This window comes from Enterococcus sp. LJL90, from assembly GCF_056924355.1.
Genome location: NZ_JBXPBQ010000005.1, coordinates 171,821 through 287,163 on the forward strand (window position 1 = coordinate 171,821; position 115,343 = coordinate 287,163).

The following is a 115,343-nucleotide window of genomic DNA, read 5'->3' on the forward strand; positions in this document are numbered from 1 at the left end:
TAGTATTGAGTTAAATATCTACACAGATTCTGGTTCAGATGTTTTAAATGGTGCCATCATATATGGAGATGCTGGAACGGCATCTAGAACGGAATCTGGACACATTACAATGAACATTGATGCTCCTGATTCAACTATTGGTAGTTTATATGCTACCAGTTACTCGAATATTGAGAGAGGCTCTCTTTTACGAGATGTCGATATCAATGTACTAAGAGCGGGAAGAGTTGGAGCTCTGTCAGGTGCCGGAAATGTAACTGGTGATGATGTAACCAATGCAATTTATAGCAGTTCGCTTTTGGACTCCAAAGCGATTGATGTTCATTTAGGGACGGAATTAGCTGAGAATCCATTCACCGGATATGCTGTTAAAGCGGATGATATTTTGGAAGAAGATAAAGAGATAAACTTTGGCGTATCAGGTAATACGACTGGTTTAATAAACTTTACTTCATTAACAATTGAAAATGGTTTTACAGCGTTAGCAAATAGCGGAAGTATCAAGAACGGGAGAAATGCAACAGCCACTAACCACTATAATCAGTACGATAAATTTGGAGATGTGACTATCGAAAATAATTCAGGTCTTGGAGTGACATCTGCATCATCCTTCATTTCTCTTGGGAAACTGACAGTTTTGGGAGAAGGCAGTATTTATTCGCCATCAGGGACAGGTAAAATAAATCTTTCTAGCATTTCAATGGCGAATGAAGAAGACCGACTTACTTGGCGTATGCAATCTGGAGGGACTTCTACTGTTAACTCAACAGGAACATATTTCGGAAGTGCATCTGCATATCAAGTACTTACTTTTAGCTCAACCGATTCAGGTGGACAACGAGTTACTGGCATGGCAGATGATATTACGCCCTTGAATTTCATGGGAATTGATGAAACAAGTGGAAAGACTTTTGTTGGAGACAGCGACATGACGACTGGAGCAAATGCGAGTGCTAATTTGCATAAAGAATACGGCATTATGATTCCAGGTTCTGTTATTGATTTCAATGTAAGTGGAGATTATGATCCTGATGACTTGAACAACTTGTTGAGCGCTGGAACTGGACTTATCAGTCATGATGTAACAGACGCCCAAACGGATTTAAATAATCCTCCGATGATTGCTTATGCAACAGTCGGTGCTAAGACAGGCGTTAAAACGGGTAGATTAATTATTCCAATTACTAGTGCTAAAATCTATCCAACTCTTACATTTGATCCTGATGATCCAACTGGTTCTTGGTTAAGAAGCGGTAGTATTGTTTCAACAAAAGTTGATGGTTCTTTTGATGAGATTATTGCGGAACAAATGAATACTGATTCTGTATCTTGGAAGATGGGAAATAATGAACCTTCAAAAGCTGAAGCAAATGAGTATAGTTACACAATTGATATTGTTTTCTCCAATGAGCTAGAACTCACGGGGCGCAATATTATTGTAACTGAATCTGAAGCAAAAGCACTGACAAATGATGCATTGGTACAAGAAGCACAAAATGTTTTTGGCCGTCCTTTCCTTACAACAAGTCTTAGTGGTTCCGATTTAGATTCGTTAGCCGCGGGATTAGACGAAGGTACGTTTAAAAAAGTTATTCCAATCACATACCATATTCAGGATTTTGAAGAAGTATCGGGTGTTGTGAATGAGGACGAACAAACATGGAATATTGTTATTGTACCAGATGGTTCTGTAATCTCAGATGAGCTGGATTTTGCACTTTATGCAAATAATGCAGAGATGCTTTTAACAGAAGCGGCAGCAGTAACCGATCAATCAGATGTAGATACTGTCACAAATGCAAGGGTGATATATGCTGACGGATCTCCAGATGGGGTTCCGAATTTGGATGAGAGTTACATTGAAGCTATTCGTGAAGCAGATCCATCAGCAACTATCCCAATTACCTATACAGCTACTCACACTGGTGAATTTTCTGAGCGGACTCTAAATAATTCAGTTTCCGTTACAGTTTTAGGTCATTCAGTACTAACAATAGAGTTTGTAAATGAAGGTGGTACCGTTCTTAGTGGTTACACATTAACTGCTGGAGAGGAAACTACAAACGATATTGTAACGAATCTTTATGTTGGAGATGTAGTGAATTTAAAATCGAAAACTTATGAGCTTATCCAACAGCAATTGGATGCTTTGGAGTTAGCAGGTTATGAAATTACAACCCGTCCAACAGATGAGGAAGCCTTAAGTATCACGGATGTAACGCAGACGGTTCAATACATTGTGACTGGGCAAGTCTTTTTAGAATCGAGTCCGACAACACTAGACTTTGGTTCTATTGATTACACGGCTGAAACCCAGCGTATCAATGATCCTTCAAAAGTGGGGGATGATTTAGTTGTGGCGGATACCCGTGCTGATATCTCAACGGGTTGGACTTTACAAGTAGCTATCACTGAGGACATGAAAAATTCTGTTACAGGTTCTATTATGACAGAGGCCTTGCTCTATGTTCGTGGCGATAACGATGAATTCACATTGAACAGCGGAAACCAGAATGCTTATATAAGTAAAACAGGTGGACGATTAAATGTAACAGGTACTTGGGGACCAGAAGCAAATGATTTGGGTCTCAAATTAGAAGTGAACCCGGCTAATGTCTCTGGTAGTCAACTTGGTACATTCTCAGGGATTGTGACGTGGACAATTATTCCGGGGCAACCGTAGAAGGGACGAGAGATAAATGAAAAAGAAAATAAGTTTACTCCTCGGCCTATTCGTGGTCATTGTCGGAGTTTATTGGAGTGGCCCACAAGCTTTAGCCGCAGGAGATGCGGGAGGGCAAGTTCAAGTTGATGGGCAAATTACGTTTTATGAAGATTCTACCGAGCCTAGTAGTACAACAAGCGAGAGTTCAAGTGTAGCTACATCTACAACTTCAAGCGAAGGGCTCCCTAATACGGGTGGTGGGAAACTACCTAATACGGGAGAAACTGTTCGCAACTTTAGTTTAATAGGTGGCGGAGTTATCCTCCTGACGCTATTATTCTTCCTTTACCGACGGAAAAGGGAGAATGAAAAGGGGGGACAAGCATGAGAAAGAAACGAATTGTTATTACCTCTCTTTTGACAAGCTTGTGTATCAGTTCGGTGGTGCTTAATGCAACCTATGGACAAGCAGCTTCCTCATTAGACGGGCAGGGATCAGTCTCTGTTGTAGGAACAGAGACGACCCCTCCCAAAGATCCAGAAAACCCTGGTGTAGAGGTTGATCCTGGACCAGGACCATCTACAAAAGGTGATTTGCGCATTGATTTCGTGTCGAGCTTAAACTTTGGAGCGACAAAGATTACAGAAAACAATCGAAAGTATGATTCCCTAGCTCAGCTATTCCACAGTGATACTCCGGCTCGAGGATATTATATCCAAATTACCGATCAACGGGGTAACGCGGAAGGCTGGAACTTGACATTGAAACAAGAAAGTCAGTTTGAGAGTAGGATTATTCAAGACCTAGAGCATCAACAATTAGATGGGGCTGTTCTATCCTTTGATAAAGGTTGGGCAAATTCAATGGACAGCGGGACTCCAACAGTGACCCGCGACACATTGGCTATTAACCAAATGGGAACAGCTTATACAGTTGCAACAGCAACCAGTGGTCAGGGTGCTGGTGTTTGGTTGATTTCATTTGGGGCATCTGAGGAAAATAATGCTAATCAAGAGAATACACTGACTGCTGTGACAGATGAAAAAGGTGAACCAGTCCTTGATGCAACTTATAATAAACCAGTTTATCGGAACTCAGCAGTCTCATTGTCTGTTCCAGCAGCAACAAAAATTTATCCAGTTCAGTATACAACAACCTTAACATGGACATTAGAAGCTGGACCAACAAGTTAAAACAAGTACCACATTATACTAGGCAAACTGAGGAAAATCCTCATTTGTAAATAAAAGGGAAAGAATATTAGGAGGAAAACAAAATGAAATTTAAACGTTTATGTGCAGCAGCTTTAATCGCAGCAGTAGGAGCTTCAGTAGTAGGACCAGTCGCAGCAAATGCGAGTGCATTGACTTTACCATCTGAAGGAAAAGTAACAGTTGTTCAAGGGGATATTGATACGCCAAATACTGATCTACCTGACCCGGAAGACGATGATAAAAATATCAAAGTCCCAGATGACGATATCAATGAAAATCCAAACAAAGGTCCTTTAGCATTGATGCGGACAACAAATTATGATTTTGGCACAATGGCTAAAACCGGTCAAGCAACTAGTGCTTATGCAGCACCAGTAACTGTTGAAATTTATGACAAAATGGATGATCCAGCAGATCCAAACACTGTCTTTACTGAAGTTACTCGTGGAGCTTTAGTTCAGTGGGGTGATATTGATGATAGTGCAACTTCAGGCTATGAAGTATCTGCGAATCTATCTACACAGTTCACAAATACGAACAGCAAAACATTAGATGGAGCGACTATTAAATTTAGCAATGGTATCTTGGCAACTCAAACAGATGGCGCGACTAATTTAGAAAGTTTTGAATCAGCATTTGAACTTTCATACAACACGCCTGTTGTTATTGCGAAAGGCGGTACTGCTAACAAAGGAATTTACACCGCTGAATACGGTCAAAGCCCAGACTACAGTCCAGTTGCAAACAGCATCGGTTATACAGGTGTAGCTGATACAGATACAACATCTGTTCAATTAAATGTACCAGCTGCAGCAAACGGTGGGATGGAAGTAGGCACAACATACACTGCCACTATCACTTGGTCAATTGCAAGAGTTGCTTAAAAACAGCACCATTTTTACAAATTGAAATCAAAAATTGCAGGCTGATGGAGAATTCTCTGTCAGCTTGCTCTATTCTTATTCAAATTAAACATAAAGTACATAGTAATAATATTTGCGTATAAGCAGATGATAAATTAGAAGACGAGGGATTGTATGAAATTGCGAATGAAAAAAGAACGATTATTAGGTCTGCTAGCGTTTGTCATTTTCTTAATTGGCTTTATGATGCCAAATAGGGCGATGGCTACCTCATCATCAGGCGATGCGGGGATAGGGAATTTTACCTATAGTTTAGAGTATCCTGAAAATCAAACGGATACGAGTTTGGGTTACTATCATTTAATGATGCAACCGGGGCAGCAGCAAACGCTTAATTTAATTATGAGTAACCCAAGTGAAACAGCTGTAACGGTGAACTTAGCTTTAAATGGTGCCAAAACGAATCAGAATGGTGTTATTGAGTATGCAAATAGCGAAATTGAAAATGATGCATCATTAGCATTTGATTTTAAAGATATTGTAACTGGGCCTAATAGTGTAGAGTTAGCTCCTGGAGAAACTAAAGCAGTACCACTAGAAATTCAGATGCCTGAAACCAGCTTTGACGGCGTGATTGCTGGCGGACTGCAAATGATGCAGGCCGGTCAAGGTGAGTCTTCAGAAAATGAAGATGGAGGCTCTACAGTAATCAACCAGTATGCATATGTTATATCCATTTTATTACAAGAAACTGATGTGGAATTAACACCAGACTTACAATGGAATCAAGCCTATGGTGGGCAGAGCAATTATCGGAATACGATGTTTGTTAATTTTTCTAATGTAGTAGCAACATATGTGAACAATATGACTGTAGATGCGCAAATTACAACTCAAGGAAGTAATGAAGTGCTCTATGAATCTCGAACTACATCAATTCGCATGGCACCTAATTCGTTCATTGACTATCCTATCACTATGAACGGGGACCGAATGGAGGCTGGAATGTATACTGCCCATGTTGTTGTCACGACTTTGACCGGTGAGCGTTGGGAGTGGACAGAAGACTTTGAAATTACTGAAGAAGAAGCCACGCAATATAACGAAAGAGATGTTGGCTTAGTACAAGATACAGGGATTGACTGGAAAATTATTGCGGCAATAGCGGGTGGCTTTTTAGCTGTCATATTATTAGTCTTCTTAACAGTTCGTCAAATTAGAAAGAATAAGAAAAGTAAAACCAAGGCAGCGCGAACAAAAAAAGCGAACACAACGAAAAAACAAGCCTCTAAAGAAATGACTGCTAAACGGAAGCAATCTTAATGAAAAGAGAACGGGAGTGACATAATGACCATATTAGAATGGATCGTGATGATTGGGGCTGCGGGCAGTATCCTCTTCATGGTATTGACCCTCCTTTTCTTTTTCCAATTCCTCTTGAACCGTAGTAAATTAAAAAAGTTGCCTGAACGTGCCCCCAAGAATAAAAAAAAGCGTCGACGATGGGAAAGAGTAACAGGTAACTTAAAAAAAATAAAAAAGAAAAGTATAACTCGTATGGTTATTTTTTTGGTTTTGACTACAGGTGCTGGTGGGGCAACTCTATATGCATCATTTTATCAATCAATAAATTTAACGTCTGATGATGCCGATGCAATCGTTCGGTCTTATTATCTTTTGCGAGATTTTCAACAGGAATTAGATAAAGCAGCGAATCAGACGGAAGACGAGACGTCTAGTATACAGAATATTCGTTATTTAGCTACAAGTCTGTCAAGCTATAATACGAACAAAGCGAGTCAATTAAATACTGTTGAAGGACAATCTGCATTAAATCGGTATTTTAATGCCTTGTCGCAACTTGGTGTCAATGCGACTCGCGAGAGCCAGAACTTTTATGGAAATGCTGAGTTGGTAGCTCAATTTCAAGAAGATATTGAGCGGACAATTGGCTATGAAATGAAGGCTTTTGATTACTACAAGGTAAATCAATCTGCACTAGAATCGGAAGAGAGCGGAGGGCAATGACCTCTAAAAACCGTAGTAAAAGCTCAAAAGCAGGAACGGGTCGTCAATTAAAAAAAGGTAAGAAAAATACAAAAACTAAAAATAGACGAAGCAAAAAAGCGCCACCACAAAATCACTTGAATAAATTGCCAAAAAAAAAATCAGTGAGAAAGAGACAACGCTTAAAAGGTAAAAAGAAAAAAAGAACGCAAAAATTCAAAAAGAAATTTATGAAATTTCGACGAGGAACAATGGATTTGCTAATAGTAACAGTTGGCATTGTATTGATTTCTATATTGATTGGTTCTTTTTTTTTCAAAGTTGCCACAATTGAGGATTTCAGCATGATTCCAACACTGAGAGATGGTGATAGGGTGATTGTGAAGCGGACAAAAGACCTTGAAAGATTTGATTTAGTATATCTGACTCAAGGCAACGAACGCGTTGTCCGTCGAGTCATAGGACTTCCTGGTGAAATGATTAAGTATGAAAATGATACCTTATATATTGACGGCTATGAAGTGGTAGAGAAATTTATTATTGATGAGATTAATGATGCTGCACGCAATGGCGGTCATTACACAGAAAACTTTATTACAGCGGATATCATTGGTGAAAATTATATTCCAGAAAAGTATTATATAGTGTTGGGAGATAACCGACCTTATGGTACAGATAGCCGCCAATGGGGAATAGTCAATCAAGAAGAGATTATTGGTGTCGTTCAGATGAGAATACTACCCCTTAACGACATGAAAAACTTCACCACTAAAACGAGATAAATCTAAGTCCACTTGTCAGTAGATAAGTGGTCTTTTTGTGTCTGAAATCTGGTCAAATGTTTAAACCCACTTCATGATTTACACTATTATAAGTAGTGGAGTTAACACAAAAAAGAACAGGACTTATTTGATTAGGCTGACTAGTATGACAATATCTTTTTCTTGATTTCTTACTTTTAGTTCTCTACAAAAATAGTCCTGCTAACTTTATTAGAAGAAAGCATTCCTAAAATACAGTCCATCATTTCTTAAAAAGGCTCTAAATCAGCAGTGCAACCAGTCGTTGCCTTTAAAAAAATTAGAAGCAACGAAAAGCTGTCAATGAAACATTTGTTTCAGCTTTACAAAACATATGGCAAACTATTACGGTGAAATTGGGAGGGGAATTATGTTAAATATTGGAAGCAATATAAGATATTACAGAAAAAAAAAAACCTGTCTCAAAGTGAATTGGCTAAAAAGTTACATATTTCTCGTCAAACAGTCTCCAAATGGGAATTGGCTAAAAGTTTACCAACAATCGAGTATATCATTCTGCTTAGTAAAGAATTGGCTGTCAGCTTAGACCAACTAGTAAGTGAGCAAAAGAAAATAAAAGGAGGAGAACAGATGAAAGCAATCGTGTTAGTTCAAAGTTATACGCCCAGTAATGAAGAGGGATGGGGGAATGAAGCAAAAAATTATGGGGTCCTAAATTTAATCGCCAATTTGGCCCAACAATACCCGAAGTTTGAATGGCGAGCCGCAAAATTTAGTGAGCTTAAGGAGATCTTTCATCAAGAACATATAGATTTTATCGTGGTGCTGCCGGAAAGTCAGCGGAGAGTTGCGTCTTTGAAGGAAATTTTTAATGGTGAGGTACGGGTAATCAAGTCATATGAATATGCAGAAATGACAACCAATCATATTCTTGAAAAAAACTGATTGCTTTGAATATGGAAATGAATTTAGGGAGGAAACGTCAATTTATAATCATTGGTGTTTAATTAAAAAATGACTATTTGTGAGGAACTTTGTTTGGTATGACAATAATTTTATTAGATAGATAACAACGAAAGAAATTTTCAGTGAGATTTTTATTGTACGATTCTATCAGCAATGAGCGGGGGCAGTTAAAAGTTAGAATAAAGCAAATGAATCAATCCGCAATAAACATATAATGACTATTTCACTATTATTTAATAGTAAGGACACAAAAGAGTCATAATTTGAGGGTATTATCAATGTATCCCAATAAAACAAACCCAAATAAAACACTTTTTCATTTTTTACTCCTAAACCCGCCAGTCCCCGTTGGCGGGTTCCCTTTTGTACCTGAGAAAAAAATTTTTTTCTCAGGTGCAAAAGGGTTGCATACAGTTCAACTAAGTGGTAATTGGAAAATTTTTTAAGGACTATTGAAAGTTGAACTAGTATCCTAGCCCATCGGTCCCCGCCGATGGGCTCCCTTTTTTTGTCTACAGAAAAAAGGAACTTTTTCTGTAGAGCATGGAGACGTATAAAGTTAACCTTGAATTTTTTCCCTATGACATCAGCTAGATTGTCATTTCCAAAATTCCCCAAGCTCAACTTAAAAAGAATCTCTTGTGTCAGTAAAACAGCACAAAAAAACTCGGCCCCTCGATATGGCCGAGCTTTAATACTTTTCGGAAGGATATTAGTAAGAAAGAATTTATTTGTACTTGATGCTCTTACACATGCAAAGTATTGTTTGAATTTCTATTTTATAAACAAAAATTTGGTTCATTAATAAAGATTAACACGTTTGTCTTAAATACTATTCACTTTTTTGTTGCTGCATTGCCTTCTTTGTTACGTATAAAATTACTTCTAGTTGAGCGATGATGCTGCTCATTTCGGTGATACGCATTCACTATTTTAAGGTTGCGATAAATACCCTACACGTATAATGCTTGGTGAATCTTGTTCAACTAACAATTTGTTGTTTACTGTTTCTGCTTGATCGAGAAATTCTTCCATTCTTACTAATAGTTCCTCCTTCCTTATGCTTAAAGTATAGCACAAAAAGAAAGCGTTTGCAAATAGAAAATTATAAGCAAAATTGTACTTTTTTTCAACAAAATTCTTTTGCGGTTTGATTAAATTCAATCATTTTTGTTGAACAACCCCTTTGAAACGTGCTACATTAATATAGGAAGCAACTTTATCAAAATATATTTTTGGGAAGTATTTTTTGATAAAACAAAGCTGATTAGCAGAAAATTACCGACAGCTGTGGAGTTGTTTTCAGTGAATGGCATAAAAATTAAAAAAAATTGGAGGAATAGGATGGAATTATACGAAAAAAATATTGAAGAGATTCTCACAGAAAATACCACGATAGAAACTGGGCTGAGCAGTCAAGAAGCACAAAAGCGTTTGAGCACATATGGCCGCAACCAGTTTGAAGAAGCGAAGAAGGATTCTTTAGCGAAAAAATTTCTACATAGCTTAGGCGACTTTACAACAATCATTTTGATTATTGCCGCCGTTATTTCTTTTTATACAGCCATTGCGACAGATCATGGCGATTATTTTGAAGGTATTTTGATTATCGCTATCGTTATTATTAATTCGGTTTTGACAATTGTTCAAGAAGGGAATGCTGAGAAATCTTTGGCGGCCTTACAGGACATGAATAAGCAGACAACGCTGGTCAAACGAGATGGCCGGGTGGAAAAAATCGATGCCGAAGAAGTCGTGCCGGGAGATATTTTAGTTTTAGAAAACGGTGCGATGATTGTTGCTGATGGACGGATTGTTCAAGGCAATCAGCTGCGGTTGGACGAAGCTTCTTTGACGGGGGAAAGTGAAGCCGTTGAGAAAGACTTTACATTTGTTGCCGATGCGGACACGCCTTTAGGAGATCGCATTAATATGGTTTATAAAGGCACCACAGTAACAAACGGTCGGGGACAAGTTTTAGTTACTGCAACCGGTATGCAGACGGAGATGGGGAAAATTGCCGGACTGCTAAATGATGAAACGACCAGTAAAACACCGCTACAAATTCGTTTAAATCAATTAGGTAAACGAATTTCTATCGTTGCTTTAGCGGCCGCTGCTTTAGTTTTTATTATCGGTGAACTGCAGGGTGAACCGTTATTGGAAATGTTTATGACCTCAGTGTCACTTGCTGTTGCTGCCGTGCCGGAAACGTTGACGGTGATTGTGACCTTGACGCTGGCCTATGGCGTACAGCGGATGGCCAAGAAAAATGCGATTATCCGCAAGCTGCCCGCAGTTGAAACTTTGGGAACCGCTAGTGTGATTTGTTCGGATAAAACCGGTACACTGACACAAAATAAAATGCGGGTGCGGCGGGTTTGGACCCGCGGCGATGAAGTAACAGATACTGAAGATGCCATGACTGAAGAAGCGATGGAAGTGCTTAAAATGGCGGCGCTGTGTACCGATGTCATCGTTGAATATGACAATGATGATTTAATTGTCAAAGGAAATCCCACCGAAGCAGCCATCGTGCGTGCGGTGGAGGAAAATTACCACACTAAGATTCAATTAGAAGAAGAATTTCCCCGTGTGGCAGAACTGCCTTTTGATTCCGAAAGAAAAATGATGACCACCGTTCACAAGATGGGAAAAAAATATTTGTCGGTAACAAAGGGTGCCTTTGATGTTCTGTTGCCGAGATTTCATTATGGCGATGTCGAGCAGGCAGCTGTCGTAAATGACCGTTTTGGTAAACGGGCACTGCGGGTGATTGCTGTCGGTTATGCTGTATATGATGAAATGCCGCAAGAGATTACCTCTGAAGCTTTAGAAAAAGATCTGAAGCTTTCTGGTTTAGTCGGCATGATTGATCCGCCCCGGCCTGAAAGTAAAGGCGCTATCAAGCGGGCAAAGCGGGCTGGTATCAAGACGGTTATGATTACCGGAGACCACATTGTAACGGCTAGTGCGATTGCCAAAGAATTAGGTATTTTAAAGAAAAAAACCGAAGCCATTACTGGTGCGAAAATGCGGGAAATGTCCGATGATGAATTAGTATCACGGGTGAAAGATTTCTCTGTTTACGCTCGGGTAACACCGGAGGATAAAATCCGTATCGTCAAAGCGTGGCAAAAAACCGGCGCTGTTGTAGCGATGACCGGGGATGGCGTCAACGATGCGCCGGCTTTAAAAGCCAGCGATGTCGGAGCTGCGATGGGGATTACTGGAACTGATGTGGCTCAGAGTGCCGCGGATATGATTTTGACCGATGATAATTTTGCGACCATTGTCGATGCAGTAGCTCGAGGTCGGGCGGTGTATCGGAATATCCGCAAAGCGGTGAATTTCCTATTGAGCTGTAATATCTCAGAAATTTTTATTGTGTTGATTTCAATGCTGTTGGGCTGGGGAGCACCATTTACGGCCGTACAGCTGCTCTTCGTTAATGTTGTGGCAGATGGTCTGCCAGGTTTTGCTTTAGGGCGTGAACCTGCTGAAAAAGGAATTATGCATGAGCCGCCGATTCCCAAAAATGAGGGGATTTTTGCTCGTGGATTATGGCAAAAAATTGCTGTCAACGCTGCGATTTTCACCGTGGTTGCCCTTTTTGGTTTCTATCTAGGCAGTTTCGTGGATACGATTAGTCCTTGGGTTGAAGCCAGCCATGATGTTGGTCAGACAGTCGCTTTCCTTGTGCTAGCTTACTCGTCAATCCTACATGTCTTTAATGTCCGCAGCACCAAGTCGATTTTCCAAGTTAAACTTTCAACCAATAAATCTTTATTTGAAATGGCGGTTCTGGCTATCTTGATTACAACAGCGATTGCTTTACTGCCATTCACGCAAGGTTTATTTGGCTTAGTTCACATTAGTTTGAATCACTGGCTGCTAGTGGGACTGCTGTCGATTGTGCCGATTTTCGTCAATGAAATGATTAAATTCCACAATGCACCAGAAGTGGACGATAGCACCAGCTCAGTCATCGTTGAAGAAGACTAGTTGAAATATCTGGACTCTTTTAAATTTCTCCTAAAGAGAATGCCTAAAAAGAGTTCAGGTATTTTTTTGCCAATTAATATAGAAGGAAGCCGCTAAATCTTGCCCTTTTTTTAAGAAAGGCAAGGGCTCTTGCAATGGCTTAAAAAAGCAAGTATGATTAGTGCAGTTTGACATTTGCTCTAACTTGGATTAAAGCTGGCTTCTTCAAGTGCTGATTATTTTGCAGGGCAAAGTAATTGTTCATAGTAAAAGCCTTTTATTCAATGTGAGACTGTGCCATTAGATAAAATCAAATTTTTACAAATAGTAGCTGTTTGAAACTATTAAATAGTATAAACCTGTGCTGAGAGATCTGGATGATCGCAAAAGCAAGGCCCAGCTAGCTTGAGGTTTTATTTGTAAAAAACTAATGCCAGGGTATCACTAAGACAAATTCTTAAATCGTTTCAGAAAGTAGGGGACTCAATGACGGAACCAGCAATTCGTTACCGTTTAATCAAAAAAGAAAAGCATACGGGTGCGCGCTTAGGGGAAATAATTACCCCCCACGGCACATTTCCCACACCGATGTTTATGCCGGTGGGAACTTTAGCGACAGTTAAAACCATGTCACCAGAGGAATTAAAAGAGATGGGCGCCGGGATTATTTTAAGTAATACTTATCACTTATGGTTGCGCCCTGGGGAAGACTTAGTGGCAGAGGCAGGCGGTTTACATAAATTTATGAACTGGGATCAGCCGATTTTAACGGATTCTGGCGGTTTTCAAGTTTTTTCTTTGGCGGATATGCGCAATATCGTTGAAGAAGGTGTTCATTTCAAGAATCATTTGAATGGCTCAAAAATGTTTTTGTCACCGGAAAAAGCCATTGATATTCAAAATAAGTTAGGCTCAGATATTATGATGAGCTTTGATGAGTGCCCGCCCTTTGATGAAAGCTATGATTACGTTAAAAAATCAGTGGAACGGACGTCTCGCTGGGCTGAGCGGGGCTTAAAGGCCCATGCCAATCCTAAAACACAAGGCTTATTTGGAATCATCCAAGGGGCTGGTTTTGAGGATTTACGAAAACAAAGTGCCCAAGATTTAGTCAGCATGGATTTTCCCGGCTATTCTATCGGTGGATTATCTGTCGGAGAGCCCAAGGAAGAAATGAATCGGGTGTTGGATTTTACCACACCGTTGATTCCGGAAAATAAACCTCGCTACTTGATGGGGGTTGGCGCTGCAGATTCATTGATTGATGGTGTGATTCGTGGCGTTGATATGTTTGACTGCGTACTGCCGACGAGAATCGCCCGCAACGGCACCTGTATGACATCCCACGGTCGCTTAGTTGTTAAAAATGCGACCTTTGCGCGCGATTTTGGTCCAATTGACGATAATTGCGATTGCTATGTTTGTAAAAATTATAGCCGAGCATACATCCGTCATCTGATTAAATGCGATGAAACCTTTGGCATTCGTTTGACCTCTTATCATAATTTGTATTTCCTATTAGACTTGATGAAAAAAGTTCGCCAAGCAATTATGGATGATAATTTGCTGGAATTTCGGGCTAACTTTTTTGAAGAGTACGGTTTTAACAAAGTAAATGCGAAAAGTTTTTAAAAAATCACCGGAAAGACTAGTGTAAACCGTTTTTTTTTGCTACAGTTATTCTTGTGAACAAAAAAAGCGAGGTGAGAATACATGGCAGGACTTATGCCTTTAATCCTTCTAGTTGCGATGGTTGCAATGTGGTGGTTTATGAGCCGCAGCCAAAAGAAACAGCAACAGGAACGGCAAAATCAATTATCAGCGATGAAACCTGGTGATAAAGTGGTTACAATCGGTGGGTTGCATGGTGTGTTATCAGAAATTAATCCGAGTACAGTTATTATTGACTGCGAAGGAATCTTTTTAGAATTTGAAAAGAGCGCCATTCGGACAGTTAAATCTGCTGAAGCGACTGAACCAGTTGCAACAGTTGCAGAAGCGACTGAAGTAATCGAAGAAACACCGGAAACAACTGACGATACTGAAACCAAAAACTAAATCAGCAACATTACTGATCTATGAAAGCTTCAGGCAAATTTTTTGTGCTGAAGCTTTTTTTGTTTTTATAATCGCATGTAAAGAAGGGGGAATAATTTTGGCGAAGCTAACTTGGATGCAAAAAATTATTTTAAAACAGGCAGTGAAAAAGAAAATTCAATCTTTCACAAGAGCTGGCTATCAAGAAATTCTGCAGCCTGAATTATTAGAATTTTTACTTGAATATCGTTGGAAACGTTGCAAAATCAATGATTTAAGTGCGCGTTTGCAGGACTTAAAAGAAGTCACTGCCAATGATTTTTTTGATTATCAACAGCTTAAAATTCAAACCTCCGCAAAAACCTTAGCTGAATTGGATGATTTTTCAGATTTATTCTAAGTTTTCCGTTAAAAAATTTTAAAATATATAACAAAAATATTTTTCTCTTTTGAAAACGGTATCTTTATTGTCAGCTCGCAATTACCATGATAGCAGTCTTTCTTGAAATAAAATTTCTAGTGAAAAAAATCACAAAAAACTATTTACAAACCTAAAATGATGTTGTATATTATGTATGTGAAATAGTTAACAAGAAATTTTTGAAGATAAATTTTAGGAGGACTATCATGGCTAAAGTAATTACAGAAGAAAAAGTAGATGTTCAAGGAGTCATCGATGAGTTAGCATTGAAAGCAAATGTTGCTTTGAAAGAATTAGAAACTTTTGACCAAGCAAAAATTGACCACATTGTACATGAAATGGCAATGGCTGCTTTAGATCAACATATGCCATTAGCAAAAATGGCAGTAGCCGAAACTGGCCGCGGAATTGTTGAAGATAAAGCAATTAAAAATATGTATGCTTCTGAATATATTTGGAACAGCATCAAAGATAATAAAACAGTTGGTGTCATCAGCGAAGATAAACAAAAAGGTTTAATCGAAATTGCTGGCGGCGTGGGAGTTGTCTGTGGTGTTACACCAACAACTAACCCAACTTCAACCACTATTTTTAAAGCGATGATTGCTTTAAAAACTGCAAACCCAATTATTTTTGCTTTCCATCCAAGCGCTCAAGCATGTTCGGCTGAAGCAGCTCGCATCGTCAGAGATGCAGCGATTGCCGCTGGTGCTCCAGAAAATTGTGTGCAATGGATTGAACAACCATCAATTGAAGCAACTTCAATGTTGATGAACCATCCTGGCGTTGCAATTGTGTTAGCAACTGGCGGACCTGGCATGGTGAAATCAGCTTACTCAACTGGTAAACCAGCTTTAGGCGTGGGTGCTGGTAACGTCCCTGCTTATATTGAAAAGACAGCTAAAGTGAAACGGGCAGTTAATGATTTAATCGTTTCAAAAACATTTGATAATGGTATGATTTGTGCTTCTGAACAAGCTGTCATTGTCGATAAAGAAATTTATGCATCTGTAAAAGCTGAGTTTGAAGCGCATCAAGTTTACTTTGTAAAACCAAATGAGTTAAGCAAATTAGAAGATGCTGTGATGAACGAAGGCAAATATGCCGTTGATCCATCAATCGTTGGTCATTCAGCAGAAGAAATTGCAGCTTTGGCTGGCATTAAAGTGCCAAGCGGAACGAAAATGCTGATTGCTGAACTTGAAGGTGCTGGAGCGGAATATCCATTATCCCGTGAAAAACTTTCTCCAGTTTTAGCGATGATGAAAGCTAAAAATACCGCAGACGCTTTTGATTTATGTGAAGCAATGTTAGAATTAGGCGGCTTAGGCCATACAGCCGTTATCCATACTGAAAATGAAGACCTGCAAGTTCAATTTGGTATTCGGATGAAAGCTTGCCGGATCTTAGTTAATACACCATCAGCTGAAGGCGGAATCGGTAATATTTACAACGAAATGATTCCTTCATTAACATTAGGTTGTGGTTCTTACGGCCGGAATTCAGTTTCCCGTAACGTGTCCGCTGTCAACTTAATCAATGTCAAAACTGTGGCGAAACGGAGAAACAACATGCAATGGTTCAAATTACCACCAAAAATTTTCTTTGAACAAAACTCATTATTGTACCTTGAAAAGATGGAAAATCTTGAAAGAGTAATGATTGTTTGTGACCCAGGCATGGTGCAATTCGGTTACTGCGATACAGTTCGTGAAGTGTTAGCTCGTCGCTCGAATGATGTTAAAGTTGAAGTTTTCTCTGATGTTGAACCAAATCCTTCAACAGATACAGTTTATGCTGGAACTAAAATGATGGTTGATTTCAAACCTGATACGATTATTGCACTAGGTGGCGGTTCTGCAATGGATGCTGCGAAGGGCATGTGGATGTTTTATGAACACCCAGATACTTCATTCTTCGGCGCAAAACAAAAATTCTTAGATATTCGCAAACGGACCTACAAAATTGACAAACCAGTGAAAACTCAATTTGTTTGTATCCCAACAACTTCTGGTACTGGTTCTGAAGTAACACCATTTGCGGTAATCACTGATAGTGATACACACGTTAAATATCCTTTAGCTGACTACGCTTTGACACCAGATGTTGCCATCGTGGACCCTCAATTTGTCATGTCAGTACCAGCTTCAGTAACGGCTGATACAGGAATGGACGTTTTAACACACGCAATTGAATCATATGTTTCTGTTATGGCATCTGATTACACTCGCGGTTTAAGCTTACAAGCAATCAAATTAGTCTTTGATTACTTAGAAAAATCTGTGAAAACGCCTGATATGGAATCACGGGAAAAAATGCATAATGCATCAACAATGGCTGGTATGGCTTTTGCAAATGCCTTCTTAGGAATTTGTCACTCTGTAGCCCACAAAATTGGTGGAGAGTACGGCATTCCTCACGGACGGACAAACGCAATCTTATTGCCACACATCATCCGTTACAATGCGAAAGATCCGCAAAAACATGCAATGTTCCCTAAATATGATTTCTTTAGAGCAGACACTGACTACGCAGATATTGCGAAATTCTTAGGCCTTAAAGGTAAAAACACTCAAGAATTAGTCGACGCTTTAGCAACTGCTGTCTTCGAATTAGGTCAATCTGTCGGTATCGAAATGAACTTGAAAGCTCAAGGCGTGACTCAAGTCACTTTGGATACAACCGTTGACCGGATGGCTGAATTGGCTTATGAAGACCAATGTACAACAGCAAATCCAAAAGAACCATTAATTAGCGAACTGAAACAAATTATTGTGGATGCTTATAATGGGTAAAGTTTAAATCTGAAATACAAAAATTCCTGAGGGAGCAATCCTTCAGGAATTTTTTTAGTTTTAACTTTTTTAAGGATAGAACACGGGTTAAACAAACACCACAACTTCATTCACCTGAATCTTAGGGTCTAAAGATTGTACGACTGGACAATTTCGCTCAATCAAGCGAATTGCTCGAGTGGCCTTGGCTCGCTGTTCAGGAGAGACATTTTTTAAATAGAAGGTAACCGTGACGGATGCTAATGGTCGGGCTTTACCATCTTCTTGACGAGTATAAGCCAACTGAACGGTTTCGATATGATAATCAATGTGCGAGTTGGTCAAAACTTGGCGGTAAACGGCGGCACTGCAACCGCCAATGGCAATCACGAGGGTTTCTAATGGTGAATAGCCTACGTCTTTTTTTAAAATCCAATTACCATCTGGATGAATGACTTCAAGGTTGTCGTTAATTAATTGAATTTCCATGGAGAAGCTCCTTTACTTTTGTTCAAGAATTTATTTTCATTCATTATACAAATAGTCCTAAGCAGAAAACAACTAATCTGAATGGAAGATTTTCCAGATAACCAAGGAGGACTAAATTTTGAATAGAAAAAAGCTGATGCAATACCATCAGCTTTAGCGCATACTATATTTTTTTAAATCGATATTTCTTGCTTCAGCCCATTCTTTGGGTTGGCCGGAGAGAATGACTTGTTTTTGCTGCAGCTCTTGCAGATTTTTAGCACCTACAAGGGAGAAGAGTAACCGCAGTTCCTCTTGCCAGCTGGTTAAGAGTTCAACTGTTTTGTCGATGCCATCTTTGAGCAACGAATTTAGAATCGTTGCGGAAACACCGACTGCTTGAGCACCTAAGGCAAGTGCCTTGAAAATGTCATAGGCGTTGCGGACGCCACCGGAGGCCAGCAGGGTAGCATCTGTTGGGAAAACCACTTCGTTAGCTTCTAATAAAGAGATAACGGTCGATTGGCCCCAATTATTTAAGTAAGCCAGCTCTCTTTTAGGACGACGGGCATTTTCAATTTGTGTGAAGCTGGTGCCACCTTGGCCGGCAACGTCAATGATTTTAATGCCTAATTCGAGTAACTGAGCAATCGTTTCCCGGGACATGCCGAAGCCGACTTCTTTAACGATAACAGGCACGTCTAAGTTATGCACAATTTCCTGTAAACTAGCCGACCATTGTTCAAAATGGCGGTCGCCTTCAGGCATCACTAATTCCTGTGGGAAATTTAAATGAATTTGCAGGCCGTCCGCCTTTAAGCCAGCGACGGCTTTTTTGGCTTTTTCTAAATCGGCATCGGCCCCGACATTAGCCAAAACGATTCCCTCAGGATTGCTTTCTCTCAAGGAAGTAAATGTCGGCCATAACGTTTCATCTTTAATAGCAGCGCTGACGGAGCCGGTAGCAATCATCAGGCCAGTTTCTTTGGCAATCAAGCCTAGGTCGTGATTGATTTTACCAGTTTTTTCACTGCCGCCGGTCATGGCATTAATGTAAAAAGGGCAAGTCAAAGCAAAGGGACCGACCGTGGTTGCCAAATTGACTTGGTCCACGTCGGCTCCTTGTAAGGAATGATGAAGGAAGCGGACCGCATCAAAATCGTTGGCATGTTCTTTATGAAAAGCTTTTGCTAATGATACGTGTTCGTCTTTACGATTCATCGGTTAATCCTTTCGTTTTTCTGAAAAATAGACGTGTAGTGGCAAAGGAGTGATGTCGGCATTTTCCCAAGTGCTCATCAAAGGTAAAATCCCAGATTTTTGGCTGGTAATCACAATGCCGCAATCACCGCCACCAGCGCCTGAAGATTTGGCAGCTCCTTCATTTTCTTCGGCTAAATCACAGAGCTGTTTTAAAGCGGGCGTTTCAATCACCACGCCAGTAATCGAAGTTAATTCCTGCAAGAGATGACGATTTTTACGAATCATCTGTTGGATTTGTTTAATATTATTTTGGCGGAAGCCCTCAATCATTTTTTCCACGCAGGCTTTGCTGTCGGCTAAAAATTGCGTATAGCGCTGCTGCTGTTGTTCTCTAGAATGATGAACCTGATCCACTAAATCGGAGGTTGAGGCCGGGCTGCCGGTCCAACCGATTAACAGGCGCAAATCTTTTGGCGCCTGCAGAGGCTGAATTGATAATTGCGGCCAGTCCATCGCAACTAATTCCGCAACAGAATGCTGGCTATAAGCTTCTGCCAGCCAATCGTGGTCAAAGGTTGAGAAGGCTAACCAACCGCCGTAGCAGCTAGCGGCAATATCGCCGCAGGAACCGTTGCTGGCTACTTCATGGTGGGCCAGGGCTGCCAGTTTAAAAATGGTCAGCCGATCTAAGTTTAGCTGATAGAACTCATTTAAAGCTTTGACCGTCGCCACAGTCACTGCACCGCTAGAACCTAAGCCGTATTTGCGGCCGTTGGAGCTGTCCAGTTCACTGGTGACTTTTAAATCAAAAAAGCGCAAAGTAGTCTCGTGCTCTAGAGCGTATTTTTCAGTTAGGCGAATCGCCGCCAAAATATAATGAAAGGGATTGTCCCGGATATCTAAGACAAGCTCGCCTTTTTTGCGGGTCCAACGCACTGGCAAATCACTGTACTGGCCAGATTGAATGCTGCCGTTGCGTTTGGCTTCATTCATTGAGACTGTGACAAATTGGTCGACAGCAACAATAATCGCTGGATGACCTGCTTCGACAACCGCATACTCACCGGCAATATATAATTTTCCTGGGGCAGATACTTCAATCATCTTCTCATTTCCTTTGTAAAAAAATTTTGGCAGTTGTCGCAGTCTAACATCTGACAATCAACTCATCATGGCTATTCTATACTTAATAGTTTAATCTTTTATAAAATTTCTAAACCGGGACCAGCTGCAGCACTGATAATTTGTTCCGGAGAAAAAGTTTGTTTCAATTCCTCTATCAGAGCGGGAACTTGGTTTTTTTTGGTTAAAATTTTAACATTGGGTCCAGCGTCCATTGTAAAGTAGCAGTCAAAGCCCGTTGCCCGCAACTCCCGCACGCGATTCATCGCCACCAGACTGTTTGGAGACCAATAAGTAAATGGCGGCTGCGCACCCAAAGTTGTTGCGTGCATCTTTAATCCATTAGCTTCTGTGGTTTCTCCTAACAATTTGAAATCTTTTTGGGCGATTGCCTTTTTGGCAGTTTCAATATCTTCATTGACGGCCTTCAACCAGCCGTCGTAAAAAACCGAAGTCTCTACCGTCCGTTGCATGCCATCACGACTGGAGACATCTTTTTGCTGGTCATTGATTAAAATAAAAATCATTGCCAATTCTTTTTCCCAACCAGCAGCTTCAATCGGCACAGCAAAAGACGTTTCATCGGAATCGCCCTTTTGCCATTCTGCAAAGCCACCGAAGATGCTGCGACAGGCCGAACCACTACCTTTTCGGGCAAAGCGGGACAATTCAGTCGGCGTCATCTGTAAATCTAGAGCTTCATTACAGGCCCCGGCTAAAGCCGCTAATCCGCTGGCTGAAGAGGCGAGGCCGGCTGCTGTCGGAACAAAATTTTGGCTCTCGACTTTGGCAAAGTCAGTCGTCTTGCCGAGCTTGCGGGCGCGATTTAGAAATTGAATAATTTTTTTGTTTTCAGCGGCGCTTTGGACAGCGCCGTTTAAATAGAAACTATCGGCAGTAAACTCTTTTGAAAAAGTGACCTGCGTTTCACTGTAAAAGGCATCAAGGGTTAACGAAAGTGAGCTGTTCATTGGAATAATCAATTCTTGATCAGCTTTGCCCCAATATTTTATTAAAGCAATATTGGTATGGGCGCGGGCTTTTCCCTGTCTCATTTTTGATACACTCCTAATCCTTGAATCCATGTTTGTTTGGCGCCGGCTTTTTCTTGGGCTGCGGCGATTTGGTTGGCAGTTGCTAAATCCTCTGCTAAGGCAATCAGACAGCCACCTCGGCCGCCACCAGTTAATTTTGCACCGAGGGCGTTGTTGGCAATCGCCGTGTCCGTCAATAAATCAAGGGCATCGTTACTGACACCTAAGGCTTTTAAATTGCGATGAGCTTTTGTCATCAAGCTGCCTAATAAGGTTGGTTGATTTGAAATAATTGCTTGTTTTGCATCTTTGGCCAATTGCCCCAAAATGTGAATAAGCTCTGGTACCGCTGGATTTTCTTGATATTGTTTGGCAACATCGGCCACGGCTCCTCGGGTTTTTCCTTTAATGCCCGTGTCTGCGACGACTAAATAGGCATCGACATTCATTGGAAAGGAACTTAATTCCTGGCCTTTAATAAAGTAAAGGGGATTTGGTCCGCTGGTTGCGGCCGCATCAATACCGCTGGGATTTCCGTGGGCAATTTTTTCTGATAAATTGACAAAGTCCAATAATTCTTGATCAGACAAATCAGTTTTTTGATAGTCAAAATAGCCCCGAGTAATCGCCACGGCAGTTGCTGCGCTGGAGCCCATGCCTCGTTCAGCCGGAATGGTACTGGTAATTTCTAAATGAATGCCCGTTTGCTGCTGGAATTTTTCCTGCAAAGCCGTGATTAATGCTTGAATATTTTTCAAAGGGGCGGGCACATCGGCCAACTTGCCGGAAAAATAAATAGAGTCGAGAGAGTTTTCTGGTCCATCCGTGATTTGTGTCTGAATGTGGGTCGCGAGAAACGGCATCGCAATCGCCGGTTCGCCGTAAACGACAGAATGTTCTCCCATTAAAATAATTTTTCCTGTTGCTTTGCCAAGACCTACTGCTTCCATTGCAAGAAAGACTCCTTATTTAGCTTCCATTTTAGGGAAGTTTTTGGTAATGTTTCAATTTTGTAAGAAACCATGCTTTCCTATTTTATGCTAGGTCTTTGGATTCTGACAAGTAAAAGTTACAAACATTAAGGGAATCCCAAAAATTTTTAATAAAAAATAAGCCTTTCTTGAAAGTATTTGCGATTGACGATTTTTTTCGAAGAGCGTATAGTAAATTGGTTGTGTGGAAACTTTTTAAGAAGAGAGCTGGAGGTTAATGAGCGTGATAGTATTAGCAGGAACGATTGGGGCAGGAAAATCTAGTTTGACAGCGATGTTGGCCAAACGGTTAAACAGTCAAGCCTTTTATGAATCCATTGATGATAATGAGGTGTTGCCATTATTTTATGCCAACCCTGAACAATATGCTTTTTTACTACAAATTTATTTTTTGAATCGTCGTTTTGATAGTATCAAACAGGCGATGAAGGATGATGATAATGTTTTGGATCGTTCAATCTATGAAGATTCGCTACTGTTTCATTTAAATGCCGATTTAGGTCGGGCTACGGAAACTGAGGTCAAGGTCTACGACGAATTATTGGCCAACATGATGGAAGAACTGCCCTTTGCTGCAGAAAAGAAACATCCGGATTTATTGGTTCACATCAAAGTCTCCTTTAAGACGATGCTGGAACGAATTCAAAAGCGGGGCCGAGAATACGAACAGCTGGAATTTGATCCCAGCTTGTATGATTATTATGAAGAATTAAATCGCCGCTACGATTCATGGTACGACAACTACAATGAAAGTCCCAAAATTCAAATTGATGGCGACCGCCATAATTTTGTGGAGGACCCTCAAGCGCAGGAATTTGTGATGCGCTTGGTGGAGGAAAAGCTGGCGGAGATTCGCGGGAATGTTGTGATTTAATTATTTTGAAAAGGAGCTGGCAGTTTTGATGCCGGCTCCTTTTTTAAGAGCCTGCTCATAATTTTTTGGAAAAGCCCGACTTCTATCATATAATGGGGATACGAGGTGAAAAAAGTGGAAAAACGCCGTCAATTCAATCAAGGCAAAAGCAATTGGATTCAAATCAGCAGTCACAATTCAGATACGATTACCGATTTAAAGGAAAAATACCAGCTCACCGATGAAATTTTGGCATATGCGCTGGACCGCCACGAGCAAGGGCGAGTAGAATACGATGGCGATGAAGGTACTTTACTGGTGGTCTTCAATGTCCCCTTTAAAAAACAACCGGACAATCACTATATGACAAAGCCAATCACTTTTATTTTAAAAGAAGAAAATATTTTTACCTTCACAATGAAGGAAAACGAGTTTATCGTACCGATGATTGAAGGCATTTTGCATCAACATCCCGATCAAAGCATCTACAGCTTGCTGTTTCACAGTCTCTTGTCGATTAGTGAAAGCTATTTTCCGCTACTGGAGGAAATCACGGCCCAGCGGATTTTATTAAATGATCGGCTGCGGAACCATACCACCAATAAAAATTTGATTGCCTTGTCAGATCTTTCTGTGGGGCTGGTCTATTTAGTGACAGCTACAAAACAAAATGCGATGCTCTTGGAATCCATCAAAACGTTGGAGGTCTATCGCAAAATGAAGGCCAATGAAAAAGAAGAACTGGATGATGCGCTAGTCGAAGCCAAACAGGCCGACAGCATGGCGCAAATGGCGGCTGACATCCTGCGTCAGCTTTCCAGCACTTACAATAATTTACTGAATAATAATTTGAACGACACCATGAAATTATTAACGGTCTGGTCTTTGTTGCTGACTATCCCGACAATTGTTACTGGCTTTTTCGGTATGAATATGGACCTGCCGTTTACCAATTCAGCCTTTGGCTGGGGAATTGTGGTGGTTATCAGTTTAGGACTATCCCTATGGTTACTGATTATTTTGTGGCGGCGGATAAAATAGAGGCTTAAAATAAAGTTTAATCAGAGCGAACAAATTAAAAAGCAGCCTTTCTAAAGTAGGCAGACAGTTCAACAGGTAGCTTAAGTTAACCTGTTAAAGCTGATGCCCTTTTAGAAAAGTTGCTTTTTTAGTCCTCAATCAGCAAACCTAACCCAGCAGCAATGACGATAGCTTGTTCCTGATTGACCTTCAAGCCTTTCAAAAGTTCTTGAGATAACGCAATTTTTTGAAAAGAATTGCTGGAGAAATCAAGACCACTAAGCTTTGTTCGAAACCAGTTGCTGTCGTCAAGGTTGCAGTTAATTAATTTTAAATGCTGCCAAGTGCTTTCGAAAAATTCACTTTGCGGCAGCTGACAATTTTCAAAGGTGACAACTTTCAAATTGGTACTGCTGAAGCTGCTGAAATCTCCCAGACAATCATCAAAGAGGCAATCGCGGAAATAACTATCGGCAAAATTGGTGCCGGTCAGCTTGCAGTTTTTAAAAAGGACCCGATGAAAGCTGCCGCCAAACATTTCGGCATTGGAAAAATCACAGTGGTCAAAGATGGTATTGCTGATATCCAGATGATCCAAACGAGTTTTGTGGAAAATCACATGGTCCAAATGGCTACTTCTGACCGCAATATTATCGGCGGTTTGATAGCTGATATCCTGACTGTTAAATTGTAAGTTTTCAAACAGCGCTTCTTCCTCCACATCAAAGAAACCTTCTGTGAGGGCGGGCAACTCAGGTAATGCCGGATTATTTTTCTTCATTTAGTTTCGCTCCAATAAATTTTTTGCTCGTTTAAAATTTGCGGTACAAAGTTTGTTGATGAAATACCCAATAGCCGACAAAGATTTCTTTGACTTTACGGGTGATAAAGATGGCGAAGGGGCGAACTGCTGTAAAACCGACTGCCGCCAGTAGCGCTGCTAAAATTAGCCGCCACAAAGCAAAAGCTTGCAGGTGCATGACATCAGCTAAGACAACTAGCAGTGGCGATGCGATAAATGTAGCCACAACCACCCACACCGAAAAGATAATCGCCGCCAGGCCAACCGCAAAACCGAATAAAACCACATCAAGAAATAGTAAACCAACCAAAGCAAGACCATTTATTCTCATAGAGACACTCCTTATTTTGTTTTCTATTTTATTAGTATCCCTTAGAAAACTAAAAATGGCAACGGGACTTTGGTCTGAGAAAAGTTTTTTGATGGGTGGTACTTTAGAATCTGCTTGATGCAGGTCAAAAATTAGCAAAGGCCACATTAGCATTCTGACTCCGCCATCGTTTGCTGGAGAAATTGATAGTCGTTTTCTGTGATATTTTTATCCAGTAAAAAGAAGCCAATCAAAAAGACGGCTATTTTTCTTGAAATAATAATTTTTAAAGGGTCCTTTTTGTTAGCTGGCAAATCAAAATAGAGCCCAAGTAATGGCCGCTGTCCATGCTCTAAGTCTTTGAGTTTGATGCAGATGAATTGTTGGATAAGCAGCCAGTGAATAAAAATGGTTTCTCTAAAATGGAAAACATCTGCAAGTTCGCTTGTAGTCATAGTTTTATCCTCATTTTCTTGATAATAGGCTCATCTACATATACGTTTTTACGCCGCAAATTTTTCTGAAAAATCCTCTTGACATTTTTTCTAAAAGTCTGTATACTGTAAAAGTTGAGAAATAAAAGCAGAAGCCCCGCTTCTCGCCTTAGTTGACAGTGTCACTGGGCTAGATAGAAATTTTCCTGAGGTAACTCAGTTTAATTTGTACGGGCGTGTTCTGAAAAAGGACGCGTTTTTTTGTGTCTTGATTTGTTTCTCTCAATATATTCGGAGGTGAATGACCATAGCAAAGGATATGATGGTTAACGACGGCATTCGTGCTAGAGAATTACGATTGATCGGTGCAGACGGCGAACAGTTAGGCGTTAAAACTAAAGCAGAAGCTTTATCAATTGCTGAAGCAGCCAACTTGGACTTAGTTTTAGTCGCTCCAACCGCAAAACCACCAGTTGCACGAATTATGGATTACGGGAAATTCCGCTTTGAACAACAGAAAAAAGATCGTGAAGCTCGTAAGAAACAAAAAGTGATCAGCGTAAAAGAAGTTCGTTTAAGTCCGACAATTGATGTCAATGACTTCAACACAAAACTTCGTAATGCACGGAAATTCTTAGAAAAAGGCGATAAAGTGAAAGCTTCAATCCGTTTCAAAGGCCGTGCCATTACCCACAAAGAAATTGGTCAAAAAGTTCTTGATCGCTTAGCTGAAGAAACTGCAGACATTGCTACAGTGGAGCAAAAAGCGAAAATGGATGGACGCAGCATGTTTCTAACGCTGGCACCGAAAAACGAAAAGTAAGCATAACCGGTGAAAAATTCACCGATGAAAGATTTTGAGGAGGAAATTAGTCATGCCAAAACAAAAAACCCACCGCGGATTAGCAAAACGTGTTAAACGTACTGGTAATGGCGGTTTGAAAAGATTCCGCGCGTTTACTAGTCACCGTTTCCACGGAAAAACTAAGAAACAACGTCGCCAACTTCGCAAAGCAAGTATGGTATCTCGTGGCGATTACCGTCGTATTCGTCAACAATTAGCAAGATTAAAATAAGAGCCTTACTTGGCTTCAAGAAAACAAAAATTTATCTAGCTTCACCGCTGCTTGTCAGTCGTTGTGAAGGTTTTAAAAATTAGGAGGAATTAACCATGGCACGTGTTAAAGGTGGAACTGTAACTCGTAAACGCCGTAAAAAAATCCTTAAGTTAGCAAAAGGATATTACGGATCAAAACACACTTTATTTAAAACAGCTAAAGAACAAGTAATGAATTCATACAACTACGCATACCGCGATCGTCGTCAAAAGAAACGCGACTTCCGCAAATTGTGGATTGCTCGGATCAACGCAGCAGCTCGTATGAACGGCTTGAGCTATTCTAAATTAATGCACGGTTTGAAATTGGCAGAGATTGATATCAACCGCAAAATGTTAGCAGACTTAGCAGTTAACGATGCATCAGCATTCACTGCGCTAGCTGACCAAGCTAAAACAGCTTTAGCAAAATAAGCACGATTTAAACAATAAAGACTACCTCTCTTGGAAGAATTTTTCCGAGGGAGGTAGTTTTTTTGTTTGGTTAGATTTATTAGTGGGTGGGGAAACTGAGTCAAAGGAAACAAAGCTAGTTGAGTCGTGACTATATTGGCTGAGACGGTATTTTTTTAAATACTAATTTGTTCTAAAAATTTTCAAAACGAAGTATTGCATTTCAAAATGGTTTATAATATTTTTGAATAACGATAAAAAACCGGGAAATCATTTCGAAATCTTTGCTATGAGGCTCATAGTAATAAAGAAATGGATCAAGTTCCTGAAACAATTTATCTTGAACAGTAGGGGGATGGAGCAAATGGATTGGTTAAAAAGACTGTTTGGTAAGCGAAAAGTCACGATATCCGATAAAAGTGAAGATGATACAAATGATTTAGTCACTGAAACATTATGGCTAGAGGTCGAAAGGCAAATCATGAAGTATCCTCGGAAATCTTTAAGACTGACTTTTCAAGATAATGGCGAACTTTCTTTAACAGCGAGTAAGTTAGGCGGGGTAGGCTATTTGCCAATAGATTGGGATTATCCTACCAATGCTAAAACAAATCGGCCATTGTCCCTACTTGCACAATTGAATTTTGATGAGTTACCACATTTAGCAGACTTTCCACACACTGGCCTTCTAGCTGTTTATGTAGATTTTTTTGATGATATGTATGGTATGGATTTTTCTGATCACACATGCCAAACTGGTTTTCGCTTTTTCTATTTTGAAGAGTACTCCGCAGTATCACAATCAAGAGCAACTCTTGAAAATCATGTAAAGCCTTTGTATGAAGAGGAGCTTTACCCTCTCGTAGGCGGAGAGTATCAACTTTTTGGAGAAATTCAAACAGAGTATTTAGCCAGTGACTGTTTTGAGTTCACTGAAAAATTTGGTAATGAGTTGATTGACTGTTTTGATCAATTAACAGAAGGAAATCAAATCATTGCTGAAGAGCTGGTAAACAGATTATCAGTCTTCAACAATGAATGCAGCAAACTCGGAGGCTATCCGTTTTTCACTCAAGATGAACCTCGGAATCCCCAAGATGCAGTATCTTTCAATACGATCTTATTACAAATTGACAGTTTTTGGAGTCCGGACATGTCGCTTATGTGGGGGGACAATGGGATAGCAAATTTCTTTATTTCTCGGGATGACCTGTTGAAGAAAAATTTTTCAAAGGTGTATTACAGTTGGGATTGTTGCTAGCTTGACGTCAAAGGGATTCAAGTTAGTCATTTGATGAAAGGATTAAAGATGATTGAAAAGAAGACAACTTTTGAAAGTGGCCTGATTATTTATTTGAGCAAAAACAATCAGCAACATGAGCCTATCTATTCTGAAAATTATATCCCCTTTTATTGGGAGTTATTTTTTCTAGCTGCAGAACTTGAGTACGTTGACAAAGAGGATGGCCTGTCTTTTAAACTGGACCAAGTAGACCAGGAGCAACAAACCAAGGCTTATCTTCAGAGAATTGGAGATTCAGGTTTGATAAGCTATCAGAAATTTTTAACATGGCTAAATAAAATTTTGCAGGAATACAGTTGTGAGGTTTCAATTTATGGTTTAAAATCGATATTTTTGTGTCAAGATCGGAGTAATCCTGAAGATTTTATAATGAAGGATAACCAGGTTGAGTTACTTGTTGAGATAATGGAATTTGATTTGAATTACTATGTTTATCAAGTGAAGCAAGATATTGAAAGTTATGATAAGTGTCTGTCTGACTATGGTGAAGTACCATTAGATTTACAGGGACAGGAATATTTGCAGTTTACTAAAGCAAGAAAATTGCAGATGAATCAAGAAAGTTTAAAAGTAGTTCGCTCGCAATTAGGAGAGACTTATTTCAAATTTTTAATCCCTGTCTTTCTACTAGGTATCATTTTGCTTTTATTTTCTTCGGTAGTAATCAACCCAAAAGAATCAAAAATTCTAAAGGGAGGACTGGATACGGTCAAAGCTATTTTTGCTCGCATTGTTTTTGGCAGTATCGGTATTGGCTCAGGCTACGCTATCTATAATTTGCTTAAAAAAGTCAGTCAGTTGCAAAAAAGAAAACGGGACCTTAAGGTAGAGATTCGGTTTTTCGAAACTCTATAAAAAAGTGCTCTATTAGTTTTTAAAAGTTGGGTAAAATAAAAGCGTTTATTGCTAAACGTAGTAACTACATGCCATAAATCTTGATCAAATTCTTTTTTAAGAAAAGGGTGGGAAATATGAAGAAGGTGGGGTTAAATATCTTATTTAGTTTATTTCTTTTTGGCTGTTCGTATCGGTTTATGCTCTTACCGGTACAGAGTTTTTTTAGTGGACCATTGCCCTGGCTCATCTTATTTACCTTTGGCGCAATTTTGATTATTTTTATACTGCCGTTTATTTCAGTTGCTTGCCCATTTTTAAGGGGAGAAAACCTGTATTCGATAGGTGCTGCTTGCATTCTATGCTGCTTACTCTGGTTGCTATTTTTCAATTTGAACCTGCCAACAGTGGTGGGAACTAGTGAAGCCAACACCGGTGGCCGTTTAGTGGCACCATATGAGATTTATGCTACAAATCTGGCAGGCTTGGCTATCATTTTTTCACTAGGTACAAAACTTATCCACTCTTATCTTAAATCTTGATTAATTAAGTCAAAGAACTAATGTTACGCCTAAAGATTTAAGAATCTAGCTGACATAAAATTTTTGAAACCTACTTCTAAGCTAATGTAACGAAAGCAGCAGAATAATTTAATACTCATATTTCTCTAAATAATTAAGAAGTCATCTGCTGGTGCAAATTTTTTTTGCGTTGGTCTAACTTGCACCGAGAGTTTGGTGGGTTAGAAAGTGTAAGTCTTTGCAACACAAATGGTATTCAGAATACTAAAAAAATGTAGGAGGTACGAAATGGTTAAATCAGAACAAAATGATTTGTTAAATAAGGAGCTTATAAAATATCAACAAATGTATTGTAAAAAAATAGCCACTCACTTTGAGGACTACCCAGAAGAAATTGCCCAATTTATTTTTACTGCATTTTTTGCTCCGGCTGTGTGGGAAGATGCACATCTGGTATATAAAAAAGTTGTGGAGCAAATCACTTTTTTAGATGGGGAACTACCAATTATGTTTGTAGGGGGAAGATCTCAGAATAAAATCACTAGAAAAAATCAAGCGGTTGGTTTTTTTATAACTGATTATACTATCTATGTCATGGAGCCGAGCGTTTTTTCGGATACTCTTCCTCAAAAGTATGCTTATAGTTCCATGATAAATGAAGCAAATCAAACAGTAAATAAAGCCATCGATGCTTTTGACTGGGATTTTTTAGGACCGATTTTACCTGAAAATGGGAAAGAAGTATTAAGTAACTTCATTTGGGAATCCATTGTAGATATATTGACTTTGAAAAAGGATTTTAATGTTGAACATGTAAGTGTTCAGAAATCAGCTACTCTTGCGGGGAGGATTATTGATTTAGGATTAATGAATGATTCGTGTGTCAAGTTAGGCGAAGATGTAAAGCATCAAAAACATTTTAAAAAAGTCCATAAAAAATTCGGGATACCTGATAATGAGGCGATTCGTTTTGCGGTAACTGATTCGACTTTAGCTGGGGTTTATGGACTTGTGTTAACAGAAGAAAATATATATTCGAAGGATTTAATGGAAAAAACTGAGAAAACTAATCTTAAAGAGCTATCCTCGGCTTATCCAGCAACTATCATCGAAAGCAGCATTAGATTAGGAGATAATATTGTTCACACGCTCCCAAAATATGCAGATAATAAAGAAGCGGTGAAAGAAATCATTGTGGAAGTGATAAATGGTGAGCTGAAAGAAGATTAAGTCTAAATAAAAATTGACCCGCTAATGCGATGATTGGCGGGTGTTTACTTATGAAGGAGGAAGTTTTCTTGCTGTTGTTTACAATGAGATTCACTACCATTTCGAGAGCTAGTGGAAGTGTGCCTGAGTAATTATTTTAAGTCGATCACTGCGGGCTGCCATATGAAAAAAAAGTAAACTAAATACGCAATTAATAAAATCAGTAAAACCAAGGATAGTATTGAGATTGCCCTCCAAAAAAAGTGGGCAGCCCTTTTATTAAGCTGTTTGCCTTTTTTGGCAAAAGAGCTTGATATGACAAAAAACATCATTACTAGAGAAAAAACGAGAAGGTATTGAACTGCATCAGACATAGAGGGAATTCCTTTTTAAAAAAGCATAGCACAATAAGAAAGTAAGTCTGTGATTTTATAAGGGATTAGGAAATTTTTAGAAGAAATTTATACTTGTCATTTAGTGATTCTTTGGAAGAATTTGCAAACTTGTTGTGACTTGAAAAGAAATAAGTAAAGAACTGATAACCCTAGATGATTACTTATCTTAACAATTTTTCTAGCTGATTTTGAGTGTTTCAAATACTTTAGAACAGGGATAATTTTACTAGTAGTTACAGCTAATTTCTTTTCTAGGGGATTGATCATATCCGTTTTGGATGAAAGACATGGCGCTAAAGGTTGGCTATAATTCTTCAAAAAGGGTTAATTGTTATGATGAGAGGTTTTATGTACCTACTAGTCATCTGCAGATCACAAATAAAAAGCCTTTTAAAAAGATTGAATCCTTACAATCCCACACTAAGCGAGGTACCAACCATGACTGAAATCAACAACCAATCGAACACACACCACCCCCCCCCAATCTAACGCAACTCCTCCAACAAGCTGAAGTCCTCTACAATCTAAAAATCCTCCAAGAAATCAAAACGGGCCTTTCCGGTAGCTGGGTCTTTGAAGCGCAGGCGAGTTCACCAGCGATTTTAAAAATCGCTGAATACAGTGAAGACAAAGCCGCTCATCTTAAATTTGAAGTCGAGTGGGTAGATTATTTGGCCCAAAAGATGACTGGCGTTGCCAAACCGTTGCGCAGCAAACATCAGAGGTTACTTGAAGTTATAAAAACAAATGATGGGCAGCAATACTTGCTATTTCTGTAAGAGAAAGCTGCGGGGAAATTGATTGATAGTAGTAATCCTGCTGAGTTTAATATTCAATTATTCAAAAAGCTTGGCGCTGTGATGGGGGAGATGCATCATTTGACCCAGGAGTATCCGAAAAATCAGGAGAATCTTCGCTTTGCCTGGAATGGTCCGCTGACTTGGCGCAAGCAGATTGCGATTTTGGATGAGGCGGTCAGCCGGCGGGAAGTAGAGCTGATTCAAGAGTTAGCTGCGTTGCCAAAAGATAATCGCACCTATGGCATTGTTCATTTTGATATTCATCTTGAAAATTTTTTGGTTGATCAGCAACAGCTAACGCTGATTGATTTTGATGCCTGCCAGTTTAATTGGTATGCAGCAGATATTGCCAGTACGTTATTTTTTATGGTTCAAGCAGTGGCGGGACCGTTAAAAGGGCTGTCTGAGGAACAGCGGCAAAATTTTGCCGAAAAATATTTGATTGCCTACTTAAAAGGCTATTTAAAAAAGAATCAGCTCACACCAAGAGAGCTTAAGCAGATTGATTTGTTTATGAAATATCAAATGGTGGATGAGTATGTCGCTGCCCAGACCTTTGGGCAAAATGATGATCAGGCAGAACAACAGTGGTATTTGCAATGGTTTAAAGACCGTATAGTTGCGGACTTACCCTATGTACAAATTGATTTTGATCGGGTAATCAGCGAGGTATTTGCAGAATAACTGGATCTTCGTAAAAAAGGCTAGCTTAAAATTAGTAGGATAACGTAGACTTAAATGTATCGATCCCCAAAGGTTAGACCAAAAAGCTAGCATTTGGGGTCGGCACAAAATTTAAGAACATATCCTACTTTTTTTTGAGATAATTTTTCAGCTAGTCTTCTGTCCAGCTTGTTCTTCCTAAAAAATAATTAATATCAGTATTCATCTAAAGACAGGTCAGCCAAAGTTTGCTACCATGCTAGAAAAGATGATTGTTAGGACGAGGGGAGAAATCTGAGTGTCAGAAAATAAAAGAAGTAATGGGCCGCAGAAAAAAGGCGGGAAAAAATGGCCGCTGATTATTGGTGGCGTTGTGATTGTGCTAGGTGTCGGGGGCTTTTTCGGTTATCGAGCTTATAGCAGCAGTCAAAATTTGCAGGCCGCAAAAAAGGTTGTCGCTGATTTTACAGATAGTTTGACGGCCGCTGATTATGAGGCGTTGCCGGACTTATTGGTTTCAGATGAGAGCCAAAAGAGTGATTACAGTGATCAAGAAATTGTCGAAAAATACCAAGCGGTTTATGGTGGTGTTGGTGCCGAAAATATTTCTGTAGAAAATATTTCGGTAACTGCCAGCGATGAGGGCTACGATTTTACTTATGATTTAAGCATGACAACTTCTGTTGGGGAGTTGCCGGATTTGCAATATTCCGGCACGGTTGTTTTAGAGGAAGGGGCTGCCAAGTTAAATTGGGCGCCAAGTTTAGTTTTTCCTGAGATGAGCGGACAAGATAAGGTCAGTGTCGCTGTCGATGAAGCGGTGCGGGGTGAAATTCTGGATCGCAATCAGCGACAGTTGGCGGCCAATGGTCAGATATATCAGCTGGGGGTTGTGCCCGGCAATTTAGGCGAAGGGGATGCCCGGACGGAAAATATTGCGGCGATTGCTGAACGGTTTTCGTTAGAAGTTGCGACGATTGAAGCCGCCTTAGAGCAGGAATGGGTTCAGCCAGATTACTTTGTGCCGCTGAAAGTGGTGGACAGTGATTCTGGAGATGTGCCTGAGGGGGCGGTTACGGCAACTGAGGAATTGCCGACGGGTGCTGATATTCGACCGGTGGCAGCGAGAACTTATCCTTTAGGGGAAGCGGCGGCTCATTTAATCGGTTATGTTGGACAAGTCACGGCTGAGGATTTAGAAAATGATCCTACCTTGCCGACCAACGGTGAAATTGGCCGGGCTGGTTTAGAAGCGACCTTTGATGGGGAGCTGCGGGGCAAAAATGGCGGCAGTATCACGATTACCGATGAAGAAGGCAACTTGAAATCCACTTTGGTTGAGGCTGAAAAAACCGATGGCCAAACGATTCATGTGACGATTGATAGCCAAGCGCAGCAAATTGCCTATGATGCTTTGGGTGGCCAAGCGGGTTCTACTGTGGTAACGCAGCCGATGACCGGTGATTTAATTGTTGCGACGAGTTCGCCAAGCTTTGATCCAAATAAGATGACCCAAGGAATTTCTCAAACTGATTACGATGCCTATGCCAATAATCCTGAGCTGCCCTTTATCAGTCGGTTTGCGACGGGCTACGCACCGGGTTCAACGTTTAAAGTGATTACTTCAGCAATTGGTTTGGATAATGGCACCATCACAGCTGACGAGGAAGTCAGCATTGAGGGCTTGAAATGGCAACAAGATGCTTCGTGGGGGGATTATCAAGTGACCCGGGTTTCAGATGTTAACCCGGTTAATTTACGGAGTGCCCTCGTGTATTCTGATAATATTTACATGGCGCAGGAAACTTTGAAGATGGGGGAAACGGCCTTCCGGGAGGGCCTGAACAAATTTATTTTTGGGGAAACCCTCGATCTGCCAATTGCCATGAATCCAGCGCAAATTTCTAATGAAGATAGTTTTAACTCAGAAATTCTGCTGGCAGATACCGGCTACGGTCAAGGCGAATTATTGATTAATCCGATTCAACAGGCAACGATTTATTCAGTGTTCGCCAATGAGGGGACTTTAGTTTATCCTAGACTAATCAAGGATGCCGAAATAAAAACTAAGGACGCTGTCGTATCGGCTGATGCCGTGGCAACAATTGTTGCCGACATGCAGGCGGTTGTCACCGATGCTAATGGGACGGCCCACTCTTTAAACAGTCTGGGGATTCCGATTGCGGCTAAAACCGGCACGGCCGAAATTAAAGAGACACAGGATGAATCCGGTCAGGAAAATAGTTTTCTCTTGGCCTTTATTCCTGAAAAGAAAAATTATTTGGCAATTTCAATGATGGAAAATAGCCAAGACAGTACCTCAGCAAAAAATACGGCACCAGCATTACTGCAATATTTAAATGGTTTGATGTAAATTTTTAGCTAGAATAATAGGACCGCTAACTGTTAGCTCAAAAACTAATAGTTGGCGGTCTGTTTGTCTTCAAAGAGTTATAAACATTTTAGAAGTAGATAACTTTTTTAGCAAAATAAATTCCCCCAAAAGCTAAGATAACTTAACTTTCGAGGGAGTAAATTTTTTGCATATCCTCCAGCTTAAATTGCTGTGTAGCCGCCGTCGATGATAAAGTCGGCACCAGTAGCAAAAGAGCTGACATCACTGGCTAAATAAAGCGCGATGCCCTGTAATTCCTCCGGCTTTCCTAAGCGGCGTTGCGGGGTGATTTCTTCCCATTTTTCTAAAAGCGGTTGCAGTTCTTCGGCTTCGAAAATTAAATCTGTGCCGATGTAACCAGGACTAATGGTGTTGACCCGCACGCCTCGGTCGGCCCATTCGACTGCGAGTGATTTGCTTAAATGTTTGACGCCAGCTTTGGCTGCATTGTAGGAAGCTTGCGGTTGCGGCACATTGACGATGCTGCCGGACATTGAAGCGGTATTAATAATCGAGCCGCTGCCTTGTTTTAACATGACTTTTCCTGCTGCTTGAGAGGTTAAAAAGACACCATTCAAATCTAAATCAATTACTTTGTGCCAGTCTTCCGGGCTCATCTCCTCAGCGGGAATGTTCATGGTGATACCGGCATTGTTGAAGGCAATATCTAATCTGCCAAAGGCCTGAACAATTGTTTCAATCATTTGATTGACTGAATCTGCATCGGTGACATCTGTTTGGACTGCTAAAGTTTGACTGCCGGTTGCTTGGGCAATTTCATCGGCGACCTCTTGTGCTTTGCCGCCCTCTAAATCAACGATGGCAACTTTTGCGCCGGCTTCTGCTAGAGCGGTGGCGATACTTTTACCTATGCCACCGGCTCCCCCTGTGACATAAGCTACTTTTCCGTCTAAACGCATTTTTTCAATGATTCCCATTTTCTTCGCCTCTTTTCTTAATTTTTATCTGAAAACAGCTGAGGTACAAGCTGGCTGGCAGTAAGAATCGCAATTGCTGCGTTCTTATTGGAAGTCGACCTGCCCTCAGCTGTTTACAACCTAAAAGGGTAAAACTTTATTCAATTTTTTATTTTACATTTCGTCTTCCATCGGAGTGGCTTTGACAAAATTAGCTCCTAACATGCCGGCAACAGAAGTTAAGACTAAGCCAACAACCATAGCAACAAAGGCCCAGATTGAAGCACTAGCCGTTGCATCAGTGGCATCGTCAGCTGTTTCCCGGACTTCTTGAATCGCTTCGTCTAAATCATCACGAGCTTGCGCTAGACCATCACGGGCATTTTCAATTTGGGTTTGCGCTTCTTCACTGGCAGTGTTCAAAGCAGTCACAATGTTTGTGGTTGCTTCTTGAGCTTCCTGCTGTGTTAAAGAAGTGTTAGCAGAGACCGCATTAGCAATGGCATCTTCATCAATAGCGTCGCCAATGGTCATGGCCCGCTCTTCTAAATCGGCTGACAAGTCATCAATAATTTGATCCGAATTATTTGGATTGGTTAACAATTCACGCCCGGCATCCGTAATTTGAGTAGTTGCTTCTGCCAATTCATTCCGTAAATAATCTGGTTGCAATTCAGGAATATCTGTATCGGTTAAAACCGCTTCGACATCTGTTTGCAAGGCATCCACGTCAACTGAATCGATATTATTTGCGACTTCATCAAAGCCATCAGAGATTAAATCGCCGGCTGTTGAAGCGACGTTGCCGACGCCCTCAGTTACCGCACCGGTAATGTTTCCAAATAACGAGCCAACTGCTGAAAAAACACCGACTGTCAGGTAAGAAAGCATTAAAACTAAAACAAAAGCGCTGGCTGCCCAAGATAAAAATCCATGGAGCAGGCCGACCCGCCGTTCTGCCATCCCAGCAACAAAACCGCCGCCAAAGAAAGATAAGATTAAAGTAATTGCCGTCCAAATTAATACGCCGGTTCCTACGCCGTCAAGGGGATTTGCGGCCGTTGGGTCAGTCATACCAAACCCGATAGCAGAGCTGATTAAGGATAAGGTGAAAAATAAAGCAAAGAATGTTACAACACCTGCAAAAATCGCTCCCCAAGAAATATTGTAGCCGGCCTCTCTTTCGCCTGCGCCTAAGTAGGATTTAAATCCTCTATTCATAACAAATGTACCTCCCAATAAATTTTAGTAACAGCCTTACTCTAACAAGCCAACTGTTTTTTTATCAATAAATAAAGCCAGCCGACAAGTTTACAAGGATTGTTAGCTTTCACTGTTAGAAATTTGAGATATAATTAAATAAAGGTTGTTATATCAGTGGTTTTTAACGATTGTTAAGAAAGGTTGGCAATTATTTCAAAGAGATTTCACGCAGGCTTGTCAGGAGCAGTCGGCACAAATGGAAATTCATCTAAACGCTATTTATTCAAGGGTTTAAGAGCTTTTTCATTATTAAAAGAAAACGAGGGTTCATAATTTTCTGGAAAAATCCGCTCCTTGAAGGAAAGCGGATCATCCACAAAATAATTTCTTTTAAACTGAACAGTGTCTAAAAAAAATAGCCAAAAACAAACAGTAAAGGGAAAAAATTTTACAGGCTAAAACAGCACCTTTTTTTCAAAATATATTATAGAAAGAAAAGGAACGACAGATTGAAATTTTAAGCAAGATTAAAATTAAATGAAAAAAACTTTGGCAAAAAGTGTTGACTTCTCTTTATTTGTCCTGTATTCTAATCCCAAGTTAATAATTACTTGCTCCGTTGAAGAGGAAAGTACTTTTGGGAAACTTTTAGAGAGATGCTGGTTGGTGAAAAGCATCAGTGAAACAAAAGGAAAAATGGCCTTTGAGGAGGACTGTCGATAGGTAGGCAGTCACGGTCCGCTAGTCCGATACCACTAGCACCATTCTTATAAGCAAACTTATAACGATGGATCTGAGGGAATTTTATTCCGAACAAAAGGTGGTAACACGCATCGTCGTCCTTTTACTAGAGTTAATCTGGTAAAGGGACTTTTTTTATAGCTAAAATTGCAGTGAATTGATAAGTAATAGAGCAACTCTTTTGACAGAGAGCCTTGGTAGCTGAAAAAAGGCAGAGAGAAACTTTATGAAAATGGTCAAGGAGCAATTCGTCTCAAGCAGCAAATTGTTTTAGCAAATGCTGTGAGGTGGCGACGGGAGCAACCGTTATATTGCTAGAGTATGGAAGTACTTGAAGAGGGTTTATGTCAGAGCATAAATTAAACTGAGGTGGTAACACGCAATCGCGTCCTCATACAGCTGTCAATTTTTTGACGGCTGTATGGGGACTTTTTTATTTGGCAAAGGAGAGGGAAAAATGATTGAACTGAAAAATATTGACGTGACGTTTAAAGAGAAAAAACAGGAAATTGCCGCAGTCAGGGAAGTCAACCTGACGATTGAAGACGGCGATGTTTACGGAATTGTCGGCTATTCCGGTGCTGGCAAAAGCACCTTAGTTCGTGTAATTAATCTGCTGCAGCGACCCACCAATGGCGAAGTTTTGATTAATCAGGTCAATCTGACCAAGCTGAACCAAAAGGAATTACGGCAGGCTCGCAAGAAAATCGGTATGATTTTCCAGCACTTTAATTTGATGCAGGCCCGCACGATTTTTGACAACGTGGATTTTTCTTTGCGCTATTCAAAATTGAATAAACAGGAACGCCAAGCAAAAGTCACAGAGCTATTAGAGCTAGTCGGGATTGCTGACAAAGCTCAAGCTTATCCCAGTCAATTATCCGGCGGGCAAAAGCAGCGGGTGGCGATTGCCAGAGCGTTGGCCAGTGATCCGGAAATTCTTTTATGCGATGAAGCCACTAGCGCTTTAGACCCCAAAACAACATTGCAAATCTTAGAGCTGTTAAAAAAATTAAATAAAGAGCTGGGACTGACGATTGTCTTAATTACCCATGAGATGCAAGTCGTCAAAGAAATTTGCAATAAAGTGGCGGTGATGGAGGCGGGGTTAATCATCGAAAAGGGCAGTGCGATTGACGTGTTCAGTGCACCACAGGAACCCTTGACGAAGGATTTTATTCGGACGGCAACCCATGTCGATCAAGCGTTGGCGACGATTTTGGAACATCCGAAATTTTCCGCTTTGCAGCCTAATGAATGGCTGGTGGAGCTGGCTTATGTCGGCGATGAAACTAACGAACCGCTGATTGCTTCGCTGTATAGCCGCTACCAAGTTTCCACCAATATTCTTTATGGCAATGTTGAAATTATTCAAGAAACGCCGCTGGGTAGCTTGATTGTCACGTTACAAGGTGGCTTACAGCAACGACAGCAGGCCTTAAATTATTTAGCTGAGCAGGGCGTGCGGACGCAAGTCTTGAAAAAAGAAAATGCCGCCGCAACGAATGTCTATGTGTTAGAAGGGAGTAAACAACGATGAACCTATCAGAACTTTTAGAAAAATGGCTGCCGAATGTGGTGGCCTATCCCGCAGATTTTATTGAAGCGACTTGGCAGACCTTATACATGGTCTTTTGGACGGCTTTAATTGCCGGTATATTAGGTATTATCGTGGGCGTCTTTCTAGTGGTAATTCGCCCGGGGGGGATTTTGGAAAACCGCTACGTTTATCAGCTCTTTGATAAAGTCATCAACGTGGTGCGCTCGATTCCCTTTATTATTTTATTGACTTTATTAGCAGTCGTAACTCGTTTTATCGTGGGGACGACGATTGGCGCACAGGCAGCTTTAGTGCCGCTGATTATCGGCGTGATTCCCTTTTTCGCCCGCCAAGTTGAAAATGCCCTCTTGGAAGTTGACCACGGCGTGATTGAAGCGGCTCAAGCGATGGGCACGAGTAATATCGGTATTATTTTACGCGTCTATCTGGTGGAGGGGCTACCGGGAATTGTCCGGGCCTCGGCTTTGACGATTATCAATGTGATTGGGTTAACGGCGATGGCAGGAGCGGTTGGTGCCGGTGGCTTGGGTAATCTGGCCATCACCCGGGGCTATAATCGTTTTCAAACAGATGTCACGCTTGTCGCCACTTTATTGATTTTAATCTTAGTTTTTATCAGCCAATTTATCAGTAACTTAATTATTAAAAGAGTAACTCATTAAAAAAAATAGCAAACAACCATTTGGAGGAAATTATTTATGAAAAAATTAGTTGCAGGTTTATTTATCGGATTAGCAGGACTTACCTTGGCGGCGTGCTCCACTAGCTCCGCCTCACCATCAGAAAGCTCTGGCGATGAGGCAGTGACCGTAAAATTAGGTGTCGTCGGGGACAATACGGATGTCTGGGACAGCGTTAGTGAACGCTTGGCCGATGAAGGTATCAATATTGAATATGTGAAATTTACTGATTATGCACAACCCAACGTCGCCTTAAGTGATGGTTCAATTGATTTGAACTCCTTCCAGACAGAAATTTTCCTAGATGCCTATAATGAAGAATCCGGCGATGATTTGACGCCCATCGGCTTGACGGTGATTGCGCCACTAGGAATTTATTCAGATAAGGTGACAGATGTAAAGGATTTAACAGAAGGGGCGACCATCGCCATCCCGAATGATACGACGAACGGCGGCAGAGCATTATTATTGTTGGAAACAGCCGGCTTAATTGAAGTGGATGATGCCGCCGGTTCAACGCCGACACCTTCTGACATCACAGACAATCCATTGAATTTAAATATCGAAGAAGTTGATGCTTCCCAAACCGCTCGTTCCTTGCAAGATGTCGATGCATCAGTTATCAATAGCGGCATGGCTGTGGACGCTGGCTTTACACCGAGTGAAGATGCAATCTTCCTAGAGCCAGTCAGCGAAACTGCTCGACCTTATGTCAATGTAATTGTGGCCCGCAGTGAAGATGTCGACAATGAAACCTATCAAAAAATTGTCGCAGCTTACCAAACTGAGGAAACCGAAAAAGTGATTGATGACACGTCTAAAGGCTCATCAATTGCCGCTTGGAATGATTTTGAATTATAGAATAATAATCATTGAAAAAGCTGGCTGTTTTACAGTACAGGAGTGAAGCAGCTGGCTTGCCAAATAATTTAACCAAATAAAAAATTTACTGGAGGAATTTCCATGACTTATAAAGAACAATTTGAAACATTTATCGCAGAACGCTTACCAGAATATCAAGCCTTGGCCTTAGACATCCATGACCATCCAGAAGTCAGCAATTACGAATTTTATTCCTCAGACGTTTTAATTGACCGTCTGAAAAAAGAAGGCTTTGCCGTCGAAAAAGATGTTGCCGGTCACCGAACGGGCTTTGATGCCCGCTATCAATCCAGTAAGCCTGGTCCGACGATTGCCTTTTTAGCCGAATACGACGCCTTGCCAGGCATTGGCCATGCCTGTGGTCACAATTTATTTGGCACTACTTCGATTTTAGCAGCCAGTGCGCTCAAACAAATTATTAATAAAATTGGCGGCGAAATCCGCGTTTACGGAACACCCGGCGAAGAAGGTGGCGAAAATGGTTCGGCGAAAGGCAGCTTTGTGCGGGAAGGTTTCTTTGAGGATGTCGATGCGGCGGTTTGCTGCCATCCGGGCCATCGCTATAGTTTGACAAGTCCCGGCTTAGCTAATGACCCGGTGGACATTAAATTTTACGGGCGGGCCTCCCATGCAGCGGCCGCTCCGGAAAAAGGGATTAACGCTTTGGATGCGGTGATTCAAGTCTATAACAGCATCAACGCCTTGCGGGAACATTTGCCAAGCGATGTGCGGATTCACGGTATTATCACCGACGGCGGTGTCGCAGCAAATGTTGTGCCGGAATTCGCCTCAGCTCGTTTTTATCTGCGGGCTTTAAAACGCAATACTTTAAATGAAGTGTATCAAAAGGTTGAAAATATCGTGAAGGGTGCTGCCTTAGCCACCGGAACAACTTATGAATTTGGCTTATTCCAAAATTCTGTCGATGATATCGTCGTGACGCCAGCTTTTGATGCAGTCTTTTTAAAACACCTGCGGGACTTAGGCATTTCTGAGGAGGAAATTGCCACCAAGAAACCAGATGCTTTAGGCTCATCAGATGTGGGAAATGTCAGCCAAGTCATTCCAACAATTCAACCTCTAGTCTCCATTTCGGACGACTACATCGCCGGTCACAGCATTGAATTTAAAGCGGCGGCCCGCAGTGAAAAAGGGCTAGCCTCCATCGGCATCGGAGCAGAATTATTAGCTCTCACAGCACTGGATTTGATTTTGCAACCAGAGCTATTGGCGCAAATTAAAGCGCAGCACCAAGCGGCAATTCAAACAGAAGTTTTAGTATAATAAAATACGACCTCTTTAGGCTAAAGAATCTAGCTTAAAGAGGTCGCATTTTGTTTTGAGGCAGACAAAGCAAGTCTGACTGCTTGTTTTTTTATTTCAGCTGCCAATCAAAGTTGGCAAATTGTCATTTTTTGTGGTGCTTATTCCACATCGATTTTGCGGTACAAGTCGATGATTTCTTTAGCTAAGTCAGTAAAAGCAATCGCTGTCATTAAATGGTCTTGTGAGTGAACAGTTAGCAATGTCACTTCCATGTGATTGCCTTGGGCTTCTTCAGTTAACATATTGGTTTGAGAATGGTGAGCTTGCACTAAAGATTGTTCAGCATCGACGATTTTTTGGTCAGCTAATTCAAAGTTGCCTTCTTTGGCTGCTTGAATGGCTTCCATTGCATCGCTTTTAGCATTGCCTCCGTACATAATTAAGCCCATGATTGCTTCTAAATTTTGTTGATCTTCCATCGTTGTTCCCTCCAAATTTTGTTATTTCATTAAACTTTCAGCTTGGTCTAGCACTTTTTCGCCATTCATCATGCCGTAATCAGACATGTTGATAACGTCCAAAGGAATGCCCAATGGTGCTAATTTATCAGCGAACTGATTTTTCATAAAGCGCACTTGCGGGCCTAAAAGTAAGACATCAATATTTTTGCTTTCGATATTATTGTCCGCTTCAGAAGCTGACACTGCAAAAATATCTGCATCCAGGCCGCGTTCGTCCGCCGCTTTTTGCATTTTTGTTACCAGTAAACTCGTACTCATGCCGGCTGAACAAACTAGCATAATTGTTTTTTTAGCCATTGTTATCACTCCCTATATTTTTGATACCTTCTTATCATAATCTAATCTAAGCAGAAAATCAAAGCCGCTTTTTGAAAAATTTTTCCAAAAGGCTAGAACAGCAATCTAGAGAAAAGTTTCAAAGAGGCGGCTTGCTTTTTTATGGTTAACGTAGTGTTTCTTTAAAGGCCGCTACATCCTTCACGCTCAATGAACGGATAAAGGCTACCAACAGCTGAATGGTTTGCCGATAATCCTCTTGGTGAATCAATAAACGGGAAGAGTGCATGTAACGGGTGGGCAGAGAAATAGTCATGGTGACAACGCCCTCCATCGCCTTGTGAATATTACACGCATCGGTGCCGCCGACAGTCATAAAGTCATAGCGAACATTTAAATTCTGTTCTTTAATAATTGTTTCCATGCGCTCTAGTAAACCACGATTGGCAATCGTCAAGGAATCTAACACTGCTAAAATACAGCCATCACCTAATCGCAGCCCGTCTTTATCAAAGGGGGTGTCTTTTGCTGTGGTGACATCTAAAGCAATCGCAATATCAGGCTTGATGCTATGAACGGCCGTACGCGCGCCGCGAATGCCGACTTCTTCTTGGACGGTTGCCGCAAAATAAACATTTGCCGCAATTTCAGATTGCGCTATATTACGTAGCACTTCTAAGCTTGTGCCTAGACAAATTCTGTCGTCCCAGGCTTTGCCCATTAAATATTCAGGGTCATTCATTTGCCGAAATTGTGTATTTGGCGTAATCATATCGCCCACGGCAATTCCCAGCTCGTTAATTTTTGCAGCGCTGCTAACCCCCATGTCTAAATAGAAATCCATCGGTGCAAAGACTTTATTTTTTTCTTCAGCGGGCATTCCGTGGGGCGCCCGACTGCCAATAACCCCAATATATTTTTGACCAGTGGCGGTGGTGATTTTCATTTCTTGGGCGGGCATTACATGGCCCCACCAACCACCAACAGGTAAAAGATAAAGATAGCCGTCAGGTGTAATTTTTCGCACCATAAAGCCGACTTCATCCATGTGGGCGGAGAGCATAATTTTCGGACCGGGACCTTTTTTGTGCAAAATCAAAGAACCCAGATTATCATAAAAATACTCATCGACTAACGGTGCGCCGTAGTTTTTGACGACACGGGAGACTTCCCGTTCACAACCGCCGATACCATCGGCTTCACTTAAATTTTTCAGGAGCTCAAGGTCAATTGCTTGAATTGTCATAGTGAGGCCTCCTAACGATTTTCTTCTTGATAAGCTATGATTTTTTCAGGGGTCAAGGCTTTCAAGAAGGCAGCTAAGGCAGCGGCGATTGCTTGATAATCTGTTTGCCTTGCGACTTGTAAACCAGCATCTAAATTGCGCAGAGCTTGCCCGATTAATAAAGTCGGGCAGCCGGTCCGCAATTTATTGATCCAGCCGGCATCGGAGCCAGTCAAGGAATAATAATTTTGATAAGCAATTTTTTCTGTATCACACAACTGACGGAGCACACTTAAAAGCAAACGATTTGGTAAAACGGAGGGGTCGTAGTAGGTGAGCAATAAGCCCTCACCTAAAATCCCTTGTTGGTCAGTCGCATCTGTTTGATAATCCCACGCCTGCTGCGTATCCAGCATCAGCGCTAAGTCAGGTTGAACTAAATTGGCGGCGGTTTGGGCGCCGCGGGTACCGACTTGTTCCTGCACTGTACAGCCGACATATAAATCAAAAGGCAGAGTCACATCAGCTAATGCCCGCAGGATGTCAATTGTTTGACTGACGGCCAAGCGACCATTCCAATTTGCAGCATACCAAGTTTCCTGATTTTCTGAAGTGAAAAAATCAGCCGCTAAAGTAATCATATCGCCGACCATGATTTCCTTAGTCGCCGCTTCGGCTTCTGAAATAAAGCCAAAATCCAAGAGTACATCGCCGGTTTTGCCTAAAGCAGTGCCAGCTTGGTCTTGCCCTAGGATGACGCCGGTGAACGTTTTTTGACTGCGGGTCATTAGTTTAACTTTGGTTCCCAATAAAGCTTTGTCGTTAAATTGCCCCAGCGCCAAAGCTGTTAAAGTACCATTTGCATTAATTTTTTTTAAAATAAAGCCTAATTCATCCATGTGGGCGTTGACCATTACCCGCAGCTGACTAGCGCCGTTACCTTTTTTCAACGCATAAATGGAGCCCAGATTGTCATAAATAATTTCGTCACAGTAAGCTGTGTACTGTTCCTTTAAAAAATGGGAAATATATTTTTCATTGCCTGCAATACCCGGCGTTGTAGCCAGAGCCCGCAGTTGTTCAACTAAGTCCAACTTTTTTTCCTCGATTCTCTTAATAGCAATATTCAGCAGTAAAGGCCGTGGTGTCTTCCTGATTGACTTTCAGCTGGCAAAGTTTCAGCATTGTTTCCATTGATTCCGTCAAGCCAGTGCCGCCTTTTTTCGGCATTTTAACAATGTCGACTTGGTCTTTGTACAATTCAATCGCTTCGGCACATTCCTGAGACATGGCGGCAATCACCGGTTTGTGGAGCTTATCAGTAATCGTCGCCGCCACTTTGCCCGCCATCAAGCCGTATTTATCATAATTAAAACAAGGCCCGCAAATGACGACATCGGGATTTAATTTTTTAACCATTGCAGTTAATTTCAAGGCATTGGTTTCAGCATCTGCGGCGAAATAATCATCGCCGCAATACAAGGTTGCCATGACTTCGCCGTTGACCGCTCCAAGATAATTTTCAAACATCTGGACCGAGCCAATCGCCATATATTTGCCGCCCAAGGGTTGGTCGCCTTTTTCAGCGCCACCTAAACCGGCTTGAATTTGATCGAGTATAAAAATAATTTTCATGTCAGCCACCTCCTATAAGTCTTCGATTGAAATATCGTCAAAGGAAATTTCTTCTTCGGCTAATTTTTCCGCTGCCGCATCGGCTTCGTCTTGAAGATATTGTTTGTCTAACGTTTTAATGAATGGGTAATAGATTAGACAGCCAAGAGCCAGCAGAACAAACTGCCATAAAGCGGCCACTAAACTACCGGTACTCAAGTAACCAGAAAAACCAATCGGAGTGGTCCATGGTAGCGAAACACCCGTTGTATAAGGAATCAGACCAATTTTTGTAACAAAAGTTGACAGCAGTAGGTTAACTGTTGGTGTCAAAATAAACGGAATGATGATAATTGGATTTAAGACGACTGGTAAACCGAAGATAATCGGTTCATTGATACCAAAAATTCCTGGAACAATCGATAGTTTTCCCAGTTCTTTAATTCGCCGGGATTTACAGAAGAGCATCATCACGATAATTAATGAAAGGGTCGAACCGCCCCCGCCGAAATTGGTAAAGAAATTAGAAAACGGATCGGTAAAGATATTTGGTAAAGTAGTGCCGGCTTGGAAGGCATCCAAGTTTTCCATTGTTAAAATTTTGGTGATTGGAGCAAAAACGGAATTGGCTACCGCCGGACCATTAATGCCAAAGAACCAGAAAATAGTACAAGCCAAGCTGTAAATAATTTGCGCCGTCAAAGTATTACCGGCCCCCCGCAAAGGTGTTTGCAGGACTTCAAAAATAAAATTGTGGGCGGTTTCAAAGGAAGTCATCCCAAATAAAATATTAACTAAGAAGAAGGTCATCATAACTAGCGCACTTGGAACTAAAGCGGCAAAGGATTTAGTAACTGCTGGCGGCACACCGTCAGGCATTTTAATTGTCCAACCCTTTTTAGTCGCATAGGAATAAATAATTACTGAAACAAAAGCGACAACTAAACCAACGAAAATCCCATTGGTACCCAGATGGTCAAAGGACAAACCGCTTACCGGATCTGCAACACCTTCAATAAAAATTTTGTTGGGTGTTAAAATCAAAAAGCCAATCGCTGCCACAGCGGCTGCTTGAATCGGGTCGCTTTTTTTCTCCCGGGCATAGGCATAAGCCGTGCCAAGACAGGAGAAGAAGCCAACGGTATTAAAGACAGAACCGGAGACTCTTGTAATCCAAGATTCCCAACCAGTTCCAAAAATTCCCGCCCAAAATTCAGACCAGCCGGTGATCGGGAAATTGGCGATTAATAAAAAGATTGATCCGACGATTACCAAAGGGGTCGTGATTAAAAAGCCATCACGAATGGCAATCAGTGCTTTGTTCTGGCCCAGTTTAACGGCAACTGGCATCAAAACATTTTCCAACTTACTAAACATTTTTTATCCTCTTTTCTTATTTTATTTAAACGATTAATCGATTGGTGCCTTAATCCGTTTTTCGTATGCGGCGAGCCATTCTTGGGTAATTGGCTCAATTATTGTTTGCTCGTCTGCTCCCATGTTGGCGATGAAAATTTGGCTGTCCTCACCGTTGGCAGCGACGGAAAAAGTAAATTCAACATTGGTGGCAACGCCCCATTCACCCTTGGGATTCATGGCGACTAACGAAAAGGCGCCGGCTTTGCCATAGCGTTTTTTTAACTTATGATGGAAGCGATAGACCGCTTCGTCGCAAGCCTGTTGCGGAGCTAAGCCCTCAGACATTTTGCGGACAATTTCATAGGAGAGACAGCCCTTCATCAAATCTTCTCCCAAGCCTGTGGCAACGGCACCACCGACTTCACTGTCAACATAAAAGCCGCTGCCGGATAAGGGCGAATCGCCAACCCGACCAGCTTGCTTCATAAACAAGCCTGAGCTGGAGGTACCGGCACACATTTTGCCAAATTGATCCAGAGAGACCACGCCGACGGTATCATGTCCGTCATAAGGGTCTAAATTATGTTTGGAAATTTCCTCCACCCGTTGTTCCCAGATTTTTTTAGCTCGGGGGGTTAACATGTTGCAGCGCTCAAAGCCCGCCAACATGGCATACTCAGTCGCTCCTTGACCAACCCGAAAGCTGTTAAATTTTTCATCGCTCAATTTACGGGCAACTGAAATCGGATTTTTAACATCGACAATACCTGCGACAGCGCCAATTTTAAAGGAGTCGCCATCCATAAAAGCCGCGTCCATTTCTAAAATTCCGTGGGCATTGGGCAGACCGCCGTAGCCGACCGATTTGTAATAAGGATAATCTTCGACGGCTTTGATCGCCGTCTCGACTGCGTCTCCGGCTGTTCCTCGGTTTGCTAATAATGCGGCGGCTTTTTGCACGCCGTCATCGGCCATCCGCCATGTTGCTATGGTTCCCCAACTCATATTGATTCCTCCAATTTTATAAATCAGCAACTGCTAAAGCGCAGATTGCCTTGAGATAAATTTCCATATTTAAAAATAAATCTTTTTTCGCCATATACTCATTTTTATTGTGGGCAATGCCTTTTTGTCCGGGAAATGATGGACCAAAGGCGACAATATTTGGCATTGAGCGGGCATAAGTGGCTCCTGTCGTTGTCACCGGCGTCCCATCTAAACCGCTAGTTTCTTCATAGACTCGTGATAAAATTTGAATGCCGGCAGCTTCTTTAGAAATCATATGACTTTTGATACGGCGAGTGACGTTTAGCTGACTGTCTTCTGGAATCACTTGCAAAAGTCTAGCTGTGACATCTTCTTCAGAAAAAGTTACTGGATAACGAACGGCAAAATCTAAGACCAGCTGCTTCCCATCTTTTTGCAGCTGATAAGGCGTAATCATCAATTTACCAGAATCGGCATCTTCAAAGGCAATGTTCAAACCTTCGCCGGTGTGCTTTTGATGGAAACTTGTGTAGAGCCAAGAAAAATAAGTTGCAACTTCTGTTGGCAAAGCCGCTTCATCTAGTAATTTTTCCGCCAAAAGTGTTATGGCATTTAAGCCTAAATCAGGGGCGTTTGAAGGGGCTCGTTTACCAACTGCAGAAAAAGTTTTTCCTTGATAGGTGACAGAGAGTTCATCGGGGACGTGGTCGCGAGCTTGGTCGCCGTTAAAAGCACCAAGGTCAGAAAGAGCGCTCTCAGAAAAAGCAGTCCTCAATTGATAATTTACAACTCCCCGTTCTCCGTAAACAACTGAATATTTGCCGTCCGGCGTGAAACCAAATATCGGCGGCTGTTCCTCCGCTAAATACAGTGGTAAATCAGCCGAACCACTTTCTTCGTCCGTTCCGAAAATAATGCGAATCTGCCGTTTCGGCTGAAAGCCGGCGTCCTTCAAAAGCTTCAAAGCAAACAGACAGGCGAGGATTGGACCTTTATTATCTAAAATGCCCCGTCCATAAAAATTTTCGGCATCTTCGCTTAAATCAAAGGGCGGATAATCCCAACCGCTACCGGCTGCCACGACGTCCAAATGCCCAACGACTCCGATATACCCGCGGCTCTCACCAAAAGCGGCATAGCCAACGGCATCACCGATGGTCTTTGTTTTAAATCCGTAGCCCTCTGCCAATTTCAGCGTTTGTTCTAAAGCTGCCCGCGGCCCTGAACCAAAGGGCTCGCCAGTAGCGGCTGGTCCTTTAACGCTAGGAATCTGCAGGACACTTTTTAAATCTGCTAAAAATTCCGCAGCATGGTCTTGAATCAGCTGCTGATAATTCAGTTCATTCATTGTGACGTCTCCTTTAATGATTACGAATTAAGGTGTTCTTGAAGGTATATTTGTCAGCACGGTAATAGGAAGTATCGTAAATTATCGGAATTGCCGTGGCAGAATAGGCAATCGAATTAACTTTTAGTACAGGATCATTTTTTTTGATTTGCAAAAGCTTCGCCAACTCTTGGTCAGCTAGCATGGCCTCCACCTCTTGATGGGAATAGGCAATCTCGACAGTTTTTTCAATTAGTTCAAAAAGCGAATTCGCTAACTGTTCCTTGGTAACATCTTTGACAGTGCTGCTTTTCACGTATAAATGCTCAATTGTCATCGGCTCTTCATCAAAAGAGCGTAGCCGCTCGATATAAACCAAATCACCTTGTTTGGTCAATTGCATAGCATTTAAAATAGTTTGCGGCGCTTGCGGCGTTTGGTCATAAACTAAAACCTTTGTATTAGAAGATTTACCAAAGGCCTTTGCGGACTCGGTAAAGCCGACTAGACCCGATTTGCCGCTTTGATATTTTTCGCTCGGCTGCATCACGTAGGTGCCTTTGCCCTTCATTTTGAAAAGCAGATTTTGCTGAATCAAAAAATCAATCGCTTTGCGCACCGTCAGCCGGCTGACAGCAAATTCAGTGGCCAAATCGTATTCTGAAGGCAGCTTTTGCGAGCTGACGTAGACGCCTGTCTTGATTTTTTCTTCAATTTCTTTCGCAACGAGTTGATAACTCGGTAATTTTTCCATCCTAATCCATCCTTTTTTTTACCATTCAAAAAAACTAGTATTGGTAGCAACGCCGGAAGCAATGCTGATAAATGCCTGCTGGTCGGTTTGCGTAATAATTGCTTTAACGGCCGCTAGCTCTCTTTTTGAAACTACGACAATCAGCATTTTGCGGGACTCGTGGTCAAAGGCCCCTTCAACATCATTGACAATCGTCATGCCCCGAGAAATTTTTTCTTGGATATTCGGCACTAGCTGTGGCGCTTTTTGGGTAACAACTAATAGCTGAACCTTTTGCTGCTTAGCGTTGACATAATCAACCACCCTACCGCTGATAAAAACCGAAAAGGCGCTGTAAAAAGCATACTGCCAACCAAATAAAAAGCCCGCCGCAAATTCAATCAAGACATTAAAAACAATAAAAACTGAACCGATGCTTTGTTTGGTATATTTGCGGGCGATGATGCCGATAATGTCTAACCCACCAGTTGAAAAGTCACTGTTTAACGTAATGCCCACCGAAATTCCGTGGAGCACGCCGCCAAATAATGCGCAGATAAAAGGATCGGTAGTAATCACAAGCGGCGGAATAAGTTTCATCACAAAGGAGGTGATGACAACCGCAAAAATTGTATAGCAGGTAAATTCTTTATCGATTTTAAACCACGCGACAATCAATAGCGGCAGATTAAAAACTAAAACGAGCAAGGGAATCGACAGCTGCACATCGGCAAAGTGATTTAAACTGACGGACAATAACTGCGATAAGCCTGTGATACCGTTTGCATAAATGTTGCCAGACAACCAAAAAAAGTTTAAGGCAATCGATGATAGCACCGCATACAATAAAGCAATTCCCATTTTTGAAAAATTAGCTTTTGGCATAGCACTGATCTCCCGTTGTTTTTTTCAAGTTCATTATAACTAGTATATACTATTTTGTATATACTGTTTTAAAAATTTTTTTGTGGAAGTGAAAATGTGAAAGCTACTCTTGCTATAATAAAAATAAAAAAATTTTTATAAAGCTGTAACATTTTCCAACATCAAACGTATATAAAGTGAAGGGGGAGTGGGGATGGAAAGTTCGCAATTGGAATTGTTGTATCAGTTGTATGCTAAGGAACTATTTTTATATGCCCGCTCCTTTACCAAAGATAGTTATGGGGCTGAAGAGCTAGTCAGTGATGCTTTTTTTCAGTTGGCTATGCAAGAAGTGTTGCCTGAAAATATGAAATTCTGGCTCTTTTCAGTGGTTAAGCATCGCTTTATTGATTTGAAGCGGAAAAATCGCCGCTGGCAGCTGCTGCCGTTAGAAAAGGCGACAGAAACCAAGTCGCCACTATTTCAGTCAGCAGAAGAGCAGTTGCTTCAAAAGGAAAACTATCAGCAGCTCTATCAGGCGATCAACGATTTGAAACCACCTCAAAGTGAAATTATTTTGCTCTTTTATTTTTTACATTGGTCAACAGCCGATATTGCCCAATACTTGGGCTTAAAACCAGGGCAGGTGCGGGTACTGCTTCACCGCAGCCGCCGCAAATTGAAGGGAGTGTTAACAGATGACGGAAAAATTAACTGATTTATTGGAAAAATATCAGCGGGGGGAAGCTACTGCGACTGAGAAAAACTATGTGGAGGAACGTTTAAAAGAATTTGCTGCCCTGCAGGAGGTTTTATTGGAGCAAGAAGCTAGCGAAGCCTTTGAACTGCCGAATTTGACTGAGGCAGAAACAGTCGATTCAAAAAAATTGAAACGCCAAGTCAATCGTAAATTTTTACGATTAGGGATAGGTGTAGCTGGAATTTTACTCGTTGTTTTCGCAATTTTGCAGTGGCTGATTTTTCCATTGGCCAATTTTTTCTATTTCAATCCAACAGAAAAAATAACTCAAGAAGATGTCATTCCCTATAACATTGTGGCTGCGATTCAGACGGAGGTGACGAGTCCTTTGTATCATCTAGCAGCGGTTGATTATCAGCATAATGGCATTGGAAAATATGCTGTCACCAAAACATATCAGACCAATCTGCCAGCAGTCCCCCTGTCAAACAATCAAGAAACTTATGAAATTGTGCGGGGAAAAGTGGGGGAAACCAGCAGCAGTTTGCCTGCTGCCAGCGGTCTGCTTGGCGTTACTGGAAATCTGAGTGAAGAGAGTCGGCAATTATTTCTCGCCAACAAAGAACAAACCCTCGAAAAACTTACAGCGTTACCGGCGACTAGCGAAATCGCCGGCGGCCTGACTTTTGCTACACCACTGAGCCTTGGGGAAGTCCAGGAGATTTTTGGTACAGAAAGTTTTTTCAGTGACACCGATTATCGTGTGAACTGGTTTAGTGTGGACATCGGCGATAGTGATGGTCTGCCACTGGGCTTCAACTGGTTTGCGACCTTTGATTATGCTGCCAATTATATTGGCACGAGCAGTTCTTATCTCACAGATTTAAATGGAAAATATCCTCATCTGTTGCCGAGCACTGAGGCTGGGGCGACAGACGTTAATCTACGGCAGGACTTTAAAGAACATTTTACATCCTGCTTGCGATATCTTTTAGACAATCATGACTTATTAGAAAAGCAAAATCAGGCAGCGCCATTGTCTGCTGAATATTTGCAACAGGCCTTAGATTATATTGAAGAAAATGATGTAAAAATAACCGGCATTTATTTGTCGGCAACCACCGAACGCTATCGGGAAATCGTGGAGTCAGACCAAGTGTTGGACACGCAGATTTTGGGGACAGAGCTGTTTAGTCAGAGCTTTATGAATTCATAAAAAGAGATAGAAGAAGCAAATTGATTCCAATTTCTATTAGTTGACAAAAACCAAGAGATTCTATAGCTAGTTTGAACCAAAAGAAATATAAAGTAGTGAAAAGTAGAAAATTGGATGTATTCAGTTTTCTACTTCTTTTTAATCAATCAGAAAAGAGAAGTTAGTGGATTTTTTTAAGTTTTATATTACTTCGAAAGAAAAGTCAATTTTTCAAAGAAAAGTATTAATTACAAAAAAGATGTATCCGCTTACAATAACATTGTAAGGAATAAAAATTAGGGGGAAAAGAAGATGAAGTTTAAAAAGTTAATGACGGGTATATTTGCTGGAAGTTTATTGCTTGGAACATTGACAGCTTGTGGTACTTCAGATAGTGGTAGTGGCAGTTCTAGCTCAGAAGGCTCTGGTGAGCAGCAAACAATTCGGTTAACTTATTGGAATAGTGAAGACACAGTTAAGGAATTATTGGCTTATTTGGAGGAAGAAGTTCCAGAAGCAAAAATTGAGTTTCAATTCGTTGACAATACCAATTACAGTACAATTATTGATACTCAATTGGCAGCTGGCGAGGGGCCAGACATTATCAGTGAAACACCAGCGTCTGCTTTGAAGCATGCTCGGTTAGATTATATTGAAGATGTAACTAGTTTAACCGGAGATTATACTGAAAACGGTATTCTACCATTTACTTATGAAGGAACGGCCTATGCAGTACCAGGCATCAGCTGGTTTGAAGGACTTTTTTATAATAAAGAAATTTTTGAAACGAACGGCATTGAAATTCCGACTTCCTTTGATGAATTTATCGCCGTTTGCCAAACACTGCAAGACAAGGATATTCTACCATTAGCAGCGGGGCTAAAATCTTGGGAACCTCTTTTAAAGAGCTCAATGGCTTTTGTACAGGCTGAATACTTATCTAAACCAGCTGGAGAAAACTTTAATGAAGAGTACCGAGAAGGTGAAACAACTTTAGAAGGTAATTGGGATCCTTACATCGAACAATGGTCACAAATGATTGAGGCAGGAATTTATACTCAGGAGCAAACAGGAATTGACCATGACCAATCGTTAAAAGAATTTGCAACTGGTGAAGCGGCGATGTTTGCATCAGGAGCATGGGATGTGGAAGCAATCAAGTCGCAAAACCCTGATTTACAATTTGATATGATGCCTTGGTATGGTACTACTAGCAATGAAGGTTGGTTAGTGGGTGGACCGGGTGCTGGTTTTGCTGTCAATAAAAACTCTAAGAACAAAGACATTGCCATGAAAGTAGTAGAGGCAATCGCATCTAAAGAAGGCCAAGAAGCGTTATGGCAAAACAATGAAGGTGGCTCTTCTTATTTGAAGGATGCAGACTTCCCGTTACCTGCAGAATATGATGGCGTAAAAGAAACGATTAATGCCGGTCGGGTCGCTTGCCCTTGGGAAGAATGGGGCAGCATCGGTGATATTCATAAAGATTACGGTACAGAAATGCAAAAATATTTATTAGATGAAGAATCAATTGCTGATATGTTGACGAATGTTGATAAAGTGGCACAGGAGCTATTAGAAAAATCTGGTAATTAAATAAAACAGAGCAAGTGGAAAAGCGGTTGTAGCATAGGAAGTCGATGGTAAATTTCCAATTATTTACTAAATAGCTGAGATTGAGCACTACTTAAGGATTCAATTTCTCGGTTGCTTGTGAGACAGCCGCTTTTCAAATTTTAGATTGGAGGCGTCCATCTTGCTAAACAAAATAAGGAAACCAGCCTACGGAACACTAGGCTTCTATTTGTATGCTTTCTTAGTGCCAGCACTAGCTATCTATGCCATCTTTAGTATTATTCCTTTTTTGGCAACTTTTTATTACAGCTTTACTAATTATACAGATTTAAATCCGACAGACTTAAGCTTTGTTGGGTTGAAAAATTATATAAAAGTTTTTCAAACGCCCTTGATGATGACCGGGATTAAAAATTCAATCATCTACGCCATCATCATGACAGGCATGCAGACAGTATTAGGGTTGCCCTTAGCTGTCTTATTGAATCAAAAACTAAGAACACGTAACGCATTGAGAGCAATATTTTTTTTCCCAGCGGTATTTAGTCCACTGATTATCGGCTACTTGTGGAGTTACTTAATGTCCAGTTCCAATTATGGTTTAATCAACAACTTAATAACCAGTTTAGGGATGCAACCAATCAATTTCTTTTCCGCAGATAATGCCTTGTACTCAGTTCTTTTTACACAAATTTGGCAATGGACCGGGTGGGGTATGGTGATTTTCTTAGCCAATTTGCAAAGTATTCCCTATGACTTGTATGAAGCTGCTGAAATTGACGGAGCCTCAGCCTTACAAAAATTTTTCAGAGTCACACTGCCTTTAATGGCGCCATCAGTGAAAATTGTTGTCATTACCGGATTAGTCGGCGGTTTGAAGGTCTTTGATATCATTTATTCGATGACTAGCGGCGGTCCAGGTGATGCTACTCAGACTGTGATGACAGTTATGATGAAAAGAGGGATCTCTGAGGGCTTTTATAGCACAGGGGCTGCCTTTGGGGTTGTCTTCTTTGTGATTGTTATGATTATCAGTTTTATAGTAAATAAACTTATGAAGAAATGGAGTGACGCAATACGATGAACTCAGGACTAGAAAGTAAATCAAAAAAGAAATTGTTTGGTCTGGAAATATCCATGATAGTTCTGGCGGTAATTTGGTTCATTCCAATTTACTATCTGCTCGTCACTACCTTTAAATCTGCCAAGGATGCAACTGATAATCCTTTAAGTTTGCCTCATGAATGGTTATTTTCTAACTATACTTCCGCATGGGAAAAGATGGAATTTCCGCGGGCGTTTGGCAATACTCTAATCATTACAGTCTGCTCAGTAGTAATATTGATTATTTTATCTAGTATGGTGGGGTATGCCTTAGCCCGTAGTAAAACCAAAATTTCTAATGGCATTTTCTTATTTTTCATTGCTGGATTGGTAGTTCCCTTCCAAATGAACATCGTGAGCTTGTATAAAGTCGTTAAAATGCTAGGTTTGATGAATTCACTTGCGGCAGTCATTTTTGTAAATATCGCCATTAATTTACCACAGGCGATTTTTCTTTTTAAAGAATTTATCGAATCGACTATTCCAATTGAGTTGGAAGAAGCCGCTGAAGTGGATGGCGCCGGCGTGTTACGACGCTTTTTCCAAATAGTATTTCCGTTATTGACGCCTGTTATTTCAACTGTGGCAATTATCACCACTTTAAATGTATGGAATGAATTTATGACACCATTATTATTTTTACAAACAAGAGATAAAGGTGTTATTTTGCAGGAAGTGTCCCGTAATATTGGGCAGTTTTCAACCGACTGGACAGCACTATTCCCAATGATGATGCTAGGGGTTGCACCATTAATAGTCTTTTATTTGTTCATGCAAAAATATATTATTGCCGGTGTTTCAGCAGGAGCAGTGAAGGGCTAATGATGACACTTGAACAGTTCAAAAAAATCTTAATTTTAATGCCTCACCCTGATGATGAGGTGCTGTTGAGTGGTGGCATAATTTTTCAAGGGCTGCAGCTTAACAAGCAAGTAAAAGTTGTTCTAGCAACAACCGGGGACTATGACGCCCCGCATCGAGAAATCGGGAAAAAGCGAATGTTAGAAAGTATAGCGGCTTGTAAGTTGTTGGGACTTTCTGAGAATAAACTAATTTTTATGGGTTACCCAGACACTGGGATGTCCTATGGTAATAGCTTTTTATACAATTTATTTTTAGAACAAGACGCCTATGCTATTCATGATGGAAAAGCGGGCCGCTCTACATATGGACCTATTGGAAATGATTCTTTTCATGAGCTTTGGACAGGTGAAGCTGGCATGTATACGAGAACAACCTTCAAAGAAGATTTAAAACAAATTCTTATGAACGAGCAAGCAGATGCTATTTTTACTACTTCAGAATATGATTTGCATGGTGATCATGTTGGATTGTTTTGGTTTTTACAGGACGCCTTAGCAGAAATTCCTGATTATTCACCAACTGTCTATGCTGGAATTGTTCATTCTTTCGATGGAGATGACAACTGGCCTTTAAGGAATCATCATGAATTAGCTTTTTCTGAACCAAAAACTCTAGCAGAAACTGACTTCATATGGAGTGAGCGCAAGGTATTTCCGATGCTACCAGAGATGTTAGCTGAACCTGCTGGAAATTTAAAGGCACAAGCATTAGCCAGTCATGTAACAGCAATGAAACCTGATGATGCAGCGTATCTGTCTGCCTTTGTTAAAAATGAGGAAATATTTTGGGAAGTGGGGGTTAAATAGTGAAAAAACAACAACGTATTTATCCAGTTGAGCCATGGATAGTTAGAGAGATTGGCTTTGATCCGAAAAATAATTATCGCAATGAGACAACCTTTTCATTATCGAATGGCTATATTGGCACTCGTGGTACTTTAGCGGAAAGCTACCCTTTTACAATTGATGAGGGATTAGAAGGTAATTTTATCAATGGTTTTTACGATAGCGACCAAGTCCGTTACGGAGAATGGAATTATGGTTTTCCTGAATGGAGTCAGAGTCTTCTAAATGTTCCGAATATGAAAAAAATTGGCGTGAGTATTGAAGATGAGTTATTTGATTTATTTACTGGAGACATTATCAGCTATGAACGTAAGCTTGACATGAAACGCGGCATTGTCTCACGGGATATTGTATGGCGTTCTCCTAGTCAAAGAGAACTCCAAATCCATTCTGAAGAATTGGTTTCGCTGGAAAATAAACATTTGATGTTCCAGCTTTATGAAGTAACCCCTTTGAATTTTTCCGGCGAAATCAATTTCCATCTGAAACTTGATGGCAAAATTCAAAATCATACCCGCAAGACAAATCCCTTAGTTGACTATGGTCCCTTTGGGCAGCGGCTGCAACATAAACAGGTGAGTTTTTCAGATAATTTAATGTATTATCAAGGGACAACAAAACATAGCCAGTTATCCCTTGGCTGTGGTTGCAGTATTATGTTTAACCAACCTACTCTTGGTGAAGCAAATGTAATTGAAGAATCCTGTGAGGCAACGTATACCATACAAGGTAAAGAGCAGCAGACCATAAGACTTACCAAAGCACTGGCGTATGTTACTAACCAAGACTTGGAAAAAACTGATTTTAAGAATTTTATTCAAGAGACTTTAGCTGAAGCAACAGAGTTAGACTATTCATTTTACGCTGAGAAACAAGCTGAGCATTTTCAAAAATTTTGGGATTATGCGGCAATTGAAATTTTTGGAGATGAAGAGACAGAGCAAGGCCTGAGATTTAACATGTTCCACGTTTTTCAGCATGCTGGAAGAGACGGTCTACGGGGGATGCCGGCAAAAGGCTTAAGCGGTGAAGGATACGAAGGACATTATTTTTGGGACACAGAAATATACATGCTTCCATTATTCACTTATACGAATCCTGAAATCGCTCAAAAATTATTGAGTTATCGGTACCATACACTGCCAGAAGCTCGTGATCGGGCTCGGATTCTCGGTCATCAAAAGGGGGCATTATATCCTTGGCGAACGATTAATGGACAAGAGGCTTCGACCTATTTTCCTTTAGGAACTGCTCAGTATCATATTAATGCAGATATTGCCTATGCTTTTATGCACTATTATCGAATCACCGGAGACAGTGATTTCTTATTTGCAGAAGGCTGTGAAGTATTAGCTGAAACAGCTCGAGTATGGGCAGACGTCGGGAGTTTTTCTGAATACCGTAACAATCAATATTGTATTTGTGCGGTAACCGGGCCAGATGAGTACAACGCAATCGTTGATAATAATTTCTACACAAACTTGATGGCTCAGCAAAATCTTTATGATGCTTTAGAGGCATTGAAGCTGATGGCAGTAAATCGATCAGAAGCGTATCAGCAGTTGATTGAGAAGCTGGGGCTCACTGAGGAAGAGCTGGCAAATTGGAAATTGATTGCGGATAATATGTATTTTCCAATGGACAAAGAAAAGGGAATCTACCTGCAAGATGATAATTATATGCTGAGAAAGCCGTTGAGTGAAGCGACTATTCCGGAAGAAAAAAGACATCTACTATATGAAAATTACCATCCGCTTTTTGTTTGGCGTCAACGGATGAGTAAACAGGCCGATGCTGTTTTAGGACTATACCTACATGGCGATAAATTCACTTCAGATGAATTGGTGCAAAACTATGACTTTTATCAGAAAGTCACTCTGCATCATTCGTCACTCTCCACGGCAATTTTTGGGATTATAGCCAGTCAAATTGGTAAACTAGCTGAGAGCTATGCCTATTTTATGGATTCCGCTCGAATGGATTTGGATGATTACCATCATAATTTTTATGCTGGTATTCATGCTGCAAATATGGCTGGCACCTGGCAGTTTGTCGTCAATGGTTTTGGTGGGGTGAGGCTCAACGCTGGCAAGCTAACAATTGCACCGGTTTTACCAGAACAGTGGCAAGGATATCGCTTCAAACTTCAATACCAAAAAGGTGTATTTGAGATTGAGCGGACTAAAGAACAGGCAAAAGTGACGTTAATTCACAGTAATCAACTGCAAGAGCTGACTTTTAATGGTGTAAGAATCTCATTAAAACAAGGAGAAAGCTATGTTCAAAAAATATAAAGCAATTTTTTTCGATTGGGATGGGACTGCCGTCTTATCCAGAAATGCTTCCGTTGATGAGATAATCGCCGCCATGAAGCAATTGCTTGAGAAAGAAATCAGATTAGTGATTGTAAGTGGAACCACGTATGAGAATATTGCAGGTGGCAAGTTACATGAGTATTTTTCGTCAGATGAACTGGCTAATCTTTATTTAGGTCTAGGACGAGGAGCCTACAATTATCAGTTTGAGCAAGGTAAACGGCAAACTTTTTCAGATAATTTACCGAAAGATCAAAGTGAATTGTTGTTGATTCATCAAATTTGTTTTGAGATTCATCAATCATTATTGCGGGATTATGGGATTGCCAGTGACATTGTGTTTTCAAGACCTAATTATTGTAAAATTGATATTTTGGTGAATCAAGACCGTGGAGAGCAACTTTTCTTTCAAGGAGAAGACTTGCAAAAAGTATTAGCTCTGTTGGAAAAGCATCAATTTGCGGGTTCGTTAGCTGATTTATTAGCTTATTGTCAGCAAATTTCTGTTAAGCAGGGCTTGCCATTGAAAATCACTAGTGATGCAAAATACTTAGAAGTTGGCCTCTCTGATAAAAGTGATAATGTCGATAGTATTCTGCAGCGATTAAATGAAAAAGCAATAACCGCTGCAGATTGCAGCTTTTGGGGCGATGAGTTTGTTGAATATGCTGACGGCTTATTTGGTAGTGATAGCTATATGCAGACAACAAAGGCTGCAGCAGGGGATTTCTTTGATGTCTCTGATGCTGTGGGACAACGGCCTAAAGGAGTTCAAGTGCTGGGCGGCGGTGTACCGACCTTTCTCAGTTTTTTGCAAGAACAAACTAGGCTATAAGGTAAGAATAGTTGGGCTTAAACAGGTGTCTGGAAATTATGCAGATATAAATGAGACAATTTAAATACCGGAAACCACAGGGCTATTTTTCAAAAGTGAAAGATAGCTTTGCGGTTTTTCCTGCTCAATTAATCTCTGCTTGAAGACTGTTGAAATAATCATCAACCACCCTAGAGTACAAAAACCTTTTTTGTAGCTGGAAAGGTAAGGGAATTGTTATATAATTAAATTGTATATAGATGAGTTTGTGATATTAGTTAGAACAAAGCCGAACTTTTACGAACGATATCTAGTGACAAACACTAGATATTGTCAATTTGCGATGAGGAGCTACTGAACCGCTGGAGCAAGAATCATATAGTTTGGGATTTCATCTGTTAATAAGACTAATATCATAGGTTACTTGGAAAGTTATTTTTAGTAGAAATGAAAGCGCAAACTAAAGAGTGGAACGAAAATTACTCTAAAATCTTTTTGGAGCATGGAGGATTGAAAGGGAGCGAAGTTTTAAGGGGGCTGAATTATGCGCAATATGTTGCTAGTTGATGACCAGAGGGAAGAGAGAAACGGCATCAAGTATTTGATTGAAAAATTTAATTTCCCAATCAAAACCTATGAGGCTGCCAATGGTTTAGAGGCATTGGAAATATTACAAAGTCAAAAAATAGATATCCTGCTTACGGATGTCAAAATGCCATTGATGGATGGTATTGCTCTTGTTTCACAAGTCAATCAAGATTTTCCACAGGTCATCAGAATCATTTTCAGTTCCTATGGGGAGTTTGATTATGCCAAAGGAGCCATGGAGGCCAATGTCAGATATTATCTTTTAAAACCAATCGAGATAGAGGAATTTGCTAAAGTAATTAATGAGGCTTTAAAGGAGCTGGCAACTCGAGAGCTTAAAGAAAAAAATCAAAGTCAAGAAGAGCTGACCCGCAGTCTAAGTCGATTATTTATGAATTCAAAAATTGGGAATTGGCCTCTTCAAATTTCCAGTATTTTAGACGAATATTTACAAGGGAAACAATTGCAACTACTAGAATTGGACTTCCCGACAGAGCTAACTGAACCAGAGCGAAGCATGGTAATCAAACAGTTCGATCAATTCAAAGAAGCATCTAAATTTTATGTCAAAATTGATAATAAGACTCTCTTTATTCTGTTAGTCAGTACAAAAAAATTTGTCAAGGAACGAGTGAGAGATTTTGCTTCAAGAAGTATTATCCATTTGAAACAGACACAGAAAATTTACCCACGGATAATTGTCATGGAGGAGGTTGATCAACTGCCGCTTTTTTTACGGAAATTAACGAAGCTTGAGAAATATCATCGAGAATTTCTACTAGCCCAGAACCAGCTTTATCCAGAAACCGAGATTGAAGAGTATAAAGAGGATCGGCGCCCTTTTGATATTCACTTAGAAGCTTGCTTAAATGCGATAGGAAGAAAAGAAAATCATGAGCTGGCAGCAGCTTTCTCACAGCTTGCAAAGTTGATTGATAGACAAGTTATTTTGACTACTAGTCTAGCTCAGCAAATTTTTTTTGAGCTCAGCTCTACTCTAGAAAAAACCTATTTTAAACAATTGCCCAAAAGCTATAATACCGGATGGCAATCGATAGCAGATTTTTCTCACTCTTTGATGAAGGTCACTGAATTTTACCAAGGCTTGGCTCAGCAAGGTCAGATTGATATTTCACGGCAAATTTTAAACTATATCGAACGTAACTATCTGCATGATATTAGTTTAGAAGACATTGCCAATGACTTAAACTTCTCTAGCAGTCACCTTAGTGTGCTTTATAAACAGGAAACCGGCCGGACCATCATGGGAGATTTAGCGAATTTTCGGTTAAAAAAAGCGAAGCAGCTACTAGACACAACAAATTTAAAAGTGATTCAAATTGCGGAAAAGGTTGGCTACAAAAACCATTCCTATTTTGACAGGGTGTTTAAAAAGCAATATGGTGTTACGCCGAATCATTATCGTAAAATGAAGTAACTATACTGGGGAGCAGGCCGATGAAATTTAAAAAGTGGTTTTTTCATAATGCAGGTTTAAGAACAAAATTGGTCTTGAGTTATAGTTTTTTGGTGTGCCTGCCGATAGTTTTAATTGGCTTTTTCTCATTTTACCTTTCTTATCAGGCAGCGGAAAAGCAGATTGTCAGTAATATGAGCAACAACATCAAAATTATGAGCAATGAACTTGCCAGTCAGCTAGAGGGGGAAATGAAAAATGTGAATTTTTTGGCATACAATAAAGAATTTCGCGATGATATTGTTGAATACCAAGATAATCCCATAGAGCTGGCAAGAATTTTAACTCAAAAAATTGAACCAACCTTTTCTTACTATTTGGCTAGTGATCAAAATATTAAAGAGATTGTCGTCTCTTCACCATATTTTAGTAGGGCCATCGGAAACTATTTTGTTCCAATGGAAGATTTAAATGAGTCGGCTATTGAAAGTAATGCAAAGGTCGTTTGGGATACAGTTGAGCAACAGCTTTACATTGATCGGAAAATTCTCGATGCCACTTCAAGCACCCGGGTAATCGGCCACATCCGTTTTAATCTATTTCCGTCTTTTTTTAGCTACGCTTTAGCTACGCTTTAGCAAATGATAATATCGAGATGGGCAGCTTAGTTTTAACAGATGCTGCTGGAAATTTAGTTTATCAGCAGAGCACCGAGTCTATTGCAGAATCCATTATAGAGGATGTTCAGTTCGGTAAAAGTCAAGAGGTGGTGCAGGAGGGCTATTTCGTTAAAAAAATTGCGGTTGAAAATACAGATTGGCAGCTCGCTTACTTAGTAAGCAAGCAGGAAGTTACCGGGATTTTATGGCCAATTATTCAACAAACAATCTTGGTATTAATTATCTGCTTAATGTTTTCCATCATTTTAATTTCCTATTTGTCAAAACAAATTACGTCCCGTTTGTATCAATTGAGTGCAGATTCAGATTCAGTTGCCAATGGTGCTTTAAATAGTATAGAGTTTACTGAAGATCAAGATGAAATTGGTATTGTGACCAATAGTATTGCCAAGATGCAGCAATCGCAGCATGAATTGACCGAAAAGCTGGTGACATCTGAAATTGAGCGTAGTGATGTCGAGAAAAAATCATTGCAGTCAATGATTCATCCTCATTTTCTCTACAATACTTTGTCCAGTATGAAGTGGAAGGCGATTTATCATGATGAGACAGAGATAGCCCAAGGGCTTTCTTGGCTGGCAACTTTTTATCGAACTAGTCTCAACAGCGGCCATTTCTTCACCACAGTTGAAAATGAGTTAGAGAACGTCCATGCTTATATTGACCTTCAACAAGTTATGCATGAGCAAAAATTCACGGTCAATGAATCTGTTGAGGAAGAGACATTAGCCTGCCGCATGCCTAATTTTCTGTTGCAGCCCTTGATTGAGAATGGTATTCAGCATGGCTTTGCAATGAATGATATGAAGGGGCTAGCGTCTATTTTAAATATCCGAATTTATTTGTCTGAAGACCAGCTGATAATTGAAATTGAAAACAACGGAGCAACCTTTGACCGTGAAAAGTTGGCAAGGGCCTTGGAACACAAGGGCAATGGATATGGCTTATATAATCTTCGACGGCGCTTAGAATTAGCCTATGGTGAAAGAGGACATATCTATTTTGAAGAAATAGCAGCCGATTTTACCAGAATCCGGATTGTAATCCCTAAAGAGAGTAATGAGAGTTAAAAGCCACAGAGAGAGTTTTATGTAGAAAGGGCAGCCAGCTTTAGGGGGTGCCAGCTGATACGTTACGGTGAACCTCTTTATGAATAATATGCTTCAAATAATTCATCTGTAAAAACTTGGCACAGCTATATGATAAGCGAATTGTTCTTATCAAACTGTTTAAATGCTGATTTCAGATAAAATCATAGTCAGAGTTTTATGAATTCATAAAAAAACGAATCAGTTACTAGCAAATGCCAAGTAACTGATTCGTTTTTGCTTATTTTTGAAAACAAATTTTCCCTCGATAAAAACTCGTTTCTACCGGCGTTTTACGGGCCACAAACTCAGCAGAACAGCTGCTATCAGTTAAAATAAAATTAGCTGGCTTGCCGTTGGTTAAAAAATTTTCGGGTCCCATTGTGGTTTGTCCGGTGATAAGGCTTAAGGCTTCAGTCAAGGCTTCCTGAGTGGTGAGTTGGTAAATTTCTGTGTAACGGTTCAGCTTTTCTAAGACGCTGCCATCTCCAAAAGGCGACCAAGAATCATCAATATTATCACAGCCTAAAGCAAGCTGTACACCAGCTTGACGAATTTCTTCTAACGGTGGTCTAACCCTGTCCAGCGGTACGCTGGAAATCAGCGAGATACCTTGCTCAGCCAGACCGTGGAAAATTTCTTGGCTTTCCTGCGGCGAAAAATCCTGTAAGCCATAGCCGTGGCTGATGGTAACGCGGTTTTGCCAACCGGCGTCTACCGTTAGCGCCATCATTTTTTGATAGGTCTGCCGAGCAGCGTCGCCCCGCTCGTGGAGGTGAATATCAATGGGCACGTTAAACTGCGTTGCCAAATCAAAGGTTTGCTGCAATGATTTTTCCAGATTGCCATCCAAAGAGAAAGGATCGACACCGCCGACGAGGGTGGCGCCATTTGCCAAGGCGTGTTTCATCTCGTCGTAGGCTTCAGATAATAACAAACCATGCTGCGGAAAGGCGACCAGCTCGTAACCAAATTTCCCCTGATATTTGGCCAAGACAGCCTGAGCTTGTTCTAAAAATTTTTGACCAATTTTCGGATGGACATCAATGTGGGAACGGAAAAAAGTGGTGCCATTAGCTAATTCTAGCTCAATCAAACGGCTCATTCGGTCTTCAAATGAGGCATTGACCGCTGTTAAGTCGCTGATTTCCTGAGTAAAGCGCTCAACAATTGAGGCGGCCGGTTTGATTGGTGCCCAAGGCAGACCGAGTTTGCTTTTATCAAAATGACAATGCATCTCACGAATCGCCGGCAGCACTAATAATCCGCGGCCATTAAAATCATCTTTAGCTGGCTCAAAATTTTGCGCTGGCCGGATTTCCGCAATTAAGCCATCCACCAGTTTAATATCCACATTTTTAGTTGCTGTGCCAGAGGTAATGCCCGCTGTTTGCAGGTAGTCTGTTTCAATTTTTACGTTGTAAAGCCATCTTGTTGTCATAATGCACCTCGCTTATTTTAAAATAACCAGTCAGTCAGTTGCTGAAAAACTTTTTGAACCTGTGAATTATCAGCATCCTTTAAAAAATCATGCTCCAAGTCATAAACAGGAACAAACTGACTGGCAGAAACTTGCTTAGCCAATTGCTTGCTGTAGCGAAAAGGCACTTCTAAATCAGTCGTGCTAGCGCTAGCAAAGACCGATGGCAGCTGTGAAAAAGTCGCCGCTGCCAGCTGAAAATCATTCGTGCTGGCTTGGTAATAGTCCAACAGTAAATTGTGCTGAATCCCATAAATATATAACAGTACCCGTCGCAAATTTGGGTCATCGTAGACTGGTTTGACCGTCTCGATTGCCCGCAAACTTTCCTCAGGAATTTTTGTTGGGAAAATAGCCCGCGGCGTTTCAACGAATTTCAAATCAGTATAGCCGTAGAAACTGACCAGTTGCTTAGGCAGTTTCTGTTTTTTTGCAATCAGTTTTTCTGTCAATAAAAACATCAAATAAGCGCCGGCAGAACGGCCGCAAAAGACAAAATCTGCGTCAGCGATTTTCTTGTGAATCTCAGCAAAAGTTTTTTCTAAATCAGCGAGGATTGCTGCCAACGAGCTATTAGGAGCTAACAGATAGTCAACGGCCAACACAGCATAGCCCTGATTAAGAAAAATTTTTTGCAAAGCCTGCGGCATGTCAGCCTTCGTTCCATAAACGAGGCCGCCACCGTGGAAATAAATCAGATATTTGCTGGGATAATTAGTGGTTTGAGTAACGGAAACGTTAGCTCCATTCGTTAGGTGCCATGTATTATTCAAGTTGAGCCCTTCTTTTCTTTAGGTTGAATTTTAAGTTTAACAGAGTTTCGGAAAAAAGAATTCAAGGTGATAGTTCCAATTAAGTTATCGAAGTTTACAATCAATAAATAGTCATGTAAGCTAATAAAAAAATTTTTTTCCCACTGTGAATTCTTTTCGCAGACTATAATTGAGAGCCTGATGCTTAAAAAAATACAATAATTTCTCAGCTCAAGACTTCATGTTTATCCTTGCGTTGAATCCATTTTAACAAATAGGGTATGATAGAGGGTAGAAAATAGTCCAGTAATTTTTGCGATACTAAGATAGGAATGATTTTTTCAAAAATCATTCAACAAATTCACTAAAGATTCTGGGCTTGAGATTAGGGATTACTGGAGTATTGTCGTAGCCTTACTGCTCTGTCTCATGAGACTGCTAAATCACAGAGATACGGGACAATTCAGATAACTGTATTTGTGATAAAAGTTTACGTCTAAGGCCCTATTTCCCACAACGGAGGTAAGCACCATGATTCAATCTATTTTAATCAGCGATTATGTTTTTCCTTTAGATAAATTTGGCAAGGTGGGGAAAATCCACAGCCGCTTTGAGCATTCCTTCAATATTGAAGTCGGTGGCCAATTAATCAATGTTGCCAACTATCATGAGTACCTTTCCTGTTATGGCATTTTTCTGCCAGATGATTTATTTGAAAAACAGTTGAAAAATTATCAGCAGGGGGATGTAGTGCGTTTACAGGAAGATGGCTTTGCGATTTATAGTCGTCAAGGTGTGGCCAAAATTGTTTTGGCAGATTATCAATTGGTTTCCTTGCAAATTAGTCAAGCCAATTTGCAGCAAGAAACCTTGCTGGCGTTGAAAACTATTTTAGAGGAGAAACAGCTGAGTCAACTGTTGGGGCTGGACTATCAGACAATTCCTGTTGACTTGCTGCCCCAATTAACTGGCGAGCTGTCATTGACAAATTGGCAGCCAATCATCGAATGGCTGATTGGTCGTGGAAAAGGCTTGACTCCGAGCGGGGATGATGTATTGACGGGCTATCTATTTTTATTGAAGATTGCGGGTCTACCGGATGTAGCTGCTTTGCAACAGGCGTTGGTGGCATCCAAATTACCAACGACAGATATCAGTAAAAATTATTTAGAGGCCCTAATGAAGGGCTACGTCAGCTCACCTTTTTATCAGCTCTATCAAGATCTGCTTCAAGCAAGTTCGGCTGACATTTTGGCGCAGGACGTGGCCGCAATTATGAAAGTCGGCCACACTTCAGGAAAAGATTTGAGCTTTGGAATTTTGCTGGGGATTTTGTTTGTGTTGAAGCAACGACACGGATAGTCTGATAATTTGAAAGGCTAAAAAGCGTCACAGATTTCCACTTGTTTGCTAGTGGGGAGACTGTGGCGCTTTTATTTAAAATGTAGAGCAAATGCTTTTTTATCAAAGAACCTTTACTGATTGCCGATAACTTTGTTTGAGATTTTCCGGCAGCGCATCATCACTAATCAGTAGGCTGATTTTATCCAAAGGGCAGAAACGGACAATTGCTTTTTTGTCGAACTTGCTGTGGTCAACTAGGGCAATGGTTTTTTCGGCACTTTGAACAAACTCTTTTTTCAGTTCCGCTTCATACAAACTGAAATCAGATAGGCCATCGACAGTCGAAATAGCGTAGCTGGAGGTAAAAAAGGCATCGACACTGAAATTATCCAAAATCTGAATGCCAATGGTACTTTCAATTGCATTCGAATTGGCTTTGACAATCCCGCCGATAATCACCACCGTAAAATAATTGGATTCCTTCAAAAGATTGGCAGTCCGCAAGCCACTGGTCAAAATTGTGATTCGTAGCGGTTGATTCAACAATAACTTTGCTAGCTCGTAACAGGTAGAGCTGGCATCTAAAATAATGCAATCTCCCTCGTTAATTTGAGCGAGGGCTTTTTTTGCGATATTTTGCTTTTCGGTAATATTTTTCTTCTTACGAGTTTCGTATTCAGTGTCAACTTTCATATTTTGTTGATTATCAGTTAATTTAGTCGCTCCTCCGTGGGTGCGGACTAATAAATTTTGCTCTTGCAAATCCTTTAAGTCAGAGCGGATGGTGACTGGAGAGACTTGGAATTCTTGGGCCAAATCTTCGACGGAGACAGAATTATCCCGCTCAATCAGTTGTAAAATCGCCTGTTTTCTTTCAGTTGCATACATGGGTGACAACTCCTTTCAACTTATTTCTTATTATACGAAGGTTTTTAGAAAAACGCAAGCTTTTTAGTTTCATTTACTTTCGTTTTATCGTTAAATAAAAATAAGCGAAAAAAATAGTTGACAAACGAACTTTATCGAAGTAATATGAAACCATAAAATACAGGTGGTGAAAGAATATGAAAGTAGGTTTAGGTGCAGACGTAAACGCTTTTGATATGAAAGAAGATGTAAAAGAGTATTTGGCAATGTTAGGTTATGAAGTAGTTGATTACGGAGTTTATGAAAAAAATGATACGGATTATCCGCAAATTGCGGCGACAGTTGCCCATGCGATTAAAGCTGGCGAAGTGGAGCGAGGAATTTTATTTTGTGGAACTGGTATCGGTATGGCGATCGCTGCCAACAAGGTTAAGGGCATTCGTGCAGCACAAACCCACGATGTTTACTCAGCAGAGCGGGCACAATTAAGTAATAACGCACAAATTATTACAATGGGAGCAAAAGTAATTGGTCATGAAACTGCCAAGACAATTGCCAGAGAATATTTAAGCAACGCCTTCACGATGAGCGGCAGCGGTAAAAACTCTGCCCGCAAGATTGATGAGATTATGGAAATGGAAAAAATTAGCTAGTCTAAAAAAACAGGAGGCCAAAAATGAAATTCTTTTTAGATACAGCAAATCTTGCTGAAATCAAACGAATCAATGCATTAGGTTTAGTTGATGGCGTAACAACAAATCCAACGATTATTGCTAAGGAAGGTAAGGATTTTGAAACGGTTATAAAAGAAATCTGTCAAACGGTTACAGGGCCGGTCAGTGCAGAAGTAACTTCTCTAGATAGTGAGGGGATGATTAAAGAAGCTCGGGTCATCGCACAGTGGGCAGATAATATCGTAGTTAAAATTCCGATGACCGAAGAGGGTTTAAAGGCTGTTCATGTAATTTCACGAGAAGGTATTAAAACTAATGTCACTCTGATATTTTCTGCAGCCCAAGGATTAATGGCTGCTAAAGCCGGTGCTACCTATGTCAGTCCGTTTTTAGGCCGATTGGACGATATTGCTGCTGATGGGTTAAAATTAGTGTCAGACCTGCGGAAAATTTTTGATATTTATGACTATCAAGCTGAGATTATTGCTGCTAGTGTTCGCAATATTGGTCATGCTGAGAGCGTAGCCTTAGCGGGCTCACATATTGCTACGATTCCGGGTAGTCTGTTTCCTAAGTTGTGGAGCCATCCTTTAACAACTAATGGAATTGCCCAGTTTGAAGCGGATTGGCAGGCTTATCAAGCAGAGATGAAAAAATAAAAAGGCGACTTGGAGGAATAAGTTATGACTAAACCAACAGTTTGTATTACCATCGGCGATCCAGCTGGCATTGGGCCAGAAACCAGTGTTGAAACCTTGCAGCAAAAGGAAGTTTATGAACAAATGAAACCTTTTTTAATCGGAGCTGAAGGCACCATCCGTAAAGCAATGAAGTTAAAGGATTGTGATTTTAACTTAAATATTATTAGCGATCCTAGTGAAGGCGTTTATCAATACGGCACTATCGACTTGTTGACTACGGGGGAGTATGACTGTGATGCGATCGAATATGGTAAAGTTCAAAAGTTAGCAGGCCAAATGTCCTATGATTTTGTAATGAAGGCTATTGAATTAGGTAATGCTGGCAAAGTGGACGTGGTGGGAACTGCACCCATCCACAAAGAAGCAATCAAATTGGTTGGCGTTAAAGAAGAAGGACATACAGAGATTTTTGATAATAATACAGTATCTGATTATGCATTAACCATGTTTCATGTACAGAATTTGCGTGTCTTTTTCGTCAGTCGTCACATGTCATTAAAAAATGCTTGTGATTATGCTACTAAAGAGCGCTGTGTGGAAAATCTCGAACATATTGATGAAGTGTTTGGTACGCTTGGCTACACCAATCCTAAAATTGCCTTAGCTGCTTTGAATCCCCACGGGTCAGATAATGGCTTATTCGGTGATGAAGAAGCCCGCGAATTAATTCCCGCTGTTAAAGAGGCTCAAGCCCGGGGGTTAAACGTTGTTGGACCGGTACCGGCAGACTCAGTTTTCCACTTGATGCGTCAAGGTCATTATGATGCTATTTTATCTTTGTATCACGATCAAGGACATATTGCTTGTAAGACACTTGATTTTGAACGGGCAGTCACGATTACTTGGGGATTACCATTTATGCGCTGCTCAGTCGATCACGGGACAGCGTTTGATATCGCTGGAAAAAATATGGCAAATTATATCAGTCTGATGGAATCTGTGATGGTCGCTTCTGACTATTGGAAAATGCAGGCAGACAATAAGGCGAAGGTAGCAAATTAAGGAGGACATTCCATGGGGAAAATCGGCATTATCGCAGATGATTTAACTGGAGCAACAACTGTTGGTGTGCTCCTAGCACGTTCTGGAATTACAACAGCAGCCTATTTTTCACCAACTGAAATGGTGGATACTGCTGATCAAGAAGCTATTGTCCTCAGCAGTAACAGCCGGCATATGAAACCGGCTGATGCTCAGGCTGCAATTGCCGAAGCGATTGAGGCCTTGAAAATTGAGGGGGCTACTTATTTTTCCAAAAGGATTGATACAACTTTACGAGGTGGCATCGGCTATGAAATTGATGAGATGCTAGCTCATTTACCAGAAGATACCGTGGGAATCATGGTGCCAGCAATGCCCCAGTCCAACCGGATTTTAGTTGGCGGGTATTCAGTCATTGATGGTACTGCGTTACAAAAAACGGATGTTGCTCAGGATGTTTTGACACCAATTAAAGAGACCCACGTCCCGACGATGATTGATAAGCAAACACAGCATCGGACCGGGCAATTAGGCCTCTCCTCCTTATTGGCAGGCAAAGAGGCTGTTAAAGCAGCTTTGAGTCACCAAAAATCATTAGGCGCAAAAATAATTATCTGTGATGCAATCAGTCTGGATGAAATTGAGCTGATTGCTGAGTGCGTCCATGAGTTAGCATGGTCTGTTTTAGCCATTGATCCTGGACCCTTCACACAAAAGCTAGCAATTCAGCGGGGCTTTGGCTCAGAGGCTGAACCAGAATCAAGTGAAGCTGTCGCAGCGATTATGGATGGCAAAGTAATTGTGGTCGCCGGAAGTGCCACAGCTGTCACCAAACAGCAGATAAATCTTTTGTGTGAAAATGAAAGCGTTTCGAAGGTCTCGGTAGCGCCGCTGGCAATTGCCCTTGATAATGCAGAAGGGGAAGCTGCTAAACTAGAAGCTATTGAAGCTGTTGGACATGCATTGTCAGATAATCAGAGCAATGTCATTGTTTTGGAGACAGCTGTCTCAGGTCCCCGTTTGGACTTAGCAGATGTTGAGTCCAATCAAGGTATGGCTAAAGGTCAAGCAGCCCGCAATATAAATGCAGCATTGTCGGAAATTGTAAAAACAGCTCTGGAACAAACGCAACAGCCAATCAAAGGGATATATATGACTGGTGGCGATACGATGGTTTCAACGCTGAAAACATTAGGTGCATCTGGCATTGCCCTGGTTGATTATGTGATACCGCAAACAGATTTAGGTCGAATTATCGGTGGACCCTATGATGGTGTTGTCACAATTGGTAAAGGTGGTTTAACCGGGAAAGAGGATACGGCAATCGTAGCGGTTAAGCGGATTTTCCAAGAAGCAGATAAAAAGGTGAGTATTTAAAGGGGGAAGCAGCGTGAATCTACTAAAAAAAGTACCAGGTGGTTTTATTATTGTCCCATTGTTATTAGCTATTTTAATCAACACAGTTTTTCCAGATGTTTTAACGATTGGCGGTCCAGCAACAGCATTATTTAAAGAAGGTAATCAAGCAATGATGGGACTTTTTTTAATTGTTTGTGGTTCCTCCATCAATTTTAAGCAGGCTGGTGAACCATTGTATAAGGGAACTGTTCTTTTAGGTCTAAAATTCATTGTCGGTGCAGGCATTGGCCTTCTAGTCGGTCATTTCTTTGGCTTTGCCGGTATTCTTGGCTTGACTCCATTGGCTTTGATTGCGGCTTTAACCAGTTCCAACAGCTCTCTTTACATCGCACTTTCATCTGAATATGGCAATTCTAGCGATACCGGTGCCATTTCAGTTTTTTGTATTAAAGATGGGCCCTTCATCACGATGGTAGCAATGGGGATGTCTGGTTTAGCCAATATTCCTTGGCAGCAGATTGTCGCGATGATTATTCCTTTATTGGTGGGAGCAGTTTGGGGCAACTTTGATAAGAACTTTAGAGATTTATGTAGTCAAGCCCAACCCTTAATCATTATTTTTATGTCCTTTGCGATTGGAGCAAATACTAGCGTCTCAACAATTTTACAAGCAGGCCTGTCAGGTGTGCTATTAGGTGTCTTGGCATTAGTGATTGGTGTTGGTTACTTCTTTATTTACAACTTGTTCTTGAAGAAGAAAACTCCGTTGGGGGCCGTTTTAGGAACAGTGGCGGCAAACTCTGCCTTGACTCCAGGGATTGTAGTTGCAGCTGATCCATCTTTAGCACAATATGCTGATATGGCGACAGCACAATGCGCTACTGCCAGTATCATTACGTTGCTGGTAGCACCTTTCTTAGTAGCTTATTTTGATAAATGGTTGAAAAAACGTTACAGTCAAGACAAGCTCAATCCACAGCCAAATATGGAAGAATTTGTGGAACCAGAGCCGAAAACCGCTTAGAGAAGGTGAGGGAAAAAGATGATTTTTCAAAGTCAAGTAGTGACAATCGGGCCGGAAGCTTCCCGTTTTTTAGATGAAGGGATTTTGCTACTGTTTTCCGCTGAAAGTGTCATGACTCAAATTAAAAATTATAGTATTACAATCGGTAATATTAGCTTAGCAGGTGATATAAAGGTTGGCCAAAATCTGGTGCTGGGCTCAGAAAGCTTTACCATCACCGCAGTTGGCAATATCGCACAGGATAATCTGGCGGACATTGGCCATGCTACCATCAAAGCTGATGGGAGCCAAGCTGCAGAGCTGCCTGGTACCATCTATGTTGAAGCGAAGCCTTTACCTAGTTTACAAGCTGGTGATGTAATTAGGATTACTGATTAATCGGTTATTGTCATTCTTCACAACCAACATCAGTCAAAAACTATAGCGGAATATTTGTTATCCGCTTGAAAGTCGAACAAATTTCCTAGTAGGAAAATCAATCCATTTAAGATGAATTAGGTGAATATTATGAAGCGTAAGGCGATTGTCGGCATGAGTTTAAAAAATTATATGAATACCAACGTGAAAACGGCTGAGTTTTGCCGGAATATCCGCCAACTTACCGGTAATGAAACGGCGGTGGAGCAGTTTTTGTTTCCGAGTCTGGGGGCAATTCCCGCAGCACAGGCGGAGTTGCAGCATCAAAGTAATATCAGCTACGGTGCCCAGAATATTGCACCAGGGCAAAATGGTGCTTATACCGGTGAATATTCAATTGAAAGTATGCTGGAATTAGGCGGCAGTTATGTGGAATTGGGGCATAACGAACGGATTCAAATATTCCATGAGACTCCGGAGCTGATTAATCAAAAGACTCGTTTGACTTTAGAAAATAACTGTACGCCAGTATTGTGTATTGGCGAGGGCAATCAGCAGCTTTCAATGGCAGACTTTACCGCTGTTTTAACACAGCAACTGCAAGCCTATCTTCATAAAATTGCGCCGGCAGACATCAGTCGAATTATTTTCGCCTACGAACCCGGCTGGGCGATTGGCAAAGCAGAGGCGGCTCCGACTGCCTTTGTCCATCAAGCTCATCGGGAAATCCGTACTATTTTAGCAACACTTTATAATCAGGAAGTGGCCGTGGCCAGCCGAATTATTTATGGCGGTTCAGTCTCAAAAGAAAATACCGGAGCCATTATCAAGGGCGCCGATGTCGATGGTGTATTTATTGGACGCTTCGGGCATCAGCCGCAAAATTATCAAGCAATTTTAGAATTAGTCAAAGCAGGAGGTCGATTAGATGACAACTAGAAAACCAATCGTCGGGATGAGTTGGGCTATGCGGCAAAATCGCAATCAAGATGCGGTTGATTTTGCCAAGCAACTCGTTGACTTACTAAATGAGAATCAGGAAATTGAACAAATTGTTTTTCCATCAATGGGGACTATCACCGCTGTTGCGACAGTTTTAAAAGATAGTCGGATAGGGCTAGGATCACAAAATATTGCCTCTTTTGCAGCTGGTGAATACTCAGGTGAATATTCTATTGAATCTTTAGTTGATGTTGACGGGCAGTATGTTGAATTGGGACATTGGGAGCGCCGCAGTATGTTCGGCGATACTGACGAGTTGATTAATAAAAAATTACTGCTAACCCTAGAAGCTGGCTTAACACCAGTTCTCTGTATTGGTGAGGATGAAAAAATTGAAGATCCCAATAAACTGTATAGCATTTTAAAACGTCAGCTATTCAACGACTTGCAAGACGCTAAAGAAGCGGACGTCCGGCGACTAGTGGTGGCATATACACCCCATTGGGCAGTCGGCAAAACCCGGGCTTCAAATGCTCCTCATATTCACCAAGTAGGACAGGTCATCCGTGAGATTTTGGCGGAATTTTATCCCGCAGAAACGGTGGCTGCCATTCGAGTAATTTACGGCGGCTCTGTCAGTCCGGAAAATGCCCGGCTGATTGTTGCTGATGATGCGATTGACGGAGTATTAGTTGGCCGTTTCGGCAGCGAGCCAAGGCGCTATGCTGAAGTGGTAGCAGTTGTTGAGGAGGCAAAAGGGAGAATCAGTGTGTAAATAAGACACCTTTACTCTAAACTCGTGATTTAAACGGGTTTAGAGTTTTTTATTTAAAAATACTCGAAAAATATCATTAGTTTATTGAGTAAAGTCCTTGTGGAAACTAGTTCTTAATATGGAAACTATTGTTATCTTCGGAAAATGAGACACAATTCGAGATGAGTTATTGTTTTTACATTTTATTCGAGTATTCTAAGAGTGTGCACATCATCTTCTAGAAAATGAAATCGCTTAAAAAAATTTTTTTATAAGAAAGGGAAGTATATTTGAATCTTAATAATTTAAGTATATGAGGTGCTTATCTTGGGAAATAAAATGCATTTATTAACAGATAAATTTCAAACAGTGATGGGGAAATTCTCAACAAATATTGTTATTATGTCAATCGCCAATGGAATGATCAAAATATTACCAGTTACAATGGTGGGATCAATTTGTGCCATTTTGTCTAATCTTAGTATCCCCGTCTATCAAAACTTCATTGACAATGTTGGATTAACTGGCTTAATCAAAGTCGGTACGACGATGACTACAAATTTAATTTCAATATATGTTTTGATTGCCCTTGCATATGAAATGGCGCGAACCTTAAATAGTGACGTTATCTCTTCAATTTTAATATCCATCATGAGTTTTTTTATTGCGACTCCGTTAGGTAACTTTGAGGTAAATGATAGTACAATCAGTGGTTTTGATATTTCATACCTTGGCTCAAAAGGAATGTTTGTAGCAATGTTAGTCGCTTTGTCAACAACCTGGTGTTACCATTTTTTGACCAAGAAAAAAATTACTATCAAAATGCCTGAAAGTGTCCCCCAAAATGTGGCAAATTCCTTTACAGCACTAATCCCTGCAGTCATTATCGCTGCATTTATGTTAGTGCTCTCAGGAGTTCTTTCATTTACTAGTTTTGGAAACATTCACGACTTAATCTACACTTTGCTTCAAGAACCTTTACAATATTTAGGAGGTTCAATATGGGCTCTTCTTTTTTTGATGTTTTTTTCTGAAGTACTGTGGTTTTTTGGGATACACGGTAGTTTAGCAACTTCAGCCATTTTATATACATTATATCAGCCTTTAGAAATTCAAAACCTAGCTGCATTTTCGAGTGGGGAGCCTCTGCCGAATATTTTAACTATGACTTTTATCAATACCCTCAAAGGTCCACGTCATTTTGCTTTAGCATTATTGTTATTAGCCTTTTGTCATAGTAAGCAACTGAAAGCGGTGGGGAAAATCGCAATTGTTCCTGGCTTTTTTGGAATTAGTGAGCCGATGAAATTTGGTATACCGATGGTTTTAAACCCAGTTTTATTTATCCCTATGAGTCTTGCTCCAGTTATTTCAATTGCGATGGCTTATGTCGCTACGCTCTTTAACATTATTCCAAGAGCAAATGGTGTGACATTTCCATGGAATATTCCATTCTTTAGCGGTTTAGTTATTGGTGATTGGAGGACTGGGGTCTTACAGCTTGTACAAGTAGTTGTTGTAATGCTCTTGTATTATCCGTTCATTAAGTATTTGGATAAGAAGAATCTAGAGAATGAGTTACTGACTATTAACTAATAAGGAGATTATTTTGAATATTAATGATGAACATTTCATTCGATTAAACGGAACATTTAATACAAGAGATTTTGGAGGATATCAAACAGAGGGCGGTCGTCGTATAAAAAAAGGGAAGCTGTTCAGATCAGATGATTTATTTTTACTAACAAATTCTGATATTGAGATTCTAGAAAAGTATGGTATAAACACAATTATTGATTATCGAAATCAATCTGAACGCTCTAAGAGGCCTAATCAAGAGATCGCTGGCGCTAAAACCTATGTATTATCACCTGATAGTAAAATTGCAGCTTTGGCAAGTAGCGATTTGAAAACAGATTTTGAAAAAGTTAATAGTTTGATTCAGCTTGATGTAAGCAATCAACTAAATTTATCGTCAGATATGCTAAAAGAAAGCATGCTTTCCTATGTAAAAGATAAACATTCACAAGGGATTTATAAAGAAATGCTGACAATATTGGGCCGAGGACCAAATATTATTTCTCTGCAACATTGTCGCGGCGGCAAAGACCGTACGGGTTATGGAGTTGCTTTAGTTTTGCTGCTTTTAGGAGTGGAGGAAGAAACTATTATTGAAGATTATATGGCCACGGGGAAATATAATCAGACGAGAAACGATGAAAGAATGGCAGAATATCGGCAATATACTGATAATAAAAATGTATTAAATTATTTAGAAAGCGCCATGGCCACAAGGGAAGATGTAATTTACGATACAATTATTGAAATAAAAAAAGTTGGGGGTACAGTAATTGACTATTTTAGAAAAGTCATGGGTCTATCAGAAGACTTTATCCAGCGTTTCAAAGAATACTATTTAGAGGATATGAACTGATTCATTTTAAATTGCTATTTCATTTAAAACTCATTAATATATACCTGAAGGGGGTTATTTAAATGAGTTTTGAAAGTAAAATCATAGACAAAACCTCAATATTAAATTTCAATGAAAACACGGTCGTTACTTGGCTATATGAAAATCGTAAATTGATTGAAACTTTGACAATTGATGAAATTGCTAGTGCAGTGCATATGTCTAAATCATATATCTCTAAAGTAATCAAAAAATTAGGATACTCTAGCTTTGCTGAATTTCGGGTTCAGTTAAAAATCGAAGCTGATGCTCAGATATCTGAAAAAAATGCAGATGTGCTTGAACTACAGACTAAAGATCTTGCTGAAACAAAACGTTTGTTGAGACAGATAAACTTTACAGCAATTTTTGATGACTTTGAACAGCTTGAATTTATTTACTGCTTTGGAACAGGACACACGAATCAAAATTATATTCGTGAGCTTTCAAGAAATTTAATGGGTATCGGGAATAAAAGAGTCATCTATCTATCTGGCATGAGTGAGTTAGAATCGGTGATTCCTTTGATAACGAAGCGCGATTGCTTTTTCATTGCTTCCCATAGTGGTGAGTCAGTAGATTTAATTAAAGTAATAAAGCTTTTAAAGTTAAGAGAGGCTAAAATTATTAGTATTACTTCTTTTTCAAATAATAAGCTTGTGCGTCTGGCTAATTATAATTTGTTCTATTACTCCACGCCGATTGCTAATCCATTAAAAGGGACCCAAATCCATTCCTATCTGCCGTTAAATCTTTGTATTGATACGCTAATGCGAAATTACTTGTTATATTTAAAAGCATACTCATGTAATGAAACAATTTAAAACGAAAGCTAATGGGGTGAATGTGTACGAGCTCACTCCATTAGCTTTTTTATGCTTATTTTTCCAAAGCCGGCACCGTCCCTCGCCCCCGATAACTAAAGAAAATCACCGTATATAAAAGGGCAGTGAATAGCGTCACGCCCCAAGTGTTTGAGGCGATAATGCCAATTAAAATCAAGCTGAGGCTGACAATTGCCCCGCCGCTGAGTATTTTTTCAAAGAGGCGGCCTTTTCTAAGGGCGAGAACGAAGGCGCCACAGCTGATTAGCATCCAAGTCGCTAAAACCGAGTAGGAGAGGCTGCCGACAAGATAATTAAAAAGGTTATCGCCTAAAAAATAAGCTAGGATAACGCCGACATACAAGGTGCCGGTGCAAAATAGCACCGCCCGCTGTGGAACTTGATGTTTGTTTAGACGAGCCAGCTGCTTGCCGATGCCGGTCTGATCCTTCAGCCGGAAAAATAATGTCCGAGAAGAGGCGTAGACGCCGGAATTAATCGACGAAAAGAGGGCCAGAATAATGACGAAATTAACGATATCGGCTGCGTATGGGATTTGCATTTTTTCAAAGACCATCACAAAAGGGCTAACAGAAGTTGCCGCTAGAGTCTGCCAAGAATAAATCGTCAGAAGTAAAATCATCGGTACAATGTAAAAAGACACAATGCGGCCCATTACGCCTTTGATTGCCTTGGGAATGGCTGTTTTCGGGTCCTCCGTTACTGAAACGGTGATGGCGATTAGCTCTGAGCCGCCATAGGAATAAATCACAATCAGCAGGGAGCTGACCAAACCGGAAAGACCTTTAGGAGCAAAGCCGCCATGACTGGTGAGCTGGCTGAAGGTTGTTAGCCAGCCGCCTGCAAAAATTTGTTGAGCGACCAGATAAAGGCCGAATAAAATTAGTAATAGAATGATAACAATTTTGGCAAAGGCCAGCCAATACTCGGTTTCGGCGAATAGTCGAACGGAATATAAATTGATGATGGTAGTCAACAAAGCTAAAATCAGAACAAAGGCCCAGGTTGGCACCTGGGGAAACCATAATTGTAAAAAGCTGGCGGCGGCGACCGCTTCAGCGATGATATTAATCATCCACAAGGACCAATAGAGCCAGTCGATAAAATCCGCCGCATGATCGCCTAAATAAGGCTGGATAATTCCTGATAAGCCGTGGGGATTTTCTTGATCCACCACCATTTTGCCGAGGCCGTTCATCACGACAAATAATAACAGTCCGCCAATTAGAAAAGCTAAGATAAGAGCCGGCCCAGCCAGACCGATTGCTTCACCGCTGCCTTTAAACAGGCCAGCGCCAATTGCTCCACCTAAAGCTAGCATTGTGATATGGCGGGAGGTCATCCGTTTTTGTAAATTTTTCTCCATGAAACTCTTCCTTCTTATATAAAATAATTTATCCGAAAATATCGTGGGAATTTTCAGATAATTCTTTTATATAATAACAGAAAGTTTTCAAGTTTCAAGGGCGGCTCGCCTGCCGGAAGCTCGCCTAAAGGCCTAGCTGCAAAAAAAAGCAAACAGCACCTTAAGAATCCTTTGGCTTTTTCAAAAGATTTACATCTTTTTGCGAAAAAACGGCGGATTCAGGTCTGTTTGCTTCTTCTTGCTGTTGTTTAAGATAAGGTAAACATTTTAATTTCCGAAAAAGTTTTTGAATTTATCCGCCAGACTGCTAAGGCCCTCTTGATTGCTAATAAACTCTTGGGCTTTATCCATGATGCCGGAAACTCCGCCGGCATTTTCTAAAAGATTGCCGGCTTGACTGGCTAGATCCCCCAGGTTTTCCTTGTGTTCGTCAAAGAAATTTTGGGCGGCCTCAAGGTTTCCTTGGCCGATTAATTCTTGTAATTTGGCGAAAATTTCTTCTTGATTCATCAAAGTTCTCCCCTTAATCATCTAGGCTGCAGCTGGACTCAGCTTTTTTGGAGCGAGCAGCAGGTTTTTTATTTCACATAGCTTTCTGTCAGGTCCATAAACTGCTGGATATCCTTCATCACCATATCAATGCCGGCCTGCCAGAAGTCAGGTTTAGTCAGGTCAACCTGCAAATGTTTTTGGGCTAAATCTTCTGAGGTCATCACGGCAGTGTCCCGCAGTAATGCAATATATTGGTCCTCAAAATTTCCTTGATGCTGGTTGGCGTAGGCGTAAATTCCCATGCTGAAAAGATAACCAAAGGTATATGGGAAATTGTAAAAAGGAACATCATCAATAAAGAAATGCAATTTTGCTGCCCAGAAATAAGGATGATAGCTGCCCAATTGATCGAGATAGCTTTCCTTTTGTGCCGCCAGCATCATGTCAGCAATTTCTGCCTCTGAAACTAAGCCTTTTTGGCGGGCTTCGTAGAAATTGGTTTCAAAAATAAAGCGGGCGTGGATGTTCATAAACATCGCCACAGCATTTTGCAATTTAGTATCTAATAAATTAATTTTTTCTTCGGTGGTTTGGGCTTCCTTCAAGGTCGCATCAGCAACAATTAATTCCGCAAAGGTGCTGGCGGTTTCCGCCACGTTCATAGCATATTCCTGATTGATAACCGGTAAATCCCACAATAAACTGCTGTGGAAGGCGTGGCCTAATTCATGGGCCAGGGTGGCCACTTCATTGACTGATTCGCCATAGGTCATGAAAATCCGTGATTCTTCTGATTCTGGGAAGCCTTCACAGTAGCCGCCAGGACGTTTGCCGGGGCGGTTTTCCGCTTCAATCCAAGATTTTTCAAAGGCCGATTGGGCAAAGGTCGCCATTTTCGGGCTAAAGCTTTGGAAATGTTCTAAAATAAAGTCGGCTGCCGCATCAAAGGAATAGGTTTTTTCCGTTAAATCCCCTAAGATAATCGGTGCATCTTGATCCTGCCAATCAAGTTTTTCTTTGCCGAACAATTGGGCTTTGCGGGTCAAAAAGTCCATCACGCCTTGTTTGTTTTTGGCGATGGTCGACCACATCACATCCAAGGTTTCTTTTTTGAGCCGGTTATACTCCAACGGCTCCTGTAAAAAATCGTCTTCCCCGTGGAGCTTATAAGTGGAGAGTCGGAAGCCGTCCAAATGGTTTAAGGTATCGGCTAAAATGCTGCCTTTTTCCCGCCAAGCTGCTTCCCATTTTGTAAATAATTCTTGGCGCACAGCGGCATCGGCGTCCCCCATCATCGTGTTGAAGGCTTGACCGGCTGACAACATTTTTTCGCTGCCATCCTCGGTAAAAGGAATTTGAATTGTGGCAACAATCGTATCATAATGCGAGCTCCAAGCATTTAAGCCGTCTAAAGCAAGCACTTGGATAATGTTTTCGGCTTCGCTGCTCAAGAGGCGTTGGCCGTCGCGGCGGATTTCACCTAAGCGAAAAGCCAATGGAGCAATTTGGCTGTCGTCAGCTAATTCCTGCCAAGCGGCATCGGAAATTTCCGCTAATTTTTTTGAAAATAACGTTTCAGCCAAGCGGATTGTCGGTAAAAGGGCAAATAAATCGCCGGCTAAAACCTTGGCTTTGGCATCAGTGACGTCCGCTGAGTTTAAAGCGGTGATAAAGCTATTGCATTGGCTAAAGCCATTGGTGACGATGCCTAAAGTCGTCACAACCTCGACGAGCTTTTCTGGAGCATCACTCCCTTGATAGCGGTCAACTAAGGAATAGAAATCTTTGGCCTGCTGTTTTAATAAGGTCATCCGCTCCTGTAAGCCTTGCGAGCTGCTGCCGCCGGTGAAAATACTGTCTAAATCCCATTTCATTGAATATCTCATGCATGTACCAACCTTTCTTCATACTTTCCTAAGTATAGCAAAGTTTTTTTCTGCTGTAAGGCTTGGCATTCAAATTTGGCATGGTAAGATAGAAGGCAGAGATATTTTTTAATAGAAAGTAGCGAAATTTTTGAAGAAAACAATCAGTAAATCCATGAAAAACGGCAATTTTTATTTAGCCGTGGCCGCTCTTACCATGCTTATCTTATTTATCAGCTCATCGCAAACCTATGAGCAGCAATCACAAATCGGCCTCTTGCAAAGCCTCTTGAAAAATGAACCCTTCAAAGACCAACTCAGCGGCATTTCCTTTGTCTACGGCGGTTCAGAGGTCAGCATTGCCGCCTCTGGCTATTTTAAATTTGTCGAATTTTTTATTCGCAAAGGCGCCCATTTCGGCACATATTTTGTAATGGGCTGGGGCTTGTTTTTAGGCACCCGCAACAAAACCAAGCTGACCGCTTTGCCGATGATTTTGGCTTGGCTGTCGGCCACCGGCTATGCGGCGACAGATGAATTTCATCAGATGTTGACCGGCGGCCGCACGCCATTATTCCAAGATGTGATGCTGGATTCAGTGGGGGCGGCAACCGCGATTGTGCTGACTTTTTTAGTCGGGCTGATATTCAAGAAACGAAAAAGAAGATAGCTAAGGATAACTAGCAAGGCCCAGCAAGAGTGAACTTTTGCTGGGCCTTGTTTTAGTTTTTTGTTCAAAGTCAGAGTTGCAAAGCTAAAATGCTAGCTTGAAATTTTTGATAGTTTAAATAGGGTGAAGTTGAAATTTTTTTATCTAGCTCTTCTACGGATTAAAATGCAATGAAAATTCTGCGATTGGGTTGGAGAGATCATTGCAGAAATAGTAGTTGCTACCTTGCTTGACGGCAATGCTGTCTTGGCCGTCGCCATCCCAATCGCCGGCTAAACCAACGTCTTCAGCGGCACCAAAGGTTACAGAAAAAGTTTGTTCCTCTGTCTCAAGAGAATTAGTAAAATAATAAACATTGCCCCGTTTAACCGCCACACTGTCTTTACCATCACCATCCCAGTCACCGACTAAAATTTCGTCATCATCGTGGCCAAAAGCAAAGGTGAATTCCGCTGTCGTGGCTTCAAAATTATTGGTAAAATAGAAGATATTTCCCCGCCTAACAGCAATTGTATCAATGCCGTCACCATCCCAATCACCAGCAATCGCTGTGTCCTCCAAGTTGCCATAGGCCAGTTCATGGTTAATCAAGTCATCAGTCAAATCATTGTCAAAATAAAAACGATTTTCCCGTTTCAAAGCTAGCGTATCTTGACCATCACCATTCCAATCGCCAACCAGCACTTGATCTTCTGGCAGACCGTAGTCAAATTGCCAATCGATTTGGTCAGCGGTCAGTGAATAGTTGAGAAAGTAGCTGGTCGCTTTTTTGACGCCAAGACGATCGACACCTGTGCCCTGCCAATCCCCAATAAGTGCTAATTCTGTTTGAATGGATGAAGTGGTGGGTAAAATTCGTTTGGCAAAGCTAGGTGGATAATAGTTGACCGGCGTAACTTTGACGGTTTCTCCCGGCTGCGGTGCGTAAATCATCTGCTGGTCGCCAAGATACATGGCGACATGATAAGCAGCGCCTCGTTCTCCGTAAAATAATAAATCGCCGACTTGTAAAGTCTCAAAACTAACTTCTTCCCCGTAGCGTTCTTGATTGGTGGTGCCCATCGGTAAGTCAATGTTCAAAGCCTGCTGGTAGCTGTATTTCACCAAGCCGCCGCAGTCAAAACTATCGGGACCATATGCGCCTAAAACATAGGGCTTGCCAACTTGAGCCAAGGCAACCTCCCGCAGTGCTTGCTGGGCGGTGGTAACATCTGTCGTCAAGTTGATAGTTAGCGGCGGTGCTGGTGTCTGGGACTTTTCGGCAGGTGCTTGTGAGTTGGCGGTTTCCGACGGGGCAGCGGATTCTGCGGGCGGAGCGGGAGCAGCAGTGGGCGGCGGACTTTCGGCGGGACCTTCCGCTGGGGTTTCGCTAGGCGTTTCACTGGGATTCTCATTTGGTGTTTCAGCTGGCGACTCAGGCGAGGGGGACGGTGTCGGTTCCGGTTGCGGTTCAGTTACAGGTGTTTCCGGCGGCTGTTCGGGTGTTTGTTCAGGGGGCGGGCTTACTTCTGGTGTGACGGGTGCAGTATTCGGCCCGCTCTGGTCAAAGGTGGCGTCGGCATCGGCGGCTTGGGCGATTTGACCGCTCCATAGTGCAGCCGTTAAGACGGGCACCAGCAAAAATGAGCTTAAAAGCAAGCGGGACTTATACAAGGGCTGACCTTTTTTCATTTTTCTCCCTCCGTTTCATGGTAAATAGAACCGTTAAGAAATCACCTTCATTGTATACGGATTTAATTACGGCGAGCTGAAAAATTTATTTTTTTCAGGTTTGACAGCTTTGAGCAAGGCTACACAATTGCGAAATGATAAGTCTTTTATCGGATGTTTGACGGCTAACTCTGAATTCTCAGGTTTTCCGCCCGCTGTTAATTTTTTGAACATCCCCTCAGATGGAACCTGAAAAAATATTTTTCTTGATGGCATCTTTTTTTAAAAAGTTAAAGTCAAAAAAATTTGCTTCCCCATTTTTGACAATAAGCAAGTAGATTTCGAACTTGACGGGAAAAATTTTTTTCTTTAGGTGTTGATTTTTGGCCGGCTCAGGTTGTTTATATTATGAAGGGAAAAAAGGGGGAGATACCATGCGAAAATTACATTTAATCTTTAGAAATGCAGACGGCAGCCGCAAAACGCTGATTATTCACTGCTGCCATCAAAATCTAAGTCCAGCCATTGTCCGCTGGGCGATGAGTGAAATCATCGCCTTAAAGCTCTTTGTCCGTAACGGCGTGCAGCTGTACACGGAAATTATCGGGGCGAAATACGTTGAAAAGCGGATTACACCGCTATTTGATGACTTTAATCCCCGCCAGGCTGCCAAACGACAAATGCGCCAGCGACCTTTCCAAAAGTCGCCACAGCCATTGTCAGCTAAGGAAATTAGCCCGTCGTTGGAAGCAAAGTTGGAACCAGAGTTGAGGGCTGAGCTGTTGGCAGAGAGAAAGCCAGAATTAAGTCTAAAGAAAAGGGCAGAAAACAGCTGTGGCGAAAATCAATTAGCTGTCAAATCAAGCCAGCAGCAAGCAGCTGAATTTGCGACTACAGTAAAAGCCAGCTTTCTCCGGCTGTTTTTCAAAAAGCCGCTGAGTCTGTTGTGGGAGCAGTGTTGCCTGCTTCTGCCGGCTGCAAATCACAGGGCCGCCTCTCATCAAGAGGCGTATTTGGCGCGGGGAGCGGCTTAGCCAAGTAGAGCGCAAAAATAATTCTAACTACGGACCTGCCGGACAAGTTTTTTTGACCTGCACAAAAACAGCCAAGCAGCGGCGCTGCTTGGCTGATAAATCATCTATTTAGATTCTTTATTTTCTTCAGCTTTTCTGCGTTTGCGGCGGCCAATGCCCACCACGCCCAACAGACCTAGCATGCCGGCACCAAGGCGTTGGTACCAAGCTGGATTAACTTCTGAAGTCTGCGGTAAAAGCTGATTGTTGCTGCTGCCGGTATTTGGCAGCCCTGATGTGTTGGCAAGCCTATTGGCCGTCCGATTGCCACTGAAGTTAATGGTAATCGTGCCGCCTGTTCCCGGTGTCCGATTGGTGTTGGTACCACCGACACCTGAATTTGGATCGGTTGGATTACCTGGATTTGTCGGATTGCCAGGGTTTTCTGGATCAGTCGGATCGGTTGGATCAGTTGGATCGGTCGGGTCAGTCGGGTCAGTCGGATCAGTTGGATCGGTCGGGTCAGTCGGATCGGTTGGATCAGTCGGATCGGTCGGATCCTCTGGTTCCAATACCGGTGGGTCAACTTCTGGTATTGGTTCTGGCTCGACCGGTTCGACGGTTTCGATTTCCTCTGGTTCCAGTGGTTCAGTGATAATAATTTCTTCTTCTTCCTCTTTAATCACGCCATCGCCAGGGTCCTCAGGTGTTTCAATCGGCGTCGGGTCAAATTCCGGTTTTTCGACGCCTTCAAAGGCTGGCGACTCCGTGAATTCGGGAGTCGGCTTGACTGGTTCCGGCACGTCAACAATGACGCTATCTGCTTTTTCTGGTTCGGCATTTGGCGTTGGATCACTGACATTCAATGTAGTTTCCGTGACACCGGTGGTAGTTTCCAAATCCGGCAGCACTACGGTAATTGGTGTCGCCACCTCTGTGGTCATCGTAATAAACTCAAGCGGGCTGACCTCTGGCAAGTTTTCCAAGCCTGGCAAAGTGGTTTCTTTCACACCTGTTGCCGTAATACTTGGTTCCCTCAGCGTGATATCCAAATCTGTCATGGAAACCGGACCTAATAGCGGTAACGTCAGCTTATCGGGTTCTTCAGGCACTGGAATAGCAACAGTCGGTGTCTCGATTGCAAAAGGTTTTAATATCAACTCTGGATCAAGTCTCAAGCTAGGAGTTAATGGCATTTCCGTTAATATCTGCGCCTGTACAGGATTGAAATTACCGTAGGCCATAAAATAATCCAATGAAGCGTAATCTTTTCCGTAATCTAAATAAAATTGGAAAGGGTCACCATCGTCGTCTCTATTGTATTGATATACTCGGTATAGCCCATATGTCAGAGCTCTTTCCATTTCCTCGTAATTTAATGGAGGAATTCTGGCAAAATCATCTTCTAACTTATTTGCCATAGTGTAAAGAGAGCCATTATCGATTAGGCTTAGCAGGCTTCGAACTGAAACGTCGGTACCATCCATGATTGCTTCGGCATCCGCATTGAAAGCCTTCTTTGCATCTAGCCAAGCATTCGTTACCTTATTTATATATTCCCTCCAGGCAGGTATCTCTTTGGAATACACCTCTCCTTTAGCTAGATAAGCCTGCCGCATCTCTTCCCATTCCTCATTGGAATCGATTGTCGCATATTTCTCGTCTATAAAGCTAAAATCAATTGTGGCACCAAGACCTTGACCTACAAGTTTTGGACTTTGAAGGTATTCCGCCCAATCTGCAAAATTCTTTTCATAACTAGGGCCGTCCTCGTCATCCTTGTTCACTACAGAATCTGCCCTAAATTTGTCATATTCAACTAACACGTCCATAAAACGGTCTACTAATTGAATATAGGCATTTAAGTTCGTCACATTGCGGTCTTCCGTAGTGTCAATTGCAAATACGGCTTCCGCATCCGTGATAAAGGCAGTTGGATCAAACTCCTCAGAACCCGGTGGTATTGTCACGAGGCCGCTAGCGGCATATTCTGCATAGCTTGCTTGATAGTCTGTAATAGCTGTTTTATTTTCTGCAAAGATCTTAGCGCTGCTTTCCTGTTGTTCTTGGTATTCTTGCCGCCAAGCTTTTATATCAGCAACTAATTTCTCCTGATCATCAGTTTTTGTATTAGAAGTTATAAGGTTAGCAATTGCTTGCTCGGACTGGATTGGGTAACTAGCTAGTAAGTCTGTTAAAGGTTTAAAAGCTTCGTCTTGGATTGTCGCTACAGCTGCTTGCGCTGCATTATAAGCCGTCAGAACCTCTTGATAAGCAGAATTTTTATCTGGGTCGTTAAAGTCATTGACCGCTGTTTCAGCAGCTGGATAGAGTCCGAGCATCTTATCGTATTTTTCTTTTGCATCAGTAAATGCTTGTTTTATTGCTGTTGCATCTGGGTCTCCTTTATAGTCATCAATTGCATCTACAGCTGCTTGATAAAGCATTTGCGCGCTAGAAAGCGTTTGTTGCAAGTCGTTCTTAAAATAGTTATCCGCCGCTTCGAACTGATCTTTTAGACCTCCGGCATCATTCAAGCGGCTTTCTAAATTTGTCAACAGAATATCCAATGAAGCCTTTTGTGTAGCAAGAGGACCATAAAGATCTGCCGCTTTCTTATATTCAGCCATCACTTGATCAAAATGAGTTTTCAGCGTGCCGTGCTGAGTTTGCAAAGCGGTATACAAGCCTTGAACTCTTGTTAAATCGGCACCCGCCACGGCTACTTGGTCAATCACAGCTTGGCGAGCTGTTTGGGCAACTTCTAAGAGCTGTTTAACCTCCTCAAATTGTGCAGAAACCGTCGCATAAGTCTCTGAATGGATTTTTAATTGTGTTTCCAGCGTTGTTTTTTGGCTGATGACCGTCGCTAATTGAGCATTCAATTCGCCTAATTCAATGGTTACTTGGTCGTATGTCGCATTCAAGCTAGCCAAGTCAATTTCTAAAGCAGTTTTTGTGACATTTAAACTGTCAGCATTTTCTTTGGCAGTAGTGTAGGCTGTCATCGCTGCTTCATAAGCCGCCTTGGTTTTTTGATAGGCTGCTGTCACTTCCTGATAGTTTGCATCCCCCTCAGGAATTTGACTGGCTACTTCCTCATAGGCCACCAGCAGATCATCATACAAACCAGAAACGCGATCTTTTTCCGCAGTCAGCTCAGCGATTTGTTCTAACAAGCGTTCGTGCTCGGTTTGGACAGCGGTATATTGGTCGGCAGCTACTTGATAATTTGTTTCTAGTGTTTCATAAGTGGACTCAGCATAAAGCTTTTGCTCATTCAACTCATCATATTCCGTTTTCAGACTTTGATAATTACTTTCTAAAGTGCTGAAGGCGGTTTTTGCTGTGTCATAATTACTTTGGGTCGTCTCAAACTCAGTTAGTAATTGGTCATAAGCGGTTTTAACCGGCTGGTACTTTTCCATCGTCTGATTGTATAAGGCAACATTTTCACTATAGGTTTGGTAAGCTGTTGCGTATTCGACGCTGCCTTCAGCATATTGGTCCATCACTTTTTGGGCACTATCTCGGTTAGCCGCATAGGTGGCTAGTTCGCCTTCAAGTGCAGTCAACTGGCTTTCGTAGCTACGTTTATTTTCATCGTAGGTGCTTTTTGCTAAATTATAGGCTTCAGTTTCCTGTTGATAAACGAGGACCGCTGCTTGATATTCTGCGGCTTTGGCTTCGTAGGTTGGTAAAAGCTCATTCAGCTTAGTGGTGGTTTCTTTGTAAGTCGTCACCGTCGTTTCATAAGCTTCTTTGGTAGCTAGATAAGTCTCCCGCAACTGATTGTACTCTTCAACCTTGAGATTGTGGGTAGTAATTTGGCCTTCTAAAGTTGCCAATTCACCTTCATAAGCACGTAACTGTTCAAAATATTTGGATTTCAGTGCTGCCAATTCTGCATATTGGGCCTCATATTTCTCTTGAAGCGGTTCGTAAAGGGCTAAGTTCGTTTGATATTCCAGCGTTAAACGGTCCACTTCACTATTTAGATTCGTCAGCTCAGCTACGGCCGTGTTGTAATTAGCTAAAACTTCCTCATATTGCTCTTTCTTTTGATTATAGCCTGTTAAGTTCTCATTGTAGGTTTGCTGCTTTTCTTCGTAAGTCGTCAGCAAGGTTGTGTAATTTGTGACTAAAACTTGATAGTCCTTTTGATCTTGTTCGTAAGCGGCTTTAGCTTTTTTATACTCGGTTAACTTTGCATCATATTCGACTTTCGCTGCTAAAAAGTCAGTTTGCAGTTGGCTATCAGCTGCCAAGGAATCTTTAAGCGCATTGTAATCAGCTAATGCTTTCAGATAGACGCCTTCTTGTTGTTTAAAAGCTATTTCAGCCTGGTTATAAGGTTCTATCAGCTTTTCGTAATTTTCTTTAGCGGTTTTGTAGGCCGGCAAAGCTTGCATATACTGTAAATTCAATGGATTGAATTCTTCTTCAAGAATGGTATTATATGCTTTTTGAGCATCTTCATAAGTTTTTTTTAATCCCAGATATTCAGCTTCGGCAGCTTCAAGATTTAGCAGCTCTTTATCATAGTCATCTTTCGCTGCAACGGCTTTCGTATATAAAGTGTTTTCCCCTAATTTATAGTCTTCAAAAGCTGCTTTTGCTTCTGCGTATTTGTCGTAAGCCTCTTTGTATTCGGTATAGGCGGCTGGCAGTTCAGTTGCCGCTTGGGCTTCAGCAGCTTGATTTTTTTGTTCCTTTTGTTCCGCTTGGGAAGTGGTGATAGCAAGGACATTGACTGGTGTCGTCAACCCCATTAAAACGGTACTTGAGTACAATAAAAACCGAAAATATTTATTCCTTTTCATCTCCTATTCACTCCTTTTAAAAAATTAACAATATCCTACCTAATTTCCTAATAACGCTTTTTCCTTTTGGCATACCTAGTAGGCTGAGAGCCGTATGTCTAAAAAACTTCGAGAACGCTACCATAATAAATTTGTTGAGGACAGTTCTTTGATAACTAGTTCTGGATTGGGTCAAGCAGCTGGTAGGTTGCTTAAAGCCAGCCTAATCCATCAGCTTTTGAAGCGACTTTCTGATAGTCCAGCCACTCTACGCTTTGGCAGGCTCATTTTAGCACCAGCTTAATGTTTTGCTTATGGGCCAAAAGAAAAAGGTAGCGAATCTTGGTACCAGAAAATTTTATGAGGGAGCCGGTTAGCTGGAAATCTCATTTCGCAGTTCTCCTTTCATGTAAATAAAAACAGGTTCATTCGTAGACCAATTTAATAACTTTCTCTCCAAATAAAACTCTGGGCCTCTATCTGGATGTAGACCATTTTCTATGTATGGTTCCGCTTGCTATGATAGCGTTTGCATGTGAAGTTTTAAACTGGAAAACTTAACATTATATATAAAAAGTATAACATATTTCGATAAAAATGATTAAAATTTTAACAAATATGAAATTTTATTACATTTAAAAGTTAAAAAGAGAATTTTTTTGTGAAAAAATATAAAAGTGTGGTTATTTTTTAAAACTCGGTTTCATTGATAGTGCAACGTTTTTTGATGAGGATTACTACCTCAATGTTTTTTTATTACGTGAAAAAAATTCCCGTAAAATTAAAAATTTTTAATGGAATATGAATGAAGCGTGATGAGGAGCGGTTTGTAGCGAAGCAGCAAGATTTTAAAAAAATTTTTCTCTAACGTAAAACACAGCACACCAAAATAAACCCAGCAGAGGATTGTCGCTTAGACGGACAACTCTCTACTGGGTTTGGTTAAGCTGGGCTAGGTTGCGGCAAGACCGCCCTGCTCAGCAGCTTCTTCGGTTAAGATGGGGCAGTCAGGTGCACAGTAGGCGGATTTTTTTGGTTGATAAAAATTACCTTTTAGCATTTCAGCCTTTAATTCTCGGGAATCAAAAAATTGGATAGCGGCCATTTCGGCGTGGCTGATATGTTGTTCAACGGCCCGTTTTAAATAATCGGCCTCTTTAGCTTCAATGAGTTGGACGAGAATCTGATGTTCCTTGGTGGCAATTTTGCGGCGCTCCCGCGTATCAAAGGAAAAGCTGCGGAAGTTGCGGAAGTAGGTATGTAAGTCTGACAAAATGCTCGTCAAGGTAGTCATCTGGGCAATCTCATTGATGCGTTGATTGAAGTCGTTGAGTTCTAAATTCAGGGCATCCGTCTGGTTTTGGTCCTCCAATTCGAGCATTTTTTGAACGGATTTTTTCAAAAAGACTAAATCGGCTGCATTGGCTTTGCGGGCAACTTCATCGTAGAGTAGGACCTCTAAAGATTTGCGGATTTTGTAAATCTCGCGAATTTTATCTAAGTTAACGCTTTTGACAAAGGTGCCGTAGTCATAGACGTGGTCGACTAAATCTTCTTCAATCAAACGATTCAGGGCTTTTCTAATCGGTGTGCGGGAAATTGACAATTGTACCGCCAGACTGTTTTCATTAATCCTTTCCCCCAAAGGAAAGGTGCCGTCTAGAATGGCTTCTTTCAACCCTAGATAGACAACTTCGGCAAGGGGCTTGCGCTGAGTGAAATCAATTTTCTCCAGCAGTTTTTCTTCGTATCCATACTTATTCATTTTTGACCTCCATTTACAGTAAGGGCATTAGTTCCTTTATAATAAACACTTTAATATTCTTTTTCAAGAGACCTACCGGGAAAACTCATCAGAGCTTCATCTGTGCCTGCTGAAACTTCTTTTTCTATTTTTAAGCGTCAGACAGAAAAAAACAGAAAAAAAACAGGCGGTACAGTTTTTGGACAGAAATCGCTTTCATTGAAAAAATGAATGGTGCTATATTAAAGATGCTTAAGCAACTACATAAAAAATGGTGAGGAGTTTTTATATGGTTACATTTATGGCGTATGCACTGGTGGCGACTTTCTTAGTGCTGATTATGACCAAAAAATTAAGTCCCTTTGCAGCCTTGGCATCTGTTCCGCTACTTTTTGGGATTGCGGGGCAATTGTTCGGTCTCTGGGATGTTAATTTAGGGGAAGCGGCCTTGGAAGGGCTGAAAACAACCAGTACTACAGCAATTATGCTATTATTCGCTGTTTTATTCTTTACATTAATGATTGATGCCGGTTTGTTTGATCCTTTGTCCAATGCGATGATTCGCTTTGCTAAAGGGGACCCTTTGAAGGTGATGATGGCAACCGTTATCTTGTCTGCCGGAGTTTCTTTAAATGGTGACGGTACCACGACGATGATTATCGTCTGTTCGGCCTTTGTTCCCATCTATAAGAAGCTGAAGATGAGTATGCTGGACTTGGCGGTTCTAACGATTCTTTCCCACTCCGTGTTGAATTTACTGCCGTGGGGCGGACCAACTGCCCGGGTGATTACCGTCTTGAATTTAAATGAGTCAGAAGTTTTACGTGGTTTGGTGCCGATGATGATTGCAGCGACCATCTACATGGTAGTAGTAGCTTACTTCATGGGTAAAAAAGAACGGAAACGTCTAGGCATCATGGACTTTACCGATGAGATGCTTTTAGAAATGACTACGATTACCGATCCTGAATTGCAAGCCATTCGTCGTCCAAAATTATTGTGGGTCAACTTTATTTTAACCGCAGCGGTTATCATTCTGTTGATTATGGGGACGATTCCTTCTGCGATTTTATTTATTGTCGGGATGGCTTTAGGCTTGATTATCAACTATCCAAACTTAAAAGATCAAAGGGCCCGCATCGAAGCCAACTTGCCGGATGCCGGTCAAGTATCGATGGTGGTCATTGCTGCCGGAATTTTTATGGGAGTTTTATCAGGCACAGGCATGAACGATGCCATTGCCAACAGTTTAACTGCGGTTATTCCAAGCAGCATGGGCAGCTACTGGGGCTTGATTGTTGCTATTTTATCCGCACCAGGAACCTTCTTCTTATCAAATGATGCCTTTTATTATGGTGTTTTACCCGTCTTGGCTGAATCTGGTGCCCAATACGGCTTCACACCATTGCAATTAGGTTTTGCTTCCTTGATGGGTCAAGCCTTCCACTTATTGAGTCCATTGGTACCATTTATTTACGTATTACTGAGAATGACAGACGTTGACATGGGGCAATGGCAAAAGAAAAGCGCCCTTTACGCCATCGGAATTTTTATCATCTATGTGGTGGTAGGAATTATTTTCGGCTTGATGCCATTATCCGTTTAGGTTTAACGAAGGAGAGAGACTATGAGTCAGACTAACTATTTAAAACAGCTGGAAAATTATGGCGACTACTTTGATATTCAAGCAGCAGCAGCTGAAAATGATTTGGATATCAAGACGTTACCTTATGCAATTCGGATTTTATTAGAGAATGTGTTGCGGAAATCATCTGCGGCGGATTTGGAAAAAAATATTGCGAAGCTTCGCAACTGGAAGCAAAACACCGGTGAAGACATTGCCTTTTACCCGGCACGGATTTTATTACAGGATTATACAGGAGTTCCTTGTGTGGTGGATATTGCTTCGATGCGGGATGCCGCAAAAGCGCTGGGCTTAGACCCTTTGGATATCAATCCAGAAATTCCTGTTGATTTGGTAATCGACCATTCCGTTCAGGTCGATCAAGCAGGCTCACCGGCAGCGATGGCCTACAATATTAAAAAGGAATTTGAGCGCAATCACGAACGCTATGAACTATTGAAATGGGCCCAAAAGTCCTTTGATAATTTCCGAGCGATTCCACCGGATACCGGCATCATCCACCAAATTAACGTGGAATACTTGTCGCCGGTGATTCAAGAATCAAAAGAGCAGGTTTTATACCCTGACAGTGTTTTTGGAACTGATTCCCACACGACGATGGTCAACTCCCTCGGCGTACTTGGCTGGGGCGTCGGCGGGATTGAAGCGGAAGCCTGCATGCTGGGTGAGCCTTCGATTTTTGGTATCCCAGAAGTGATTGGTGTTAAACTGGTTGGTCAATTGCCTTCTGGCGTTGTCGCAACTGATGTGGCGCTGCGGATTACCTCTTTATTAAGAGAAAATAATGTTGTCGGCAAATTTGTGGAATACTTTGGCGAAGGCTACCAAGCCTTGAGCCTGGCTGACCGTTCAACAATTGCCAACATGTCGCCGGAATACGGTTCCACCTGTGGTTATTTCCCGATTGATGAACAGACCTTAAGCTATTTAGAGTTAACCAATCGGGAGGCAACTAAAATTGCCGCAATTGAGGCTTACGCCAAAGCTAATGCTCTGTTTTATACGGCAGCAACAGCGGCGGAAATTGATTATACAAAAGTGATTGAATTAGACTTGGCGACGATTTCGCCTAGTCTTTCCGGACCAAAACGCCCGCAGGATTTAGTCTTGTTGGAAGATTTAAATGAAGCCTTTGAAAAAGCTGTTTCAGCGCCTCTTGGCAATCATGGTTTTGGCGGGACGCCGGCTGATTTAGACAAGGAATTTGCTTTTGAATTAGAAAAGGCAGAATCTTTAAAAACCGGTGATGTGTTGATTGCCGCTATCACCAGCTGCACTAATACTTCAAATCCGGAAGTCTTGATTGGTGCCGGCCTGATTGCTAAAAAGGCCGTCGAACAAGGCTTGACGATTTCGCCCAAGGTTAAAACATCCTTTGCTCCAGGTTCTCAGGCGGTGACTCGGTATCTAGAAGAAGCCGGCTTGATGCCTTATTTGAACCAATTAGGCTTCAATATTATCGCCTATGGTTGTACGACTTGTATTGGAAATTCTGGTCCACTAAAGCCTGCTATTGAAAAAGCTTTAGTTGATTCTGAGATAATTGCCGGCGCTGTTCTAAGCGGCAATCGTAACTTTGAAAGCCGGATTCATCCGCTGATTAAGGCCAATTATTTGGCTTCACCGATGCTGGTCATCGCCTACGCTTTAGCTGGCAATCTGCGGGTCAATTTAAATCAAGAAGCGATTGGCATAAACGAGGCCGGCGCCGAGGTTTTCTTAAAGGATATTTGGCCGACGACAGCAGAAATCAATGAGCTGACGAAAAAATATGTGACTTCTGATGTCTATCGGGAAGCCTACGAAGAAATTTTCTCAGGAACTGAAGAGTGGAATAAATTGGCAGTGACGGATTCAACCAATTTCAATTGGAAGCAAGACTCGACTTATATCGCCAATCCGCCGTATTTTGATGAACAAGTAGCGGGCACAACGAAAACCCCAAGCTTGCAGAACATGCGGATTTTAGCTAAATTAGGTGATTCCGTGACCACTGACCATATTTCGCCAGCGGGTTCAATTGCTTTGGGTACACCAGCCGCTCATTATTTAGAAGAGCATCAAGTTGCACCGAAGGACTTCAACTCCTACGGCTCCCGTCGAGGCAACCATCATGTAATGACCCGGGGAACGCTAGCTAATACACGTCTAAATAATGCTTTAGCCGATGGCAAAATCGGCGGCTTTACCAAGTTCTTCCCGACTGATGAGATTCTACCGATTTTCGATGCTAGCCAGCAGTATACTCAAGGGGATACTGAACTCGTTATTTTAGCCGGCAAAGATTACGGCATGGGTTCTTCCCGCGACTGGGCTGCAAAAGGTGTTAAATTGTTAGGGGTTAAGGCAGTTATTGCTGAGTCATTTGAACGAATTCATCGCTCAAATCTGGTGATGATGGGCTTAGTGCCGTTGCAATTCAAATCAGGAGAAAGTGCAGCGACCCACGGTTTAACCGGTGAAGAAGTCATTGAAATTGATTTGCCGGCAGACTTTGTACCAAAACAAGATGTCAAAGTAACTGCAACCAAACCTGACGGGACAACTGTTACTTTTATGACGACTTTGCGTTATGATACCGATGCTGAATTAGCCTATTATCAGTTAGGCGGCATTTTAAACAAGGTGTTGCAGGACAAAGTTGCAGAGAACTAAAAGGTTACCACCGTCAAAATTTGACGGATAAGATAGTTAGCGGGGTTATCCTACAAGTTTACAGAGGCCGACCTGAAGCGATGAGTATTCGTTTTAGGTAGGTTCAATAGCACAGGCATTAAATGCTGCGGCTATGTTTCTCTGTTTAACTTGTGGGATAACTCCATTTTTGAAAAAAAATTTTATCCAATATCTAAAGGAGGAGCTACACATGAAGCTTTTTGACAGTCATTTTCATATTATTGAACCGGGATTTCCACTGATTGAAAATAACGGCTTTTTACCGGAGTTTTACACGGTTGAGGATTATCAAGGTGAATTGGCAGCTAGCGGCTTAGAAGCGGTTGGCGGAGCAGTGGTCGCCGGTTCTTTTCAAGGTTTTGATCAAACTTATTTAGAAGCGGTTTTGAAAAAATTCGGTCCCAAATTTGTCGGCATTACCCAATTGCCGCCAGAAACCTCCGATGCAGAAATTCTCCGTTTGGATGCTGCTGGTGTCAAAGGGATTCGTTTTAATTTATATCGTGGCACAGCGGCGGACCTATCCGTAATCGAAACCTTTTCCAAACGGGTCCACGACTTAGTCAAATGGCGAACTGAATTTTATTTGAATATGAATACGGTGTCTGCTGAGTTAGAAGCGACTATTTTGTCATTGCCAAAAGCCTCGGTGGATCATTTAGGCATGGGCAAAGCTAATCCGGATAGAATCGCTAAATTTTTAGCAGCCGGTGTTGCAGTCAAGGTGACCGGCTTTGGTCGAGTGGATTATTCACGGGAAGAAGTGGCGGCCTTATTACCGAAATTATTCGCCGAAAATCCTGCCGGTTTATTATTCGGTAGCGACCTGCCGGGCACGAGGGCTAGAGAAAGATTTAGCCTTAGCGACTTGGAGTTGATTCAAGGGCAATTTTCCGCCGCTGATGCCGAAAAAATTCTGCTGACTAATGGACAGAAATGGTATTTTGAGGATTAAAGAAGGTTTTGGGCGCTTTCTTACGCTCTGAGAACAACAACAGCCAGTTTTACGATTTCAAAGCTGCCAATTTTTACAGTGAATTTAACAGGAAAGAGCCAACTGATTTTTAAAATAGTCAGTTGGCTCCTTCCTTTTTTTTATTTTTCTCTAGAAACGGGGTGATTGATTAACTGAATACTAGCCAAAGTAGAATTCCACTAGCTAAAAAGGCAATCAAACCAAATAAGAGAAATAACAACTTGCGGACAGTTTGGTTGCTGATGGGGACAGTGAATTTGCAGCCCAGTAAGCTGAAACCAAGTAACAGAAATAGCAAAAAGTAAACGAGGTTTAGGAACAAACTAACAGTTATATAAGAGAAGAATAACAATGGTAACAGAAGTAAGAGAACGCTAAAAGCCGCTAGTATACTAAAGCCCAGCCAGACTAGATGCTTAATCTGTTTATTTTTTATAAACAGCGCAGCGGCAGTTCCTCCAACCAGGCTCGTAATCAAGGTTGTCAGCCCAAAAAACAGGATAGAAAAAATGGCAACCAGTAAAAAAATCAAAATAAAAGGCAGTATAACTAGCATGACATGAAACATTGAATTGTCCCCCTAATCCATCTTTTTTTCAAATAGTAAGTTACCTAAAAGTTATTCCACTCTTATTTGTTAGCAATAAGCTAAGTATCAGGAGTAAATCGTGGCTATTCCCCGTTAGTGGAAACCAATAGACATATCTGATACTTAAAATTTCGATAGACTAAATTTACTTGGTAACCGTAACATAAGTATGTTTAATAAATGAAACTCTTAACTCTGTTGTATTTGTCTCTTTGATTTAAATTGTTTAGGAGACAGAAAGTACGACTGCGGTTCATGAATCACTCGTCGCAATCTGCAATATCAAAATTTTTGTGAGATATTGTTCGTGAAATTCAGCGTTGTATTGCTTGATGGCACAATCTCGTAGTTCTTTTAGATGTTAATTTTTATAATTTAAGTATAAAGGTCTTCGTTAGGGCTTTCAAACAGTATTTTTTTTTGAAATATATAGAAATAATTCGGATGAAAGGATTTTGACAAATGAAATTTCCCAGAGATTACTACTGAAATAAAAAAGTATGGGCTGCATTGTTGCAACCCATACGGTGTTTGGTTTCATTTTAATTTCGGTAATGCAATTAAATCACTAAAACTGGTGTGCCAGTTGTAACAGATTCGAATAATGTCGCCATCACGCCTGGCGGAGTATTGATACAGCCGTGGGAACCGTAAGTTAAGTAGCGGTCGCCGCCGTATGCACTTTGCCAGCTGGAATCATGAATGCCGACACCGTTCCAGTCAATAGGCATCCAGTAGCTCACTGGTGTCCGATAATCTTCACCGACTAAAGTCGCATTTCTTTCTTTATTCCAGACATAGTTCACACCAGTTGGGGTCGCCATTGAAGGTCGACCGCTGACGATATCCGTTTCCAAGACTAAAGCGCCGTCTTTGTAATACCACATATGCTGGTTGACTAAATCTACTTCAATATAAGTATTGCCGATTAAAGCATGGTCGGCAGTTGTCGCACCGCTGGTAATTGGCGTGCGGGTGAAATCTTCACCGGCTAAAATTTGTTCTGTCAAAGCAGCAACTTCATCGCCGGTTTGAATCGACCAGCTGTAGGTACCGGCTGGCACTGAAACAGTCCCCCGTAACGTGCTGGCGAAGCTGGTTGGGTTGGTGCTCGTATTGTATTGCGTACCTAAATCAGTCACATAAGCGGTCACCTTGTCATTATCCAAGCCAACTTGGCCGTCGGTATAAGTTAACCAATCGGCAATTGTTTCTGTCGGAATTTGGAAGCTGGTGCCGTTAATCGAATAAGTTGCACTGACTTGGGCAATGTTATTTAAGCTGGTTAATTGATTTTGTAAATCAGCATTGTCCACAGTAATGGTCGGTTGGGTGATGTAATTTTCCAACTCGATTGTGAAGCTGCCATTGGCAATCGCTTCAGAAATCGCAGTCATAGCAGCTTCGGCGTTGATGTTATCACCTACAACAGCATCTTGAACACTAAAGCCAGTCTCGTTTTTAACAATGGTCGCATCTTGAGTTACCGTGCGGCCTTCATTTAAAGTATTGATTTCACTAGTGATTTCAGCCAAAGCCGTGTTCAAAGTTTCTTCATCTAATGAAAGGCTGTCAACCGATAAATCGCTATCGGAAAATAGCGCTGTACCCCAGGCCCAATTATTTTGATCCTGTAGATGGGCGCTGATTTGATTGATGGTATCAGATGTCACGCCTAAATCAGCGATCGGTAAAGTTTTCCACTCTTGGCCGTTATCGGTAATCGTAAAATTCTGACCATTGTAATAATTTGCTAAAGCTTCCTGAGCTTCATTGGCCGTCATTCCGCTAACGTCAATATTGTTAATCGAAGTCTGAGGTTCAAAGCGACTTGCGTAATAATTACTTCCAAAGGCATAACCACCGAGTAAAACAACAATAACAGCTGGAATTACAATTAAAAGAACTTTTTTCAAGCGTCCTTTTTTACCTGCATTTCTAGCACTTCTGCTCATAAAAGCAACTCCTTATAGTTAGTCAAAAAATGTCAATCGGTAATAATTGTAACATAAAAAGGCAGCTTTGTAGAGAACTTTATCTTCATCTAAAAACGACCAGTCCTCCAAAGGAAAACTGGCCGTCAAAATATTGCTGCTTATTCGTTGTCTAATTGGGCAAAGGCTTGGTCGATGACTTCTTTTAATTGGTCAGCTGAAGCCTTCATCCGATCTTTTTCAGCATCGGTTAAAGGAATTTCAATCACTTGTTTGATACCGGAACGGTTAACAACCGCCGGCGCACCGATAAAGATACCTTCTTGATCATATTCGCCGTTTAAGTAAACAGACAATGGCAAGACAGAATTTTCATCGTCTAAAATCGCTTTGGTAATCCGGGCTAAAGCGACGGCGATACCATAGAAGGTTGCGCCTTTTTTCTCGATAATGGTATAAGCGGCATCCCGCACACCGAAGAAGAGATTAACCATCGCTTCTTCATCGACATCTGGATTGTTTTTAATCCATTCATAAATTTGGAGGCCGGCCACGTTGGCGTGGGACCAGACTGGGAATTCAGAATCCCCGTGTTCCCCTAAGATATAAGCATGGACGTTTCTGGCATCCACATCCACCAATTCAGCAATTGCTTGACGGAAGCGGGCTGAATCAAGGGAAGTCCCTGAACCGATGACCCGTTCTTTCGGAAAGCCGGAGAATTTCCAAGTGGCATAAGTTAAGATGTCCACTGGATTAGCCGCCACTAAAAAGATGCCAGAAAAACCAGATTTGACAATTTCTGTCACGATGGAGCGGTTGATTTTTAAGTTTTTGCTAACTAAGTCTAAACGAGTTTCACCGGGTTTTTGCGGCGCACCAGCTGTTAAAACTACAATATCAGCATCTTGGCAGTCGCTGTATTCAGCGGCATAAATTTTCTTAGGTGAAGTGAAGGCCAAGGCATGGGATAAATCAATCGCGTCCCCTTCAGTTTTTTCTTTAGCTATATCGATAATACCAATTTCTTGGGCAATGTTCTGATTGACTAATGCGAAAGCGTAGCTGGAACCGACAGCACCGTCGCCGACTAAAATTACTTTTTGATGATTTTTGATTGCAGAATCTGTCATGTTGGATCATCCTTTCAAGTTGTATTTCACTACACATACTAACAGCATTTACGGCCCTTGTCACTTCAGACGCTCGCAAAAATAATACAGATTTATCAACTGTTTCTTTTGGAATTGTTTACATGTGTGATTTTTCACGATTTCTAACCTTTTGATATTTTTTGAAGAGTTGAAAAAAATGACGAACTGATAAAATAGCAGAATAGTAAAGTTTTCCTAGAAGTTTCTAATTGGAAACAGCGAGAATGAAAACTTGAGCAATATTTTCCATTTTTAAATGAAAATTATCGGAAAAAGGAATCGAAAAGAAAATTTTCAAGAAAATTATGTAACAGAATTAAAGTGCAGGCTGAAAATAATTTGCTGCTAGAATGCCTTATGGGAAGAAAGGGCTTGTGCCTGTGTAACAGCCAAAAATTTTAACGAAGTCTTAAAGTCTCAACAGGGTTTTCTTAAGCGGAGTATGCTATAATTTTGAAAGAAAAACTGGGTAGCGGTGAAGCTATCCAGTATTTTGTGTTGGAGCGGGGAAAAGCCGCTGATAATCTTTGAGGTGGAAAATGAAAATGATTGTAGGGCTGGGCAATCCCGGCAGTAAATATGAAAAGACCAAGCACAACGTCGGCTTTATGACCGTCGACCGTTTAGCAGATAAATATCAGGTGACGTTTAAAGAAAATAGCTTTAAAGCCGAGGTCGGCAATTTTTTCCTCAAGGGAGAAAAAATATATTTGGTGAAACCTCAGACCTTTATGAATGAATCCGGTAAAGCGGTGGTACCGCTGATGAATTATTTTGGCATGTACCCAGAGGAGCTGCTGGTGATTTATGACGACTTAGATTTAGAGGTCGGTAAAATCCGCTTACGGCAAAAGGGCGGCGCCGGTGGGCACAATGGTATGAAAAGTATTATTTCCCATTTAAATGACAATGTGTTTGATCGAATAAAAATCGGCATCGGTCGGCCAAAAGGACAGATGAGTGTTGTCAATCATGTCTTGAGTCCCTTTGACACAGATGATCTGCCTTTAATCGAAGGCGCCATTGATCAAGCGGTGGCCGCCAGCGAGTTTTACTTGGAACAAAATAATTTTATTGATACTATGAATAAATTTAATTAATCAAACAGTTGTTGTTTCTATCGGTTCAGAAAACTATTAGTCGGTAAAAATCACAGCCTTAAGAGGAGCACTATCATGAATTTGGTTGAATTAATCAGCCGCAGTCCTTTGTTACAAGAGTGGACTGGGCTGTTGTCGAAAAAAAATAATCGTGAGCTGCTGACAGGCCTTTCCAGCAGCGCCAAAATGCTGGCCTTTGTCGCCGCCTACCAAAAAATGCAGCGGAGCATTGTGGTCGTCACTCCAAATTTGTATTACGCCAATCAATTAATGGAGGACTTATTAAATGTGCTGCCGGAAAATGAAGTTCATATTTTCCCGGTGGATGAAGTCATGTCAGCGGAAATGGCCTTTGCCTCTCCAGAAGCCAAAGCCAATCGAGTCATCACCTTAAATGCTTTAGCAGCGGAGGAACGGGGCATCTACATCGTCCCAGTGGCTGCTTTACGTAAGCAGCTGCCGGAAAAAAATACTTGGCAGGCCGCCCATTTAAATTGGCAGGTCGGCACTGAAATCGACTTTGATAACTTGCCCCAACAACTAGTGCTAATGGGCTATGAGCGGCAAGAGATGGTAGGCCGCCCTGGCGAATTTAGTATTCGCGGCAGCATTATTGATATTTATCCCCTTGATACAGCTTATCCGGTGCGGGGGGAGTTATTTGACGTGGAGCTGGATTCGCTGCGCTTTTTCGATGCCGATACCCAGCGTTCAGTGGAAACGCTGGAGACAATCACCATCAGTCCCACCTCTGAGCTGGTTTTTTCAGCTGATAATCTTAAGACAGGTGTCACTAGTTTACAGGTAGCATTGGAAAAAAGGTTGGCTGTCACCAAAGAAAAAGTTGACCAAAACTTTTTAACGGATTATTTCGGTCAGCTGATTGCTTCCTGGGAACAAGGAATTCCCGGTGAGCAGGCTAATTATTATCCATCGTTTCTTTATCAAGAGGCAACGACTTTATTAGATTATGTGACAGAGGGCAGCCTGCTTTTTGTCGATGATTTTTCTCGGGTCATGGAAACCAATCGGGAAATTGAGCGGGAGGCAGCAGAATGGCAGACGTTGAAAATTGAAGAGCTGCGAATTTTTCCTGAGCAGAACTTTGGCGGCGATGTCCATCAGCTATTGACGAAATCAACGCTGAACACCAGTTTTTTCTCCCTTTTTCAAAAGGGGATGGGCAATCTACGCTTTCAAGGTATTTACAATTTTCAATACCGCAGTATGCAGCAATTTTTCGGGCAAATGCCCCTCTTAAAAGTCGAAATCGACCGCTGGCAAAAACAACAGCAGACCGTAGTGATTTTACTACCCTCCAATGAACGGCTGAAAAAAATGGAGGAGATGTTGCGGGACTTTGACGTCACCAGTGTGGTCACCAAGGCAGAGGAGCTAATTGAAGGCAAACTGCAATTAGTCGCCGGCAATCTTCAGACCGGCTTTGAGCTGTTGCAGGAAAAACTAGTCGTGATCACGGAAACAGAAATTTTCCAGAAGGCGACAAAAAAACGAGCGAAGCGCCAGACGATTTCGAATGCAGAACGTTTGAAAAGCTATAACGAGCTAAAAACCGGCGATTACGTCGTGCATGCCAATCACGGGATTGGGAAATATATCGGTATGGAAACGTTGGAGGTCGATGGCGTCCATCAAGACTATATGACGATTCTTTATCAAAACGATGATAAAATTTTTATTCCCGTCACCCAGCTGAACCTGATTCAAAAATATGTTGCTTCTGAAGGCAAGAGCCCGCGGATTAATAAGCTCGGCGGCAGCGAATGGACCAAAACCAAACGGAAAATCGCCGCTAAGGTCGAGGACATCGCTGATGATTTAATTCAGCTCTATGCCGCCAGAGAAGCGGAAAAAGGGTTCGCCTTTGGACCCGATGACCAGTACCAAAAGGAATTTGAAGATGCCTTTCCTTACTCAGAAACTGATGACCAGCTGCGGAGTGCCGCTGAAATCAAACACGATATGGAGCGGGAACGGCCGATGGACCGTCTCTTAGTCGGCGATGTCGGCTTCGGTAAAACGGAAGTCGCTTTGCGGGCGGCGTTTAAGGCAATCAAAGAAAGTAAGCAAGTCGCCTTTTTAGTGCCAACGACGATTTTGGCCCAGCAGCATTATGAAACCATGCTGGAACGCTTTGAAGGCTTTCCCGTGAATGTTGGTCTTTTAAGCCGCTTTAGAACGAAAAAACAACAAAACGAGACCTTGGAACAATTAAAACAAGGCAAGATTGATATCGTTGTTGGCACCCATCGGATTTTATCGAAGGACATTACCTTTAGTGATTTAGGTCTGTTAATCATTGATGAAGAACAGCGCTTTGGTGTTAAGCACAAGGAGCGCTTGAAACAATTGCGCTCGCAAGTTGATGTGCTGACCTTGACAGCGACACCAATTCCGCGGACTTTGCACATGTCAATGCTCGGAGTGCGGGATTTATCGGTGATTGAAACACCGCCGGAAAATCGCTATCCGATTCAAACCTATGTCATGGAAAAAAATCCCGGTGCCATTCGTGAGGCAATTGAGCGGGAATTAGCTCGGGACGGTCAGATTTTCTACTTATATAATCGCGTCGATACTATTGAACAAAAGGTAGAAGAGCTGCAGGCTTTAGTTCCAGAGGCCAATATCGCCTTTGCCCACGGCCAAATGACTGAGGTGCAGCTGGAAAACACCCTCTTTGATTTTATTGAGGGGCAGTATGATATTTTAGTCACCACGACGATTATTGAAACCGGCGTAGACATTCCCAACGTCAACACCCTTTTTGTGGAAAATGCCGACTATATGGGGCTATCGACCCTCTATCAATTGCGGGGCCGCGTTGGTCGGAGCAATCGGGTGGCTTATGCCTACTTTATGTATGAGCAGCAAAAGATTTTAAATGAGGTCAGTGAAAAGCGGCTACAGGCGATTAAAGATTTCACCGAGCTGGGTTCCGGCTTTAAAATTGCCATGCGGGATTTATCGATTCGCGGTGCCGGCAATATTTTAGGCTCCCAACAGCACGGCTTTATCGATGCCGTGGGGTTTGATATGTACTCACAAATGCTTTCTGAAGCAGTGGCCCGCAAACAGGGTAAAAATGCCCAAATTCAGCGGACCTCTGTCGAAATTGATTTGGGAATTGATGCCTACATTCCGGCTGAATACATTGAAGATGAACGCCAGAAAATCGAAATCTACAAACGAATTCGGGAGCTAGAAAATCAAGAAATGCTGGAGGAACTGGAGGCAGACCTCTTAGACCGCTTCGGCGAGTTTCCTGACGAAGTTGCCTATCTTTTGGCAATCGGTCAATTGAAGATGGACGGCGACCGGGCTTTATTAGAGACCATCCGCAAACAGCAGATGACGGTCCAAGTTGTTTTGAGCAAAATCGGCACCAAGCGTTTTTCTGTGGAGCAGATTTTTGAAGCCTTAGCCGCTACGAAAATGAAGGCGACTTTAGGGATTGAAAAAGAACAAATGGTTATCAAGCTGACCATCGGTAAAAACATGTCACAGCCGGAACTCTTGCAGGAGCTGAGCAGCTTCGTCAAAGGATTGCGGCAGTTAAAGAGCACCGAAGAATTAACGACAGTTGAATGACAACAGCTGAAGGAAGAAAAATCACAGCTGTAGTAAATTGATAGCTAGTTAGTAAAGTAATAGCTAATTAGTAAATCAATAACTAAATTAGTAATGAAAAATAGTAGGAGCAGACAGACAAGGAGGGTAGCCATGGCCAGAGAGATGCAATCAATTATGAAGGGGGCAGCGATTTTGACCATCGCTTCCTTTATTGCCAAGTTGTTGAGTGCGGTCTATCGGGTGCCTTTTCAAAATTTGGTGGGGGACGAGGGCTTTTACGTCTATCAGCAAATTTATCCGATTTATGGAATTGCCATGACGCTGGCTTTGAGCGGTCTGCCTCAATTTGTTTCAAAGTATGTGGCGGCTCAAAATAGTTTAGCCGAAGAAAAACAGGCGATGCAGCGGCTAATGCCGCTACTGGCAGCCCTGAGTATTGGCTTGTGGGGGCTAACCTTGTTTGGCAGCGGCTGGATTGCCGGCTTGATGGGGGATAGAAAGCTTCAGCCTCTACTACAAGTAGTTTCTTTCACCTTTTTATTGATGCCTGGCTTATCTTATTACCGCGGCTATTTTCAAGGCCGTCTGCAGATGATTCCAACGGCGATTTCACAAGTCTTGGAGCAGCTGGTAAGAGTCGGGATTATTATAGTCGCCGCCTTATTTTTCTATTACTTAGGCTGGGATGTTTACCAGACCGGCACATTGGCCATGGCCGGTTCCGTTGCCGGTGGCTTATTGGCCTATGCTGTCTTGTATTATTATGACGGCAAAATTAATGGCCACGGCCTGTCGACGCGGGATATTTCCCTGCGGAGTTGGCCAGACAAAGCCCTGTTGCGGCGCTTTATCATTGAAGGCGGCTTAGTGTCGATTTACAGCGGCTTTTTGATTTTATTTCAGCTGGTGGATTCCTTTTTTGTCAAAAATTATCTGGTGGTGGCGGGCCTCAGCGAAGAAGCCGCCAAAATTGCCAAGGGCGTTTATGATCGGGGGCAGCCGTTGGTGCAACTAGGCTTGGTGGTGGCTACGGCTTTGAGTGCGACTTTCTTGCCGCCTTTGACCAAGAGCTTTTTAACCCGCAATCAACAGCAGTTTCAAAAAAATGCCACAATTTATCTGCGGCTGACCGCTAGTTTGGCTTTGGCGGCGACCTTAGGATTAGTGCTGTTGGCACCATTTATCAACTATGCCCTCTTTAAAGATTTGGTCGGCAATCCAACCTTGATTGTCTTTGACTTGGCGGTGGGGCTGATGGCTTTGATTCAGACGTATCAAAGTATCACCCAAAGTCAAAATATTTTCCGTAAACCACTGCGGGGGGCGCTTTTGGGATTTTTTACGAAACTTTTGACAACCGGCCTCTTAACCTATACTCTTGGTACTGTAGGAGCCAGTCTGTCGACAATTTTAGGCCTCTTGGTGACATTGGTCTACCTGATTCGACTCCTGCCGCCAGAAATCAATCAGTTTTGGCGCAAACAGCAGTTTAATCGTAAATTATACCGCTGCTTGGCGGTGATGACAGCAGTCATTTTCATTCTGTATGGCGTGATTTTGATTAGCGGCTTATACACTCATCGAAGTCAGGCCCTTTGGTGGTCACTGATAGGGGTTGCTCTTGGCGCTAGTGCCTTTGTGATTACAGCAATTCGAGTCCGGCTGTTTACCATTCGGGAATGGCTGATGTTTCCTTTCGGGGAAAAAATATTAAGATTTGTTCAAAGATGGGAGAAAAAATAAATGCGTTTAGATAAATTTTTAAAAATTTCGAGAATTATTAAAAGACGGTCGGTGGCAAAAGAAGTTGCCGATAAAGGCCGGATTCAAGTCAACGGCAAGCTGGCGAAATCCTCCAGTGATGTTAAGGTTGGCGATGAATTAAAGGTTCAATTCGGCAATAAAATTTTGGCTGTAAAAATTACCGAGCTGCATGAATCCACTAAAAAAGAAGACGCAGCGAAAATGTATACGATTTTATCTGAAGAACGGGTCAATTCCTCAGAGAATTAGGTTAGACAAGGTTCTGAGATGTTGGTATAATAAAACGAACTTAGAAAGGCTGAGGGGATTAACTTGAGTAAAGACGATAAAATTACAAAACTCACCAATGACTATACAAAAGAACAATACGCACAATTTCAAAAACAGCGTCGCCAAGTCGTTTTCAAGCGCCGCCGCTTATTTTTCATCTGTCTAGTGGCCATTGGCGTCTTTGCCTTTATGGGTTATAACGTTTACGGTAATTATCAGAAATTGGCAAATTTAGAAGATATCAAGTCTGAAGCTGAAGTCGAGGCCCAAACTGCGACGGATAAAGTAGCTGACCTGCAGACTGATGTTGGCCTTTTACAAGACGATCAATACGTGCTGAAATTAGCCCGCGACAGGCTCTTTTATTCAAGGGAAGGCGAATCGGTCTATGTACTGCCTAGCGGAACTACTGAATCCAGCGATGCTGCCACAGATAGTAGTCAAACCACCGAGGACTCAGGTACAAACGCGAGTGACGACACCGCCGCTCAGTAAAAGCAATAATTAATTTATATAAATTAGTAACAATAAATTAGGAGGAACATTTTTAGATGTCAATCGAAGTAGGAGCTAAGTTACAAGGAAAAGTGTCAGGTATTACCAATTTTGGTGCTTTTATTGATTTAGGAGGCGGCAAAACTGGTCTGGTTCATATCAGTGAAGTTTCTAATGGGTATGTTAAAGATATTCATGATGTATTAACAGTTGGTGATGAAGTAACGGTTAAAGTTACCTCAGTCGGAAATGATGGGAAAATTGGTCTTTCGATTCGTCAAACACAGGAACAACCGGCCGATGCCAAACCCGAGGTGAAAAAAGAATTTCGTCCTCGTCCTCCACAAAAGAAAAGCTTCAGTAAACCTGCCGGTAACAGCGGCGGTAAAGATGATTTTGACACTTTGATGAGCTCTTTTCTTAAAGACAGTGATGATCGCCTTTCCTCTTTAAGAAGAAATACCGAAGGCAAACGTGGTGGCCGTGGTGGCCGTCGCAATTAATTAGATGTAAAAAAGAGGCTGTGACATTAGGTGTAACAGAGTAGAAATTTCCAAAGACTAGTTGGCAGATGCCAATTAAATAGTATGAATTTGCGCAAAGTCCAACTAAGGTGATGCGCACGTTCAAGCTGCTGCGGGATTTTAACTGTTAACATGACTAATGCCACAGCCTCTTTTCTTGATTTTAGCAAAGGAGGTCCGCAAAATGGCGGCAGCAAATCTATTTGCCGAATTTCAAAAGCAATATCAAAGGTCTTGGCAGCAGGAAAAAATTTTAGTAGCCGTTTCCGGCGGAGTCGATTCAATTGTCCTATTGAATTTGTTACAAAGGCTAGGACCAGCTGGAAATTTTCAACTGGCCGTCGCCCATGTCAATCACAATTTGCGGGCAGAATCTGTGATGGAAGCTGATTATTTACGGAAATTTTGTCAGCAAGCGGGGCTGGCCTTTTACGAAGCCAGCTGGCAGGAAGTCCCCGCCAGCGGTTTTGAAGCGGCTGCTCGGGAATTTCGTTATCAATTTTTTGCAGAAACGATGCGACAAAATGATGTTTCGCTGTTGATGACGGCCCATCACGGAGATGACCTTGCTGAAACAATTCTGATGAAGTTAATTCGTGGTGGTCATCTGGAAAATTTTGTGGGCATTTCTCCAAGGCAGCCCTTTGCAAACGGGCAACTAGTGCGACCGCTCTTGTCTTTTACAAAAGCAGGGCTGAGAGCATATGCCGCTGAGCAGCAGCTGGACTATTTTGAAGATGCCAGCAATCAAAGTTTACTCTATCAGCGCAACCGGCTGCGGCAACAGGTCTTGCCGTTATTAATTGAAGAAAACCCCCGGACCGTGGCTCATCTGGCGGAATTTTCAACTAAACTGGCAGCCGCTAATCAACTGGTAGTAGAGGAGATGACCCAGCTCTATCAAAAGCTGGTCCAAAAGCAGACAAATCCTGTCAGTTATCAGCTAAATTTAACGGATTTTTTGGCTTATTCACAGCCGCATCAAGAACTTTTTTGGGATTACTTTTTTGAACGAGTCCGCAGTGAAACTGGAGTGGTCGGGAAAAACAGCCAACTCAATCAAGTGAAAGAGCTGTTGGAAAATTCTCAGGCTCCACAATGGCAGGTGGACTTTGCTGATGGTTGGCAGCTGCGGCGGCGCTATCAACAACTAATTTTTGAAAAGTCTATTTCAAACGAAACCATTGAAACAACTGAAATTGTCAAAGCTCTGCCGCTTCCAGAAAAAGGTGTTTTTATTAATGAAACTAGCTGGTTGGCGATTTTCCCAACAGAACAGCCAGTTCCAATCCCTGAAAAGGCTCAAGAATGGCCAGCTTGGCGGCGGGAATTTAGTTATCCAAAAAACAGCAAATTCTTTTACCGCTCCCGTCAGGCGGGGGATTTCATCCAGTTATCGTCAGAAATGCACAAAAAAATTCGCCGCTATTTTATCGATGAAAAAATCCCGGCTGAAAAGCGGGCGGAAGCTTTAGTGATTTTATCTGATGAAGAGCAGATTTTGGCGCTTGTTCCCCACCTGCTTTCCTATTTGAGTATTGCTCCAGAAACTGATACAATACACTACACATTGCTTTATCGAGCAAAAAATTTATGATGTTAACCTGCTAAAAAAATAGTTCGTTTTTTAAATCAATAAGGAGGATTTACTAGAGAATGTTAGAAAAAGACATTGAAAAAGTTTTGATTACCAGAGAGGAGATTCAAGCCCGCTGTGCTGAACTGGGACAAGTTTTGACAGCTGAATATGCCGGTAAAAGTCCTTTAATCGTCGGTGTTTTAAAGGGTGCTGTGCCTTTTATGGCGGATATTATTCGGGAAATTGACGGCCACTTGGAAATTGATTTCATGGATGTTTCCAGCTATGGAGCGGCTACGGTTTCTTCTGGAGAAGTCAAAATTGTTAAAGATTTGGACACAAATGTAGAAGGTCGGGACCTGTTGATTGTCGAAGATATTATCGACAGCGGGCGGACGTTGGCGTATCTGGTGGATTTGTTTAAATACCGCAAAGCCAACTCTGTGAAAATTGTGACATTGTTGGATAAACCAGAGGGTCGCGTGGTGGATATTCAAGCTGATTATGTCGGCTTTGACGTGCCAAATGAATTTGTGGTGGGCTACGGCTTAGACTACGCAGAAAATTATCGCAACCTGCCTTATGTCGGCGTATTAAAACCTGAAGTTTATCAAACAAATTAGTGCCTTTTTCCCTGTGAGTTATGTTACAATTGAATGGTCAGAATTGATTAAAAAAATTAAAGTAAAATTCTTATAGTCATGGGAGGGCGAATATGAACAAAAAAGGTAATGGTATGATGAAAAATACCTTATATTATGTCCTCGTAATCTTAGCGATGGTGATGGTTGTCTATTTTATTTTCGGCAACAATTCTTCCCAATCAACAGATATCGAGTACTCAACATTTAAGCAACAACTTGAAGATGGAGAAATTGAATCCTTCTCAATCCAACCGGCTAACGGTGTGTATCGCATTACTGGTGAATACACTAGTTCGCAAACGGTTGACAATTCTGGTGGCTTAGCAATTTTAGGCTCCACCAGCAGTTCTACTACAAGCTTTACCACGATTGTACTGCCAAATGATTCGACTTTAAATGAAGTCTTAAATCTGGCAACAGACAATGATGTCGACACAACGGTCCGGGAAGAATCCTCCAGCGGTGTCTGGGTGTCTCTATTAATCAGCTTCCTACCAATTGTTTTCTTATTATTCATCTTCTATATGATGATGAGTCAACAAGGCGGCGGTTCTGGTGGCGGTGGCGGCCGAGTGATGAGCTTTGGTAAATCAAAAGCCAAAGAGGCCGACAAAAAAGCCAATCGGGTGCGTTTCTCTGACGTAGCCGGTGCCGAAGAAGAAAAACAAGAACTAGTTGAAGTTGTGGAATTTCTAAAAGATCCCCGTCGCTTCGTTGAACTAGGTGCCAGAATTCCAGCAGGGGTACTGTTAGAGGGTCCTCCAGGAACTGGTAAAACTTTACTTGCTAAAGCCGTTGCTGGTGAAGCCGGCGTACCATTCTACTCGATTTCTGGTTCAGACTTCGTGGAAATGTTCGTTGGGGTCGGTGCTAGCCGAGTGCGGGATTTATTTGAAACTGCTAAGAAAAATGCACCTGCGATTATCTTTATCGATGAAATCGATGCTGTTGGTCGTCAACGGGGCGCTGGTATGGGGGGCGGACACGATGAACGTGAACAAACCTTGAACCAATTGCTAGTTGAAATGGATGGTTTTGATGGTAACGAAGGTGTTATCGTGATTGCCGCAACAAACCGTTCTGATGTCTTAGACCCTGCGTTATTACGTCCAGGTCGTTTTGACCGCCAAATTTTAGTTGGCCGTCCTGACGTTAAAGGCCGTGAAGCGATTCTAAAAGTTCACGCTAGAAACAAACCTTTAGCTGATGATGTTGATTTGAAGGTTGTAGCCCAACAAACACCAGGCTTTGCCGGTGCGGATTTGGAAAACGTCTTGAATGAAGCAGCTTTAGTAGCGGCTCGCCGCAACAAGAAGAAAATTGATGCCTCTGATATCGATGAAGCAGAAGACCGGGTAATTGCCGGACCTGCTAAAAAAGATCGGGTAATCAACAAAAAAGAACGGGAAATGGTGGCCTATCACGAAGCCGGTCATACGATTGTCGGTTTAGTCTTAAGCCGGGCCCGGGTTGTCCATAAAGTAACGATTATTCCTCGTGGCCGCGCTGGCGGTTACATGATTGCTTTACCAAAAGAAGACCAATTCTTAATGACCAAAGAAGATATGTTTGAACAAATCGTTGGTTTACTCGGTGGTCGGACGGCAGAAGAAATCGTCTTCGGCGTTCAATCAACTGGTGCCTCTAATGACTTTGAACAAGCTACTTCATTGGCCCGCAGCATGGTTACTGAATACGGTATGAGCGATCGCTTAGGACCAGTTCAGTATGAAGGCAATCACCAAGTCTTCGTCGGCCGTGATTATGGTCAAACTAAGGCTTACTCTGAACAAGTTGCCTTTGAAATCGACCAAGAAGTCCGCAAGATTTTAGTGGAAGCCCATGATAAAGCTCGGGAAATTATTGAAACGAACCGAGACAAACACAAACTGATTGCCCAAAAATTATTAGAATTTGAAACCCTTGATGCTAAGGCAATCAAATCATTATATGAAGAAGGCAAGATGCCGGATGATGCTGCTAGCAGCGATTTCCCAAGCGAAAAAGCGCAAACCTTTGAAGAAGCGAAACGTGCTTTAGAAGAAAAAGATGCGCAAAAGCAAGCCGAAGAAAAACGTGATTTTGAAGCTGCCAAACAAGAGCTTCACGAGGAAACGGAGGAAGTTAAATTAGAGGCTGACCAAGAAAGTCATAAAGTCTCTGAAGAAATTTCTGAAGAAAAAGCAGACAAAAAAGATGACGACGATCATGATGATTCAGATTATGACCGTAACAACTTTGAAGACCGCTACAAATAAGCACAAATTGAAAACCACCTGCAAAATATTGATTTTGCGGGTGGTTTTTTTGACAACTTAAAATGTGGTAACATTACCTTTATTAAAGGAGGCCAGCCATGTTCACCTATCAAAAATTTACTAGCCAAGCCCCTGCCTATCAACAGGCCTTGGCACTAAGAGACAAACTCCTACGTCAGCCGCTTGGAAAATCCATTTATGATGAGGACCTACTGATTGAAGCAAATAATGATTTCTACGGAGTTTTTATTAAAGAGCAGCTGATTGGCACAGTCAGCTGGTTTAAAGTGACTGAGCAAACTGCGCATTTGACGGCATTTGCGGTGGCGGAAGCTTATCAGCAGCGGGGCTTAGGTAGCTGTTTATTAGATTTTTTAGTTGCTGATTTGCTGGAGCGAGGTTTCCAGCTGATTGAAGTGACTGAGCAAACTGCGCATTTGACAGCATTTGCGGTGGCGGAAGCTTATCAGCAGCGGGGCTTAGGTAGCTGTTTACTAGATTTTTAGTTGGTGATTTGCTGGAGCGAGGTTTCCAGCTGATTGAAGTGGACGCTCGCCAGACTGCACTGGAATTTTATCAGAAAAATGGTTTTCAAAAAATTAGCGGGCCGGTGGGGAATGTCACCGGAGCCATCGACTTTCAAATGGTGCGCAGATTAGCTTAAAAAGCACATGCTGCGGGGAACAAAATGAGTGAAGTTGTTTTCTCATTAGCAAGAAATTGTTATACTATTTAAAAGAGGTGAAGCTCATGGCGACGCTTTCAGATGTTGCAAAGAAAGCTAATGTATCGAAGATGACCGTTTCCCGGGTAATTAATCACCCGGATCAAGTGACGGATGAGTTAAAGGAACTTGTGTTTCAAGCGATGAAGGAGCTGGATTATCAGCCGAATATTGCGGCAAAGGCGCTAGTATCAAAGCGTTCGCAGATTATTAAGCTGCTGATTTTAGAAGAAATTGACACAACAGAGCCTTATTACATGAATTTATTGATGGGGATTGCCGAAGCAGTCGGCAAGGCCCATTATTCCCTGCAGTTGGTGACAGAATCCGGCTTTGACATCGGAGCTAGTGATGGCTATATTATTACCGGCTTTCGGGACA

At 41.5% G+C, this 115,343-nt stretch carries 99 protein-coding genes, 1 pseudogene and 2 other annotated features (2 of these 102 running past the window's edge); of the genes and pseudogenes, 69 read left to right on the forward strand and 31 right to left on the reverse strand.

Going from position 1 to position 115,343, the window contains the following annotated elements:
- From AC1Z3S_RS12680 to adhE, 14 genes and pseudogenes are all read left to right on the forward strand, one after another.
- A protein-coding gene (locus AC1Z3S_RS12680) for a beta strand repeat-containing protein (protein WP_461740669.1) crosses the window boundary here: on the forward strand, positions 1-2,683 show its end. 2,684 nt of this gene lie to the left of the window's left edge; the window shows 2,683 of its 5,367 coding nt (coding positions 2,685-5,367); its start codon lies off the left edge, out of view; its stop codon occupies positions 2,681-2,683.
- 16 nt (positions 2,684-2,699) lie between these two features.
- Positions 2,700-3,053: an LPXTG cell wall anchor domain-containing protein gene (locus tag AC1Z3S_RS12685; RefSeq protein WP_461740670.1), complete on the forward strand. Its 354-nt coding sequence runs from the start codon at positions 2,700-2,702 to the stop codon at positions 3,051-3,053.
- On the forward strand, positions 3,050-3,859 hold the full coding sequence (locus AC1Z3S_RS12690; RefSeq protein WP_461740671.1) for a WxL domain-containing protein: 810 nt from the start codon (positions 3,050-3,052) through the stop codon (positions 3,857-3,859). Before AC1Z3S_RS12685 ends, AC1Z3S_RS12690 begins: the two co-directional genes overlap by 4 nt.
- An 83-nt stretch (positions 3,860-3,942) precedes the next feature.
- Positions 3,943-4,764 carry a WxL domain-containing protein gene (locus AC1Z3S_RS12695; protein WP_461740672.1) on the forward strand — a complete coding sequence of 274 codons (822 nt, stop codon included), beginning with the start codon at positions 3,943-3,945 and terminating at the stop codon, positions 4,762-4,764.
- A 153-nt stretch (positions 4,765-4,917) separates the two neighbouring features.
- Positions 4,918-6,066, forward strand: a complete 1,149-nt coding sequence (locus AC1Z3S_RS12700) for a WxLIP family cell surface protein (RefSeq protein ID WP_461740673.1) — start codon at positions 4,918-4,920, stop codon at positions 6,064-6,066.
- A gap of 24 nt (positions 6,067-6,090) precedes the next feature.
- Positions 6,091-6,771 carry a hypothetical protein gene (locus tag AC1Z3S_RS12705; RefSeq protein WP_461740674.1) on the forward strand — a complete coding sequence of 227 codons (681 nt, stop codon included), beginning with the start codon at positions 6,091-6,093 and terminating at the stop codon, positions 6,769-6,771.
- Positions 6,768-7,532: a signal peptidase I gene (lepB, locus tag AC1Z3S_RS12710; protein WP_461740675.1), complete on the forward strand. Its 765-nt coding sequence runs from the start codon at positions 6,768-6,770 to the stop codon at positions 7,530-7,532. Before AC1Z3S_RS12705 ends, lepB begins: the two co-directional genes overlap by 4 nt.
- Before the next feature lie 414 nt (positions 7,533-7,946).
- Positions 7,947-8,114, forward strand: a pseudogene (locus AC1Z3S_RS12715) (helix-turn-helix domain-containing protein); the annotation flags it as partial.
- A 27-nt stretch (positions 8,115-8,141) separates the two neighbouring features.
- Positions 8,142-8,456: a hypothetical protein gene (locus AC1Z3S_RS12720; RefSeq protein ID WP_461740676.1), complete on the forward strand. Its 315-nt coding sequence runs from the start codon at positions 8,142-8,144 to the stop codon at positions 8,454-8,456.
- A 1,365-nt stretch (positions 8,457-9,821) separates the two neighbouring features.
- Positions 9,822-12,482, forward strand: a complete 2,661-nt coding sequence (locus AC1Z3S_RS12725) for a calcium-translocating P-type ATPase, PMCA-type (protein ID WP_461738046.1) — start codon at positions 9,822-9,824, stop codon at positions 12,480-12,482.
- A gap of 465 nt (positions 12,483-12,947) precedes the next feature.
- Complete coding sequence (gene tgt, locus AC1Z3S_RS12730) at positions 12,948-14,093, forward strand: tRNA guanosine(34) transglycosylase Tgt (protein ID WP_265459746.1); 1,146 nt, start codon at positions 12,948-12,950, stop codon at positions 14,091-14,093.
- An 81-nt stretch (positions 14,094-14,174) separates the two neighbouring features.
- Positions 14,175-14,519 carry a preprotein translocase subunit YajC gene (gene yajC / locus AC1Z3S_RS12735; RefSeq protein ID WP_265459747.1) on the forward strand — a complete coding sequence of 115 codons (345 nt, stop codon included), beginning with the start codon at positions 14,175-14,177 and terminating at the stop codon, positions 14,517-14,519.
- A 97-nt stretch (positions 14,520-14,616) separates the two neighbouring features.
- Complete coding sequence (locus AC1Z3S_RS12740) at positions 14,617-14,898, forward strand: post-transcriptional regulator (protein ID WP_461740677.1); 282 nt, start codon at positions 14,617-14,619, stop codon at positions 14,896-14,898.
- 227 nt (positions 14,899-15,125) lie between these two features.
- Positions 15,126-17,714: a bifunctional acetaldehyde-CoA/alcohol dehydrogenase gene (gene adhE / locus AC1Z3S_RS12745; RefSeq protein ID WP_461740678.1), complete on the forward strand. Its 2,589-nt coding sequence runs from the start codon at positions 15,126-15,128 to the stop codon at positions 17,712-17,714.
- A gap of 87 nt (positions 17,715-17,801) precedes the next feature.
- Here the strand turns inward: adhE and AC1Z3S_RS12750 are convergent, their stop codons facing one another.
- From AC1Z3S_RS12750 to mvk, 5 genes are all read right to left on the reverse strand, one after another.
- Positions 17,802-18,182: an OsmC family protein gene (locus AC1Z3S_RS12750; RefSeq protein WP_461740679.1), complete on the reverse strand. Its 381-nt coding sequence runs from the start codon at positions 18,180-18,182 to the stop codon at positions 17,802-17,804.
- A 153-nt stretch (positions 18,183-18,335) separates the two neighbouring features.
- Complete coding sequence (gene fni, locus AC1Z3S_RS12755) at positions 18,336-19,382, reverse strand: type 2 isopentenyl-diphosphate Delta-isomerase (RefSeq protein ID WP_461740680.1); 1,047 nt, start codon at positions 19,380-19,382, stop codon at positions 18,336-18,338.
- A 3-nt stretch (positions 19,383-19,385) separates the two neighbouring features.
- On the reverse strand, positions 19,386-20,468 hold the full coding sequence (locus AC1Z3S_RS12760; RefSeq protein ID WP_461738041.1) for a phosphomevalonate kinase: 1,083 nt from the start codon (positions 20,466-20,468) through the stop codon (positions 19,386-19,388).
- Between the two features lie 98 nt (positions 20,469-20,566).
- Positions 20,567-21,541: a diphosphomevalonate decarboxylase gene (mvaD, locus tag AC1Z3S_RS12765; protein WP_461740681.1), complete on the reverse strand. Its 975-nt coding sequence runs from the start codon at positions 21,539-21,541 to the stop codon at positions 20,567-20,569.
- A complete protein-coding gene (mvk, locus tag AC1Z3S_RS12770) occupies positions 21,538-22,470 on the reverse strand; it encodes a mevalonate kinase (protein WP_461740682.1) in 933 nt (310 codons plus the stop codon). Before mvk ends, mvaD begins: the two co-directional genes overlap by 4 nt.
- A gap of 259 nt (positions 22,471-22,729) precedes the next feature.
- Here mvk and AC1Z3S_RS12775 point away from each other — a divergent pair, with 259 nt between their 5' ends.
- Together AC1Z3S_RS12775 and AC1Z3S_RS12780 are read left to right on the forward strand one after the other, a co-directional pair.
- Positions 22,730-23,386, forward strand: a complete 657-nt coding sequence (locus AC1Z3S_RS12775; protein WP_461740683.1) for a deoxynucleoside kinase — start codon at positions 22,730-22,732, stop codon at positions 23,384-23,386.
- A gap of 114 nt (positions 23,387-23,500) precedes the next feature.
- Positions 23,501-24,406 (forward strand): magnesium transporter CorA family protein, encoded by a 906-nt coding sequence (locus AC1Z3S_RS12780; protein ID WP_461740762.1) that lies wholly within the window; start codon positions 23,501-23,503, stop codon positions 24,404-24,406.
- A 127-nt stretch (positions 24,407-24,533) separates the two neighbouring features.
- Here the strand turns inward: AC1Z3S_RS12780 and AC1Z3S_RS12785 are convergent, their stop codons facing one another.
- The 3 genes from AC1Z3S_RS12785 to AC1Z3S_RS12795 all read right to left on the reverse strand — a co-directional run bounded on the left by AC1Z3S_RS12785 (position 24,534) and on the right by AC1Z3S_RS12795 (position 25,952).
- Positions 24,534-25,166, reverse strand: coding sequence for a pentapeptide repeat-containing protein (locus AC1Z3S_RS12785; RefSeq protein WP_461740684.1), 633 nt, complete (start codon positions 25,164-25,166; stop codon positions 24,534-24,536).
- A gap of 31 nt (positions 25,167-25,197) precedes the next feature.
- Positions 25,198-25,518 (reverse strand): DUF1700 domain-containing protein, encoded by a 321-nt coding sequence (locus AC1Z3S_RS12790; RefSeq protein ID WP_461740685.1) that lies wholly within the window; start codon positions 25,516-25,518, stop codon positions 25,198-25,200.
- Between the two features lie 146 nt (positions 25,519-25,664).
- On the reverse strand, positions 25,665-25,952 hold the full coding sequence (locus tag AC1Z3S_RS12795; RefSeq protein WP_461740686.1) for a hypothetical protein: 288 nt from the start codon (positions 25,950-25,952) through the stop codon (positions 25,665-25,667).
- A gap of 280 nt (positions 25,953-26,232) precedes the next feature.
- On the opposite strand from AC1Z3S_RS12795, the gene infC reads away from it, so the two are divergent.
- The 9 genes from infC (at position 26,233) to pbp4 (ending at position 35,540) form a co-directional block, all read left to right on the forward strand.
- Positions 26,233-26,754 (forward strand): translation initiation factor IF-3, encoded by a 522-nt coding sequence (gene infC / locus AC1Z3S_RS12800; RefSeq protein ID WP_265459772.1) that lies wholly within the window; start codon positions 26,233-26,235, stop codon positions 26,752-26,754.
- A gap of 52 nt (positions 26,755-26,806) precedes the next feature.
- Positions 26,807-27,007, forward strand: coding sequence for a 50S ribosomal protein L35 (gene rpmI, locus AC1Z3S_RS12805; RefSeq protein ID WP_461738027.1), 201 nt, complete (start codon positions 26,807-26,809; stop codon positions 27,005-27,007).
- Between the two features lie 95 nt (positions 27,008-27,102).
- Positions 27,103-27,462 carry a 50S ribosomal protein L20 gene (gene rplT, locus AC1Z3S_RS12810; RefSeq protein WP_265459774.1) on the forward strand — a complete coding sequence of 120 codons (360 nt, stop codon included), beginning with the start codon at positions 27,103-27,105 and terminating at the stop codon, positions 27,460-27,462.
- 343 nt (positions 27,463-27,805) lie between these two features.
- Positions 27,806-28,702 carry a YwqG family protein gene (locus AC1Z3S_RS12815; RefSeq protein WP_461740687.1) on the forward strand — a complete coding sequence of 299 codons (897 nt, stop codon included), beginning with the start codon at positions 27,806-27,808 and terminating at the stop codon, positions 28,700-28,702.
- A gap of 48 nt (positions 28,703-28,750) precedes the next feature.
- The gene (locus AC1Z3S_RS12820) at positions 28,751-29,599 is read left to right on the forward strand and encodes a hypothetical protein (protein ID WP_461740688.1); all 849 of its coding nucleotides are present in this window, start codon (positions 28,751-28,753) and stop codon (positions 29,597-29,599) included.
- A 116-nt stretch (positions 29,600-29,715) separates the two neighbouring features.
- Positions 29,716-30,120, forward strand: coding sequence for a hypothetical protein (locus AC1Z3S_RS12825; protein ID WP_461740689.1), 405 nt, complete (start codon positions 29,716-29,718; stop codon positions 30,118-30,120).
- A 267-nt stretch (positions 30,121-30,387) separates the two neighbouring features.
- Positions 30,388-31,329, forward strand: coding sequence for a hypothetical protein (locus AC1Z3S_RS12830; protein ID WP_461740690.1), 942 nt, complete (start codon positions 30,388-30,390; stop codon positions 31,327-31,329).
- Positions 31,330-32,500: 1,171 nt separating this feature from the next.
- Complete coding sequence (locus AC1Z3S_RS12835; RefSeq protein WP_461740691.1) at positions 32,501-33,187, forward strand: phosphotransferase enzyme family protein; 687 nt, start codon at positions 32,501-32,503, stop codon at positions 33,185-33,187.
- A 277-nt stretch (positions 33,188-33,464) separates the two neighbouring features.
- The gene (gene pbp4 / locus AC1Z3S_RS12840) at positions 33,465-35,540 is read left to right on the forward strand and encodes a penicillin-binding protein PBP4(5) (RefSeq protein ID WP_461740692.1); all 2,076 of its coding nucleotides are present in this window, start codon (positions 33,465-33,467) and stop codon (positions 35,538-35,540) included.
- Between the two features lie 182 nt (positions 35,541-35,722).
- On the opposite strand, the gene AC1Z3S_RS12845 is transcribed toward pbp4, so the two are convergent.
- Together AC1Z3S_RS12845 and AC1Z3S_RS12850 are read right to left on the reverse strand one after the other, a co-directional pair.
- The gene (locus AC1Z3S_RS12845) at positions 35,723-36,499 is read right to left on the reverse strand and encodes an SDR family oxidoreductase (protein ID WP_461740693.1); all 777 of its coding nucleotides are present in this window, start codon (positions 36,497-36,499) and stop codon (positions 35,723-35,725) included.
- A gap of 153 nt (positions 36,500-36,652) precedes the next feature.
- Positions 36,653-37,699, reverse strand: coding sequence for a YrzE family protein (locus tag AC1Z3S_RS12850; RefSeq protein ID WP_461740694.1), 1,047 nt, complete (start codon positions 37,697-37,699; stop codon positions 36,653-36,655).
- 592 nt (positions 37,700-38,291) lie between these two features.
- Positions 38,292-38,528, forward strand: a binding site (T-box leader).
- A gap of 37 nt (positions 38,529-38,565) precedes the next feature.
- Positions 38,566-38,818: a binding site (T-box leader), on the forward strand.
- Between the two features lie 61 nt (positions 38,819-38,879).
- Between AC1Z3S_RS12850 and AC1Z3S_RS12855 the strand changes: the two genes are divergently transcribed.
- The 4 genes from AC1Z3S_RS12855 (at position 38,880) to AC1Z3S_RS12870 (ending at position 42,829) form a co-directional block, all read left to right on the forward strand.
- Positions 38,880-39,962, forward strand: a complete 1,083-nt coding sequence (locus tag AC1Z3S_RS12855) for a methionine ABC transporter ATP-binding protein (RefSeq protein WP_461740695.1) — start codon at positions 38,880-38,882, stop codon at positions 39,960-39,962.
- Positions 39,959-40,645 (forward strand): methionine ABC transporter permease, encoded by a 687-nt coding sequence (locus AC1Z3S_RS12860; protein WP_461740696.1) that lies wholly within the window; start codon positions 39,959-39,961, stop codon positions 40,643-40,645. Before AC1Z3S_RS12855 ends, AC1Z3S_RS12860 begins: the two co-directional genes overlap by 4 nt.
- Positions 40,646-40,681: 36 nt before the next feature.
- Complete coding sequence (locus AC1Z3S_RS12865; protein ID WP_461740697.1) at positions 40,682-41,524, forward strand: MetQ/NlpA family ABC transporter substrate-binding protein; 843 nt, start codon at positions 40,682-40,684, stop codon at positions 41,522-41,524.
- A gap of 102 nt (positions 41,525-41,626) precedes the next feature.
- A complete protein-coding gene (locus AC1Z3S_RS12870) occupies positions 41,627-42,829 on the forward strand; it encodes a M20 family metallopeptidase (RefSeq protein WP_461740698.1) in 1,203 nt (400 codons plus the stop codon).
- A 140-nt stretch (positions 42,830-42,969) separates the two neighbouring features.
- Here the strand turns inward: AC1Z3S_RS12870 and AC1Z3S_RS12875 are convergent, their stop codons facing one another.
- The 10 genes from AC1Z3S_RS12875 to AC1Z3S_RS12920 form a co-directional block, all read right to left on the reverse strand.
- Complete coding sequence (locus tag AC1Z3S_RS12875) at positions 42,970-43,290, reverse strand: PTS lactose/cellobiose transporter subunit IIA (protein WP_265459798.1); 321 nt, start codon at positions 43,288-43,290, stop codon at positions 42,970-42,972.
- A 21-nt stretch (positions 43,291-43,311) separates the two neighbouring features.
- Positions 43,312-43,629: a PTS sugar transporter subunit IIB gene (locus AC1Z3S_RS12880; RefSeq protein ID WP_461738011.1), complete on the reverse strand. Its 318-nt coding sequence runs from the start codon at positions 43,627-43,629 to the stop codon at positions 43,312-43,314.
- Positions 43,630-43,774: 145 nt separating this feature from the next.
- On the reverse strand, positions 43,775-44,854 hold the full coding sequence (locus AC1Z3S_RS12885) for a M42 family metallopeptidase (protein WP_461740699.1): 1,080 nt from the start codon (positions 44,852-44,854) through the stop codon (positions 43,775-43,777).
- 11 nt (positions 44,855-44,865) lie between these two features.
- Positions 44,866-45,927 (reverse strand): M42 family metallopeptidase, encoded by a 1,062-nt coding sequence (locus AC1Z3S_RS12890; protein WP_461740700.1) that lies wholly within the window; start codon positions 45,925-45,927, stop codon positions 44,866-44,868.
- Between the two features lie 19 nt (positions 45,928-45,946).
- The gene (locus AC1Z3S_RS12895; protein ID WP_265459802.1) at positions 45,947-46,468 is read right to left on the reverse strand and encodes a GrdB-related putative oxidoreductase; all 522 of its coding nucleotides are present in this window, start codon (positions 46,466-46,468) and stop codon (positions 45,947-45,949) included.
- 12 nt (positions 46,469-46,480) lie between these two features.
- Positions 46,481-47,824, reverse strand: a complete 1,344-nt coding sequence (locus AC1Z3S_RS12900; protein ID WP_461740701.1) for a PTS sugar transporter subunit IIC — start codon at positions 47,822-47,824, stop codon at positions 46,481-46,483.
- A 33-nt stretch (positions 47,825-47,857) separates the two neighbouring features.
- Complete coding sequence (locus tag AC1Z3S_RS12905; RefSeq protein WP_461740702.1) at positions 47,858-48,811, reverse strand: glycosylasparaginase; 954 nt, start codon at positions 48,809-48,811, stop codon at positions 47,858-47,860.
- A 16-nt stretch (positions 48,812-48,827) separates the two neighbouring features.
- Positions 48,828-50,141, reverse strand: a complete 1,314-nt coding sequence (locus tag AC1Z3S_RS12910; protein ID WP_461740703.1) for a Sapep family Mn(2+)-dependent dipeptidase — start codon at positions 50,139-50,141, stop codon at positions 48,828-48,830.
- A gap of 13 nt (positions 50,142-50,154) precedes the next feature.
- A complete protein-coding gene (locus AC1Z3S_RS12915; RefSeq protein WP_461740704.1) occupies positions 50,155-50,874 on the reverse strand; it encodes a GntR family transcriptional regulator, LSA1692 subfamily in 720 nt (239 codons plus the stop codon).
- Positions 50,875-50,892: 18 nt separating this feature from the next.
- Complete coding sequence (locus AC1Z3S_RS12920) at positions 50,893-51,738, reverse strand: YitT family protein (protein WP_461740705.1); 846 nt, start codon at positions 51,736-51,738, stop codon at positions 50,893-50,895.
- A 193-nt stretch (positions 51,739-51,931) separates the two neighbouring features.
- Between AC1Z3S_RS12920 and AC1Z3S_RS12925 the strand changes: the two genes are divergently transcribed.
- The 11 genes from AC1Z3S_RS12925 to AC1Z3S_RS12975 all read left to right on the forward strand — a co-directional run bounded on the left by AC1Z3S_RS12925 (position 51,932) and on the right by AC1Z3S_RS12975 (position 64,884).
- Complete coding sequence (locus tag AC1Z3S_RS12925) at positions 51,932-52,435, forward strand: RNA polymerase sigma factor (RefSeq protein WP_461740706.1); 504 nt, start codon at positions 51,932-51,934, stop codon at positions 52,433-52,435.
- On the forward strand, positions 52,416-53,633 hold the full coding sequence (locus AC1Z3S_RS12930) for an anti sigma factor C-terminal domain-containing protein (protein ID WP_461740707.1): 1,218 nt from the start codon (positions 52,416-52,418) through the stop codon (positions 53,631-53,633). Before AC1Z3S_RS12925 ends, AC1Z3S_RS12930 begins: the two co-directional genes overlap by 20 nt.
- 291 nt (positions 53,634-53,924) lie before the next feature.
- A complete protein-coding gene (locus AC1Z3S_RS12935) occupies positions 53,925-55,208 on the forward strand; it encodes an ABC transporter substrate-binding protein (RefSeq protein WP_461740708.1) in 1,284 nt (427 codons plus the stop codon).
- A gap of 160 nt (positions 55,209-55,368) precedes the next feature.
- Positions 55,369-56,271 carry a carbohydrate ABC transporter permease gene (locus AC1Z3S_RS12940; protein WP_461738000.1) on the forward strand — a complete coding sequence of 301 codons (903 nt, stop codon included), beginning with the start codon at positions 55,369-55,371 and terminating at the stop codon, positions 56,269-56,271.
- Positions 56,268-57,113: a carbohydrate ABC transporter permease gene (locus AC1Z3S_RS12945; protein ID WP_461737999.1), complete on the forward strand. Its 846-nt coding sequence runs from the start codon at positions 56,268-56,270 to the stop codon at positions 57,111-57,113. Before AC1Z3S_RS12940 ends, AC1Z3S_RS12945 begins: the two co-directional genes overlap by 4 nt.
- Before the next feature lie 2 nt (positions 57,114-57,115).
- Positions 57,116-57,961, forward strand: a complete 846-nt coding sequence (locus tag AC1Z3S_RS12950) for a PIG-L deacetylase family protein (protein ID WP_461740709.1) — start codon at positions 57,116-57,118, stop codon at positions 57,959-57,961.
- Positions 57,961-60,294 carry a glycoside hydrolase family 65 protein gene (locus AC1Z3S_RS12955; protein WP_461740710.1) on the forward strand — a complete coding sequence of 778 codons (2,334 nt, stop codon included), beginning with the start codon at positions 57,961-57,963 and terminating at the stop codon, positions 60,292-60,294. Before AC1Z3S_RS12950 ends, AC1Z3S_RS12955 begins: the two co-directional genes overlap by 1 nt.
- Entirely contained in the window at positions 60,278-61,150 is an 873-nt protein-coding gene (locus tag AC1Z3S_RS12960; protein ID WP_461740711.1) for an HAD family hydrolase, read from the forward strand. Before AC1Z3S_RS12955 ends, AC1Z3S_RS12960 begins: the two co-directional genes overlap by 17 nt.
- Before the next feature lie 523 nt (positions 61,151-61,673).
- Complete coding sequence (locus AC1Z3S_RS12965; RefSeq protein ID WP_461740712.1) at positions 61,674-63,155, forward strand: response regulator; 1,482 nt, start codon at positions 61,674-61,676, stop codon at positions 63,153-63,155.
- A 20-nt stretch (positions 63,156-63,175) separates the two neighbouring features.
- Entirely contained in the window at positions 63,176-63,772 is a 597-nt protein-coding gene (locus AC1Z3S_RS12970; RefSeq protein ID WP_461740713.1) for a hypothetical protein, read from the forward strand.
- A 17-nt stretch (positions 63,773-63,789) separates the two neighbouring features.
- Entirely contained in the window at positions 63,790-64,884 is a 1,095-nt protein-coding gene (locus AC1Z3S_RS12975; protein WP_461740714.1) for a sensor histidine kinase, read from the forward strand.
- Between the two features lie 259 nt (positions 64,885-65,143).
- On the opposite strand, the gene AC1Z3S_RS12980 is transcribed toward AC1Z3S_RS12975, so the two are convergent.
- Together AC1Z3S_RS12980 and AC1Z3S_RS12985 are read right to left on the reverse strand one after the other, a co-directional pair.
- A complete protein-coding gene (locus AC1Z3S_RS12980) occupies positions 65,144-66,343 on the reverse strand; it encodes an amidohydrolase family protein (RefSeq protein WP_461740715.1) in 1,200 nt (399 codons plus the stop codon).
- A gap of 17 nt (positions 66,344-66,360) precedes the next feature.
- Positions 66,361-67,155, reverse strand: coding sequence for an alpha/beta hydrolase fold domain-containing protein (locus tag AC1Z3S_RS12985; protein ID WP_461740716.1), 795 nt, complete (start codon positions 67,153-67,155; stop codon positions 66,361-66,363).
- Positions 67,156-67,665: 510 nt separating this feature from the next.
- On the opposite strand from AC1Z3S_RS12985, the gene AC1Z3S_RS12990 reads away from it, so the two are divergent.
- Complete coding sequence (locus tag AC1Z3S_RS12990) at positions 67,666-68,496, forward strand: oxamate carbamoyltransferase subunit AllH family protein (RefSeq protein WP_461740717.1); 831 nt, start codon at positions 67,666-67,668, stop codon at positions 68,494-68,496.
- 102 nt (positions 68,497-68,598) lie between these two features.
- Here AC1Z3S_RS12990 and AC1Z3S_RS12995 read toward each other — a convergent pair whose 3' ends face one another.
- Positions 68,599-69,366 (reverse strand): DeoR/GlpR family DNA-binding transcription regulator, encoded by a 768-nt coding sequence (locus tag AC1Z3S_RS12995; RefSeq protein WP_461737988.1) that lies wholly within the window; start codon positions 69,364-69,366, stop codon positions 68,599-68,601.
- 176 nt (positions 69,367-69,542) lie between these two features.
- Between AC1Z3S_RS12995 and AC1Z3S_RS13000 the strand changes: the two genes are divergently transcribed.
- The 11 genes from AC1Z3S_RS13000 to AC1Z3S_RS13050 all read left to right on the forward strand — a co-directional run bounded on the left by AC1Z3S_RS13000 (position 69,543) and on the right by AC1Z3S_RS13050 (position 79,413).
- On the forward strand, positions 69,543-69,998 hold the full coding sequence (locus AC1Z3S_RS13000; RefSeq protein ID WP_461737987.1) for an RpiB/LacA/LacB family sugar-phosphate isomerase: 456 nt from the start codon (positions 69,543-69,545) through the stop codon (positions 69,996-69,998).
- A gap of 23 nt (positions 69,999-70,021) precedes the next feature.
- Positions 70,022-70,678: a fructose-6-phosphate aldolase gene (gene fsa, locus AC1Z3S_RS13005; protein WP_461740718.1), complete on the forward strand. Its 657-nt coding sequence runs from the start codon at positions 70,022-70,024 to the stop codon at positions 70,676-70,678.
- 24 nt (positions 70,679-70,702) lie between these two features.
- A complete protein-coding gene (pdxA, locus tag AC1Z3S_RS13010; protein WP_461737985.1) occupies positions 70,703-71,722 on the forward strand; it encodes a 4-hydroxythreonine-4-phosphate dehydrogenase PdxA in 1,020 nt (339 codons plus the stop codon).
- A gap of 12 nt (positions 71,723-71,734) precedes the next feature.
- Positions 71,735-73,078: a four-carbon acid sugar kinase family protein gene (locus tag AC1Z3S_RS13015; RefSeq protein ID WP_461737984.1), complete on the forward strand. Its 1,344-nt coding sequence runs from the start codon at positions 71,735-71,737 to the stop codon at positions 73,076-73,078.
- Positions 73,079-73,091: 13 nt separating this feature from the next.
- Entirely contained in the window at positions 73,092-74,084 is a 993-nt protein-coding gene (locus AC1Z3S_RS13020; RefSeq protein WP_461740719.1) for a 2-keto-3-deoxygluconate permease, read from the forward strand.
- 18 nt (positions 74,085-74,102) lie between these two features.
- On the forward strand, positions 74,103-74,462 hold the full coding sequence (locus AC1Z3S_RS13025; protein WP_461737982.1) for a PTS glucitol/sorbitol transporter subunit IIA: 360 nt from the start codon (positions 74,103-74,105) through the stop codon (positions 74,460-74,462).
- 129 nt (positions 74,463-74,591) lie between these two features.
- Entirely contained in the window at positions 74,592-75,380 is a 789-nt protein-coding gene (locus tag AC1Z3S_RS13030; protein WP_461740763.1) for a triose-phosphate isomerase family protein, read from the forward strand.
- Positions 75,370-76,158: a triose-phosphate isomerase family protein gene (locus tag AC1Z3S_RS13035; protein WP_461740720.1), complete on the forward strand. Its 789-nt coding sequence runs from the start codon at positions 75,370-75,372 to the stop codon at positions 76,156-76,158. The genes AC1Z3S_RS13030 and AC1Z3S_RS13035 overlap by 11 nt, the downstream gene beginning before the upstream one ends.
- Positions 76,159-76,464: 306 nt before the next feature.
- Positions 76,465-77,733, forward strand: a complete 1,269-nt coding sequence (locus tag AC1Z3S_RS13040; RefSeq protein WP_461737980.1) for a PTS sugar transporter subunit IIC — start codon at positions 76,465-76,467, stop codon at positions 77,731-77,733.
- Positions 77,734-77,746: 13 nt separating this feature from the next.
- Positions 77,747-78,571: a tyrosine-protein phosphatase gene (locus AC1Z3S_RS13045; RefSeq protein WP_461737979.1), complete on the forward strand. Its 825-nt coding sequence runs from the start codon at positions 77,747-77,749 to the stop codon at positions 78,569-78,571.
- A gap of 62 nt (positions 78,572-78,633) precedes the next feature.
- Complete coding sequence (locus tag AC1Z3S_RS13050; RefSeq protein ID WP_461737978.1) at positions 78,634-79,413, forward strand: MurR/RpiR family transcriptional regulator; 780 nt, start codon at positions 78,634-78,636, stop codon at positions 79,411-79,413.
- Between the two features lie 55 nt (positions 79,414-79,468).
- On the opposite strand, the gene AC1Z3S_RS13055 is transcribed toward AC1Z3S_RS13050, so the two are convergent.
- From AC1Z3S_RS13055 to AC1Z3S_RS13065, 3 genes are all read right to left on the reverse strand, one after another.
- Positions 79,469-80,800: an amino acid permease gene (locus tag AC1Z3S_RS13055; RefSeq protein ID WP_461740721.1), complete on the reverse strand. Its 1,332-nt coding sequence runs from the start codon at positions 80,798-80,800 to the stop codon at positions 79,469-79,471.
- Positions 80,801-81,067: 267 nt separating this feature from the next.
- A complete protein-coding gene (locus AC1Z3S_RS13060; protein WP_461740722.1) occupies positions 81,068-81,310 on the reverse strand; it encodes a hypothetical protein in 243 nt (80 codons plus the stop codon).
- A gap of 68 nt (positions 81,311-81,378) precedes the next feature.
- Positions 81,379-83,166, reverse strand: coding sequence for a M3 family oligoendopeptidase (locus tag AC1Z3S_RS13065; RefSeq protein ID WP_461740723.1), 1,788 nt, complete (start codon positions 83,164-83,166; stop codon positions 81,379-81,381).
- 166 nt (positions 83,167-83,332) lie between these two features.
- Between AC1Z3S_RS13065 and AC1Z3S_RS13070 the strand changes: the two genes are divergently transcribed.
- Positions 83,333-83,827: a VanZ family protein gene (locus tag AC1Z3S_RS13070; RefSeq protein WP_461740764.1), complete on the forward strand. Its 495-nt coding sequence runs from the start codon at positions 83,333-83,335 to the stop codon at positions 83,825-83,827.
- 153 nt (positions 83,828-83,980) lie between these two features.
- Here the strand turns inward: AC1Z3S_RS13070 and AC1Z3S_RS13075 are convergent, their stop codons facing one another.
- Positions 83,981-85,498 carry an NlpC/P60 family protein gene (locus AC1Z3S_RS13075; RefSeq protein WP_461740724.1) on the reverse strand — a complete coding sequence of 506 codons (1,518 nt, stop codon included), beginning with the start codon at positions 85,496-85,498 and terminating at the stop codon, positions 83,981-83,983.
- A 413-nt stretch (positions 85,499-85,911) separates the two neighbouring features.
- Between AC1Z3S_RS13075 and AC1Z3S_RS13080 the strand changes: the two genes are divergently transcribed.
- Positions 85,912-86,511, forward strand: coding sequence for a DUF2922 domain-containing protein (locus tag AC1Z3S_RS13080; protein ID WP_461740725.1), 600 nt, complete (start codon positions 85,912-85,914; stop codon positions 86,509-86,511).
- 104 nt (positions 86,512-86,615) lie between these two features.
- On the opposite strand, the gene AC1Z3S_RS13085 is transcribed toward AC1Z3S_RS13080, so the two are convergent.
- A complete protein-coding gene (locus AC1Z3S_RS13085) occupies positions 86,616-91,313 on the reverse strand; it encodes a coiled-coil domain-containing protein (protein WP_461740726.1) in 4,698 nt (1,565 codons plus the stop codon).
- Positions 91,314-92,244: 931 nt separating this feature from the next.
- Positions 92,245-93,057, reverse strand: a complete 813-nt coding sequence (locus AC1Z3S_RS13090; protein WP_461737970.1) for a GntR family transcriptional regulator — start codon at positions 93,055-93,057, stop codon at positions 92,245-92,247.
- Between the two features lie 268 nt (positions 93,058-93,325).
- Between AC1Z3S_RS13090 and AC1Z3S_RS13095 the strand changes: the two genes are divergently transcribed.
- The 3 genes from AC1Z3S_RS13095 (at position 93,326) to AC1Z3S_RS13105 (ending at position 98,312) form a co-directional block, all read left to right on the forward strand.
- The gene (locus AC1Z3S_RS13095) at positions 93,326-94,642 is read left to right on the forward strand and encodes a CitMHS family transporter (RefSeq protein ID WP_461737969.1); all 1,317 of its coding nucleotides are present in this window, start codon (positions 93,326-93,328) and stop codon (positions 94,640-94,642) included.
- A 21-nt stretch (positions 94,643-94,663) separates the two neighbouring features.
- On the forward strand, positions 94,664-97,336 hold the full coding sequence (acnA, locus tag AC1Z3S_RS13100; RefSeq protein WP_461740727.1) for an aconitate hydratase AcnA: 2,673 nt from the start codon (positions 94,664-94,666) through the stop codon (positions 97,334-97,336).
- Between the two features lie 211 nt (positions 97,337-97,547).
- Positions 97,548-98,312, forward strand: a complete 765-nt coding sequence (locus tag AC1Z3S_RS13105) for an amidohydrolase family protein (protein WP_461740728.1) — start codon at positions 97,548-97,550, stop codon at positions 98,310-98,312.
- A gap of 1,170 nt (positions 98,313-99,482) precedes the next feature.
- Here AC1Z3S_RS13105 and AC1Z3S_RS13110 read toward each other — a convergent pair.
- The gene (locus AC1Z3S_RS13110) at positions 99,483-100,877 is read right to left on the reverse strand and encodes a L,D-transpeptidase family protein (RefSeq protein WP_461740729.1); all 1,395 of its coding nucleotides are present in this window, start codon (positions 100,875-100,877) and stop codon (positions 99,483-99,485) included.
- A gap of 140 nt (positions 100,878-101,017) precedes the next feature.
- Positions 101,018-101,989 (reverse strand): L-lactate dehydrogenase, encoded by a 972-nt coding sequence (locus tag AC1Z3S_RS13115; RefSeq protein WP_461740730.1) that lies wholly within the window; start codon positions 101,987-101,989, stop codon positions 101,018-101,020.
- 560 nt (positions 101,990-102,549) lie between these two features.
- Between AC1Z3S_RS13115 and pth the strand changes: the two genes are divergently transcribed.
- The 12 genes from pth to AC1Z3S_RS13175 all read left to right on the forward strand — a co-directional run.
- Entirely contained in the window at positions 102,550-103,110 is a 561-nt protein-coding gene (gene pth, locus AC1Z3S_RS13120) for an aminoacyl-tRNA hydrolase (protein ID WP_461737964.1), read from the forward strand.
- A gap of 75 nt (positions 103,111-103,185) precedes the next feature.
- A complete protein-coding gene (gene mfd, locus AC1Z3S_RS13125; protein ID WP_461740731.1) occupies positions 103,186-106,722 on the forward strand; it encodes a transcription-repair coupling factor in 3,537 nt (1,178 codons plus the stop codon).
- Between the two features lie 156 nt (positions 106,723-106,878).
- On the forward strand, positions 106,879-108,447 hold the full coding sequence (locus AC1Z3S_RS13130) for a putative polysaccharide biosynthesis protein (protein WP_461740765.1): 1,569 nt from the start codon (positions 106,879-106,881) through the stop codon (positions 108,445-108,447).
- Complete coding sequence (locus AC1Z3S_RS13135; protein WP_461740732.1) at positions 108,448-108,717, forward strand: RNA-binding S4 domain-containing protein; 270 nt, start codon at positions 108,448-108,450, stop codon at positions 108,715-108,717. It begins immediately after the preceding gene.
- A gap of 63 nt (positions 108,718-108,780) precedes the next feature.
- On the forward strand, positions 108,781-109,233 hold the full coding sequence (locus tag AC1Z3S_RS13140) for an FtsB family cell division protein (protein ID WP_461740733.1): 453 nt from the start codon (positions 108,781-108,783) through the stop codon (positions 109,231-109,233).
- A 56-nt stretch (positions 109,234-109,289) separates the two neighbouring features.
- Positions 109,290-109,736, forward strand: a complete 447-nt coding sequence (locus AC1Z3S_RS13145; protein WP_461740734.1) for a S1 domain-containing RNA-binding protein — start codon at positions 109,290-109,292, stop codon at positions 109,734-109,736.
- Between the two features lie 205 nt (positions 109,737-109,941).
- Positions 109,942-111,354, forward strand: a complete 1,413-nt coding sequence (gene tilS / locus AC1Z3S_RS13150) for a tRNA lysidine(34) synthetase TilS (protein ID WP_461740735.1) — start codon at positions 109,942-109,944, stop codon at positions 111,352-111,354.
- 59 nt (positions 111,355-111,413) lie between these two features.
- A complete protein-coding gene (gene hpt, locus AC1Z3S_RS13155; RefSeq protein ID WP_461737958.1) occupies positions 111,414-111,959 on the forward strand; it encodes a hypoxanthine phosphoribosyltransferase in 546 nt (181 codons plus the stop codon).
- A 92-nt stretch (positions 111,960-112,051) separates the two neighbouring features.
- Positions 112,052-114,238: an ATP-dependent zinc metalloprotease FtsH gene (gene ftsH, locus AC1Z3S_RS13160; protein ID WP_461740736.1), complete on the forward strand. Its 2,187-nt coding sequence runs from the start codon at positions 112,052-112,054 to the stop codon at positions 114,236-114,238.
- A 98-nt stretch (positions 114,239-114,336) separates the two neighbouring features.
- Positions 114,337-114,744 (forward strand): GNAT family N-acetyltransferase, encoded by a 408-nt coding sequence (locus tag AC1Z3S_RS13165; RefSeq protein ID WP_461740737.1) that lies wholly within the window; start codon positions 114,337-114,339, stop codon positions 114,742-114,744.
- Positions 114,745-114,752: 8 nt separating this feature from the next.
- The gene (locus AC1Z3S_RS13170; RefSeq protein WP_461740738.1) at positions 114,753-114,902 is read left to right on the forward strand and encodes a GNAT family N-acetyltransferase; all 150 of its coding nucleotides are present in this window, start codon (positions 114,753-114,755) and stop codon (positions 114,900-114,902) included.
- Between the two features lie 86 nt (positions 114,903-114,988).
- Positions 114,989-115,343 carry the start of a LacI family DNA-binding transcriptional regulator gene (locus tag AC1Z3S_RS13175; protein WP_461740739.1) on the forward strand. It continues 614 nt past the right edge of the window, so only the first 355 of its 969 coding nucleotides appear in the window; the start codon lies at positions 114,989-114,991; the stop codon falls past the right edge of the window.

Bases quoted from the DNA above. Each gene is read 5' to 3' on its own strand.
- AC1Z3S_RS13030 (WP_461740763.1), top strand. From the start codon at position 74,592: ATGAAGCGTAAGGCGATTGTCGGCATGAGTTTAAAAAATTATATGAAT.
- AC1Z3S_RS12995 (WP_461737988.1), bottom strand. From the start codon at position 69,366: ATGTATGCAACTGAAAGAAAACAGGCGATTTTACAACTGATTGAGCGG.
- AC1Z3S_RS12870 (WP_461740698.1), top strand. From the start codon at position 41,627: ATGACTTATAAAGAACAATTTGAAACATTTATCGCAGAACGCTTACCA.
- mfd (WP_461740731.1), top strand. From the start codon at position 103,186: ATGAATTTGGTTGAATTAATCAGCCGCAGTCCTTTGTTACAAGAGTGG.
- AC1Z3S_RS12775 (WP_461740683.1), top strand. From the start codon at position 22,730: ATGAGCGTGATAGTATTAGCAGGAACGATTGGGGCAGGAAAATCTAGT.
- AC1Z3S_RS12960 (WP_461740711.1), top strand. From the start codon at position 60,278: ATGTTCAAAAAATATAAAGCAATTTTTTTCGATTGGGATGGGACTGCC.
- AC1Z3S_RS13165 (WP_461740737.1), top strand. From the start codon at position 114,337: ATGTTCACCTATCAAAAATTTACTAGCCAAGCCCCTGCCTATCAACAG.
- AC1Z3S_RS13090 (WP_461737970.1), bottom strand. From the start codon at position 93,057: ATGAATAAGTATGGATACGAAGAAAAACTGCTGGAGAAAATTGATTTC.
- AC1Z3S_RS12690 (WP_461740671.1), top strand. From the start codon at position 3,050: ATGAGAAAGAAACGAATTGTTATTACCTCTCTTTTGACAAGCTTGTGT.
- AC1Z3S_RS13135 (WP_461740732.1), top strand. From the start codon at position 108,448: ATGCGTTTAGATAAATTTTTAAAAATTTCGAGAATTATTAAAAGACGG.
- AC1Z3S_RS12845 (WP_461740693.1), bottom strand. From the start codon at position 36,499: ATGGGAATCATTGAAAAAATGCGTTTAGACGGAAAAGTAGCTTATGTC.
- mvaD (WP_461740681.1), bottom strand. From the start codon at position 21,541: ATGAGACAGGGAAAAGCCCGCGCCCATACCAATATTGCTTTAATAAAA.
- AC1Z3S_RS12720 (WP_461740676.1), top strand. From the start codon at position 8,142: ATGAAAGCAATCGTGTTAGTTCAAAGTTATACGCCCAGTAATGAAGAG.
- AC1Z3S_RS13070 (WP_461740764.1), top strand. From the start codon at position 83,333: ATGAAAAACGGCAATTTTTATTTAGCCGTGGCCGCTCTTACCATGCTT.
- AC1Z3S_RS12820 (WP_461740688.1), top strand. From the start codon at position 28,751: ATGATTGAAAAGAAGACAACTTTTGAAAGTGGCCTGATTATTTATTTG.
- ftsH (WP_461740736.1), top strand. From the start codon at position 112,052: ATGAACAAAAAAGGTAATGGTATGATGAAAAATACCTTATATTATGTC.
- AC1Z3S_RS12920 (WP_461740705.1), bottom strand. From the start codon at position 51,738: ATGCCAAAAGCTAATTTTTCAAAAATGGGAATTGCTTTATTGTATGCG.
- AC1Z3S_RS13035 (WP_461740720.1), top strand. From the start codon at position 75,370: ATGACAACTAGAAAACCAATCGTCGGGATGAGTTGGGCTATGCGGCAA.
- AC1Z3S_RS12865 (WP_461740697.1), top strand. From the start codon at position 40,682: ATGAAAAAATTAGTTGCAGGTTTATTTATCGGATTAGCAGGACTTACC.
- AC1Z3S_RS13055 (WP_461740721.1), bottom strand. From the start codon at position 80,800: ATGGAGAAAAATTTACAAAAACGGATGACCTCCCGCCATATCACAATG.
- AC1Z3S_RS12855 (WP_461740695.1), top strand. From the start codon at position 38,880: ATGATTGAACTGAAAAATATTGACGTGACGTTTAAAGAGAAAAAACAG.
- AC1Z3S_RS12875 (WP_265459798.1), bottom strand. From the start codon at position 43,290: ATGGAAGATCAACAAAATTTAGAAGCAATCATGGGCTTAATTATGTAC.
- adhE (WP_461740678.1), top strand. From the start codon at position 15,126: ATGGCTAAAGTAATTACAGAAGAAAAAGTAGATGTTCAAGGAGTCATC.
- AC1Z3S_RS12705 (WP_461740674.1), top strand. From the start codon at position 6,091: ATGACCATATTAGAATGGATCGTGATGATTGGGGCTGCGGGCAGTATC.
- AC1Z3S_RS13000 (WP_461737987.1), top strand. From the start codon at position 69,543: ATGAAAGTAGGTTTAGGTGCAGACGTAAACGCTTTTGATATGAAAGAA.
- AC1Z3S_RS12790 (WP_461740685.1), bottom strand. From the start codon at position 25,518: ATGAGAATAAATGGTCTTGCTTTGGTTGGTTTACTATTTCTTGATGTG.
- AC1Z3S_RS12885 (WP_461740699.1), bottom strand. From the start codon at position 44,854: ATGACAATTCAAGCAATTGACCTTGAGCTCCTGAAAAATTTAAGTGAA.
- AC1Z3S_RS12980 (WP_461740715.1), bottom strand. From the start codon at position 66,343: ATGACAACAAGATGGCTTTACAACGTAAAAATTGAAACAGACTACCTG.
- AC1Z3S_RS13015 (WP_461737984.1), top strand. From the start codon at position 71,735: ATGGGGAAAATCGGCATTATCGCAGATGATTTAACTGGAGCAACAACT.
- AC1Z3S_RS13025 (WP_461737982.1), top strand. From the start codon at position 74,103: ATGATTTTTCAAAGTCAAGTAGTGACAATCGGGCCGGAAGCTTCCCGT.
- AC1Z3S_RS13075 (WP_461740724.1), bottom strand. From the start codon at position 85,498: ATGAAAAAAGGTCAGCCCTTGTATAAGTCCCGCTTGCTTTTAAGCTCA.
- mvk (WP_461740682.1), bottom strand. From the start codon at position 22,470: ATGGAAGCAGTAGGTCTTGGCAAAGCAACAGGAAAAATTATTTTAATG.
- rpmI (WP_461738027.1), top strand. From the start codon at position 26,807: ATGCCAAAACAAAAAACCCACCGCGGATTAGCAAAACGTGTTAAACGT.
- AC1Z3S_RS12760 (WP_461738041.1), bottom strand. From the start codon at position 20,468: ATGATTGAAGTATCTGCCCCAGGAAAATTATATATTGCCGGTGAGTAT.
- pdxA (WP_461737985.1), top strand. From the start codon at position 70,703: ATGACTAAACCAACAGTTTGTATTACCATCGGCGATCCAGCTGGCATT.
- AC1Z3S_RS12860 (WP_461740696.1), top strand. From the start codon at position 39,959: ATGAACCTATCAGAACTTTTAGAAAAATGGCTGCCGAATGTGGTGGCC.
- yajC (WP_265459747.1), top strand. From the start codon at position 14,175: ATGGCAGGACTTATGCCTTTAATCCTTCTAGTTGCGATGGTTGCAATG.
- AC1Z3S_RS12970 (WP_461740713.1), top strand. From the start codon at position 63,176: ATGAAATTTAAAAAGTGGTTTTTTCATAATGCAGGTTTAAGAACAAAA.
- fsa (WP_461740718.1), top strand. From the start codon at position 70,022: ATGAAATTCTTTTTAGATACAGCAAATCTTGCTGAAATCAAACGAATC.
- AC1Z3S_RS12910 (WP_461740703.1), bottom strand. From the start codon at position 50,141: ATGAATGAACTGAATTATCAGCAGCTGATTCAAGACCATGCTGCGGAA.
- rplT (WP_265459774.1), top strand. From the start codon at position 27,103: ATGGCACGTGTTAAAGGTGGAACTGTAACTCGTAAACGCCGTAAAAAA.
- AC1Z3S_RS12935 (WP_461740708.1), top strand. From the start codon at position 53,925: ATGAAGTTTAAAAAGTTAATGACGGGTATATTTGCTGGAAGTTTATTG.
- AC1Z3S_RS13085 (WP_461740726.1), bottom strand. From the start codon at position 91,313: ATGAAAAGGAATAAATATTTTCGGTTTTTATTGTACTCAAGTACCGTT.
- AC1Z3S_RS12750 (WP_461740679.1), bottom strand. From the start codon at position 18,182: ATGGAAATTCAATTAATTAACGACAACCTTGAAGTCATTCATCCAGAT.
- AC1Z3S_RS12685 (WP_461740670.1), top strand. From the start codon at position 2,700: ATGAAAAAGAAAATAAGTTTACTCCTCGGCCTATTCGTGGTCATTGTC.
- fni (WP_461740680.1), bottom strand. From the start codon at position 19,382: ATGAATCGTAAAGACGAACACGTATCATTAGCAAAAGCTTTTCATAAA.
- acnA (WP_461740727.1), top strand. From the start codon at position 94,664: ATGAGTCAGACTAACTATTTAAAACAGCTGGAAAATTATGGCGACTAC.
- pth (WP_461737964.1), top strand. From the start codon at position 102,550: ATGAAAATGATTGTAGGGCTGGGCAATCCCGGCAGTAAATATGAAAAG.
- AC1Z3S_RS12965 (WP_461740712.1), top strand. From the start codon at position 61,674: ATGCGCAATATGTTGCTAGTTGATGACCAGAGGGAAGAGAGAAACGGC.
- AC1Z3S_RS12700 (WP_461740673.1), top strand. From the start codon at position 4,918: ATGAAATTGCGAATGAAAAAAGAACGATTATTAGGTCTGCTAGCGTTT.
- AC1Z3S_RS13115 (WP_461740730.1), bottom strand. From the start codon at position 101,989: ATGACAGATTCTGCAATCAAAAATCATCAAAAAGTAATTTTAGTCGGC.
- AC1Z3S_RS12950 (WP_461740709.1), top strand. From the start codon at position 57,116: ATGACACTTGAACAGTTCAAAAAAATCTTAATTTTAATGCCTCACCCT.
- tilS (WP_461740735.1), top strand. From the start codon at position 109,942: ATGGCGGCAGCAAATCTATTTGCCGAATTTCAAAAGCAATATCAAAGG.
- AC1Z3S_RS12850 (WP_461740694.1), bottom strand. From the start codon at position 37,699: ATGAATAGAGGATTTAAATCCTACTTAGGCGCAGGCGAAAGAGAGGCC.
- AC1Z3S_RS13080 (WP_461740725.1), top strand. From the start codon at position 85,912: ATGCGAAAATTACATTTAATCTTTAGAAATGCAGACGGCAGCCGCAAA.
- lepB (WP_461740675.1), top strand. From the start codon at position 6,768: ATGACCTCTAAAAACCGTAGTAAAAGCTCAAAAGCAGGAACGGGTCGT.
- AC1Z3S_RS12990 (WP_461740717.1), top strand. From the start codon at position 67,666: ATGATTCAATCTATTTTAATCAGCGATTATGTTTTTCCTTTAGATAAA.
- AC1Z3S_RS13130 (WP_461740765.1), top strand. From the start codon at position 106,879: ATGAAGGGGGCAGCGATTTTGACCATCGCTTCCTTTATTGCCAAGTTG.
- AC1Z3S_RS12900 (WP_461740701.1), bottom strand. From the start codon at position 47,824: ATGTTTAGTAAGTTGGAAAATGTTTTGATGCCAGTTGCCGTTAAACTG.
- AC1Z3S_RS12825 (WP_461740689.1), top strand. From the start codon at position 29,716: ATGAAGAAGGTGGGGTTAAATATCTTATTTAGTTTATTTCTTTTTGGC.
- AC1Z3S_RS12830 (WP_461740690.1), top strand. From the start codon at position 30,388: ATGGTTAAATCAGAACAAAATGATTTGTTAAATAAGGAGCTTATAAAA.
- AC1Z3S_RS12695 (WP_461740672.1), top strand. From the start codon at position 3,943: ATGAAATTTAAACGTTTATGTGCAGCAGCTTTAATCGCAGCAGTAGGA.
- AC1Z3S_RS12895 (WP_265459802.1), bottom strand. From the start codon at position 46,468: ATGAAAATTATTTTTATACTCGATCAAATTCAAGCCGGTTTAGGTGGC.
- AC1Z3S_RS12905 (WP_461740702.1), bottom strand. From the start codon at position 48,811: ATGAGTTGGGGAACCATAGCAACATGGCGGATGGCCGATGACGGCGTG.
- AC1Z3S_RS12785 (WP_461740684.1), bottom strand. From the start codon at position 25,166: ATGAAGAAAAATAATCCGGCATTACCTGAGTTGCCCGCCCTCACAGAA.
- AC1Z3S_RS12795 (WP_461740686.1), bottom strand. From the start codon at position 25,952: ATGACTACAAGCGAACTTGCAGATGTTTTCCATTTTAGAGAAACCATT.
- AC1Z3S_RS12975 (WP_461740714.1), top strand. From the start codon at position 63,790: ATGGGCAGCTTAGTTTTAACAGATGCTGCTGGAAATTTAGTTTATCAG.
- AC1Z3S_RS12930 (WP_461740707.1), top strand. From the start codon at position 52,416: ATGACGGAAAAATTAACTGATTTATTGGAAAAATATCAGCGGGGGGAA.
- infC (WP_265459772.1), top strand. From the start codon at position 26,233: ATGACCATAGCAAAGGATATGATGGTTAACGACGGCATTCGTGCTAGA.
- AC1Z3S_RS12925 (WP_461740706.1), top strand. From the start codon at position 51,932: ATGGAAAGTTCGCAATTGGAATTGTTGTATCAGTTGTATGCTAAGGAA.
- hpt (WP_461737958.1), top strand. From the start codon at position 111,414: ATGTTAGAAAAAGACATTGAAAAAGTTTTGATTACCAGAGAGGAGATT.
- AC1Z3S_RS13050 (WP_461737978.1), top strand. From the start codon at position 78,634: ATGAGTTTTGAAAGTAAAATCATAGACAAAACCTCAATATTAAATTTC.
- AC1Z3S_RS12915 (WP_461740704.1), bottom strand. From the start codon at position 50,874: ATGGAAAAATTACCGAGTTATCAACTCGTTGCGAAAGAAATTGAAGAA.
- AC1Z3S_RS13095 (WP_461737969.1), top strand. From the start codon at position 93,326: ATGGTTACATTTATGGCGTATGCACTGGTGGCGACTTTCTTAGTGCTG.
- AC1Z3S_RS13145 (WP_461740734.1), top strand. From the start codon at position 109,290: ATGTCAATCGAAGTAGGAGCTAAGTTACAAGGAAAAGTGTCAGGTATT.
- AC1Z3S_RS12725 (WP_461738046.1), top strand. From the start codon at position 9,822: ATGGAATTATACGAAAAAAATATTGAAGAGATTCTCACAGAAAATACC.
- AC1Z3S_RS13110 (WP_461740729.1), bottom strand. From the start codon at position 100,877: ATGAGCAGAAGTGCTAGAAATGCAGGTAAAAAAGGACGCTTGAAAAAA.
- AC1Z3S_RS12880 (WP_461738011.1), bottom strand. From the start codon at position 43,629: ATGGCTAAAAAAACAATTATGCTAGTTTGTTCAGCCGGCATGAGTACG.
- tgt (WP_265459746.1), top strand. From the start codon at position 12,948: ATGACGGAACCAGCAATTCGTTACCGTTTAATCAAAAAAGAAAAGCAT.
- AC1Z3S_RS13105 (WP_461740728.1), top strand. From the start codon at position 97,548: ATGAAGCTTTTTGACAGTCATTTTCATATTATTGAACCGGGATTTCCA.
- AC1Z3S_RS12945 (WP_461737999.1), top strand. From the start codon at position 56,268: ATGAACTCAGGACTAGAAAGTAAATCAAAAAAGAAATTGTTTGGTCTG.
- AC1Z3S_RS13060 (WP_461740722.1), bottom strand. From the start codon at position 81,310: ATGAATCAAGAAGAAATTTTCGCCAAATTACAAGAATTAATCGGCCAA.
- AC1Z3S_RS12815 (WP_461740687.1), top strand. From the start codon at position 27,806: ATGGATTGGTTAAAAAGACTGTTTGGTAAGCGAAAAGTCACGATATCC.
- AC1Z3S_RS13065 (WP_461740723.1), bottom strand. From the start codon at position 83,166: ATGAAATGGGATTTAGACAGTATTTTCACCGGCGGCAGCAGCTCGCAA.